82 protein-coding genes and 3 pseudogenes are annotated in these 91,082 nt (G+C 70.8%); 49 read left to right on the top strand and 36 right to left on the bottom strand.

Going from position 1 to position 91,082, the window contains the following annotated elements; all coding sequences use genetic code 11:
- Positions 1 to 261: 261 nt before the first annotated feature.
- The 4 genes from EST92_RS02560 to EST92_RS02545 form a co-directional block, all read right to left on the bottom strand.
- Positions 262 to 2,949: a beta-N-acetylglucosaminidase domain-containing protein gene (locus EST92_RS02560; protein WP_129279342.1), complete on the bottom strand. Its 2,688-nt coding sequence runs from the start codon at positions 2,947 to 2,949 to the stop codon at positions 262 to 264.
- Between the two features lie 134 nt (positions 2,950 to 3,083).
- Positions 3,084 to 3,272, bottom strand: coding sequence for a DUF6126 family protein (locus EST92_RS02555; RefSeq protein ID WP_129279341.1), 189 nt, complete (start codon positions 3,270 to 3,272; stop codon positions 3,084 to 3,086).
- 38 nt (positions 3,273 to 3,310) lie between these two features.
- Complete coding sequence (locus EST92_RS02550) at positions 3,311 to 3,937, bottom strand: XRE family transcriptional regulator (RefSeq protein ID WP_129279340.1); 627 nt, start codon at positions 3,935 to 3,937, stop codon at positions 3,311 to 3,313.
- A gap of 179 nt (positions 3,938 to 4,116) precedes the next feature.
- Entirely contained in the window at positions 4,117 to 4,506 is a 390-nt protein-coding gene (locus EST92_RS02545) for a VOC family protein (RefSeq protein WP_129279339.1), read from the bottom strand.
- Positions 4,507 to 4,868: 362 nt separating this feature from the next.
- On the opposite strand from EST92_RS02545, the gene EST92_RS02540 reads away from it, so the two are divergent.
- Together EST92_RS02540 and eda are read left to right on the top strand one after the other, a co-directional pair.
- Positions 4,869 to 5,318, top strand: a complete 450-nt coding sequence (locus EST92_RS02540) for a ribonuclease domain-containing protein (RefSeq protein WP_129279338.1) — start codon at positions 4,869 to 4,871, stop codon at positions 5,316 to 5,318.
- 544 nt (positions 5,319 to 5,862) lie between these two features.
- On the top strand, positions 5,863 to 6,531 hold the full coding sequence (gene eda / locus EST92_RS02530) for a bifunctional 4-hydroxy-2-oxoglutarate aldolase/2-dehydro-3-deoxy-phosphogluconate aldolase (RefSeq protein ID WP_129279337.1): 669 nt from the start codon (positions 5,863 to 5,865) through the stop codon (positions 6,529 to 6,531).
- Positions 6,532 to 6,599: 68 nt separating this feature from the next.
- Here eda and EST92_RS02525 read toward each other — a convergent pair whose 3' ends face one another.
- Positions 6,600 to 6,998, bottom strand: coding sequence for a VOC family protein (locus EST92_RS02525; protein WP_129279336.1), 399 nt, complete (start codon positions 6,996 to 6,998; stop codon positions 6,600 to 6,602).
- Positions 6,999 to 7,344: 346 nt separating this feature from the next.
- On the opposite strand from EST92_RS02525, the gene EST92_RS02520 reads away from it, so the two are divergent.
- The 10 genes and pseudogenes from EST92_RS02520 to EST92_RS02475 form a co-directional block, all read left to right on the top strand.
- Positions 7,345 to 8,064, top strand: a complete 720-nt coding sequence (locus EST92_RS02520) for a GntR family transcriptional regulator (RefSeq protein WP_129247356.1) — start codon at positions 7,345 to 7,347, stop codon at positions 8,062 to 8,064.
- Positions 8,065 to 8,518: 454 nt separating this feature from the next.
- Positions 8,519 to 9,535 carry a sugar ABC transporter substrate-binding protein gene (locus EST92_RS02515; RefSeq protein WP_174243901.1) on the top strand — a complete coding sequence of 339 codons (1,017 nt, stop codon included), beginning with the start codon at positions 8,519 to 8,521 and terminating at the stop codon, positions 9,533 to 9,535.
- A gap of 224 nt (positions 9,536 to 9,759) precedes the next feature.
- On the top strand, positions 9,760 to 10,734 hold the full coding sequence (locus EST92_RS02510; protein ID WP_129279350.1) for a sugar ABC transporter substrate-binding protein: 975 nt from the start codon (positions 9,760 to 9,762) through the stop codon (positions 10,732 to 10,734).
- Positions 10,731 to 11,786, top strand: a complete 1,056-nt coding sequence (locus tag EST92_RS02505) for an ABC transporter permease (protein ID WP_129279335.1) — start codon at positions 10,731 to 10,733, stop codon at positions 11,784 to 11,786. Before EST92_RS02510 ends, EST92_RS02505 begins: the two co-directional genes overlap by 4 nt.
- Positions 11,783 to 12,592 (top strand): ATP-binding cassette domain-containing protein, encoded by an 810-nt coding sequence (locus EST92_RS02500; RefSeq protein WP_129247282.1) that lies wholly within the window; start codon positions 11,783 to 11,785, stop codon positions 12,590 to 12,592. Before EST92_RS02505 ends, EST92_RS02500 begins: the two co-directional genes overlap by 4 nt.
- A 238-nt stretch (positions 12,593 to 12,830) precedes the next feature.
- Positions 12,831 to 13,952 (top strand): ROK family glucokinase, encoded by a 1,122-nt coding sequence (locus tag EST92_RS02495; RefSeq protein WP_129279334.1) that lies wholly within the window; start codon positions 12,831 to 12,833, stop codon positions 13,950 to 13,952.
- The gene (locus tag EST92_RS02490) at positions 13,949 to 14,521 is read left to right on the top strand and encodes a hypothetical protein (protein ID WP_129279333.1); all 573 of its coding nucleotides are present in this window, start codon (positions 13,949 to 13,951) and stop codon (positions 14,519 to 14,521) included. Before EST92_RS02495 ends, EST92_RS02490 begins: the two co-directional genes overlap by 4 nt.
- A gap of 239 nt (positions 14,522 to 14,760) precedes the next feature.
- A complete protein-coding gene (locus EST92_RS02485; RefSeq protein WP_129279332.1) occupies positions 14,761 to 15,423 on the top strand; it encodes a GntR family transcriptional regulator in 663 nt (220 codons plus the stop codon).
- A 10-nt stretch (positions 15,424 to 15,433) separates the two neighbouring features.
- On the top strand, positions 15,434 to 16,441 hold the full coding sequence (locus EST92_RS02480; protein ID WP_129279331.1) for a 1-aminocyclopropane-1-carboxylate deaminase: 1,008 nt from the start codon (positions 15,434 to 15,436) through the stop codon (positions 16,439 to 16,441).
- 146 nt (positions 16,442 to 16,587) lie between these two features.
- Positions 16,588 to 16,908, top strand: a pseudogene (locus EST92_RS02475) (pyruvate dehydrogenase); the annotation flags it as partial.
- Between the two features lie 205 nt (positions 16,909 to 17,113).
- Here EST92_RS02475 and EST92_RS02465 read toward each other — a convergent pair.
- Positions 17,114 to 17,680: a TetR/AcrR family transcriptional regulator gene (locus tag EST92_RS02465; protein WP_129279330.1), complete on the bottom strand. Its 567-nt coding sequence runs from the start codon at positions 17,678 to 17,680 to the stop codon at positions 17,114 to 17,116.
- Positions 17,681 to 17,925: 245 nt separating this feature from the next.
- Here EST92_RS02465 and EST92_RS02460 point away from each other — a divergent pair, with 245 nt between their 5' ends.
- Positions 17,926 to 18,717 carry an SDR family NAD(P)-dependent oxidoreductase gene (locus tag EST92_RS02460; protein ID WP_129279329.1) on the top strand — a complete coding sequence of 264 codons (792 nt, stop codon included), beginning with the start codon at positions 17,926 to 17,928 and terminating at the stop codon, positions 18,715 to 18,717.
- 50 nt (positions 18,718 to 18,767) lie between these two features.
- Here EST92_RS02460 and EST92_RS02455 read toward each other — a convergent pair whose 3' ends face one another.
- Both EST92_RS02455 and EST92_RS02450 read right to left on the bottom strand, forming a co-directional pair.
- A complete protein-coding gene (locus EST92_RS02455; RefSeq protein ID WP_129279328.1) occupies positions 18,768 to 19,601 on the bottom strand; it encodes a DUF4184 family protein in 834 nt (277 codons plus the stop codon).
- 178 nt (positions 19,602 to 19,779) lie between these two features.
- Positions 19,780 to 20,154 carry a hypothetical protein gene (locus EST92_RS02450; RefSeq protein ID WP_129279327.1) on the bottom strand — a complete coding sequence of 125 codons (375 nt, stop codon included), beginning with the start codon at positions 20,152 to 20,154 and terminating at the stop codon, positions 19,780 to 19,782.
- A gap of 286 nt (positions 20,155 to 20,440) precedes the next feature.
- Here EST92_RS02450 and EST92_RS31940 point away from each other — a divergent pair, with 286 nt between their 5' ends.
- Positions 20,441 to 20,866: a hypothetical protein gene (locus EST92_RS31940; RefSeq protein ID WP_129279326.1), complete on the top strand. Its 426-nt coding sequence runs from the start codon at positions 20,441 to 20,443 to the stop codon at positions 20,864 to 20,866.
- A 197-nt stretch (positions 20,867 to 21,063) separates the two neighbouring features.
- Here EST92_RS31940 and EST92_RS02440 read toward each other — a convergent pair whose 3' ends face one another.
- On the bottom strand, positions 21,064 to 24,270 hold the full coding sequence (locus tag EST92_RS02440) for a cytochrome P450 (protein WP_129279325.1): 3,207 nt from the start codon (positions 24,268 to 24,270) through the stop codon (positions 21,064 to 21,066).
- Positions 24,271 to 24,415: 145 nt separating this feature from the next.
- Here EST92_RS02440 and EST92_RS02435 point away from each other — a divergent pair, with 145 nt between their 5' ends.
- Entirely contained in the window at positions 24,416 to 25,093 is a 678-nt protein-coding gene (locus EST92_RS02435) for a TetR/AcrR family transcriptional regulator (RefSeq protein WP_129279324.1), read from the top strand.
- An 18-nt stretch (positions 25,094 to 25,111) separates the two neighbouring features.
- Here the strand turns inward: EST92_RS02435 and EST92_RS02430 are convergent, their stop codons facing one another.
- Positions 25,112 to 26,176 (bottom strand): Lrp/AsnC family transcriptional regulator, encoded by a 1,065-nt coding sequence (locus EST92_RS02430; protein WP_129279323.1) that lies wholly within the window; start codon positions 26,174 to 26,176, stop codon positions 25,112 to 25,114.
- A gap of 118 nt (positions 26,177 to 26,294) precedes the next feature.
- Here EST92_RS02430 and EST92_RS02425 point away from each other — a divergent pair, with 118 nt between their 5' ends.
- Complete coding sequence (locus EST92_RS02425; protein ID WP_129279322.1) at positions 26,295 to 27,521, top strand: M20 family metallopeptidase; 1,227 nt, start codon at positions 26,295 to 26,297, stop codon at positions 27,519 to 27,521.
- An 88-nt stretch (positions 27,522 to 27,609) separates the two neighbouring features.
- A complete protein-coding gene (locus EST92_RS02420) occupies positions 27,610 to 28,935 on the top strand; it encodes an MFS transporter (protein ID WP_216849064.1) in 1,326 nt (441 codons plus the stop codon).
- A gap of 129 nt (positions 28,936 to 29,064) precedes the next feature.
- On the opposite strand, the gene EST92_RS02415 is transcribed toward EST92_RS02420, so the two are convergent.
- Positions 29,065 to 29,697, bottom strand: a complete 633-nt coding sequence (locus EST92_RS02415; RefSeq protein WP_129279320.1) for a TetR/AcrR family transcriptional regulator — start codon at positions 29,695 to 29,697, stop codon at positions 29,065 to 29,067.
- A 322-nt stretch (positions 29,698 to 30,019) separates the two neighbouring features.
- Between EST92_RS02415 and EST92_RS02410 the strand changes: the two genes are divergently transcribed.
- Together EST92_RS02410 and EST92_RS02405 are read left to right on the top strand one after the other, a co-directional pair.
- Positions 30,020 to 30,883: an alpha/beta hydrolase gene (locus EST92_RS02410; RefSeq protein WP_129279319.1), complete on the top strand. Its 864-nt coding sequence runs from the start codon at positions 30,020 to 30,022 to the stop codon at positions 30,881 to 30,883.
- The gene (locus EST92_RS02405; RefSeq protein WP_129279318.1) at positions 30,880 to 31,893 is read left to right on the top strand and encodes a VOC family protein; all 1,014 of its coding nucleotides are present in this window, start codon (positions 30,880 to 30,882) and stop codon (positions 31,891 to 31,893) included. Before EST92_RS02410 ends, EST92_RS02405 begins: the two co-directional genes overlap by 4 nt.
- 75 nt (positions 31,894 to 31,968) lie before the next feature.
- Here EST92_RS02405 and EST92_RS02400 read toward each other — a convergent pair whose 3' ends face one another.
- Complete coding sequence (locus tag EST92_RS02400) at positions 31,969 to 32,691, bottom strand: IclR family transcriptional regulator (protein ID WP_129279349.1); 723 nt, start codon at positions 32,689 to 32,691, stop codon at positions 31,969 to 31,971.
- Between the two features lie 210 nt (positions 32,692 to 32,901).
- On the opposite strand from EST92_RS02400, the gene mhpD reads away from it, so the two are divergent.
- Genes mhpD through dmpG form a run of 3 tightly spaced genes read left to right on the top strand, consistent with a single transcriptional unit; the run spans position 32,902 to position 35,695 of the window.
- Positions 32,902 to 33,723: a 2-keto-4-pentenoate hydratase gene (gene mhpD / locus EST92_RS02395; RefSeq protein WP_129279317.1), complete on the top strand. Its 822-nt coding sequence runs from the start codon at positions 32,902 to 32,904 to the stop codon at positions 33,721 to 33,723.
- Positions 33,720 to 34,667 (top strand): acetaldehyde dehydrogenase (acetylating), encoded by a 948-nt coding sequence (locus EST92_RS02390; protein WP_129279316.1) that lies wholly within the window; start codon positions 33,720 to 33,722, stop codon positions 34,665 to 34,667. The genes mhpD and EST92_RS02390 overlap by 4 nt, the downstream gene beginning before the upstream one ends.
- A complete protein-coding gene (dmpG, locus tag EST92_RS02385) occupies positions 34,664 to 35,695 on the top strand; it encodes a 4-hydroxy-2-oxovalerate aldolase (protein WP_129279315.1) in 1,032 nt (343 codons plus the stop codon). The genes EST92_RS02390 and dmpG overlap by 4 nt, the downstream gene beginning before the upstream one ends.
- A gap of 171 nt (positions 35,696 to 35,866) precedes the next feature.
- On the opposite strand, the gene EST92_RS02380 is transcribed toward dmpG, so the two are convergent.
- The 3 genes from EST92_RS02380 to EST92_RS02365 all read right to left on the bottom strand — a co-directional run bounded on the left by EST92_RS02380 (position 35,867) and on the right by EST92_RS02365 (position 39,671).
- Entirely contained in the window at positions 35,867 to 36,679 is an 813-nt protein-coding gene (locus EST92_RS02380; RefSeq protein ID WP_129279314.1) for an alpha/beta fold hydrolase, read from the bottom strand.
- A gap of 121 nt (positions 36,680 to 36,800) precedes the next feature.
- The gene (locus EST92_RS02375; RefSeq protein ID WP_129279313.1) at positions 36,801 to 38,345 is read right to left on the bottom strand and encodes an FMN-binding glutamate synthase family protein; all 1,545 of its coding nucleotides are present in this window, start codon (positions 38,343 to 38,345) and stop codon (positions 36,801 to 36,803) included.
- Between the two features lie 474 nt (positions 38,346 to 38,819).
- Positions 38,820 to 39,671: a LysR substrate-binding domain-containing protein gene (locus EST92_RS02365; RefSeq protein WP_254068426.1), complete on the bottom strand. Its 852-nt coding sequence runs from the start codon at positions 39,669 to 39,671 to the stop codon at positions 38,820 to 38,822.
- A gap of 80 nt (positions 39,672 to 39,751) precedes the next feature.
- Between EST92_RS02365 and EST92_RS02360 the strand changes: the two genes are divergently transcribed.
- Positions 39,752 to 40,246 (top strand): cupin domain-containing protein, encoded by a 495-nt coding sequence (locus tag EST92_RS02360; RefSeq protein ID WP_161981693.1) that lies wholly within the window; start codon positions 39,752 to 39,754, stop codon positions 40,244 to 40,246.
- A gap of 56 nt (positions 40,247 to 40,302) precedes the next feature.
- A pseudogene (locus tag EST92_RS31935) lies at positions 40,303 to 40,470 on the top strand (DoxX family protein); the annotation flags it as partial.
- Positions 40,471 to 40,802: 332 nt separating this feature from the next.
- Here the strand turns inward: EST92_RS31935 and EST92_RS02350 are convergent.
- Positions 40,803 to 41,495 carry a hypothetical protein gene (locus EST92_RS02350; RefSeq protein ID WP_129279311.1) on the bottom strand — a complete coding sequence of 231 codons (693 nt, stop codon included), beginning with the start codon at positions 41,493 to 41,495 and terminating at the stop codon, positions 40,803 to 40,805.
- A gap of 432 nt (positions 41,496 to 41,927) precedes the next feature.
- Between EST92_RS02350 and rpmF the strand changes: the two genes are divergently transcribed.
- From rpmF to EST92_RS31930, 3 genes and pseudogenes are all read left to right on the top strand, one after another.
- Complete coding sequence (gene rpmF, locus EST92_RS02345; protein WP_129279310.1) at positions 41,928 to 42,104, top strand: 50S ribosomal protein L32; 177 nt, start codon at positions 41,928 to 41,930, stop codon at positions 42,102 to 42,104.
- 67 nt (positions 42,105 to 42,171) lie between these two features.
- Positions 42,172 to 43,365: a GTP-binding protein gene (locus EST92_RS02340; protein WP_129279309.1), complete on the top strand. Its 1,194-nt coding sequence runs from the start codon at positions 42,172 to 42,174 to the stop codon at positions 43,363 to 43,365.
- A gap of 104 nt (positions 43,366 to 43,469) precedes the next feature.
- Positions 43,470 to 43,614, top strand: a pseudogene (locus EST92_RS31930) ((2Fe-2S) ferredoxin domain-containing protein); the annotation flags it as partial.
- Between the two features lie 279 nt (positions 43,615 to 43,893).
- Here EST92_RS31930 and rpsN read toward each other — a convergent pair.
- Together rpsN and rpmB are read right to left on the bottom strand one after the other, a co-directional pair.
- Complete coding sequence (gene rpsN, locus EST92_RS02330; RefSeq protein WP_129279308.1) at positions 43,894 to 44,199, bottom strand: 30S ribosomal protein S14; 306 nt, start codon at positions 44,197 to 44,199, stop codon at positions 43,894 to 43,896.
- Positions 44,199 to 44,435 (bottom strand): 50S ribosomal protein L28, encoded by a 237-nt coding sequence (gene rpmB / locus EST92_RS02325; protein ID WP_129279307.1) that lies wholly within the window; start codon positions 44,433 to 44,435, stop codon positions 44,199 to 44,201. Before rpmB ends, rpsN begins: the two co-directional genes overlap by 1 nt.
- A gap of 84 nt (positions 44,436 to 44,519) precedes the next feature.
- Here rpmB and rpmG point away from each other — a divergent pair, with 84 nt between their 5' ends.
- Genes rpmG through rpsR form a run of 4 tightly spaced genes read left to right on the top strand, consistent with a single transcriptional unit; the run spans position 44,520 to position 46,402 of the window.
- The gene (gene rpmG, locus EST92_RS02320; RefSeq protein ID WP_026252351.1) at positions 44,520 to 44,684 is read left to right on the top strand and encodes a 50S ribosomal protein L33; all 165 of its coding nucleotides are present in this window, start codon (positions 44,520 to 44,522) and stop codon (positions 44,682 to 44,684) included.
- A gap of 4 nt (positions 44,685 to 44,688) precedes the next feature.
- Positions 44,689 to 44,973 (top strand): type B 50S ribosomal protein L31, encoded by a 285-nt coding sequence (locus EST92_RS02315; protein WP_129279306.1) that lies wholly within the window; start codon positions 44,689 to 44,691, stop codon positions 44,971 to 44,973.
- Entirely contained in the window at positions 44,970 to 46,127 is a 1,158-nt protein-coding gene (locus EST92_RS02310) for a GTP-binding protein (protein ID WP_129279305.1), read from the top strand. The genes EST92_RS02315 and EST92_RS02310 overlap by 4 nt, the downstream gene beginning before the upstream one ends.
- Before the next feature lie 35 nt (positions 46,128 to 46,162).
- A complete protein-coding gene (gene rpsR / locus EST92_RS02305; protein ID WP_129279304.1) occupies positions 46,163 to 46,402 on the top strand; it encodes a 30S ribosomal protein S18 in 240 nt (79 codons plus the stop codon).
- A 320-nt stretch (positions 46,403 to 46,722) separates the two neighbouring features.
- Here the strand turns inward: rpsR and EST92_RS02300 are convergent, their stop codons facing one another.
- The 4 genes from EST92_RS02300 to EST92_RS02285 form a co-directional block, all read right to left on the bottom strand.
- Positions 46,723 to 47,619 carry a C1 family peptidase gene (locus EST92_RS02300; protein ID WP_254068419.1) on the bottom strand — a complete coding sequence of 299 codons (897 nt, stop codon included), beginning with the start codon at positions 47,617 to 47,619 and terminating at the stop codon, positions 46,723 to 46,725.
- 1,005 nt (positions 47,620 to 48,624) lie between these two features.
- Positions 48,625 to 49,416: an ABC transporter ATP-binding protein gene (locus tag EST92_RS02295; RefSeq protein ID WP_254068430.1), complete on the bottom strand. Its 792-nt coding sequence runs from the start codon at positions 49,414 to 49,416 to the stop codon at positions 48,625 to 48,627.
- Positions 49,417 to 49,469: 53 nt separating this feature from the next.
- The gene (locus tag EST92_RS02290) at positions 49,470 to 50,474 is read right to left on the bottom strand and encodes an iron ABC transporter permease (protein WP_254068428.1); all 1,005 of its coding nucleotides are present in this window, start codon (positions 50,472 to 50,474) and stop codon (positions 49,470 to 49,472) included.
- A 95-nt stretch (positions 50,475 to 50,569) separates the two neighbouring features.
- The gene (locus EST92_RS02285) at positions 50,570 to 51,559 is read right to left on the bottom strand and encodes an ABC transporter substrate-binding protein (protein ID WP_129279302.1); all 990 of its coding nucleotides are present in this window, start codon (positions 51,557 to 51,559) and stop codon (positions 50,570 to 50,572) included.
- 483 nt (positions 51,560 to 52,042) lie between these two features.
- On the opposite strand from EST92_RS02285, the gene EST92_RS31925 reads away from it, so the two are divergent.
- The 6 genes from EST92_RS31925 to EST92_RS02255 all read left to right on the top strand — a co-directional run bounded on the left by EST92_RS31925 (position 52,043) and on the right by EST92_RS02255 (position 60,467).
- Positions 52,043 to 52,519 carry a (2Fe-2S)-binding protein gene (locus EST92_RS31925; RefSeq protein WP_254068417.1) on the top strand — a complete coding sequence of 159 codons (477 nt, stop codon included), beginning with the start codon at positions 52,043 to 52,045 and terminating at the stop codon, positions 52,517 to 52,519.
- Positions 52,520 to 53,228: 709 nt separating this feature from the next.
- Complete coding sequence (gene pcaC / locus EST92_RS02275; protein WP_129279301.1) at positions 53,229 to 54,512, top strand: 4-carboxymuconolactone decarboxylase; 1,284 nt, start codon at positions 53,229 to 53,231, stop codon at positions 54,510 to 54,512.
- A 92-nt stretch (positions 54,513 to 54,604) separates the two neighbouring features.
- Complete coding sequence (locus EST92_RS02270; protein WP_129279300.1) at positions 54,605 to 55,246, top strand: MBL fold metallo-hydrolase; 642 nt, start codon at positions 54,605 to 54,607, stop codon at positions 55,244 to 55,246.
- 38 nt (positions 55,247 to 55,284) lie between these two features.
- Positions 55,285 to 56,064 (top strand): exodeoxyribonuclease III, encoded by a 780-nt coding sequence (locus EST92_RS02265; protein WP_129247320.1) that lies wholly within the window; start codon positions 55,285 to 55,287, stop codon positions 56,062 to 56,064.
- Between the two features lie 199 nt (positions 56,065 to 56,263).
- Complete coding sequence (locus EST92_RS02260) at positions 56,264 to 59,101, top strand: SpoIIE family protein phosphatase/ATP-binding protein (protein ID WP_254068415.1); 2,838 nt, start codon at positions 56,264 to 56,266, stop codon at positions 59,099 to 59,101.
- Between the two features lie 223 nt (positions 59,102 to 59,324).
- Positions 59,325 to 60,467, top strand: coding sequence for an extracellular solute-binding protein (locus EST92_RS02255; RefSeq protein WP_254068414.1), 1,143 nt, complete (start codon positions 59,325 to 59,327; stop codon positions 60,465 to 60,467).
- A 4-nt stretch (positions 60,468 to 60,471) separates the two neighbouring features.
- On the opposite strand, the gene EST92_RS02250 is transcribed toward EST92_RS02255, so the two are convergent.
- The gene (locus tag EST92_RS02250; protein WP_129279299.1) at positions 60,472 to 62,277 is read right to left on the bottom strand and encodes an SGNH/GDSL hydrolase family protein; all 1,806 of its coding nucleotides are present in this window, start codon (positions 62,275 to 62,277) and stop codon (positions 60,472 to 60,474) included.
- Between the two features lie 212 nt (positions 62,278 to 62,489).
- On the opposite strand from EST92_RS02250, the gene EST92_RS02245 reads away from it, so the two are divergent.
- The 5 genes from EST92_RS02245 (at position 62,490) to EST92_RS02225 (ending at position 66,371) form a co-directional block, all read left to right on the top strand.
- Positions 62,490 to 62,930 (top strand): DUF6278 family protein, encoded by a 441-nt coding sequence (locus EST92_RS02245; RefSeq protein ID WP_129279298.1) that lies wholly within the window; start codon positions 62,490 to 62,492, stop codon positions 62,928 to 62,930.
- 208 nt (positions 62,931 to 63,138) lie between these two features.
- Complete coding sequence (locus EST92_RS02240; protein WP_129279297.1) at positions 63,139 to 63,882, top strand: amino acid ABC transporter ATP-binding protein; 744 nt, start codon at positions 63,139 to 63,141, stop codon at positions 63,880 to 63,882.
- A gap of 13 nt (positions 63,883 to 63,895) precedes the next feature.
- Complete coding sequence (locus tag EST92_RS02235) at positions 63,896 to 64,825, top strand: glutamate ABC transporter substrate-binding protein (RefSeq protein ID WP_129279296.1); 930 nt, start codon at positions 63,896 to 63,898, stop codon at positions 64,823 to 64,825.
- Positions 64,826 to 64,845: 20 nt separating this feature from the next.
- The gene (locus EST92_RS02230) at positions 64,846 to 65,490 is read left to right on the top strand and encodes an amino acid ABC transporter permease (protein ID WP_129279295.1); all 645 of its coding nucleotides are present in this window, start codon (positions 64,846 to 64,848) and stop codon (positions 65,488 to 65,490) included.
- On the top strand, positions 65,487 to 66,371 hold the full coding sequence (locus EST92_RS02225) for an amino acid ABC transporter permease (protein ID WP_129279294.1): 885 nt from the start codon (positions 65,487 to 65,489) through the stop codon (positions 66,369 to 66,371). The genes EST92_RS02230 and EST92_RS02225 overlap by 4 nt, the downstream gene beginning before the upstream one ends.
- An 89-nt stretch (positions 66,372 to 66,460) precedes the next feature.
- Here EST92_RS02225 and EST92_RS02220 read toward each other — a convergent pair whose 3' ends face one another.
- A complete protein-coding gene (locus EST92_RS02220; RefSeq protein ID WP_129279293.1) occupies positions 66,461 to 68,059 on the bottom strand; it encodes a CocE/NonD family hydrolase in 1,599 nt (532 codons plus the stop codon).
- Positions 68,060 to 68,327: 268 nt separating this feature from the next.
- Here EST92_RS02220 and EST92_RS02215 point away from each other — a divergent pair, with 268 nt between their 5' ends.
- A complete protein-coding gene (locus tag EST92_RS02215) occupies positions 68,328 to 69,245 on the top strand; it encodes a class I SAM-dependent methyltransferase (protein WP_129279292.1) in 918 nt (305 codons plus the stop codon).
- Here the strand turns inward: EST92_RS02215 and EST92_RS02210 are convergent.
- Complete coding sequence (locus tag EST92_RS02210; RefSeq protein WP_129279291.1) at positions 69,169 to 70,002, bottom strand: alpha/beta fold hydrolase; 834 nt, start codon at positions 70,000 to 70,002, stop codon at positions 69,169 to 69,171. The two genes, EST92_RS02215 and EST92_RS02210, sit on opposite strands and share 77 nt — an antisense overlap.
- 111 nt (positions 70,003 to 70,113) lie before the next feature.
- Here EST92_RS02210 and EST92_RS02205 point away from each other — a divergent pair, with 111 nt between their 5' ends.
- Positions 70,114 to 71,442 carry a PLP-dependent aminotransferase family protein gene (locus EST92_RS02205; RefSeq protein WP_129279290.1) on the top strand — a complete coding sequence of 443 codons (1,329 nt, stop codon included), beginning with the start codon at positions 70,114 to 70,116 and terminating at the stop codon, positions 71,440 to 71,442.
- A 38-nt stretch (positions 71,443 to 71,480) separates the two neighbouring features.
- Here the strand turns inward: EST92_RS02205 and EST92_RS02200 are convergent, their stop codons facing one another.
- The 7 genes from EST92_RS02200 to EST92_RS02170 form a co-directional block, all read right to left on the bottom strand.
- Complete coding sequence (locus EST92_RS02200; RefSeq protein ID WP_129279289.1) at positions 71,481 to 71,780, bottom strand: hypothetical protein; 300 nt, start codon at positions 71,778 to 71,780, stop codon at positions 71,481 to 71,483.
- A gap of 187 nt (positions 71,781 to 71,967) precedes the next feature.
- Positions 71,968 to 73,038 (bottom strand): glutathione S-transferase C-terminal domain-containing protein, encoded by a 1,071-nt coding sequence (locus EST92_RS02195; protein ID WP_129279288.1) that lies wholly within the window; start codon positions 73,036 to 73,038, stop codon positions 71,968 to 71,970.
- Between the two features lie 72 nt (positions 73,039 to 73,110).
- Positions 73,111 to 74,082 carry a non-homologous end-joining DNA ligase gene (ligD, locus tag EST92_RS02190; protein WP_129279287.1) on the bottom strand — a complete coding sequence of 324 codons (972 nt, stop codon included), beginning with the start codon at positions 74,080 to 74,082 and terminating at the stop codon, positions 73,111 to 73,113.
- Between the two features lie 57 nt (positions 74,083 to 74,139).
- Positions 74,140 to 76,431: an MMPL family transporter gene (locus EST92_RS02185; RefSeq protein WP_129279286.1), complete on the bottom strand. Its 2,292-nt coding sequence runs from the start codon at positions 76,429 to 76,431 to the stop codon at positions 74,140 to 74,142.
- A 202-nt stretch (positions 76,432 to 76,633) separates the two neighbouring features.
- Positions 76,634 to 77,983 (bottom strand): FAD-binding oxidoreductase, encoded by a 1,350-nt coding sequence (locus tag EST92_RS02180; RefSeq protein ID WP_129279285.1) that lies wholly within the window; start codon positions 77,981 to 77,983, stop codon positions 76,634 to 76,636.
- A 59-nt stretch (positions 77,984 to 78,042) separates the two neighbouring features.
- Positions 78,043 to 78,912, bottom strand: coding sequence for a hypothetical protein (locus tag EST92_RS02175; protein WP_216849063.1), 870 nt, complete (start codon positions 78,910 to 78,912; stop codon positions 78,043 to 78,045).
- Positions 78,913 to 78,945: 33 nt separating this feature from the next.
- A complete protein-coding gene (locus tag EST92_RS02170; RefSeq protein ID WP_129279284.1) occupies positions 78,946 to 80,364 on the bottom strand; it encodes an arylsulfotransferase family protein in 1,419 nt (472 codons plus the stop codon).
- 838 nt (positions 80,365 to 81,202) lie between these two features.
- Here EST92_RS02170 and EST92_RS02165 point away from each other — a divergent pair.
- Positions 81,203 to 82,465, top strand: a complete 1,263-nt coding sequence (locus EST92_RS02165; protein ID WP_129279283.1) for a hypothetical protein — start codon at positions 81,203 to 81,205, stop codon at positions 82,463 to 82,465.
- A gap of 59 nt (positions 82,466 to 82,524) precedes the next feature.
- Here EST92_RS02165 and EST92_RS02160 read toward each other — a convergent pair whose 3' ends face one another.
- A complete protein-coding gene (locus EST92_RS02160; RefSeq protein WP_129279282.1) occupies positions 82,525 to 83,097 on the bottom strand; it encodes a TetR/AcrR family transcriptional regulator in 573 nt (190 codons plus the stop codon).
- Positions 83,098 to 83,194: 97 nt separating this feature from the next.
- Here EST92_RS02160 and EST92_RS02155 point away from each other — a divergent pair, with 97 nt between their 5' ends.
- Positions 83,195 to 83,482: an antibiotic biosynthesis monooxygenase gene (locus tag EST92_RS02155; protein WP_129279281.1), complete on the top strand. Its 288-nt coding sequence runs from the start codon at positions 83,195 to 83,197 to the stop codon at positions 83,480 to 83,482.
- Positions 83,483 to 83,717: 235 nt separating this feature from the next.
- Positions 83,718 to 84,455, top strand: a complete 738-nt coding sequence (locus EST92_RS02150; protein WP_129279280.1) for an SDR family oxidoreductase — start codon at positions 83,718 to 83,720, stop codon at positions 84,453 to 84,455.
- 350 nt (positions 84,456 to 84,805) lie between these two features.
- Here EST92_RS02150 and EST92_RS02145 read toward each other — a convergent pair whose 3' ends face one another.
- Both EST92_RS02145 and EST92_RS02140 read right to left on the bottom strand, forming a co-directional pair.
- Complete coding sequence (locus tag EST92_RS02145) at positions 84,806 to 85,669, bottom strand: polysaccharide deacetylase family protein (protein ID WP_129279279.1); 864 nt, start codon at positions 85,667 to 85,669, stop codon at positions 84,806 to 84,808.
- A 97-nt stretch (positions 85,670 to 85,766) separates the two neighbouring features.
- Entirely contained in the window at positions 85,767 to 86,510 is a 744-nt protein-coding gene (locus tag EST92_RS02140; protein ID WP_129279278.1) for a hypothetical protein, read from the bottom strand.
- A 342-nt stretch (positions 86,511 to 86,852) separates the two neighbouring features.
- Here EST92_RS02140 and ggt point away from each other — a divergent pair, with 342 nt between their 5' ends.
- Positions 86,853 to 88,730: a gamma-glutamyltransferase gene (ggt, locus tag EST92_RS02135; RefSeq protein ID WP_129279277.1), complete on the top strand. Its 1,878-nt coding sequence runs from the start codon at positions 86,853 to 86,855 to the stop codon at positions 88,728 to 88,730.
- A gap of 200 nt (positions 88,731 to 88,930) precedes the next feature.
- The gene (locus EST92_RS02130; RefSeq protein WP_129279276.1) at positions 88,931 to 90,418 is read left to right on the top strand and encodes an amidase; all 1,488 of its coding nucleotides are present in this window, start codon (positions 88,931 to 88,933) and stop codon (positions 90,416 to 90,418) included.
- Between the two features lie 56 nt (positions 90,419 to 90,474).
- Here EST92_RS02130 and EST92_RS02125 read toward each other — a convergent pair whose 3' ends face one another.
- The gene (locus tag EST92_RS02125; RefSeq protein ID WP_129279275.1) at positions 90,475 to 91,029 is read right to left on the bottom strand and encodes an isochorismatase family protein; all 555 of its coding nucleotides are present in this window, start codon (positions 91,027 to 91,029) and stop codon (positions 90,475 to 90,477) included.
- Positions 91,030 to 91,082: the final 53 nt, after the last annotated feature.

The raw sequence follows: 91,082 nt of genomic DNA, 5'->3' as shown, positions 1-91,082 counted from the left end.
ACGGCACGGTCCGTGGTGGTGCTGCGGCCGCACGGCGCGACCGGCCCGGCGGCGCGGGTCGGGCCATGGTGTCGGTCTCCTCCGGGGCGAGGGCGGTGGCCAGCGCCTCAGATTAGGACGCGGGAGACCGGCCGCGGGTGGGATGACGCGGGCCGTCCGGGCGAAGCGGACGGCCCGCGGACCCGTCATGGCCGGACGACGCGGCAGGCCGCGCGGCATACCGCGTCGTCGCGGGCGCGGCCGTCCCGTGCGGCCCGCCGCTCAGTGCAGAATCACCTCATTGACCTCGGGGACCGCCGAGGGGTCCCGCCAGGCCAGCCGTACGGCCTCGATCGCACCGCCGCCTGCCGCAAGCCGCGTATACGCACCGGACAGGGTGCCGAGCGTGCGCCAGACACCACCCGTACGGACCTCGATCCGCGCCGCCGGGCCGGTCGCGCCGTGCGGCCGCAGCACCACCACGGACCGTGCCGTGCGGGGTGCGGAGGGAGTGAACTCCAGCGCCTCGCCCGGCTGGGGTGCCCGCGCCGCGCGGTAGACCGTCGCCGGATCGCCGTCCCCCGCCGACCGCAGCGCGCTGCCGCCGGCCGCGGGCGGGCCCCCGGCCACCGTCGCCGGCTCGGCCCCGGACACCGTGAACTCGCGTACCACCAGCCAGTTGTCCTGGGCCCGGGTGGCCCGCGCCCGGACGTACCGGGCCGTGGCGCCGGCCGGCGGCACGGCGGTCACCTCGGCCTTCCCGTCGAAGGTGGCCAGCTGCCGCCAGGTCGTCCGGTCCGAGGAGTATTCGAGGACGCCGTGCTGCAGATAGTCGTCCGGGCTGTCGCTCTTGCCCATGGACAGGGTGACGGGGCCCAGCGGACGCTCGGCCCGCAGATCCAGTCCGACGACGGAACCGGCCCGGGGCACCGCCCCGCTCCAGAAGTACGTGGCGTCCTCACCGTCGGTCATCCGGGAGGGCGCGTTGTCCTGGTAGACGGAGAGGTCCGTCGATGCCCGGGGGCGGCCGGTGACCCCCAGCGCCCGGTCGTGCGCGGCCACCGCATCCTCGACGAAGGTGTCCAGCACCCCGTCCGCCACCAGCACCGGGACCTTCTTCCCCCGCATGTCCACATAGACGAAGGACCGCGCTGCCCGCACCAACTCCGGTATCTGCTGCCGTAGTTCCCAGGCCTGCGCGCCGTCGCCCGCCGTGGTCGCCTCGATCAGCCGCAGCGCGGTACGTGCCGCGACGCCCCAGGCGTGCGTCGCGTCCAGCCAGGGGGCGCTGTCCTGGACGAAGCCGCGGTCGGGGAGCCGGTCGCGCAGGACGGCCGGGGCGTCCTCCAGGGTCCGCAGCACCGCATCGAGCCGCCCCGCCGGCCCGCCCGCCGTGAACTCGGCGATGGCGGCGGCCAGTTCGGGGGACTGCTGCGGGTTGAGCGCCGAGGAGTAACCCGTATCGGCGAAGGCCCGCAGCGCCCGTGCCGTACGGGCATCGCCGCCCGCCAGCTCCTCGATCGCCGCGCCCCAGGAGGCCCGGGCGTCGTACGCCGTGTCGTTCCAGGCGTAGTCGGCCACCGTGTACAGGGCGAGTTTGGAGGCGGCGGGCTGGATCATCGGGTTCGCGGTGATCCCCGCCAGCTGCTCCGGCAGCCCCTTCTCCCGGCCGTGGAACGGCCCGAGCAGCAGCCGGTTCGTCACATAGTCGTTGACCGGGTAGTTGTCCCAGGTCAGGATCGGGTGCCCGAAGGCCTCCCGGGCCTGCTGCGCCTGACTCACCGTCATCGTCGGTGCGATCACCCCCACACCCGTCCACTCCACCAGCACCTTCGGGTCCAGCTGAGTGGCCAGTGCCTTCTTGTACGGCGACGACTGCACGTCGGAGTACTCGGTCGGCACCATCTGGAGCGGCGCGGCGCCCGGATGCGCGGCGATGAACTCCCGCTGCACACGGTTGAGCAGATACGCCTGCGCGGCCCCCGCCGCCCCGCCGCCGGTCCCGAACCGGTCCTTGTCCGCCGCGCAGTTCCAGTCCGTGTAGCTGATGTCGTCCAGCGGCACCGCAAAGGTCCGTACGCCGATGTCCCACAGTGTCTGGAACTTGGCGGTCAGCGCCCTGAGGTCCGCGTCGGAGCTGTAGCAGACGGACAGCCCAGGGGAGAGCGCGTAGGTGAACTCCACATGCCGCTGCCGCGCCCGGTCCACCAGCTCCTTGAGCTGCGCGAGCCGCTCCGCGGGGTACGGGTCACGCCACTTCTCCCGGAGGTAGGCATCGTCCTTCGGCGAGTACACATAGAGGTTCATCTTGTGCGCGCCGTAGAAGTCGAGCTGGTCGAGCCGGGCTTCGTGGGACCACGGGGTGCCGTAGAAGCCCTCGATGACACCGCGCAGCGGGGTGGCCGGCCAGTCCCGTACGACCGTGCCTGCCACCCGGGCGCCCGGCCGGGCCCGGTGCGGCAGCAGCTGCCGCAGCGTCTGCGCGGCGTAATACGTGCCGGTGGCGTCCTTGCCGGACAAGGCGATCCGCCCCTCGCCGACGGCCAGCGCATAGCCGTCGGCGGGCAGCCCGTCGGGCCCCCGTGCGCCCAGCTCCGCCAGCGCCCGGGCTGCGCCCGCGCCGTCCACGTACACCGTGAGCTGCCCGCCGCCCGGCGCCCGCCCGGCCCGTACGACGTGCTGCGCACCGGCGTCGGCCAGCGCCGCCTCGACGACCGACACCGCGGCGGCATCGGCCTTCGGGCCCGCGACGAGGGTCACGGAGGGGGTCAGGGTGACCTGGTCGGACCGGCGTTGGACGGAGTGGGGCGTGGGGGACAGGGACGGGGCCGCGGCAGCCACGGGCCGGTCCCGGGCGCCGTCCGGTGCCCGGTCGTTGCCGGTGCCCGGCGGCCCCGACATGCCCGTCAGAGGGACCACGGCCAGGGCCATGGCCAGCGCGGTGGCCGCCGCGGTGCGGGTTCGGTGCATCCTTCGGTCCTCCTCGGCACGACGCGGTGCGGGCGGGAGTGCTGCGAGCCGTGTGCGCCAGCAGGCTTCACCCGGCCGCGGTGCCCGGGCCATGGACTTTCGGGCCGAAGGGATGGACGTTGCCGGTCCCGGCGTCACCGCGTCTTGGCGAGGACCACCAGGAGACTCATGAACGCCAGCAGCGCATGCGTCGCGACGACGTAAATGAAGACCCGCACATAGAGCCCACGGGGCGGCTTGTTCTCGACGTACCGCCGTCCGGACGCCGCCTCGGGCAGCTGCTCCGCCGGCGGGGGAGTGGCAGGGGTGGTCTGATCGGGCATGGCGGATACGGTCCTTCCGTCGAGAGCGGCGCCGGGGCTCACTGCCCGCGGTGCCTCGCGTCGTCGCCGAGGCACAGGTCGGCGGCCCCGCTCTGCAGCAGGGTGTGGACGAACAACAGCTCCGTGCCGCCCGGCGAGGCGGCGGCGATACGGTGCGGGGTCAGCGAGTCGAAGTGCGCCGCGTCCCCCGGATCCAGCACGTGCACCGCCGCCCCGAGCGTCAGCCGCAGCCGCCCGTCGAGGACGTACAGCCACTCCTCGCCGGGATGCACCCGCACCAACTCGCCCTGCGCCCGCTGCGGCACGTGCACCCGCAGCGCCTGCATCGCCCGCCCGGGGCCGCCGACGGTCCAGTACGTCCAGCCGCCGGCCCGGGACGGTTCGGCGCGGCCGGCCCGCACGATCGGGTCCCGCTCCGGCGCGGTCTCGCCGAGCAGGTCGGATACCGTGGTGCCGTAGGTGCGCGACAGCGCCAGCAGCATCGGCAGCGACGGCTGCCGCCGGCCGGTCTCCAGCCGCGAGAGATGCGCGGCCGACAGACCCACCAGCCGGGCCGCCGTCTCCAGCGTGAGTCCACTGCGTCGCCGCAGGTCACGCAGGCGCGGTGCGACGGTGGCCAGCTCCTCCGGCGGAGCGCCGGAGGGCTCGTCGGGGAGCTCGGTCATGTCCCCGGTATAACGACCTTTCACCCGCCGGGCAAAAGATTTGCCTCTGAGGCAAAGGCCCCTGCCTTGCGAGCCCGGCTTGATCCAAACGACAGCACTAGGGGGCTGCACCTGCGAACCGTCGGGCGGGCGGCCCCCGGCGCCCGGGCTGCCCGCCCCCGGCCGGTCTCAGTCCCGTCTCACTCCCCGGCGTCCTGCGGGTACCAGCGCAGCTCGATGGTGTTTCCGTCCGGATCCTCGACGTAGATCGACTGTGCCTCGCCCCGCGCGCCGTACCGGCTGCCCGGGCCGTCGACCACGGTGAACTGTCCCGAGTCGATGACCTGTTGCCAGTCCAGCGGTTCGACGACCAGGCAGAGGTGATCGACGTTGGACCCGCCGCGGGCGTCGCCGACGATCAGATCGATGATCGTGCTCGGGCTGACCCGCACCGACGGGAAGGGGGCGTCGCCGGCCCGCCACTCCTCCACCCGGACCGGCTCCAGCCCGAGCGGCCCGCAGTAGAACTCCAGCGCGCGCTCGATGTCCTGCACCTTGAGCACCAGGTGATCGAAGTCCTTGACCCGCATGGATTACCTCCCGTGATGTGGGCCGAACCGGGTGCGGTCCGGCCCGGCCCGTGGCGCCGCGCGCCCGGGGTCGGTCCCGTTCAACCGTGAATTCAACCCCAAGCCGCCGGGATCACGGTCCGTCCGACGGTGGGACGGCCCGTCGCGCCGGAGAGGCCTGCGGTACGGGACGGCTCGTCCTGCCGGAAAGGGGGGCGGACGGCCCGCGGTGTGTACGCATCCCGATCACGAAAGGGACTTTCCACACCCGTTTTTGACGCTCCGTCGAAGAGCAGGCAAATGGGTGAACCGTGTGAACTCCCGGAAAACTTCCGCCGCTTGGGATTGACAGGGCCATGTCTACGCGCGTCATTCTGGGAGGCATGAGAATCCCCCCACGGATCACCAGGATCGGCGCCGCAGGCGCCCTCGCATCGGCCCTTCTCATCGGCGGAACCGCTGTTTCCGCCACCCCCGCCGTCGCCACGACGCACCCGGCCACCTCGTACGCCACGACGGCGCACGCGACGACCGCGCACGTCACGGACATCGGCAAGGTCTGCTACTCCAAGCTGCCCTCACAGGCCCATGACACCCTCGACCTGATCGCGAAGGGCGGGCCCTACCCCTATCCGAAGGACGGCACGGTCTTCGACAACCGGGAGCACGTCCTCCCGGACCAGAGCGCCGACTACTACCACGAGTACACCGTCGTCACGCCGGGCTCGCCCGACCGCGGTGCGCGCCGCATCGTGGCCGGTCAGAAGAAGGACGAGGACTACTACACCGCCGACCACTACTCGTCGTTCGAACTCGTCGACCGCGGCTGCTGAGGCCGGCGGGCCGGCCGGTCGGCGGGACCGTACGCCGGTGGTTGGGTGAGTGTCCCAGCCGGCCGGACTGACGCCGGAAGGCCGGAACGACCGCACGGCGGAAACCACAGGAAGCAACGCAAGCAGCCGAAGCAACGCAAGCAGCCGAAGCAACGCAAGCAATCGAAACAACGGAAGCAACCGAAGCAACGGGAGCAACCTAAACAACGGGAGAACGGAGCAACGGGACCCGCCGGTTCCGTTGTCCGGAGCCCACGGCGGCCGGGGTGCCCACGCACCCCGGCCGCCGTCGTGCTGTGCGCCCCCTCCGACCTGCTTCTTCTCCCCGTTCTCGGCAGAAGGGGCGCATGGGGCGCACCCCCGAGAGAGGATTGTCGGTGGTTCCCGGTAGCGTTTCGGTAGAAACGAGGAGCGGGCGGTCATCGGCGGAAAAAGGCCCTCTGTGGTCAGCTGCCGGGAAGCGCCCCGGAACGTGCCCTGTCCGCCATGGGCCACGTACCGGACGGCATGCACTGTCGGAGACAAGAAAGGACGGCGAACTGCCGTGTATCGCTGGGAGATCACCCGGGCCGCACTGGCGCAGCGGGTTTTCGCCATCGTCCGCAGCAGGACCTATGACGAGGCGAGCGCCACCGCCGACACCCTGCTGTCAGCCGGCATCACCAGCCTGGAGATATCTCTCACCACCCCCTTCGCCCTGGAAGCGGTCACCACGCTCTCCCGCGAGCTCGGTGACGACGCGATCATCGGCGCGGGCACGGTCCTTGACGCGGTATCGGCCCGGATGGCGGTCGACGCGGGCGCCCGCTACCTGGTCTCCCCCAGCCTGGACGCCGAGGTCATCCGTACCGGCCACCGCTATGGCGTGCCGGTCTTCCCCGGTGTGTCGACGCCGACCGAGATGGTCCGCGGCCTCGAACTCGGTGCGGACGCGCTCAAGCTGTTCCCCGCCGCGGCGCACGACCCGTCCTGGCTGACGGAGGTCCGGGCCGCGCTGCCGCAGGTGCCGCTGCTGCCGACGGGCGGGGTGACGGTCGACAGCGCGCCGGAGTGGATCGCCGCGGGCGCGGTCGCGGTCGGGATGGGCGCGGCCCTCTCCGAGGGCGACCGGGACACCGTCGCCAAGCGCGCCGCCGACCTCCTCGTCCGTCTCGACGAGGCAGCCCCCGACCGTCGGACGACGCGGGGCAGCGCGGACCTCTACGAGGACTGACGCCCCGTCGGTTCGCCGCCGCCCGGACCCCGGGCGGAGCCCGGGGTCCGGGCGGCCCCCGCGGGCGATCAGCCGCCGGTGCCGGTGTGCTCGGTGGCGGCAGTGTGGTCGGCGGGTGCGGCCGTGTGCGCGAGGACATTGACCACCCGGCCGTTCGGGTCCTTGACGAAGAAGCGGCGGACGCCCCACTCCTCGTCCTGGAGCGACCGGACGATCGGTGCGCCGGAGCTCAGCACGGCCGCGTAGGCCGCGTCCACGTCCTCGACCTCGATGCTCAGGTCGGGGGTGACCGGGGCGGTCCTGTCGTGGGTGAGGAAGGAGAGCTGGGCGGTGGGGTTGGCGGGGGAGGCGAGGGTCATCACCCAGCCCTGGTTCATCACCTCCTCCATGCCCAGCAGGCCGTAGAACGTGCGGTTCTCCTCCAGGGCGTCGCACTGGATGTTCGGGACGACGCGGCGTACGGGCACGGGTGGCTCCTTCGGGGCGGGACGGGCGGCTGCCGGCCCGGGGACCGGGCAGTGCGGCGGGAGGTGCCGGACGGATTCTTCCGTGCGGCCGCCGACGCCGCCCGCGGTTGCCGGCACCTCCGCGAGCCGTGCCCGGTCGCCGTACGCCGAGGGCGCCGAGTCCCGGACGTCCGCCCGCACTCACCGGCACGGGGCCCGCACCCACCGGCACGGTGCCCGCACCCGCCTTGTCCGGACAATGTGACCTCCGGACTTCCCGTCATCTGCGCGGGCGGATACGCTCGCGAGCGTGGGGAAACGCGAGAGTGAAGAGGCCCTGGGCGCCGGGAGCCCCGTCCAGTTCAGCGTGGACCGGAGCAGTCCGGTCCCGTTGTATTTCCAGCTGTCCCAGCAGCTGGAGGCCGCGATCGAGAACGGCAAACTGGCACCCGGCAGCCTGCTCGGCAACGAGATCGAGCTGGCCGGCCGGCTGGGGCTGTCCCGGCCGACGGTCCGGCAGGCCATCCAGTCGCTGGTCGACAAGGGGCTGCTGGTGCGCCGCCGCGGCATCGGCACCCAGGTGGTCCACAGCCAGGTCAAGCGCCCGCTGGAGCTGAGCAGCCTCTACGACGACCTGGAGGCGGCCGGACAGAAGCCGGCCACCCGGGTGCTGCTCAACACCACCACCGAGGCCGACGCCGAGGTCGCCGCCGCGCTGGGGATCGCCGAGGGGGCCCAGGTCGCGCTGGTCGAGCGGCTGCGGCTGACGCATGGCGAGCCCGTCGCGCATCTGCGCAACCACCTTCCCGCGGGGCTGCTCCCGCTGGAGACCGCCGCGCTGGAGGAGACCGGTCTGTACCGCCTGATGCGGTCGGCCGGCATCACCCTGCACAGCGCCCGCCAGGCCGTCGGCGCCCGCGCCGCGACCGCGGAGGAGGGCGAGCGGCTCGACGAGCCCGAGGGCGCCCCGCTGCTCACGATGCAGCGGACGACGTTCGACGACACCGGGCGCGCCGTCGAGTTCGGCTCGCACGTCTACCGCGCCTCCCGTTACGCCTTCGAGTTCCAGCTGCTGGTGCGTCCCTGAGCGGGGCGGGCGCGCGCCCGCCCCGGACGACCTCGGCGCGGGCCGGCTCCGACTCGACCGGTGCCCGGCTCCGGCCGCTGACCCGGCCGCGCCGTCTCCCGCCTCCGCGGTGCGCTTTCGCCTGCCCCGGAGCGCCGCCCCAGCCGCGGACCGCGCCGCACCGTCGTACGCCGTCACCCGCCCCCCGGCAGATGCTGTCGCCCGCCCCGGGAAGGTCCCTTCGCCTGCCTCCCCGCCCGCTCCGTGCGGGTGCACCGGAGGGGCCTCGCACCGGCCATCCCGTCCCCCTGAAGGCTTCAGCCCAGGCGATATTGCCCGTAATTCCCTGCTTTATCGGGGCCGCTTCAAGGCCAGTCGTCAGAATGTTCTGACAAACCATTGACGTGGCTCCGTGCGCGCCGTTACAAACTCCTCCAACCGCATTCCGGCGGCCGGGAGAAAAGGCGGTTCCTCGATGAACGGCGTGCGTACGGCTGGCCCCCTCACTGTCCGCGGCGGCACGGTGTGCCGTGCCGTCGCCTTACTGACCACCCTCGCGCTGGCCACCGGATGCGCCGCCGCCCAGGGCGCCACGGACGGCAGCGGCCAGGCGGACAAGGGCGCCGCCACCCCGCGCATGACGATCGGGATGGTCAGCCACTCCGGAGACGGCGACACCTTCTGGGACATCGTCCAGAACGGCGCGGAGAACGCGGCCGCCAAGGACCACGTGAAGTTCCTGTACGCCCACGACAAGGAGGGCGCCCAGCAGGCCGCGCTGATCCAGTCGTACATCGACCAGAAGGTGGACGGGCTGATCGTCACCCTCGCCAAGCCGGAGGCCGTCCAGGCGGCCGTCCGCAAGGCCGTGGCGCGGGGCATTCCCGTCATCACCATCAACTCCGGCGGCGAGTTCTCCAAGGCGTACGGGGCGCTGACCCACATCGGGCAGGACGAGTCGGTGGCCGGCCGCGCGGTCGGTGAGGAGCTCAACAACCGGCATGCGAAGAAGACCCTCTGCGTCATCCACGAGCAGGGCAACGTCTCGCTGGAGGACCGCTGCGCGGGGGTCCGCAAGGCCTTCCACGGGACGGTCGAGAACCTCGATGTCGACGGCACCAACGCGCCGGCCTCGCAGTCGTCGGTCGAGGCGAAGCTGCAGTCCGACAAGTCCATCGACGCGATCGTCACGCTCGGTGCGCCGATGGCGGCGATCTCCGTCAAGGCCAAGGAGCAGGCGGGCAGCTCCGCGCAGATCGCGACCTTCGATCTGAACTCCGCCGTCGTCAAGCTGCTCAAGGCCAAGGACGTCACCTTCGCCGTCGACCAGCAGCCCTACCTCCAGGGCTACGAAGCGGTGGACCTGCTGTGGCTCCACCGGGCCAACGCCGATGTGCTCGGCGGCGGCAAGCCGGTGCTCACCGGGCCCGCCCTGGTCACCGAGAAGGACGTGCCGAAGCTCACCGAGTACACCGGGCGAGGCACCCGGTGAGGCCTCAGGAAAGACGGGACCACCCCATGAACCGGGACAGATCACCGGTAACGGATACTTGGCCGGTTGAGCCGGCCCGACCGGTGCCGTGGCACCACACGACACACGTACGGACCGGGCAATCCGGACAGCGAATACAACCAACGCGGCCGACACGGCAGCATCAGCGGGAAGGGCGAGTCCTCGTGGCACGGGTTCGAAGAAGGGGACGCGTCGTCGGCGCCGTGCTGGCGGCGGTGCTCGGCGCCTCCCTGGCGGGGTGCAGCAGCACCGGAGGCCTGCGCGCGGAGCAGGAACGCGACGCCAAGATCGCCGGCGGTAAGGCCGCGGTGAACACCCCCCGGTGGACGTTCGCGATGGTCACCCACTCCGGAGATGGCGACACCTTCTGGGACATCGTGCAGAACGGTGCCCAGCAGGCCGCCGCCAAGGACAACATCAAGTTCGTCTACGGGCACGACAAGGAGGCCCAGCGGCAGAGCCAGCTGGTGCAGTCCTACATCGACCAGAAGGTCGACGGGCTGATCGTCTCGCTGGCAAAGCCCAACGCCATGAAGGACGTGGTCGCCAAGGCCGAGAAGGCCGGCATCCCGGTGATCACGGTGAACTCCGGCGCCGACGAGTCCAAGGCGTTCGGCGCGCTCAGCCACATCGGCCAGGACGAGACCGTGGCCGGTGAGGCGGTCGGTGAGGAGCTGAACAAGCGCGGCCGGAAGAAGGCCCTGTGCGTACTGCACGAGCAGGGCAACGTGGGCCACGAGCAGCGTTGCGACGGGGCCAAGAAGACCTTCAAGGGCGATCTGCAGAAGCTCTACGTCGAGGGCACCAACATGCCCGACGTGCAGTCCTCCATCGAGTCCAAGCTCCAGGCGGACCGGGGCATCGACGCCGTCGTCACGCTCGGCGCCCCGTTCGCCGACACCGCCGTCAAGGCCAGGGAACAGGCCGGCAGCAAGGCCGAGATCGACACCTTCGACCTGAACGCCCAGGTCGCGACCGGGCTCAAGGACGGCTCCCTCGGCTTCGCCGTCGACCAGCAGCCCTACCTCCAGGGCTATGAGGCCGTCGACCTGCTGTGGCTGTACAAGTACAACTCCGACGTCCTCGGCGGCGGCAAGCCGGTGCTCACCGGACCCCAGGTGATCACCAAGAAGGACGCCGCCGCGCTGCAGGACTACACGAAGCGGGGGACCCGATGAGCCGGACCGAGTCGTTCCCCGTACAGCCGGCCAAGGCCGACGAACGGCTGCTGCACCGCTCCCTGACGCGCAGACTGATGAGCCGCCCCGAACTGGGCTCGGTCGTCGGCGCCGCCGCCGTCTTCGTCTTCTTCTCGATCGTCGCCGAGCCGTTCCTGCAGGCCTCCAGCCTCTCCACGGTGCTCTATGCGTCCTCGACGATCGGCATCATGGCCGTGCCGGTGGCGCTGTTGATGATCGGCGGGGAATTCGATCTGTCGGCCGGTGTCATGGTCGTCAGCTCGGCGCTGATCTCCTCGATGTTCAGCTACCAGATGACCGCCAACACCTGGGTGGGCGTCGGGGTGTCGCTGCTGGTCACCCTCGCCATCGGGGCGTTCAACGGACTGTTGCTGACCCGTACGAAGCTGCCCAGCTTCATCATCACGCTCGGCACCTTCTTCATGCTGACCGGCCTCAACCTCGGCTTCACCAAGCTGATCGACGGCACCGTCTCGACGAAGTCCATCGCCGACATGGAGGGCTTCGACTCGGCCCGTACGGTCTTCGCCTCGCACCTGACCCTCGGCAGCGTCGACATCCAGATCACCATCCTGTGGTGGCTCGTCCTGGTCGGCTTCGCCACCTGGATCCTGCTGCGCACCCGCGTCGGCAACTGGATCTTCGCGGTGGGCGGCAACGCCGATGCCGCGCGGGCGGTGGGCGTCCCGGTCACCAAGACCAAGGTCGGCCTCTACATGGGCGTCGCCTTCGCCGCCTGGGTCTCCGGCCAGCATCTGCTGTTCTCGTACGACGCGATCCAGTCCGGCGACGGGGTGGGCAACGAATTCCTCTACATCATCGCGGCCGCGGTCGGCGGCTGTCTGATGACCGGCGGCTTCGGCTCGGCGATCGGCGCGGCCGTCGGCGCCTTCATCTTCGGCATGGCGAGCAAGGGCATCGTCTACGCGCAGTGGAACCCGGACTGGTACAAGTTCTTCCTCGGCGCGATGCTGCTGCTCGCCACACTCCTGAACGCATGGGTCCGCAAGCGGGCGGAGGAAAAGGCATGACAGCGCTGGTCGAGCTGGCCGACGTCAGCAAGTACTACGGCAACGTCCGGGCACTGGAGGGGGTGTCCCTGGAGGTGCACGCGGGGGAGATCTCCTGTGTGCTCGGCGACAACGGTGCCGGCAAGTCCACCCTCATCAAGATCATCGCCGGGCTGCACCGGCACGACGCGGGCTCGTTCACCATCGAGGGCGAGGAGACCACCCTGTCCTCCCCGCGCGAGGCCCTGGACCGTGGCATCGCCACCGTCTACCAGGACCTGGCCGTGGTTCCGCTCATGCCGGTGTGGCGGAACTTCTTCCTCGGCTCCGAACCGACCACCGGCGTGGGCCCCTTCAAGCGGCTCGACGTCAAAACGATGCGCGAGACCACCCGCAGCGAGCTGCTGCGGATGGGCATCGACCTGCGCGACGTCGACCAGCCCATCGGGACGCTGTCCGGCGGTGAGCGGCAGTGCGTCGCCATCGCCCGGGCCGTCTACTTCGGTGCCAAGGTCCTCGTTCTGGACGAGCCGACGGCGGCGCTCGGCGTCAAGCAGTCCGGCGTGGTCCTCAAGTACGTCGCGGCCGCCCGGGATGCCGGACTCGGCGTGGTATTGATCACCCACAACCCGCACCACGCCTATCTCGTCGGCGACCGTTTCGTGCTCCTCAAGCGCGGCACGATGGCCGGCAGTCACGCCAAAACGGAGATCGCCCTGGAGGAGCTGACCCGCCAGATGGCAGGCGGCAGCGAGCTGGAGCAGCTCAGCCACGAGCTGGCCCGCACCGCGACCCCGGAATTCCCCGGAGGCCATCGACCCGACTGAGACACCTGTGGGAGCGCCGCGCCCCGCACCGCCTCCGGGCCGTGCGGGGCGCATCACCGTCGGTCGCGGTGCGCCGGACGCCGCCGGTGATGCACAATCGCAGCGAACCAGCACATCGAGGCCCCGGCCTCCCGAGACCCGCAGGGACGAGACGACTCTTGCGCGCACGCAGCAGCCGCACGGGGGCACCACCCACACCCTTGAGGCAGTGGGGGAGTCCCGGCGAAGAGGTGGGTCGATGAGCATGTACCGGGACCGGGTGCACCGCGGATCCGCCAGGGCCACCGTGCTGCGCACGGTCGGCACCCGCGAGCGGCGCTCGCACCTGACCGCCCCCCGGGTGCCCACGGTCGGCATCGACATCGGCGGTACCAAGGTCATGGCGGGTGTCGTCGACGCCGACGGCACCATTCTGGAGAAGGTCCGCACCGAGACGCCGGACAAGTCCAAGAGCCCCAAGGTCGTCGAGGACACCATCACCGAGCTGGTGCTCGACCTCTCCGACCGGCACGACGTCCACGCGGTGGGCATCGGCGCGGCCGGCTGGGTCGACGCGGACCGCAGCAAGGTGCTGTTCGCCCCGCACCTGAACTGGCGCAACGAGCCGCTGCGCGACCGTCTCGCCGGCCGCCTGGCCGTCCCCGTCATGGTCGACAACGACGCCAACACCGCCGCCTGGGCGGAGTGGCGCTTCGGCGCCGGACGCGGCGAGGACCACCTCGTCATGATCACGCTCGGGACGGGCATCGGCGGCGCGATCCTGGAGGACGGCGCGGTCAAGCGCGGCAAGTACGGCGTGGCCGGCGAATTCGGCCACATGCAGGTCGTCCCGGGCGGCCACCGCTGCCCGTGCGGCAACCGCGGCTGCTGGGAGCAGTACAGCTCCGGCAATGCCCTGGTGCGCGAGGCCCGCGAGCTGGCCGCCGCCGACTCCCCGGTCGCGTACAACATCATCGAGCGGGTCGGCGGGCACATCGGCGACATCACCGGACCGCTGATCACCGAGCTGGCCCGGGAGGGCGACGCGATGTGCGTCGAACTCCTCCAGGAGATCGGCCAGTGGCTCGGCGTCGGCATCGCCAACCTCGCGGCCGCCCTCGACCCGTCCTGCTTCGTCATCGGCGGGGGCGTCAGCGCCGCCGACGACCTGCTGATCGGCCCGGCCCGGGACGCCTTCCGGCGCCAGCTCACCGGCCGCGGCTACCGTCCCGAAGCCACCATCGCCAAGGCCCAGTTGGGCCCCGAGGCCGGGATGGTCGGCGCCGCCGACCTGGCCCGCCTGGTGGCCCGCCGCTTCCGGCGCGCCAACCGGCGCCGCGTCGAGCGGTACGAGCGCTATGAACGGACCGGCCGCCGATGACCGACACCGACCTGCACCCCCTGCACGACGACCCGCACCCCGCCCCGCCGCCCCGCGTCAAGCGCCGTCGCCCCCTGCTGACGGCACTGATCGTCTTTCTGCTGATCGCGATCCCGGCCGGCTACATCGTCATCTCCGCCGAGCAGAGCCGCGACAGCGGCGAGGGCAAGGAGGCGGAGGCCGCCGCCACCGGTCTGACCAACGCCTTCCCCACGAAGGTCCAGCAGCGGATCTACAACGTCCCGGTCCCGATCGGCTCCACCCCGGTCTACTACTACGAGACCAACGCCTGGCAGACCAGCTCGCTGTTCGTCCAATTCCGGACCAACGACTGGGGGCTGGAGCACTACCTCAACGCCATCGGCACCAGCACCGCGGCGCTCAAGAAGCAGCAGCAGACCATCTCGCCGGAACAGGCGTCCAAGGTCGGCTGGGGCTTCGACGACGACCTGCCGTGGGCGGGCACCACGACCACGGACCGGGCCCCGCGCCCCTCGCAGCGGATCATGGTCAGCTACGACGAGCCCGGACACCCGGTGGTCTACACCGTGTCGACCGTGAGGTTCTGACCCTGGGCCCGCCCGGGTGCCCGTGGTGGGCCCGCCCGGGAGCCGTTTCCGAAGCCGTCGGCGGCCCGGCCCGGCCCCGGGACCCGCTGATTTCCGGGCTGCCGAATTTCCGGGCCGGGCCGCCGAATTTCCCGCCCGACGAACCGAACCCCGCCGGAGTGTGCCGGCGGGGCTGCCACCGGTCCCGGTCACCGAGCGACTCTTGACATTTGTCCGTTGTGCGGCGTGCAATATATTGCATGCCGGTTCCCGAGGGCCGAGGGCTCGTCTCCAGATCTCTCCTTCGGGAGAACGCCTACCGAGCGATCCGGGACGCCATCGTCGACGGCACGCTCGCCCCGGGTGAGCGCCTCAACGACGGCGACCTGTCGGAGTGGCTGGGCGTCAGCCGCACTCCGGTGCGGGAAGCCCTGGCGCGCTTGGACCAGAACGGTCTCGTGCAGACGAAACCGGGCCGCTACACCATCGTCAGTCCGCTCGATGTCCGTGCGGTGCGCGACGCCCAGTCGGTCACCGCGGCGCTGCACGAACTCGCCGTCCGCGAGGCGATGCCCCACCTGTCCGCGGTCGACCTCGACGCCATGCGGGAAGCCAACGCACGCTTCGCCGTGGCGCTGCGCCGCAAGGACGTCGACGCGGCGCTCGCCGCCGATGACGACTTCCACGACGTCGCGGTGACCGTCTGCGCGAACGTGGCCCTCCGTACCGTCCTGGAGCAGTTCACGCCACTGTTGCGACGCCTGGAGCGGTTGCGCTTCTCCTCGTTGAGCGGTCGGGGCTCGGTCGCCCAGCACGACCGGATCATCGCGCTCTGCGAAGCCGGCGACACCGAGGGAGCCGTGTCCGCGACCCGCGCCAACTGGCAGACACTGCTGCCGCTGCTCGACATCACGCCCGGTTAAGGAGGCACCGATGCCCGTCACCGACTTCGCGCGCTACCCCCTCTTGTTCGGCCCCAGTCCCGTGCACCTACTGGACCGGCTCAGCGAGCATCTCGGCGGTGCCCGCATCTGGGCCAAGCGGGAGGACTGCAACAGCGGGCTCGCCTTCGGCGGCAACAAGACCCGCAAGCTGGAGTACCTGATACCCGACGCGCTCCGACAGGGCGCGGACACCCTGGTCAGTATCGGTGGGGTGCAGTCCAACCACACCCGGCAGGTGGCCGCGGCCGCCGCCAAGGCGGGGCTGCGGGCCGTCCTCGTCCAGGAGAGCTGGGTCGACTGGCCGGACGAGGCCAACGACAAGGTGGGCAACATCCTGCTGTCCCGCGTCATGGGAGCCGATGTGCGTCTGGTGCGCGCGGGGTTCGGCATCGGCTTCAAGGACAGCTGGCACCAGGCCCTGGAGCACGTCCGGGCGGCCGGCGGCACCCCCTACGCGATCCCCGCCGGGGCCTCGGACCACCCTCTCGGCGGCCTCGGCTTCGCCAACTGGGCTTCCGAACTGGAGCAGCAGGAACGGGAGTTGGGCGTCTTCTTCGACACGATCGTGGTGTGCAGCGTCACCGGCAGTACCCAGGCCGGCATGATTGCCGGCTTCGCGGGCCAGGACCGGCCCCGCCGGGTGCTGGGCATCGACGCGTCGGCCAAGATCACCGAGACCCGGGCCCAGGTGGAGAAGATCGCTCGCCACACCGCCGAACTCATCGGCCTCGGCAGGGATCTGCGCGAGGACGAAGTCACCGTCCTGGAGGGCTGGGCCGGTGACGCCTACGGCATTCCCGTCCGGTCCACCCTCGACGCCATCCACCTCACCGGCCGTCTCGAAGGCATGATCATCGACCCGGTCTACGAGGGCAAGTCCATGGCCGGCCTCATCGACCTCGTACGCAGCGGAGACATCCCCAAGAGCTCGCACGTCCTCTACGCCCACCTGGGCGGCCAGCCCGCCCTCAACGCCTACAGCAGCCTCTTTCACTGACCCGGTCGGACCGTCACCTCACACCGTCACCGCAGACCGCCACCACCAGGAAGAGGTCCGCCATGGACCATACGGAGGAGACCGGCGCCGGGGGTTCAGCCACCACACGCCCCGCCGCCGAGCCGAGCACCCTGGGGCGTGCGGCGATGGAGTCGGTGGAGCGCCGTGTGCGGTGGCTGTCCACCGCGGACATCGACCACGCGAACCGGGTGCGCCGCAACCCGTCAGGAATGAAGGTGGGCGGCCACCAGGCATCCTGCGCGTCGATGACGTCCATCATGACCGCGCTGTGGTTCCACGGTCTGACCGCGCAGGACCGCGTCTCGGTCAAACCCCACGCCTCGCCGGTGCTGCATGCGATCAACTACCTGCTGGGCACCCTCGACGCGTCGTACCTCACGACGCTCCGCTCGTTCGGCGGCCTGCAGTCCTACCCGAGCCGTCTAAAACTGACGGACGCTATTGACGGCTGGGTCTCTCGTATCTAGGAGACCTGCATGATGACCGAACGCGATCTATCAAGCCGGGCGAGGCACCGGCTGGCGGTGCTACGCCACGTGGAGGAGGTCAGCGGCAGCGTTGCCGCCATCTGCCGCTACTACGGCATCAGCCGACAGCGTGGTCGCCGCCGCACTCGACCTCGCCGACCCTCCGCCGTGACCGGCGCGGGGGTCAGGAGTGCTGTGCCCCGCGGGCCAACAGCATCAGCGCGTCGACGAGTTCCTCGGCCGGCCGACCGGTGGCCAGGCTGCGCAGTTGCAGCCCGAAGACCAGCGCGACGGCGCTGCTCGCCATCCGTTCGGCGTCGGGTACGCCGAGACCGGTGAAGATCCGGGTGACCAACTGGTCGTACGCGGCGAAGGACTGCTCGGCCGCGGTGCGCAGCCGCTCGTCGCGGCCGGCCTGGACGTAGAGCTCGAAGGGGGCGATGTGCCTGCTGTCGAACGGCGTACCCCCGGCGACCTGGCCGACCGTGGCGGCGGCCCGGTCTTCGTCCATTCCCTCGGTCTGGCACTGCGCGGCGAGCTCGGTGAGGCGCCGGGTCTCCTCGGCCACGAAGTGCAGCAGACTCTCGCGCAGCATCTCGTGCTGGGTCGCGAAGTGGTAGGTGACCGATCCGAGGGAGACCTCGGCCTCCTTGGCGATCCGCCGGTTGGTGACCGCGGCGATGCCGTCCTCACCGATGATGCGCAGGACGGCGTCGATGATCCGCTGCCGGGTTCCGGGGGGCTTGGCCATGGCAGTCATTGTGCCAGCGCCGCCCTCCAGGCAAGGGGGAAGGGGGCCGCTCCGATCAGCGCGGACCGCCCTCCAGCCGGGCAGCAAGGGGTGCCCCTCCCGGCGGATCGGTGCCTTCCCGTCGCAGGGTGGCCCGAGCAGTGGGTCGCCGACCGTCGGCCCGCCCCGGCGGGATCTGCCGTTGACACGGTCACCCTCACTCCATACTGTTCGTTCGAACGAACAGTTTTCGGGAGGCTCGTCCTATGCGCATCGAAGGATCAACCGTTCTCCTGACCGGGGCCGTGGGCGGCATCGGTCAGGCCATGGCCCGAGAATTGGCCGCCAAGGGGGCCGAGCTCGTCCTCTCCGGGCGCCGTGCCGATGCCCTTGAGGCACTCGCCGAAGAGCTCGGTGCCCGAGCGGTCACCGCCGATCTCGCCGACCCGGAGCAGGTCGACCACCTCGCCAAGGCCGCCCCCGACACGGACATTCTGATCGCCAACGCCGCGATGCCTGCCAGTGGCGATCTCCTCGACTACACGCCCGAGCAGATCGACCGCGCGCTGACCGTGAACCTGCGCGCCCCCCTCATGCTGGCCCGCGCGCTCGCGCCCCGGATGGTCGAGGCGGGCCGGGGGCATATCGTCCTCGTCGGCTCGATCTCCGGGAAGACGGCCACCAAGTACTCCTCGCTGTACAGCGCGGCCAAGTTCGGGCTGCGCGGCTTCGCGCTCTCCTTCCGCCAGGACCTGCACGGTACGGGGGTGGGCGTCTCGCTGGTCCAGCCCGGCGCCGTCCGCGACGTCGGCATGTTCGCCGCCACGGGCGCCACCCCGCCGGCCGGTGTGCGCATGGTCTCCCCGGGGCAGGTGGTGGCGGGAGTGGTGCGGGCCGTCGAGCGCGATCTGTGCGAAGTCAACGTCGCGCCATTGGAGTTGAGGGTGCTCAGTGCCCTCGCCGGACAGTTTCCCGGCTTCGCGGAGAAGGCGCAGCGCGGCTCCAGCGCCGAGCGCACCCTCAACGAGGTCGCGGCGGCCCAGCGGGACAGGCGGTAGCCGGCCGGTCGGGCCGGAGCCTGCGCGCGGGGAGCGAGGCCCCGCAGGCTTCAGGAGCTGACGTGGTGCTTCTTCGTACGACGCAGGAAGCGTACGAGCAGCGCATGGAGCGGCAGCCCGAGCGCGAGTCCTGCCCCCGCCCCGAACATCGCAGTGGGAACGAAGTGGAACAGTGCGGCACCCTCGGTTCCGGTGGTGATCTCCTCGAACGAACGCAGGCAGCGATGCGCCACGCCGGCAAGGACGGCCAGCGTCAGCAGCCCGGCTGCCAGCACGCGCTCCCGCTCCGTCAGCCGCGGCAGGTCGGCCGCCACCGGGGTTTCCCGCGGCAACCGGCGCATCGCCGAGACGACGAAAGCGCCGATCAGCAGCAGGGCGAGCGCCGAACTGCCGTACTGCACATAGGAGTAGAGCGGAAAACCCGCCACGACCTCGTTGAGGAGGGGGAGGTGCCGCACTCCCCAACGGCCGTGGTGGGTGAAGGTGTCCCAGGCGATATGCGTTGCCGCGCCCAGGACGGCGGACACCCAGAACCAGAACACCAGCGGCACGACGGCCCGGCCCCGCCAGGAGCGACCGCGTGCCAGGGTGTACACCCGGCCCTGCCAGGCCCGAGGCAACAGAGCCACCATCGGTTCGCGGACCAGCAGCCAGCCGCCCACCAGCAGCGCGGACACGAGCGCATCCACGAGCAGTGGCCCGGTGGGATCGTGGGTGACATGCCCGTAGGCCATGGCCCCCGGCAGCAGGGAATCCGCGAAGTAGGTCATGTCGGGTGAGAACGAACCGGCGACGAGCGCCGAGGCCAGCAGTGGCCCCCGCGCTCCGCCGTCCCGGCGTATCCCCGGAAGGACGGCTGCGACATGACTGAGGGTGTACGGCACGTGCGCGTTCTCTCTGCCAGATGCGGTCGGGACGCCGTCACCGTATGCCCTTATGGTCGGCGTACGGCCACCCACCCCCGTACCTGATCGGCGAAGCACAGCGAGGGCTGTACCCGAGGTAGCTCGTACAGCCCTCCCCATGTCCATGGGTGCCCGTGTCAGCCGGGGGCGCCCGACCTCAGCGGTCTTCGCAGGCCAGGGTCAGGCACAGCATCAGCACCTCGTAGGGGGTGCGGTCGCTCTGTGCGGTGGGCGTCTCCTCGGAGTCCGCGGCGAACCGCCACTGCGAGGGCCGGGCGTGCTTGGTCTCTGCCTTCTTCTCCACCTCGACGTGGAGTGTGCGGGCCTGTGGATCGTTCGTCTCGACGAGCACTTCGTCGCTGTCGACCGAGAAGTGGTCGTGTAACAGGACCAGACCGAACCGGTCCAGGTTGCCGTGCTTCTCCAGTACGGCCTTGATGTCCCGGGCGAACTCCGCGTCCTGGGGGCCGAGCGGCTCTGCGTCTTCGAAGCGAGGAAGGTGGTGCGATGCGCGGCTGGTCTGCATAGGCATGAGGATCTCCCTTCGACCGCGCTCTGCGGTCTCAACACACCATAGATAGAGGTGAGTTGTGGCAGAAGAGTGTGATGGTGGCAGGAACCGAGCGTGGCGATCTCCTCGGCCCTGCCGGGGCCCCGACGCCATCGTTTTCCGGCGTCGTGCCACGTCAGGGACTCGTGGACCCATGCGACATCCCTCATGCCTTCGGGTCGAACAAGGATGAAGCTTGTCCGAAAATGGGTCGTGCAACTGATCGATCTTTTGTACCGTCAGGAACCTACTGAACGGGGGGATTTCCATGATTCGTCGTGTTTCGCTGGCTGCCGCCGCGTGTGCGGCCGTCGGTTTCTCGCTTGTCACGGTTCCGGCTCATGCGGCTGGAGCCGAGGCGACGCCCGCCCACGCGTCGCAGAAGGTGATGTCAGGGTCGGACCATGTCAAGTGCACCCGCTTGAGCAAGGGGCAACTCTGCATCGTCATGGACAGCCGGCCCCAGTCCATCGATGTCATCTACACCAAAAAGGGTGGCGCGAACATCAAGGCGCAACTCGGGTATCGCATGAACGGTTCGTCGTCGTACGCCGGGCTGGAGACCATCAGCGACGGCGACCGGGCCACCAACACCTGGAAGATGAGCTGGCCCTGCAAGAAGGCCGTTGGCCTGATCAAGGTCAGGGGACAAGGGACCTTCGAAACCCCGGCGGCGACGTTCCCGGGCTGCTGACGAGGTAGCACAGGACGACAAGGGGGACGTGAGCTGGGGAGCAAGGCGGAGGATCGTCCTTGCCCTTGTCACCGACAACACCACCCCCGAGGGGCCCGCCAGGAGCGGGCCCCTTTCGCATGTCGGACCCCGGTCCTGGCCACGAGCGAGGCACCGCATCCCGGCCAACAGATCATGGTGAGCCACGACGAGCGGGGTCAGGCGAAGACGTCCTGCTGGTAGCGCCCGTCGGCATCGAGCCGGGCGAGCCATTCCTGGGCGGCGGCGTCGTCGCTTCCGGTGTGAGCCCGGTGGACGGCGGCGAGTGCCTCGCGTACGGCCGGTGCCATGCGGCGGCCGTCGCCGCAGACGTAGAGGTACGCGCCGTTGTCGAGAGCGTCCCACACCGTGTCCGAGGCGGCGGCGATCGCGTGCTGGACGAACCGGGCCGGGTGGTCGGGGACGGCGGAGAAGGCGGTGTGCACGCGGGCGATCCCGGACTCCTCCCAGCTCTGCATCTCCTCCCGGTAGAACCAGTCGTGCTCCGGGTGGCGGCAGCCGACGAAGACCTGGGACATGCCGACTTCCGTGCCGCCCGCGTGCTGCCGGGCGCGCTCCTCCAGGAATCCCCGCAGCGGCGCGATGCCGGTGCCGGGGCCGATGAGGACGAGCGGTGTCGTGGGGTCGGCCGGCGGTGCGAAGGTCGGCGACGGCACACGTACGTAGCCGTAGAAGACGTCTCCGGGCTCCAGCCTGCGCAGGTACTGCGAGCACAGGCCCCGGTGCTCGCCCTCGCCCGACAGCGCGGGGCCTTCGACAAGTCCGACGGTCAGCCGCACCTGTCGTGGGTCGGCCAGGGGCGAGGAGGAGATGGAGTAGAAGCGGGGGCGGAGGGGCCCCATCATGTCGAGGAAGTCCGCCAGCGGCAGTTCCACGGCGGGGAAGCGCTCCAGCAGGGTGAGCACCGGGACGCGCTTGTCGAGGATCTCCGTCCGGTAGCGCCGCTCGGCCTCCTCGGTGTCGCCCGTGTAAGCCTCCAGCTGGGGCCGGGTCCAGGGGCACCGGGTGTGGTCGGCGAGCGTCCGTATGTGGGCGCGGGTGGCGACGTCCTGGAGCTCCAGGAACTGGGTCAGGAGCAGTTCCGCGGGGACGGGCACGCCCACCGGCAGATGTGTCCTGCCGCCCCCGTTCACCGGGTCGAGCCGGAGCACCTGGTCGCGGTCGAGGCCGAGCCGGCCGAGGGCACGGGCGACCAGCGCCGGGTCGTTCTTGGCGAAGACCGCCAGGTGGTTGCCGGTGTCGTAGTCGACGTCTGCCGGCAGTTCGACCGTGATCGACCGCGCCGACGGCCGCGGTGGCTCGATGCTGAAGTCCCACAGTCCGGTCGGGTCGCCGACGAGTTCCTCGTTGGCGACGACGGTCAGTGGGTACGCCTGCTCGGAGACGATCGAGGGGCGTACCTCGGCCTCGCCGAGGAGTTGCACCCGGAAGGGCGGGCCGTCGTCCGCGGCGGTGTCGGCGGCGTACTCCTCCGCCAGCGCCGACCACAGGATGTTCGTCCAGGCGGAGGCCATGCCGTCGAAGTCGCCCGAGGCGTCGACCTCACCTCGGTCGACCACCGGGGTGGCTCCCGCGGCCAGCAGGGCGGCCTCGATCCGGCGCGGGAACGCCTGGTAGGTCGTCCACTGCGTGTTGCCGGTACCCAGTACCGCGAAGCGCACCCCGGACAGTGCGCCCTCGGGCAGTCCGGTGGCGATCAGCTCGTCGAAGCGCTGGGCGTTGTCGGGGGCCTTGCCGTTGTAGCTCGCGGCGACGGTGACGAGAAGGCCCTCGGCCGGCAGGTGGTCCGCCAGGTCGTCGAGCGTGGTCAACGTGGTGTCGAAGCCGGAACGGCCGGCCCGGTCGGCGATCGTCTGCGCCAGGTCCTCCGTGCTGCCGAGGTTCGAGCCGTAGGCGACGGTGAGGCGCACGCCGACACCGCGGATCGCGGCCTCCCGTTCGTCACCGCCGGTCAGCGCGACCGGGCCCGCGTCGAAAACGTGGCGCTCGTGCGCCCGGCGCGACTGGATGCGGACGTGGAAATCGGACGGCTTGAAGGTCAGCGCCTCCTTGATGTGCATCCGGTAGTCGGCCGGGTCGGAGACGGCGAACTTCTGCAGCACGAGCGCCAGGGCGAGACGGGCCTCGGTGAGCGCGAACTGGCGCCCGATGCAGGCGCGTTCACCGTCGCCGAAGGGCTTGTAGGCGTGCGGGTGGTGTCCCGCTTTGTTCTCGGGAAGCCAGCGGTCGATGTCGAAGTCCTGCGGTCGGTCCCACGCCTTGGGGTGGTTGTGGAGCAGCGGGAAGACGATGCTGGTCTTCTGACCCTTCTTCAGACGGTAGCGGCCGCCGATGACGGTGTCTTCCCGCGCCATCTTGCCGATGAGCGGGATGGGGGACCACAGGCGGAGGGTCTCGTCCAGGACGCGTGGGATGACGTCCAGCTTCATGATCGTCTCGTAGTCGGGGACGGTGTCCCCGGGCAGCAGCCGGTCCACCTCCGCATACGCCTGGGCGAGCACATGCGGGTTGCGCAGCAGCGAGTACAGCGCGAACGAGAGCAGGCCGCTGGTCGTCTCATGACCGGCGATGAGGAACGTCAGCGTCTGGTCCCGGATGTTCTCGTCATCCAGCTGTGTGCCGGTGACCGGGTCGGAGGCGTCCAGCATCAGGCCGAGCAGGTCCCGTTCACCGGTGCCGATCCCCTGGCGGCGCTCCCTGATCACGTTGTCGACGAGTTCCTGCATCTGCCGGATGCTGTCCTGGTAGGACCTGTCCTCGCGCCGCTTGAGCTTGGTGACCAGCGGCAGTTGGGTCATCCGGCCCATGGACACCGTCAGTGCGTGCAGCATCGCCTGGAGGAAGGGGTCCAGTTCGTCGCGCTGGAAGGAGTGGAACCGATAGCCGAATCCGGACAGGGCAATGGTGTCCAGGGTCAGCCGGGTCATGTCGTCGGGCACGTTGACGGGCCGTTCCTGGGAGCGCTGCCACTTGCCGACCAGTTCCTGGGCCACCTCCAGCATCTGCGGGAAGTACGCCTTCATCGACCGCTGGCCGAACGCCGGCATCAGGATCCGGTGGGCCTCGCCCCAGACCTCCTCGTCCTCGCGGGCGGTGAACAGCCCGGCGCCGGTGTAGTCGCGGACGTGGGACAACGGCGGGTCGATCGGCTTGCCGAACCGGGCCGGGTCGCAGACCTCGGTGACCAGGTCGGGGTCGTAGACGAAGACCTGGTCGACACCGGCGATGTCCAGACCGTAGAGGCCCTCGGGGTACCGGCGGCCCAGCTCGGCGAGGTACTGGGCCGGGCCCTCCGACGGGATCTGCAGGGTGTTCCCGACGAGCGGGGCCCCGCGCGGGGCCGGTATGGGGTGGAAATCGGCCATGAGGTACTCCTCGTCCGGATGGGTCCGCGGGTGGCGGAGGTGGCCGCGGCGGCAGCCTGCCACGGGAACAGCGGCCGCCGATACGGCAGCGCACCGTCGTTTCCATACGCTGTATGGAACTGGCCCCAGTGATACCATACGGCGTATGGAAACGCCGAGGAGGGCCCCCCGAGGGACGAGGAAGAGGGACGTACCGCTCACCGAGGAAGGCATCTGCGTCGCGGCGCTGCGCCTCATCGACGCCGCCGGGGTCGAGGCGCTCACCATGCGCAAACTCGCGGCCGAGCTGAACGCCAACCCGATGTCGCTCTACCACCACGTGCCGAACAAAGAAGCCCTGCTGCGCGGCGTGGCGAAGCTGGTCGGCTCCCAGTTCCGCACGCCGGAAGCGGAGGACCGGCCCTGGCAGGAGCGACTACACCAACTCGCCCTGGACTTCCGCGCGTTGGCTCACCGCCACCCCAATCTGGTGGCGCACACCTTCAGCCACCCCGACTTCATCCAGCCGGAGGACCCCTTCTGGCTGGGGCTCACGGGGACACTCGCCGCCGCGGGAGTGCCGCAACGCGAGATCCCCCGGGTGGGCGCTGTGCTGTGTGCCGTGTTCTCGGGGCTGTTGCTCACCGAACTGAACGGAGCGCTGCAGCGATGGACGAGCCTGCCTGCCTCGCCTGCCGTTCACGGTGGGGAAGAGGCGTCCGAGGTGACGTCGGCCGATGCGGACACCTTGTTCCGCCGCGCGCTGGAGGCCGCGATCGCCGGTGTGGAGAGCCAGACGGCTGCTTGCGTCGCGGGCCGTGGAACCGAGGGCGGCAACGCGTAGACGAGTCGCCCCTGGGTGTCATGACGTGCTCGTACCGGCCTCATCCGGGGGTGGGTCGTAGGGGATGTCCGCCCAGGGATCGAGGGATATCGGGCTGGTACGTCGACCGTGGTCGTCGAGTAGCCAGCCCATGCGTTTGCTCATGCGCAGGACGATGGCGCGTTCGGTCAGGGTCAGCGTGGGGAATCGTTCGGCGAGGCCGGTCTCCAGACGCTGGCTGTCGCCGAGGGAGCGTAGCCAGACGATGACGAGCAGGTTGTCCGTTCCGGTGATCGCGGCGCACATCCTGATTTCCGGCAGGGTCAGCAGCGTCTGAGCGATCCTGTCGAGTTCGTGGGCGGGGACGCGGGCCCAGAAGTAGGCGTGCACGGGCCAGCCGCTGATGACGTCGGACACTTCGCAGCGGAAGGACACCAGGCCCTCTCGGACCATGCGTTCCAGGCGCCGGCGGGTGGTGGACACGCTGGTCGAGGTGAGGGCGGCGAGTTCGGCGGCTGTCCGGCGGCCGTCGGACGACAGCGGCAGCAGAAGATCGCGGAACCCTTCGTGGGACGTCCGGCTTCCTGCGGAGGTCTGCGGGTGGTGGCGGGTCAGGTGGGCGCGCTGGTCGGGCGAGAGAGCCTGGAGCCGCCACTTGTTGCCTTCGCTGTAGAAGCGGGTTGCGGTGCTGGTACGGGTGCCGCGTACTCCGGGCAGCTGGCTGACGTGGTCCAGTACGAACTGCGACAGCGCCTGAAGGTCGGGGAACAGGGCCACAAGGAACAGGTCGCGGCCGCTGGCGACCTGGGAGACCGAGGCGATCTGCGGCACGCCGGCGAGCGCATCCACCACCTGCTGTCGGGCGGTGGGTTGGCAGTCGACTTCGATGAAGGCCAGACAGCACTGTTCGGTCCACAGCGCCAGGTTCGGGTAGGCGGTCACCCAGACGACGCCCTGTTTGGTCATGCGCTCCCAGCGCCGCGCCACCGTGGCCGAGTGGAGGCCGAGAACCTTTCCCACTTCGGTCCAGGTGGCCCGCGGCGCTATCTGCATCACATTGATCAGCGACAGATCATCTTCGTCGAGGCTGAACGAATCTTGCATTGGATCGCACCCTGTGAACGTTCCCGCTGATTTCGGCGCTGCTGTCGCGCGCCTGTCCACCCTAGGGACATCCGCCGTTCGACACCATGCCCGAGTCCCTGGAGGTGCACCCGCTGTCATGGCGACCTATGAGGATGCGACCGCGATGCGCGAAGAGCTGGTCCGGCTGCGTCGCGGCCTGCACACCGATCCCGAGGTGGGGCTGGACCTGCCGCGTACCCAGGAGAAAGTGCTGGGAGCGCTGGACGGCCTGCCACTGGAGATCTCCACGGGCAGCCATCTGTCCTCGGTCACGGCAGTGCTGCGCGGAGGGCGGCCGGGACCCGTCGTGCTGCTCCGGGCGGACATGGACGCCCTGCCGGTGACGGAGCGCACCGGTCTGGAATTCTCCTCCGCGACACCGGGCGTCATGCACGCCTGCGGCCACGATCTGCACACCACGATGCTGGTCGGTGCCGCCCATCTGCTCGCCGCGCGGCGGCAGGATCTCGCCGGCGACGTGGTGCTGATGTTCCAGCCGGGCGAGGAGGGGTGCGACGGAGCGGGCGCGATGCTGGCCGAAGGCATCCTGGAGGCCGCGGGGCCACGGCCGGTCGCGGCCTACGCACTGCACGTGTTCACCACCGACTTTCCCGCCGGCGTCTTCATGGCGCGCAGCGGTGCGACCATGGCGGCGACCAACAACGTGGATGTCACCGTCATCGGGGCCGGCGGACATGCCTCGGCGCCGCACCGGGCCAAGGATCCGGTGCCCGCGGCATGCGAGATGGTCACCGCGCTGCAGACCATGGTCTCCCGGACCTGCGACCCCTTCGATCCGGTCGTCCTGACCATCGGTTCCCTCCACGCCGGCACCCGCCGCAACGTGATCCCCGAAACGGTGCGGATGGAGGGCACCGTGCGCACGTTCTCCACCCGGGCGCAGAACCGGATGCAGGACGCGGTGGTGACCCTCGTACGCCAGATCGCCGCCGCCCACGGTCTGCGGGCGGAGGTCGAGTTCACCAAGCGTTACCCGGTGACGGTCAACGACGAGCGCGAGACCGCCTTCGTCCGGTCCACCGTCACCGAGACCTTCGGCGAGCACCGCTTCCGGCCGCTCGCCCACCCCCTCACCGGCGCCGAGGACTTCTCCCGCATCCTGGCCGAGGTGCCCGGCAGCCTGGTCATGCTGGGCGCCGCTCCGGCCGGTGCAGACCCTTCGACAGTGGCGAACAACCACTCTCCCTATGCGGAGTTCGACGAGGGCGTGCTGTGCGACGGCGCCGCTCTCTACGCCGATCTGGCCACCCGCCGACTGGCAGCACAGCCTGCCGGAGGACTCGCTGCGACTCCCGCCTGCTGACCGTCCCCGTCGCTCACCCTGCCCCCACCCGTCGCTCACCCTGCCCCCGTCGCTCCCCCCTGCCCCGTCGCTCACCTGGAGGTCCCCCTTGTCACCCGCACCCTCCACCCGCCCGGTGCCCGTCACCGAGCCGGGCCACAGACACTCCGGCCGAGAACAACGTCGTGCCCTCATCGGCACCGGCATCGGCAACGCGCTCGAATGGTACGACTGGCACGTCTACGGCATCTTCGCGCCGTTCTTCGCCCAGCAGTTCTTCAATCCGGACAACGAACTGTCGGCCCTGCTGTCCACACTGGCCATCTTCGCGGTGGGCTTCGCGATGCGGCCGATCGGCGCCTTCGTCTTCGGCCGGCTCGCGGACCGCAAGGGCCGACGCCTGGCCATGGTGCTCTCGATCGGCATGGGGTCGGTGGGCAGCCTGGCGATAGGCCTCGCCCCCACCTACGCGAGCATCGGCGCCGTGGCCTCGCTGATTCTGCTCCTGGCCAGGCTCACCCAGGGCATGGCCCATGGCGGCGAACTGCCCTCTTCCCAGACCTACCTCGCCGAGACGGCCCCACCCGAGCGCCGCGGCCGGTGGACCAGCACCATCTACGTCTCCGGGGCCTGCGGCATGCTGATCGCCACCCTGCTGGGCGCCGGCCTCGCGGCCCTGTACGGCACGGAGGCCCTGAAGGCATGGGGCTGGCGGGTACCGTTCGTCATCGGCGGACTGCTCGGCATCTACGCCCTCTTCCTACGACGCAAACTCACGGAAACGCACGCCTTCAACAAGGAACGCACCTCCCGAAGTGCGGCACCGCAGCGCGTGTCCGTGCTGCGCGGCATGTGGCAGAACCGTGCCGCTGCCGGGCGGGTGATCGGCCTGACCGCAGGCTTCACGGTGACCTACCAGGCCTGGACCACTGCCGCCCCCACCTACGCGATCGGCGTGACGAAGCTGGACTCGACCGCAGTGCTGCTCGCCGAGGTGGTCGCACTCTTGATCTTCATCGCGGCGCTGCCGCTGTGCGGATCGCTGTCCGACCGGCTCGGACGCCGGCCCAACATGCTGATCTTCTTTCTGGGCATGGCAGTGCTCGCCTACCCCCTGCTGCTCCTGGCCCGAGCGGGCGGAGTCTGGCAGCTCGGCCTGGCCATGACCATCGCCCTCCTCTTCACCGCGATGTGCGCGTCCATTGCGCCCGCGCTCTTCGCCGAACTGTTCCCCACCCATGTGCGTACCACCGGCACCGGCGTCCCGTACGCGATCGCCGTGGCACTCTTCGGCGGAACCACCCCCTACCTGCAGACCTGGCTCGCCAGTCACGACGCACAGAACTACTTCACCGGCTACAACATCGCTCTGCTGCTGGTCGGCGCCCTGGTCGTCCTCACCGGCCCCGAGACACGAGCCAAGCCACTGGAGTAGGGCCCGCCCGCAGCCGATGAACTCCGCTCGGTTCAAGCGCCGTTGCCCGAGCGGTACCCGGCCCCGGCCACCACCCGAGGTGGCCGGGGCCCTTGCCTGTGGGCATGCCAAGTCCGGGACCGGTCCCGGTCACCGTCCCGCTCTGGCCGCCATGCGGCGTGCCATCTCGTGCACCGACTGGGCATGCAGTTCGAACATCGCCCTCAAGTCGACGGCGTCGCCGGTGATCTCCCGCTGTACGAACAGGCCGTCGGAGCCCGCGATGGCGTATGTCGTGAGCGTGTGGATCTCGGCCTCGTCCAACTCGGGGAAGAGGGTCTGCAGCATCTCGGTGATCTTCTGGCGCGCGACTCCCCTGGCCTGGAGGAAGACGGTCCGGCCGCGGGGCTCGGTGGGCCGCCGCTCCAGGGCGAGCATGAGACCGAGGCGCAGGAAGTCGGGCGCCTCGACCAGTGACTTGGCCACGTTCGCGGCCATGACGGTGACCCGCTGCAGGGACGTACCCGTCTCCTCGCCCGGCAGTTCCACCGCGGCGAGCCAACTGTCGAAGCTGCGCTCGATGACCGCGGCGATCAGGTCGTCCTTGTCCTTGAAATGCCAGTAGATCGAGCTCGCCGGCAGCCCGCACTTGGCACTGACGGCCGCGATGGACGTTCCCTCGTACCCGCGCTCGCCCGCGATCTCCACGGCGGCGTCGAGGATGCGCTGGCGCGACTCCATTCCGTTCGCCCGCTTCCGGCGCGTCGTCTGCGGCCTGGTCATGGCACGTCCCTCCTGTTGCGCCGGGACTTGACCGTATCCGGCGTCGAGCTTAGTGTAGCGTTCATTCCAATTGGAGTGAACGCTACAGCAAGCGCCACGAGGAGCCGGTGAGCGTCAGCTGGGGTCCCGGCCGCGGATGGCCAGGGAAAGCGTCCTGCTGCCCTGGGTGACCACCCGCCGTACGGGCGCCTTCGCCCTGCGACCCCACGCCTGCGTCTCCGCAGCCGCCTCCACACACCCGACACCCGCCACCGCTCCAGCGGCCTTGTCCCTGCCGACGCACCCCGTCCGACCGCGAGACCGCCCAGTAAGGACCGACACCATGACCCCGCAGACCGACCTGCCGACGATGCAGGAGACGACGTACGACATCGGCGGAAAGAAGATCTTCGCCGCGGAGGCGGGTGACGGCCCGCCCGTGCTCCTGCTGCACGGCGGCGGCCCCGGCGCCTCCGGCGTATCCAACTACGCCCGCAACATTGCCGAGTTGGCCAAGGAGTACCGGGTCATCGTGCCCGACCTGCCCGGCTACGGGCGCAGCTCCAAGGGTGTCGACGGCAGCGACCCCTTCGGCTACCTGGCCGACGGCATCCGTGGCCTGATGGACGCACTCGGCCTGGACAAGGCCCATCTGGTCGGCAACTCCTACGGCGGCGCCTGCGCCCTGCGGCTGGCCCTGGACACCCCTGAGCGGGTCGACCGGATGGTGCTGATGGGGCCCGGCGGGGTCGGCAACACCCGGGCCCTGCCCACTGCCGGACTCAACAACCTGCTGGGCTACTACACCGGCGAGGGCCCCTCGCGGCTGAAGCTGGAGAAGTTCATCCGCAACTACCTCGTCTTCAACGCCGCGGAGGTCCCGGACTCCGCCATCGAGGAGCGCTACCAGGCCAGCATCGACCCCGAGGTGATCGCCTCTCCGCCGCTGCAACGCCCCGCCGGGCTGCGCACCTTGTGGAAGATGGACTTCACCCGCGACCCGCGCCTGGGCAAGCTGCCCGTGCCCACCCTCGTCCTGTGGGGCGCCGAGGACAAGGTCAACCGGCCGGCCGGCGGCCGGATGCTGGCCGACCGCATGCCCAACTGCGATCTGTACCTCGCCGCCAACACCGGACACTGGGTGCAGTTCGAGCGCACCGACCTGTTCAACCGCCTGTGCGCCGACTTCCTGGCCGGCCGCCGATGATCCCCCATGACGCCCCGTCCATCTTCGGCGCGGTCCACCTCGGATACATCGTCATCGAGAGCAACCGCTTCGCCGACTGGCGCCGCTTCGGCACCGATGCCATCGGCATGCACCACGACGCCCTCTCCCGCAACCTGATGCGCTTCCGCCTCGACGACCAGGAATGCCGCTTCCTGCTCCGGCGTGGCCCCGCCGAGGACGTCGTCGCGACCGGCTGGCACGTCGACGACCACGCCACCTTCGAACGCATCGAGGCCCGCATCCGCTCCCACGGCGTCCCCCTCACCGTCGGCACCGACGAGGAGGCCGCCCTACGCGGTGTCGAGCGCCTGCTGCGATTCCCCGGCCCCAAGGGCATCACGCAGGAGATCTACACCACCCCGGCGACGTCGGACGAGCCGCTGCGCATGCTCGCCTCAGGCTTCGTCACCGGCGACAGCGGCATGGGTCACATCGCGCTGACCTCCACCAAGCCGGCGCAGACCCGTTCCTACTTCCACACCGTCTTCGACGCCCGCCTGACCGACTACATCGACGAGACCTTCAGCGGCGTCAAGTTCAAGATTCGCTTCCTGCGCGTCAACGAACGCCACCACTCCATCGCGATCGCCGCCGCCCGCGGCCTGCCGATCGATGCGGTCCGCACCCGGGTGCAGCACGTCAACATCCAGGCCGCCACCCTCGATGACGTGGCCCAGAGCTACCAGCGCGTGCACGAACTCGGCTTCGACATGGCGTTGTCCGTCGGCCAGCACACCAACGACAAGGAACTCTCCTACTACGCCCGCACCCCATCGGGCTTCGAGTGGGAGGTCGGCTGGAACCCCGTCGTCGTCGACGAGTCCACTTGGGAGCCCACGACCTACCAGGGCATCAGCATCTGGGGCCACCTTCCGGTCGGCCGGACCATCATCGACAAACTCGCCCAGTTCCGGGACGGGGCCCGCTCCCTGGGGCGCCCGGAGAGCACGGTTTTGTCGCTGAGCGGCGCAGGCATACCCGGCGACTGACCCGCAGTCGCGCACCGCGCCCGTCCAGGTGCCGAAGGCCAACAGCCGGGGCGATCCGGTGAGCCCATCGCCCGGTCAGGTGCCGGAGCGCAACGCACGGGACAGTCCCAGCGCGGCGGTCCGTACCGCCGGAGCGAGCTGGGCGGGCCGGAAGCGGCTGCGGGGCACGGCGACCGACAGCGCCGCCACCGCCACCGGCCCGTCGAAGACGGGTGCCGCGATGCAGCTGACGCCCAGGGCGGCCTCTTCCTCCTCGTAGGCCAGGCCCGCAACCTGAGCCTGCTCGATGGCGGTGCGCAGCCGCTCCGGATCGGTGACCGAGTGCGGTGTGAGGCGAGGGAGGGGCGTGTCCAGCACCTCCTCCGTCAGCTCCGCGCCGGAGAAGGCCAACAGGGCCTTGCCGACGCCCGTGCAGGTCAGGGGAAGCCGACCGCCGATCCGGGAGGGGAGCCGCAGGGCGCCGTGGCCGTGGATGCGCTCCACGTAGACCACCTCGTGGCCTTCGCGCACCCCCAGATGGACGGTCTCGTGCGTGGCCTCGAACAGGTCCTGCAGAAAAGGCAGGGCAGCCTCGCGCAGATCATGCCGGCGCGGCACGAGCGAACCGAGTTCGAAGAGCTTGCCGCCGAGCCGGTAGCCCTCCGCATCGCGTTCGAGCAGACCGAGCCGGACCAGTTCGCCACACAGCCGGAACGCCGTGGTCTTGGTCAGACCTGCCCGCTCAGAGAGTTCTGTGAGGCGGAACATGCCGCCGTCCGGCCGGAAGCAATCCAGGACCGCCATTGCCTTGTCCAGCATGTTTCCCTGTGCGCTGTTCCGTGTCATGGAACATATTTTGCCGTCCTTCACGAGGTGCGCCTATACCTGGCATGCGTCGCCTGCGTCTCATGCGTCGCCTCGACAGTCGGCACGCCCGTACCGATCCCCACACCAGATCCGCTCCCTTCCGGAGGTAATCCGCATGCCCATCCCGCAGCCCCCTCGCACCGCTCCGGACAGGGGCGAAGTATGAACGCCCACGACTCCGCCGGTGCGGTGGCGGGGGCGGCGGCCGTCCTGGCCGAAGCCTCCCGCACCGGCGTCCCGTGCCGTCCGGTGCGTGATCTGCTGCCCGAGGCGGACATCGAGGCCGCCTACGCGGTGCAGCGGCTGAACGTCGAGCGAGGCGTCGCCGCCGGGCGGCGCCCGGCAGGTCGGAAGATCGGCCTGACCTCACCCGCCGTGCAACGCCAACTCGGCGTCGACCAGCCCGACTTCGGAGCCCTGTTCGCCGACATGGCGGTGCCCGAGGGGCAGCCGATCGCCCCCGGCCGGCTGGTGCAGCCGAAGATCGAGGCGGAGGTCGCCCTGGTACTCGGCGCGGACCTGCCGCACCGGGACCCGACCGTCGCCGACCTGTTGCGGGCCACGGCGTTCGCCGTGCCCGCGCTGGAGGTCGTCGACAGCCGCATCGCCGACTGGGACATCACCATCGTCGACACGGTCGCCGACAACGCCTCCTGCGGCCTGTTCGTCCTCGGCGGCGCCCCCGTACCGCTGGACCGGGTCGACCTGCGCGGCGTACGGATGACCCTGACCAGAAACGGCGAGACCGTCTCGCAGGGTACCGGCGTCGACTGCCTGGGCAGCCCGCTCACCGCCGCCCTCTGGCTCGCCTCCACGCTCGCCGGCCTGGGCGAGCCGCTGCGGGCCGGCGACGTCGTCCTGACCGGCGCGCTCGGCCCGATGGCGGTCGCCGCCGAAGGCGACGAGTTCACCGCCCACATCGAAGGACTCGGCACGGTCACCACCGCGTTCGACGCCCCCGCCACGGAAGGAACCGGAGCATGACCACGAAGGTCGCCGTCATCGGCTCGGGCAACATCGGCACCGACCTCATGATCAAGATTCTGCGGCTCTCCGACTCTCTGGAGATCGCCGCCATGGTCGGCATCGACCCCGACTCCGACGGCCTGGCCCGCGCCCGGCGGCTGAAGGTCGCGACCACCCACAAGGGCGTGGACGGCCTGGTCGAGCTGGACGAGTTCGCGGACGTGTCCCTCGTCTTCGACGCCACCTCCGCCGGCGCGCACAAGCGCCACGACGAGGTGCTGCGCACGCTGGGCCGCTCGGTCGTCGACCTCACCCCTGCCGCGCTCGGCCCGTACGTCGTGCCGCCGGTCAACGGCGAGGCCCACCTGAGCGCGCCCAACGTCAACATGGTCACGTGCGGCGGGCAGGCCACCACCCCCATCGTGGCCGCCGTCGCGGACGTGACCCCGGTCCACTACGCAGAGATCGTCGCCTCCATCTCCTCCCGTTCGGCGGGCCCCGGCACGCGGGCCAACCTCGACGAATTCACCGAGACCACCTCGTCGGCCATCGAGCAGGTCGGCGGCGCGGCCCGCGGCAAGGCGATCATCGTCCTCAACTCCGCCGAGCCGCCCCTCATCATGCGGGACACGGTGCACTGCGTCATCGGTGACTGCGACGACGCCGCAGTGACCGCCTCCGTGGAGGAGATGGTCGCGCGCGTCCAGACGTACGTCCCCGGCTATCGCCTCAAGCAGAAGGTGCAGTTCGAACGCGTCGCCGTCGACAGCCCACTGCGCTCCCTGCTGCCGGCCGACTCCCGGTCCGGCCAGGCCGCCAAGGTGTCGGTGTTCCTCGAAGTGGAGGGCGCCGCCCACTACCTGCCCGCCTATGCAGGCAACCTCGACATCATGACCTCGGCCGCCCTGCGCACCGCCGAGCGCATGGCCGCCCACCGCGCCACGAAGGTGGTCTCCCGATGACCGCACTGCCACAGAACGCCCTGTACGTGCAGGACGTGACCCTCAGGGACGGCATGCACGCCGTCCGCCACCGCTACACCGTCGAGCAGGCCCGCACCATCGCCGGCGCACTCGACGCCGCCGGAGTCGCCGCGATCGAGATCGCCCACGGCGACGGTCTGTCCGGCTCCAGCATCACCTACGGCGTCGGCGCCCACACCGACTGGGAGTGGATCGAGGCCGTCTGCGACGCCGTGACCCACGCGGTGCCCACCACCCTTCTCCTGCCCGGCATCGGCACCGTGCACGACCTGCGCCGCGCACACGCGCTCGGCATCCGCTCGGTACGTGTCGCCACCCACTGCACCGAGGCCGACATCTCCGCCCAGCACATCGCCGCCGCCCGCGACCTGGGCATGGACGTGGCCGGCTTCCTGATGATGTCCCACATGGCCGACCCCGCCGAACTGGCCCAGCAGGCCCGGTTGATGGAGTCCTACGGCGCGCACTGCGTCTACGTCACCGACTCCGGCGGCCACCTCACCATGGACGGCGTACGCGACCGCGTCCGCGCCTACCGCGACGTTCTCGATCCGTCCACCGAGCTGGGAATCCACGCCCACCACAACCTCGGGCTCGGCGTGGCCAACTCGGTCGTCGCCGTCGAAAACGGCGTCACCCGCGTCGACGCCTCCCTCGCCGGCCAGGGAGCCGGAGCCGGCAACTGCCCCCTGGAAGCATTCGTCGCGGTCGCCGACGTGATGGGCTGGGAGCACGGCTGCGACCTGTTCCCCCTGATGGACACCGCCGACGACGTCGTACGCCCCCTCCAGGACCGCGAGGTGCGGGTCGACCGCGAGACCCTCACCCTCGGCTACGCCGGCGTGTACTCCAGCTTCCTGCGCCACGCCGAGCAGGCCGCCGGCCACTACGGCATCGACGCCCGCGCCATCCTCATCGAGGTCGGTCGACGCAAGCTGGTCGGCGGCCAGGAAGACATGATCACCGACATCGCCCTCGATCTCGTAGCAGCCCGCACCACCGCCTGACCCGAAAGCCGCACGCGGTCGGTTTCCTGGGAGGACGCAATCGGAAGCCGAGCGCGAAGCGGCGCGGGGGCCACAACCGCCTTCGCGCCGCCCTCCAGATCCGCACGGCCCGGCGCTCCCGCACCGCCGGGCCACGCGCGGATCGGGCGAGGCCGATCCGCTGGTAGAGGGTCAGCTTGTCCTTGGCGAGCTCTTCGCCACCTGAGACGTGGCTCCTGCGGGCTGTGGTCCGGGGATGTACTGGTCGGCCCAGGCGCTGATGATGTGGGCGGCTCGCTGTGCTTGTCCTCGGGCGGTCAGGAGATGGTCCGCTCCTTCGAGGGAGACGAAGCTTCGCGGGTGCCGTGCCTCGCGGAAGATCTCTCCGGCGTTGTCGATGTGGACGGTGTCGTCGGTCGGCGAATGCAGGACGAGGAGTGGTAGGTCCAACTCGCCGATCCGGTCCCGCAGGTGAGCACGGCGGACGTCTTCGACGAAGGCGCGCTTGAGGACCAGGGTCCGCCCGCCGACGAACCACTCGTGCGCCCCGTCACTGAGCACGCGGTCCACGACCGCGTCGTACTGTCGCTCGACATGGCTGGGATCGACCGGCGCCCCGATCGTGGCGACCGCGCGGACGCCGGTGGCCTCGGCCGCCGCGGCGAGGACGGCGGCGCCTCCCCATGAGTGCCCCACCAGCAGGTCTGCCGGAGTCCCACGCTCCGCCATCATGGCCGCGGCACGGATCGTGTCCTGGACCTTGACGGTGAAGGAACCGTCCCCCCAGTCGCCGTCGGAGTCCCCGATCCCGAGGTTGTCGAAGCGCAGCATGCCGATCCCCTCGCGTGCCAGCTGCTTGCTGACACGCGACGCGGCCGGCGAGCCCTTGCCGAGCGTGAATCCGTGCACGAATATCCCCCAGCCGCGGATCTCGCCGTCCGGCAGGTCGATCGCTCCGGCCAGTTCGGGGCCGACGACGCTCGGGAATCTCACTTTTTCGCTCATGTTGTGATCACCTAGGCAGGGGCTGTACGTGGAGCAGGCAAGACAAGAGTGCCACCGGCCGGCGCCACGCGCGCGCTCCGGGCAGGGGAGCGGCGAGCGCGGTGCCTGCCTGATCGGCGCGTCAGGCGGTCGGCTTCTGGTCGGAGGACTGCGTGGTGGTGAGCAGTGCCGTGATCTCCTCGGCGAGGTGCGGGCCGAGCTCGCCCCAGCCGTCCTTGTAGCCGTAGACGCCGGCCAGGGTGCGGGCCTCGTAGTCGCCGTTCATGATCTCGATGTCGGTGGCCGTGATGAGCGCCGGGTGGGCGACACCGACGGCCGCCGAGACCTTCATCAGTTCCTTGCGGAGGGTCCGCAGGTAGACAGCGGCCCGGGTGGCCTTCGAGGTCGGGTCGAGGCCGCGGGCCAGCCACGGGCTCTGGGTGGCGATGCCGGTGGGGCACTTGTCGGTGTGGCACTTCTGCGCCTGGATGCAGCCGATCGACAGCATCGCCTCTCGGGCCACGTTGATCATGTCGGCACCCAGAGCGAAGGCGACCACGGCGTTCTCGGGCAGGCCGAGCTTGCCGGAGGCGATGAACGTCAGGTCGTCGGTCAGCCCCCGCTCGGCGAAGACGCCGTAGACCCGGGAGAAGCCCATCCGGAAGGGCAGCGACACCGAGTCGGAGAAGGTGAGCGGCGCCGCCCCGGTGCCGCCCTCGCCGCCGTCGATGGTCACGAAGTCGACACCACGGTCACCCCGCGCCATCAGCGTGGCCAGCTCCTGCCAGAACTCCATCTCGCCCACCGCGCTCTTGATCCCGACCGGCAGGCCGGTCTCGGTGGCGAGCAGTTCGACGAAGTCGAGCATCGAGTCGACGTCGCCGAACGCGGTGTGCCGCGACGGGGAGGCGCAGTCCTCGCCGAGCGGGATGCCGCGGATCCCGGCGATCTCCGGTGTCACCTTCGCGCCCGGCAGCATTCCGCCCAGCCCGGGCTTGGCACCCTGGGAGAGCTTGATCTCTATCGCCTTGACCGGGGCGCCGGCGACCACGTCCTTGAGCTTGTCGATGTGGAAGCTGCCGTCCTCGTTGCGGCAGCCGAAGTAGGACGTACCGATTTGCAGGACGAGGTCGCCGCCGTTGCGGTGGTACGGCGAGAGACCGCCCTCGCCCGTGTTGTGCAGGGTGCCCGCCAGCGCCGCCCCCTTGTTGAGCGCCGTGATCGCCGCGCCGGAGAGCGACCCGAAGCTCATCGCCGAGATGTTCACCACGCTCGCCGGCCGGAACGCCTTGGCGCGCCCGCGCGGCCCGCCCAGCACCTTGGCGGACGGCAGTAGGGCCTGCGGGTCGTGCAGGTCGGGCAACGTGCCGGCGAACGTGCGCTGCTTCAGGTAGGCGTGCCCCTGCGTGTGCTCGACGTCGTTGTCGGTTCCGAACCCGAAGTAGTTGTTCTCCCCCTTCGCCGACGCGTAGATCCAGGTGCGCTGGTCACGGCTGAACGGGCGCTCCTCGTCGTTGGAGGTCACTATGTACTGCCGCAGCTCCGGCCCGATCGTCTCCAACAGGTACCGGGCGTGCCCGAGCACAGGGAAGTTCCGGAGCAATGCGTGCTTCTTCTGGACAAGGTCACGAGCGGCCACCAGCGCCAATGCTGTTGCGGTGGCCGTGGCGATGCTCCGGGCGCGCATGAACGTTCCTCTCCTCGATGCTCGACTCCATTGCCATGCAGTGGAGTCGTCGTGCCGGGCGTTGGGCGGCGGGCACGACCAAGCGGGCGTCAGCGTTCGTCGGAGAACGCGAAGTGATACTAGGGGCTCGCCCGGAACGAGGGGCGCGGGCGGGGTGGTCTTCCCAGTGGTGGGTGGTCCAGGCGCCTCGGAACAGGCCCTGCACGGTGACGCCCGCCTCACACGGCGTAACGGCTGAGCGTCGGCCGAGACCCACCGACGCCGTCGCCTTCCTCGTCGGCCCGTCAGCAAGCTTCATCTCCGGCACCGATCTGCCCGTGGACGGCGGCGTCACGGCACTCGCCGCCGGCTGACGTCACCGGCTCGGCTGATGCCCCTCACCGGCGTCTGCGAGGGCGGGGTCCCCAGGGCCGGCCGTCCGCCCGACAGCTGCACCGGCCCGAACACTGCCTCGGCAACACCGATTGCCGGTGCTCAGCGGCGGTACGCGGTGGTCGCGATCTCGATGAAGGATCGGATCAACGGGTTGGTGTCTCCCTCGTTCCACACCGCCACCACTCGGCTCGGCACCATGTCGGTCAGTGGTACCACGGCCAACTCCGCGGGCAGGTCGTGTCCGAGCGGGGCCAGACCGACCGTGCCGTTCCACAGCACGGCCTGCAGGCATTCCTGGACTGCGCGCACCACTGGGCCCTCGCGCGGCGTGCCGCCGTTCCAGTACGACTGCCAGCCGGGGTCGGTGTCCGGCGGGAACTGGAACCAGCGGCGGTCGCTCAGCTCGGCCAGCCGCAGCCGGTCGCGGCGGGCCAGCGGATCGTCGGCGCGCAGGACCACGCCGACCGGATCGGTCCGCAGCGTCCGCACCGTCAGCGCGGTCTCGTCGAACGGCGCCCGGGTCAGGGCGACGTCGACCAGTCCGGCGCGCAGCCCGCACGTCGGGTCGGTCAGATCGGTCTCGCGGATGTGGATGTCGATGCCGGGATGGTTTCGGCGATAGGCGGCGGCCAGCCTGGACACTCCCGGGTCGGTGCCGTCGCCCAGGATGCCGACGGTGAGGGTCGCGGCGCCGGCTGCCGCGCTCACGCGTACACGGACGCGGTCGGCATGGCCGAGCAGGGCCCGTGCCTCGCCGAGCAGCACCGCGCCCACGGGAGTGAGCGTGACGCCGGCCGGCGAGCGGGCGAACAGGAGGGCCCCGACTTCGGCCTCCAACTGCTTGATCGCCCGGCTCAACGGCGGCTGACTCATGTGCAGTCGGGTGGCGGCCCGGCCGAAGTGGAGTTCCTCGGCGACGGCCACGAAGTAGCGCAGGGTCCGTAGCTCCACGCTGCAACGATACCTACGGCGTATCGGCGCTGCGGGACGGGTCTTGGACAGCCGTGGGTCCCCGGCGGTGCACTCGGGGCATGACCGAAGAAGCGAAAACCAGCGAGTCGCAGGCCGCCCCCGCCGTATCGGTGATGGGTCCCGGCGACGGCGAGACGATCGTTCTGGGCACCACGCGTATGCGCGTTCTGGAGGACGGCAGCCACACCGGGCACCGCCTCGCGATCGCCGAGTCCGTCCTCGCCCCGCACACCCAGGGGCCGCCGCAGCACCGCCACGCCCAACACGACGAGGGCTTCTACATCCTCTCCGGCACCGTGCGGTTCACCGTCGGGGACGAGGACCACGACGCCACCGCGGGCACGCTCGTGATGGTTCCGCCCGGCACCCCGCACACCTTCGCCAACCCGTCCCACCAACCTGCTGTCATGCTCAGCACTTTCACCCCCGACCTGTACGTGCAGTACTTTCGAGACCTCCAGACGGTGCTCGCCGGCGGCCGGCCGTTGACGCCACAGGCCAATTTCGACGCGATGAGCCGCTACGCGACCGAGCCTGCCACCGACGTTGCCTGAAGCAGCCGACGGGTCCCCGTGAACCGGTGACCCAACGGGAATCATGAACGGGCACGATGAACATCGCCTACTGGATCGTCGCGGGACTGCTCGCCCTCTCCTACTTCTCTGCGGGCACGCTGAAGGTGATCCGCAGCCGCGATCAGCTCCGACCGATGATGGCCTGGGTCGAACGCATCCCCTTGCCCGCCCTCAGGGCGCTGGGGGTGGTCGAAATACTCGGTCGTCGGCCTCGGCGTCGCGCCGACCGTCATCGCGCTGACACTGTACGGAAGCGATCGAGGCAGCAGCACACTGCCTGGCCCAGCAACCACGGGCCGAGCACGACCGAACCCGGCTTCGGTGACAGACACGCCAACCGCAGGTATGGAGTGCCGACCGCACGCCAGTGGAGGATCAAATGGGGCGGTACACGGCCTGACCTGAGGCGTCACCGCGAAACCACTGCGGACCAGGGGGAATTACGCTTGTACTTCTCGCTGGTCCGCAGTGTTGTCCATGCACTGTTTGCCCTGGATGTCCCCGCCGAGGGCACATCCAGGAGGGGCGCCGGACGTCAGTGCTGCTGGGCCTTGCGGTGGTGGCGGAACGCGAGGTAGCCGCCAGCTGCGAGGAGCATGGCAGCTGCCGTGGACAGCAGGCCGACGGGGGCGCCGTTGCCGGTCTCGGCGAGGTTGCCGCCGCCCTGTGCGGACGGGGAAGCCGAGGGCGCAGCAGGTGCTGGGACGGCGCTTGAGGTGGCGCTCGCGGTGGCGGACGACGTGGGCGAGGCGATCGACTGCGCGGGGCTGGACGGGGTGGCGGATGCCGACGGCTTGCCGCCGCCAGGCTGGGGGGTGTCGTCCTCGCAGTCGGTCCAGAAGACCTTGTGCTTGGCCCGGCCGTGCTCGCCGTCAAAGTTCCAGAACAGCTTGTAGTGGCCGTCGGGCAGGGACAGGTCCTGCGTACGGCTGTGCCCCTCGTCGTCGAGTGTCAGGGAACCGGTCTTGACGGTCGTGCCCTTGACGTCGGCGGTCGGGGCCCAGGCTTCGATGTGCCAGTCGACCTGCTGGCCGCCGTCGAAGCCGAAGGCATCGAGGTAGAAGGTGCACACGTGGGGCTCGTTCTTGCGGAGTTCCTCGCCGGTCTTGGCGTCGTGGATCTTCACGGTGCCGTTGTCGCCGGGCGTAGCGGCGTACGCAGAAGGGGCGATCAGCAGGGCCGAGGCCACGGCGGCCGTGAGCGTGCCTGCGGAAACAAACGGGCGCATGGGCATTCCATTGGGAGAAGAGGAGGGTTGCCGTGGGGGGCGGCTCAGCTTCCTGCGCCCCCAGGAGACCGTCAAGGCACCTCAAAACGCTTATGCCACATAGCTCATTGCTCGCCCCATTCGTCCCGCATAACAATTGGGTACGGGCACCGCTGCCCTCAACTGCATCCTCGTTGGCGGCATGCGCCGTTGGTGCCGCCGATGCCCTGCGAGCGCAACGGCGCGGTCACGACTCCGGGTGACTGCCCTGACGGGGATGCGTGGCACGGCGTATGAGCAGCCACCCCGCGAGGTCGTCTCCGATGGTGGCGAGCAGGAGTCGGCTGCGAAGTGGATCGAGCTCCACCGCGGAGTTTTTGCACACGACATTCGTTTTCATGTAGCTTCGGGGGTCAACCCGTTTTCCCGATCCATCTCTCGGAGGTTTCCGCCGTGGCCGTGCCCAAGCGCAAGATGTCCCGCAGTAACACCCGCCACCGCCGCGCGCAGTGGAAGACGAGCACTCCGGAACTCGCCCCGATCCACGTGGACGGTGTCGAATACCAGGTGCCCCGGCGCCTCGTGCGTGCCTACGAACGCGGGTTGCTGCCGCTGCCCGGGAAGAGCTGACGGCACGTCCGCCGCCACAGCACCACCCCCGTACCCCGCTCCGTACGAGAACCGAGGAAGCCGTCCCGTGTCAGCCCCCGCCGCGCCGTCCCCCCGCCGTCTGCCCGTCAGTGTGCTGTCCGGATTCCTCGGCGCGGGGAAGACCACGCTGCTCAATCACGTCCTCAATAACCGCGCGGGGCTGCGTGTGGCGGTGATCGTGAACGACATGAGCGAGGTCAACATCGATGCGGTGCTGGTGCGGGACGGGGGAGCGGCGCTGTCGCGTACCGAGGAGCGGCTGGTGGAGATGACCAACGGCTGCATCTGCTGCACGCTGCGGGACGACCTGCTGGAGGAGGTGGAGAGGCTCGCCCGCGCGGGCCGGTTCGACTACCTGCTCATCGAGTCCAGCGGCATTTCCGAGCCCATGCCGGTGGCCGCCACGTTCTCCTTCGCGCGCGACGACGGCGCGATGCTCGCGGACGTCGCGGCTCTGGACACCATGGTCACGGTCGTCGACGCCGCCAACTTCCTGCCCGAGCTGGCGCGGGGAGACGAACTGACGGAGCGGGGCCTCGACCAGTACGAGGACGACGAGCGCACGGTCAGCGATCTGCTGATGGACCAGGTCGAGTTCGCCGATGTCATTGTGCTCAACAAGCTCGACCTGGTCACCGACGCGGAAGCCGACCGGTTGCGAGCCGCGCTGGCCCGGCTGAACCCCTCCGCCCGGATCGTGCCCGTCAGCCACGGGAAGATCGACCCGGTCCGCGTTCTCGGCACCGGGCGCTTCGACGTGGAGAAGGCTCAGCAGGCCCCGGGCTGGGTCGCCGAACTCAACGGTGACCACGTCCCGGAGACCGAGGAGTACGGAATCTCCAGCCTCGTCTTCCGCGCCGATCGTCCCTTCCACCCCGAGCGGTTGTGGCGCTTCGTCGCCGAGGACCTGGACGGCGGAGCGTACGGCGACATCCTGCGTTCCAAAGGCTTCTTCCGGCTTGCCACCCGTCCCGCCGTCACCGGGCTGTGGTCCCAGGCCGGCGTCGTCGCACGCTTCGAGCCGGCCGGGGTGCGCAGCGGGGAGCAGCAGGCGCAGGAGCTGGTATTCATCGGCACCGGCCTGCGCAAGGAGGCTCTGGCCGAACGGCTCACCGCCTGCCTCCTCAACGACGGTGAGTCGGTTGCCGGGCTGTGCGACCCGTTCCCGTCCTGGGAGACGTACGGCATCGACGACGCCTGTGAGCACGAGCCCGCGTCCGAGTACCTCCACGCGGACTGAAGCGGACCTGATCGCCGGACACCTGGACCGTGCCGGATCGGTGTGCCCCGGCGGCTTGATCGGTCTCGTGCCGTCCAGGCGAGAGGGGCTGAACGCCTGGCGCACTGGTGGTGTGCCGGGGCTGCTGCGGCAGCGCACGGCAAGCACCCCGGCATCGACCACCAGTGGCAGCCGGAGCGGCTGCTGGTGGCCACCACGGAGTCCGGCGGACGGTTGGCGGTCCGTACGAGCGACTGCCTCGAACCGTGCGGCCCGCGACATCGGCCCGTACTCCGCCGCCGGGAACTGCGGGGAACGTCCGCACGGTTGCCGGCCGCGGACCGCGTTCCTCAGGGGCTGCGACCACGGCCCGTATCGCATCGAGCAGCTGCGGCTCGGGGCGCGCGATCTGCCTGCGGACGCGGACCCGGGCTGATGCGAAGGTGTCGCCCGGGGGACCCGGACGGCATGGCGCCCCGCATCTGGCGCCCGGATCCGGTCTCGGCGGCAACGGGTGGGCCGTTGGGTGTCAGGTCGGCCTGGTGGCTGTCACCAGCTGCTCTTCGTCACGCCGGGGAGTTCGCCGGCGTGTGCCATCTGGCGCAGGCGGATGCGGGAGAGGCCGAAGGCGCGCAGGTGGCCGCGGGGGCGGCCGTCGACGGCGTCGCGGTTGCGCACCCGCGTGGCGCTGGCGTCACGTGGCTGGCGGCGCAGCTCCTGCTGGGCGGCTGAGCGTGCCTCGTCGGGCGTGGCGGGGTTGGCGATGATGCCCTTCAGCTCGGCGCGGCGCTCGGCGTAGCGGGCGACGATCTCGCGTCGCTGCTCGTTCTTGGCGATCTTGCTCTTCTTCGCCATCAGATCTTTCCTCCTCGGGCGCGGATGCGGGCCACGGCGGCCTCGACGCCGATCGCGTCGACGGTCTTGATGCCCTTGGCGCTGAGCGTGAGCCGGACGTGGCGGTTCTCGCTGGGTAGCCAGTAGCGCTTGCGCTGGATGTTGGGGTCGAACCGCCGGTTGGTGCGACGGTGTGAGTGGGAGATCGCCCTACCGAAGCCGGGTTGCCGGCCGGTGAGTTGGCAGTGAGCGGACATGGCCCCTCTTGTCGTGTGGTGGTCGATACCGCGGCACCGTAGCACCTTAATGAAAATGAAAACCACTTGTGTATGCTGCGGGGCATGGCAAGGAACGAACTACGCCCGATCATCAAGCTCAGGTCCACCGCCGGCACCGGATACACCTACGTGACCCGCAAGAACCGCCGTAATGACCCGGACCGGCTGACGCTGCGCAAGTACGACCCGGTCGTCGGCCGGCACGTCGATTTCCGCGAGGAGCGCTGACCCCATGAAGCCCGGAATCCACCCCGAGTACCGGCCTGTCGTCTTCCGCGACCGAGCCGCCGACCACGCCTTCCTGACCTTCCCCCATTGCCTCAAGGGCATGGGAGGTGCCCCCATCACGGCGACCGGTGACAAGGTCGTCGAGTGGGAGGACGGCAACACCTACCCCGTCATCGACGTCGAGATCTCCTCGGCGAGCCACCCCTTCTCCACCGGCACCCAGTGGGTCCTGGACACGGCGGGCCGCGTGGAGCGCTGCGAACGCCGCTACGGGCGGAGGGAACGGTGAGCGTTGCTTCGCCCCGCCTGCCCGTGGCGATCGTCGGCGGACTGTGCGAAGGCGCCCGGCGTGCGGCTGTCGGCGACATCCTGCGCTCCGTGCCCGGCACCGTCGTACTCCACCACGATCTGTCGGCCGGACCCGAAGGCTCGGTGCATCGCACCATCCGTGATCTGGACGGTCCCGTCAGCAGCGATCACACGCCCCTGGTCAACGACTGCGCATGCTGCGCGCTGCGCGAGGACCTGGTTCCCGAACTGGTGCGGCTCGCCGGTGCCGGAACGTACCGGCTGGCCGTCGTCGAACTGTGGGACTCCGTCGAGCCGCAGGCCATGGCCGCCGTCATCGCGGCCGAGAGCGAAGCGCTGGAGCTGACCGGAGTGGCCACCGCGGTCGACCCGGCCCTGGTCCTGCCGTACCTGTCGAACGGGGACGATCTGGCCGAGGCCGGTCTCGCCGCTGCTCCCACCGATCAGCGCACCATCGCCGACACCTTCGCCCGGCAGATCGAGTACCCCACGGTGCTCGCCCTCGCCGAAGGCGACGAACCGGCGGACGACGCCGACCTCGCACTGCTCGCCCAACTCACCCCGGCTGCACGGCGTTGGCGGGTGGGCGAGGGCACGCTCGGTCCCGCCCTGCTGGCCGGGTTCGATGTCGAGGCCGCAGCGGCACGGCAGCATCCGTCCTGCGCGCTGCTGCCACAGGAAGCCGACGAACACGGCGTCGACACTCTCGTGTGGCGGCGAGACCGACCGTTCCACCCCGGGCGGCTCTACGCGGCCCTGGAGGATCTGGTCTGCGCCGCAGCCCGTATCCGGGGCCGGTTCTGGCTGGCCGACCGCCCCGACACGCTACTGGCGTGGGACGCCGCCGGTGGCGCGCTGTGCGTGGAGTCCGCCGGGCCCTGGCTGGCCGCGCTGCCGGACGCCGCATGGGAGATGGTGCCCGCGGAACGCCGCATCGCGGCCTCGCTGGACTGGCACTCGGAACACGGGGACCGCTGCCAGCACCTCACCTTCACCTCTCCCGGACTCGACCGGGAGAACCTGCTGATCCTGTTGGACTCCTGCCTGCTGACCGACGCCGAGTACGCGGCCGGATCAGAGGCGTGGAAAGACCTCTCGCACGCCTTCGACGAACTCCTCGACCCGGTCGGCTGAACGCGTACCGCCCGAAACCCTGAGAAAGGACCTGTATGGCCCGCCGCAGCAACCTCAAGTCCACGGCCGTCAAGCGCAAGGTCAACCCGCTGGACGCCGCAGGCATCACGTACATCGACTACAAGGACACCAACCTGCTCCGGAAGTTCATCTCCGACCGCGGCAAGATCCGCAGCCGCCGGGTGACCCATGTGACGAAGCAGCAGCAGCGGCAGATGGCCCGCGCCATCAAGAACGCCCGTGAGATGGCCCTCATCCCCTACGGCTCCCGGTAACCGACCTCGATGCGAAGCATTCCGCCGGCAGTGGCGTGGGGACGCCGGGCCGCCCACACACTCGTGACCGTGATCGCCGGGGTGGGCGCGTGAGCCTCGGCGGAGGGCCGGTCCGGGGCCTGCGCACCGTGGTCTGCGGCAACTCCCCGCAGGCGCGTGAGGCTGTCGTTCTCGGCCCGGCTGGCTGCCACCCGGTCTTGCCCGTTCCCGCCTCTCCCTCGACGAGCACCAGCACCGGCGCACCCGCTGCGGCCCACGCGAGCGGCTCGTGGAGCGGCACCTCCCCGGTCCCGGCGAGGACCGGGGAGGTACCTCGTGCATCAGCTCTTGACGAGCTTCCCCATGGCAGAGACCTCATCGACGTCACCGGTGTCGAAGAAGCTCCACGGCACGGTGAAGAAGCCGCCGTCTCCCCAGTTGCCGCCCCAGCTGTTCTCGATCTTCACGCCCTTGTCGTTGTAGCCGACGATGGTCACCTCGTGCCCGCCTTCGACCGGGTCGCTGTTGGACTTCCCGGGGAGGTAGCTGTAGCTCGACGCGGTCTCGGCGTCCATGTCCATGAAGCTCTTGTGCACTGTGAACCCGATCGGCACCGGCATGCCCTGCGATATCGCGTCCTGTATGGCGGCCTTGGCCTTCGAGCCGCTCGTAGGCAGCTGTGTCCACCCCGACAACGTGTAGTGTGCCGCGTTCGCACGCTCGTTGTCGTCGGGCTGGGTCGTGTAGTCGAAGTCGCCCTGCCAGTAGTCGTCCTTGGTGTCGATGCCCTGCTTCTGTTCCATGGGCAGTGCGACGCTGGCCCAGGTGCCCTGGTCGTTGCCCTGAGCGATCTGCGAGTAGATGAACATCGGCGCCATCGGGGAGCCGCTGATGCCCTGCTCCTTCATCAATATGCCGTAGCCGGAGTAACCGGTGGCCCAGGTGACGCAGGAACCGACTCTTCCTTGGTCTCCGGGCGAGAGCGCGTACGTGCTCAGGTCGAAGCTCGACGGTACGTCACCGGACCGCGTGCGCGGTGCCTGCAACGCCCCGTGCTTCACCGGTGACTTGGGGGCCTTGTGCGCTCTGAGCGCGGCGAGGTCGAGGCCCATTCCGTGTTCGTGCTGCTGGGAATGGACGGGCGCGGGATTGGCCGCGGTCGCGTTGGTGGCGACCACAGTCGCCAAGCAGGACACCGCGAGGGCGGTGCCGACGCTGAGGGTTCGCTTGATACGCACGTTTCGACTCCTTGATGTGAACTGCTGAAAGCGGCAGGGGTGGTGGATTGCGGTCGTGAGGGCGCCAAACCATCGCGAGTGCAGCCCACTGCTCGAATTGCCGTTGCGCTCGGGGATTTCACGAGCGGCGGATCGAGGCATGGCTGCATCACCGCAAGGCGGCTGGCTGTTGTCGGATCTGTGATCCGGTGAGCGCGAAAGCACGACGCCAATGGGTGGTCCGCGCGGGCGTGGGGGAGGTGGCACGGTGGGGCTCCTGTGTCAGGAACATGCCAATACGAAGGTCCGGTCATGCCTGGAAACTGGTCGCAGTCATGCCGAGTGAAGGGGGGTGGGAGACGCCAGGGTCGCTCAACGGCGCTGTGGGGGGATTCGGTTGATGGTCCGGCCGTCGACCCGCGCAGAAGTAAAGCAAGGCCCTGTATTCCCAGTCAATGCTCGGTACCAAGCAATTTATTCACCGCGTCATCCAGGCGTCACTGCTGGATGGTCTTTCAGGTTTACCTGCAAGTACTTGCCGCTCCATGCATTCCCGCAGGTAAACCCGGTCAAGGACGTCGCCGACCGGGTTGTCCGGTTACTGGTAACTACCCTGCGACCGCGCTGAGTTATGGAGTCGGCGCGGCTTCCCGCGTTGTGGCCCCACCGCCACGAGAGCACCAAATGGATTTGTCCAGCCGGGTTCAATACCTGCTTACCGAGCTGGTTTGCGGCAGGCTTTAGTGAACTTCCTTGAGGTGTACCAGGTGTACTTCGCATGCTCGCTATCGCAACGTTCCGATGCGACGGCCGGCCCGGGGCTGCCGGCCGTCTTGTACGCGCGCTGACCAGGACGCGGGTGTCGAGCGCCTCGGCATCACACCCGCACCGGCTGGGGCTGAGGCCCTCACCGCTGCTTGTGTGCTCAGCAGCGTCCGACCAGACGCGACACAGAAATCCGGACCGGTCCCGCGGGGCAGCGGCCGACGGCCGCCCGACCGGTCCCGGCTCGTCTCTCTCCTGCGGTCACCCGCTTTGCCCGGCCTGTTTTCCTCCGTTCGGGCTGCCGTTGCCCGCCGCGTCCACACCGGGAAGCACGGTGACGTACGGCACGCCGGTGCGCGGATGCTCGGTCACCTCCGCCTCGACGCGGTAGACCTCGGCCAGCAGCGCGGGCGTGAACACCTCCACGGGGCTTCCGCTCGCGACCACCCGGCCGCCATCCATCACGCAGATCCGGTCGCAGAAGGAGGCGGCCAGGTTGAGATCGTGCAGCGCCACGACGGCGGTGACGCTCAGCCTCCGGACGAGCCGCAGCACATCGAGCTGATGACGCAGGTCCAGGTGGTTGGTCGGCTCGTCCAGCACCATCGTTCCCGTGCGCTGTGCGAGCGCACGGGCGATCAGGACCCGCTGCTTCTCCCCGCCCGAGAGCTGGTCGAACGGCGCGTGTGCCAGGGCGCCGACGTGCAGTTCCTCCAGCGCTCGCAGGATGATGTCGCGGTCGTCCGTGTCATCTCCCGCGAACGCCCGCTTGTGCGGCGTGCGGCCCATGGCGACCACGTCGTACACGGTGAGCTCGAAGTCCCCGGCGGTTTCCTGCAAAACGGCCGCCAGTTGCTGCGCGAGCCGTTTGCCGCGCATCCGCCAGACATCCGTCCCGTCCAGCAACACCCGCCCGGAGGTGGGACGCTGCGCCCGGTAAAAGGTGCGCAGCAGCGTCGACTTTCCGGCCCCGTTGGGACCCACGAGCGCCACCATCTCGCCGGGCGCCACGTGCAGGGACACCTGGTCGACCAGGGTTGTGCCGTTCACCACGACGGAGACCGCTTGGGCGTCGAGCGTCCCGGCCGCGGCTGTCTCGATGGTCGTCACCGGGCCGCCTTCCGTCGCATGAGCCACAGGAAGAACGGGCCGCCGACCAGGGCGGTGAGAATGCCGACGGGTATCTCCTCCGGACTCATCATGGTGCGCGCGGCCAGGTCGGCGGCGATCAGGAAGGCCGCGCCGAGGAGCGCGGCGGCCGGCAGTGCACGGCGATGGTCGGCGCCCACCAGCAGCCGGACCACGTGCGGCATGATCAGCCCGACGAAGCCGATCTGCCCGCTGACCGCGACGATCGTGCCGATCATCAGCGCGACAAGGGTGAAGAGCGCGGCCCGGAAGCGGTGCACGTCCAGGCCGAGGGCCGCTGCGGCCTCCTCCCCGGCCAGCAGGAGGTTGAGTGAGCGGCAGACGCCGAGCAGGACCGCGGTCCCCAGCAGGACCGCACCCACGGGGATCCACACCGTCGTCCAGGTGGTGCCGGCCAGCCCGCCGAGCATCCAGCGCAGTGCAGCCTGGGTTTTGTGCGGGTCGTTGGAGGTGACGATGAGGAAGCTGGCCAGCGCGGAGAGCACCTCGGCCATGGCCACGCCCGCCAGCACCAGCCGCACCGTGGTCATCCTCCCGCCGGAACGGGCCAGCAGGTGGACGGCGACGAGCGCGGCCAGCGCCCCGCAGAATGCCGCGACGGGAAGCGAGAACATCCCGAACAGCGTGACGTTCAATACCAGCACGAGCACCGCCCCGACCGACGCGCCTGACGAAACGCCGAGCAGCATCGGGTCGGCCAGCGGATTGCGGACCAGGGCCTGCAGCGCCGCTCCGGACACGGACAGTCCCGCGCCCACTGCTGCGGCCAGCAGTACCCGGGGCAGCCGGACGTCGACGACGATCGTGTCGCGCACCGGGGTCCACGTCGGCTCGGCCAGCGCCGGATGCACCCGGTGCAGCAGGATGCTCCAGACCTGGTCGGCCGGGATGCTGATCGAGCCCACCGCGATGCCGGCCGTAGCGGCACCGACCAGCACGACGCCGAGTACGACGAGCACCAAGGAGTAGGGAACCCCGGGCCGGCGCTTGGCGAGTGGCCCGGGCGTCCCCCGCTTACCGGGCCCTTCGACCGCCCCGGCCACCTCCTGCACATCGGTCACGTGAAGCGCCCCGGGTGGAGCTGGCGGGCCAGCGACTCCACGGCCGACGGAACCCGCACGCCGAGCACGGTGGATGACAGCGGCAGTACCGCGAAGCGGCTGTTCTTGATCGCCGGCACGTCCTTCAGTGCTGGGTTGGACAGCAGGAACTTCTTCTTGGCCTCGGCCGACTTGTCGCCGTAGTCGTAGATGATGACGACGTCGGGGGCCCGCTGCGCGACCTGCTCGAACGAGACGTCACCGAAGGGCTTGTTCAGGTCGGCGAAGAGGTTCGTCCCGCCGGCCCGCTTGATCACCTCGTTACCGATGCCCTTGCCGCCCGCGGTGAAGGCGGTCTTGTCGCCGCTGTCGTAGACGACGACCTTGACCGGCGAGGCCCCGGAGAGCTTGCGCTGGACGCCGTTGAGCACGGTGTGCAGACTCCGCACCTGCCGTTCGGCCCGTTCGGGCACGCCGAATATCTTGGCGACGGTACGGATCTCCTCGTCCATCCGGTCCATCGGCACGGGACCCTTGGAGCACTCCCCGATGTTCAGGTGGGTGTTGATCCCGGCCGTGCGCAAGGCGGCGCGGCTGCGCCCCTCCTTCTCGTCGAAGGTGCTGGCGAACCCGCCGTAGACGAAGTCGGGTTCGGCGGCCAGAAGCGTCTCGAACGAGGGGTACTCCTTCGACAGGGTTTTGACCCTGCTGTAGGCGTCCTGGTACTTCGGGAGGATCTTGTCGTCCAGGTACCCTGTGCCCACCATCGACTTCTCCAGACCGAGTGCCAGCATGACTTCGGTCGCGTGCTGGTTGAGTGCGACGGCCCGCTGCGGCGGGCGCTGATAGGTGGTGCGCACACCGCAGTTGGACACGGTGACGGGGAACCCCTTCGGGGCGGGGCCCTCGGACGAGGCGTCGGTCTGCGTGGCGGGACCGCCACAGCCGCACACCGAGATGGCCACCAGCGCGGTCAGCAGCAACGGCAGCGAGCGTCTGCTCTTCATTCGTGTTCCTTCCAGGCTCTTTCAGGAAGCGACGCACGCCGCATCGCGGGAGGCCACGGTTCCGCAAGTTATGTGTAACTGCGACACTGATGCAATAAGAGAGGCTGAGAGCGAGCGTGAGGAGAGAGGGCGCGCGAATGCATGAGCCCGGCGTACGCGAACCAGCCCCGGCGGCCGCGCACATCCCGCTTCCTTCCGCGACCGACCCGGGCGAGGCGCCCATGATGACCACGGTCATACTCGCTCAGATCTCCGCCATCGGTCCCTACTTCAAGGTGTCCAGCGGGCCACGGCCCGATGCCGCGGACTTCTCACCGCTTATCGACCTGCACAGGGAACAGAGGGCGCTGGAAGCCTCCGTCACTGCCATGGGCACACGACTCGGCACCGACCAGCAACGGGTGGCCGCCTCCGGCCCTCCACATCGGAACGGCGGCCCGCCTGTGGTCGGTCGCCCTGGCCGCCACCGTACTGACAGGTGAGGTGCCCGACCTCGCGCCCGAACGGCTGTGGTGGCGGGCGGCCGCCTCCGGCCCGATCGACCTCTGGCTGCCCAAGATGCCTGCCGTGTCCCGCGGCGACGACCTGCCCGACGCCCTGTACGACAGCATCGTCGTACGCCACCTGCGGCCACTGGACGAGGCGATGCGCCGGCACTTCGGACTCTCACCAAAGGTGCTGCAGGGCAACGCCACCTCCGCGCTCATGGGCGCCGTACGCACTCTGACCAGGCGCGCTCCGCATGCCCCGCACCCGCCGCTCCCGCTCGCCACCGCCCTACTGGAACGGGAGCCCCTCGCGAGCGCGGGCACCCTCATCCTCGACCCCCTCGAATACCGTCGTCACAACTGCTGCCTCTACTACCGGGTCTCGGGCTCCGGATACTGCGACGAGTGCGTTCTCCACCGCAGGGGGCACTCTTCACGCGGCGCCGAGCGCGTCAACTCGGCCATTACGTAGTCGTCCTGCGCAGAAGCCGACCGACAACGGTGCCGTGGGCCGTTGACGATGATCCTTCAGGTGTCTCGACGACCATGCGGCCACCCCCTGGCTGGAATCTGCGGGTGGCTTGGCATGATGTTCGCGCTGTTGGCCGCGCTGGCGGCCGCTGCCGGCCGGTCGTTGCACCGGTTGCTGCGTCTCTTCGCCGCGGGTGCTGTGGTGGCCGTGCCGGCTGGTGGAACACGGCGTTCCCGGCACCCCGTGGCGCCCAGACATCTGCACCTGGCGGTGGTCCGGCACGCGCTCGTCCGGCGCGGGCCTCCGCTGTCCTTCTCGTACTGATCACCGCGTGTCGTGCAGGCTCTTCAACCCGGGCCCGAGCGGGCAGCGCCGACCGCACTGCGCACCGTCCACGCCGCGCCCGCGAGCACAGCACGATAGGTTGCTCATCCTGACGCTGGACTGGCTGGTGATCCGCCGACTCGCTCCCCCCGCTGCGCCGCTTCTTCGGCTGAACAACAGCCGGGAGGAGGCACGCTCCACTCATGTGACGCGTGCCCCTCGCCCCCCGGCCGATGAGACAGGTCACGCGATCGTCTACAAAGTCTCCACGGGTGAGGCTCTGACCTGCGCGTACCCCACTCCGGGCGCGGTCGGCGGCCATGCCCCGAGGGCTCTTTCTGACCCGGGTGTAAGGATCGTGTCAAAGAGTCGGTAGCTTGGCCCGGTGAGTGAGAAGACCCTGCAGCACCGGATCGATGGTCCCGATGACGCCCCCGTCCTCGTACTGGGCGCCGCGCTCGGCACCACCTGGCACATGTGGGACCGGCAAATCCCCGAGCTGACCCGCCACTGGCGCGTCATCCGTTTCGACCTGCCCGGACACGGCGGCTCGCCCGCCCACGCGGCGTCCTCCATCGCCGAACTGGCCGACCGGCTGATGGCCACCCTCGATGCTCTGGGCGTGGACCGCTTCGGCTACGCCGGCTGCAACATCGGCGGCGCCCTCGGCACCCAGCTGGCGCTCACCCGGCCGCACCAGGTCACCTCGCTGGCGCTGGTCTCCACGTCACCGCGCTACGGCACCGCCGACGCCTGGCGGCAGCGCGGCGTGGTCATCCGTACCAACGGACTCGAACCGATCGCCCGCACCGCGCCCGAGCACTGGTTCACCCCGGGCTTCGCCGGCGCCCAGCCCGCCATCGTCGAATGGGCCGTCCAGATGGTGCGGACCACCGACCCCGGCTGCTACATCGCCGCCTGCGAGGCGCTGGCGTCCTTCGACGTACGGTCCTCCCTCGGCCGGATCGGGGTGCCCACCCTGGTCGTCGTCGGCTCCGAGGACCAGGTCACGCCCACCACCGACGCCCGTACCCTCGTCGCCGGCATACCGGACGCGAGCCTGGCGCTGGTGCCCGGCACCTCCCACCTCGCGCCCGTCGAGCAGCCCTCGGCCGTCACCGAACTCCTCATCCGGCACTTCTCCAGTGCCTGGCACGACAAGCCGGGCCCCGGTGGTCAGGCCGCGATCGGCGCCGCCGCGCCCAAGCCGCAGCTCGCGCCCCCGCCGCCCCCGCAGGCGCCGCCCGCCGCCATAGAGTCCGGCTTCGCCGGGCCCGTGCAGGACCGCGGCGCCACCTACGAAGCGGGCATCAAGGTCCGCCGTGAGGTGCTCGGTGACGCCCATGTCGACCGGGTCGAGGCCGCCGCCGACGACTTCACGGGCGAGTTCCACGACTTCCTCACCCGCTACGCCTGGGGCGAGACCTGGACCCGGCCGGGACTGGACCGCCGCACCCGCAGCATCATCACGCTCACCGCGCTGATCGCCCGCGGCCACCAGGACGAACTGGCGCTGCACACCCGCGCGGCCCTGCGCAACGGCCTCACCCCGACGGAGATCAAGGAAGTGCTGCTGCACACCGCCGTCTACTGCGGTGTCCCGGCGGCCAACTCCGCCTTCGCGGTCGCCCAGCGGGTGATCCGGGAGGAGACGACACCGGAGGCCTGAGCCGGGCGGCGGCCGCGGCCCCGCCGGCGGGACGCCGTACCGGCCCACCCGGTGCGTGCCACCGGCCCGTGCCCCACGGCAAGATGGCAGGCATGGAACTCACGAAGAAGACCCATGCCTGTGTCCGGCTGGAGAAGGACGGGCGGACGCTGGTCATCGACCCGGGGGTGTTCAGCGAGGAGGACGCGGCCGTCGGCGCGGACGCGATCCTGATCACCCATGAGCACATGGACCACTTCCACGAGGGCCGGCTGCGGGCGGGCATGGAGGCGAATCCGGGCGCCGAGATCTGGACCCTGGCCAGTGTTGCCGAGCAGCTCTCGGCGGCGTTCCCCGGCCGGGTGCGCACGGTCGGCGAGGGCGACACCTTCACCGCGGCCGGGTTCGACGTGGAGGTGCACGGTCAGCTGCACGCCGTCATCCATCCCGACATCCCGCGCGTCACCAATGTCGGCTTCCTCCTCGACGGCGGCGCGGTCTTCCACCCCGGCGACGCCCTGACCGTCCCGGAGGGCCGCTCCGTCGACACCCTGCTGCTGCCCGTGCACGCCCCCTGGAACAAGGTCGCCGAGGTCATCGACTACGTCCGTGCGGTCGCGCCGCGGCGGGCCATCGACATCCACGACAGCCTGCTCCAGGACCACGCCCGCCCGATCTACGACTCCATGATCGACAAGCTGGGCGGCACCGATCACGGCCGGCTCACCCCCGGCAGCGGCACCGCACTCGGCTGACGGCCGGGCTGTCGGTCCCCCGCTGTAGGTTTACAGACATGCGCATCGCGACCTGGAACGTCAATTCGATCACCGCCCGCCTGCCGAGGCTGCTGGCCTGGCTGGAGAGCAGCGGCACGGACGTGCTGTGCCTCCAGGAGACCAAGTGCACCGCCGAGCAGTTCCCGAGTGAGCCGCTGCGCGAGCTCGGCTACGAGGCCGCGGTCAACGCCGACGGCCGGTGGAACGGCGTGGCCGTGCTGTCCAAGGTGGGGCTGGCGGACGTCGTCATGGGGCTGCCCGGCGGCCCGGAGTACGACGGCGTGCAGGAGCCGCGGGCCGTCTCGGCGACCTGCGGCCCGGCCCGGGTGTGGTCGGTGTACGTCCCCAACGGCCGCGAGGTCGAGCATGCGCACTACACCTACAAGCTCGGCTGGTTCGAGGCGCTGAAGTCGGCGGTCGCCGAGGACGCGGCGGGCTCCCGCCCGTTCGCGGTCCTCGGCGACTACAACGTCGCACCGACGGACGAGGACGTCTGGGACCCGGCCGTCTTCGTCGGTGCCACCCATGTCACCCCCGCGGAGCGGGCGGCGCTGGCCGCCCTGCGCGAGGCGGGTCTGTCGGACGTGGTGCCGCGCCCCCTCAAGTACGACCGGCCGTACACCTATTGGGACTACCGCCAGCTCGCCTTCCCCAAGAACCGCGGCATGCGCATCGACCTGGTCTACGGCAACGAGCCGTTCGCCAAGGCCGTCTCGGACGCCTATGTGGACCGCGAGGAGCGCAAGGGCAAGGGCGCCTCGGACCATGCACCGGTCGTGGTGGATCTCGACGTGTAGGACCGGTCCGATGGGTCAGGGGCGGACAGGCCCGGGGGCGCCGCTTCGCCCGCTGCCGGGCAGATGCTCGATGGCGTGTCGATAGGCCGGGCGCGCGCCGTGCGGGCGCCCGGCTCCGGTGCTCTCGCCCCGCCGCCCTTGGGGCAGCTGCCGTAGCACGCCTTGCCAGTGCCCGGGCAAAGCAGGATAAATGTGAATCATGAGCGGACACTCGGGTCGTGTGCGGCGCTGGCTGAGCCGCGTACCCGGGCGTTCCGCTTTTCCGGGCGCGGCCGGTGCCGGGAGCGGCGCCGGCGACCGGCAGGACGAACGGGCCGCGGGGGCCGGAGGTCCGCCGCACGTTCGGTCCTCCTGGAGCACGCACAGCGTCGCCCGGGAGATCTTCCTCCTCCAGCTGGTGCTCGTCGTGCTGCTCGTCGCGGCGGCCGTGGTGGCCATCGTCGTCCAGAGCCGGCGGGACACCATGACCGACGCCCGGCACCGGACACTCGCCGCCGCCGAGTCCTTCGCGCACTCCTGGGGGCTCCAGGAGGCGCTGAACAGCCCCGATCCGACCGCGAGGCTTCAGCCGCTCGCCGAGGAGGCCCGGAAGGCCTCCGGCGTCGACGCCCTCATCGTGTACAAGCTCGACGGCATCACCCTCACCCACAGCGACCCGCGGCAGATCGGCAAGCACGTCATCGGCCCGTATGCCGACGCCGCCCGGGGCAAGCCCTTCACCAGGACCTTCCACGGCGCCCTGGGCCTCTCCGTCATCTCCGCGGCCCCCGTCAAGGACCCCTCGGGCAAGGTCATCGCCATCGTCTCCGCACCGGTCACGGTGGAAGAGGTACAGAAGTCGGTCAACCGGCAGCTGCCCATCTTCCTGGCCACCGCGGTCGGGGCGCTGGCACTCGCCGGGGGCGGCGCGGGGCTGGTGAGCCGTCGGCTGCGCCGGCAGACCCACGGTCTGGGACCGGCCGAGATGACCCGGATGTACGAGCACCACGATGCGGTCCTGCACGCGGTGCGGGAAGGCGTGCTCATCGTCGGCCGCGGCGGGCGGCTGCTGCTGGCCAACGACGAGGCACGGCGGCTGCTGGACCTGCCCGCGGACGCGGAGGGACGCCACGTCGGCGACCTGGGGCTGGACCAGCGCACCGCCGAACTCATGGCCTCGGACCGGACCGCCACCGACGAGGTGCACCTGGTCCACGACAGGCTGCTGGCCCTCAACAAGCGGTCCACCATCCCCTACGGACCCCACCAGGGAAGCGTGGTGACCCTGCGCGACACCACCGAACTGAGGTGGCTGTCAGGGCGCGCCGAAGTGGCGCGGGAGCGGTTGAGGCTCCTCTACGACGCCGGGGTGCGGATCGGCTCCACGCTGAACGTCGTGCGCACCACCGAGGAACTGGCGCAGGTGGCGGTCCCCCGGTTCGCCGACATCGTCACCGTCGAGCTGCTGGACCCGGTCCTGAAGGGCGAGGAGCCGGCCGCGTCGGCCACCGGGATGCGCCGGACGGCCATCGCCGGCCTGGCCGCGGACCATCCGCTCTACCCCGTCGGCGAGCTGATCCGGTTCGCCCCGGGCACTCCGATGGCGGCGCGGGTGGACCAGGGCCGCTCCGCGGTGGAGCCGGACCTGGCCGGCTCTGCCGAGTGGCGGTCCCAGGACCCGGAACGCGTCCGGCGCATCCTGGAGCACGGGGTGCATTCCTTGGCGGTCGTGCCGCTGCGCGCCCGGGGGGCGGTGCTGGGGCTGGTGGACTTCTGGCGGTCGGGGAGCTCCCCGCCGTTCGACGACGAGGACCTGTCCTTCGCCGAGGAACTGGCGGGGCGGGCCGCGGTGGGGATCGACAACGCCCGGCGCTACACCCGCGAGCGCGCGATGGCGATGACGCTCCAGCGCAGCCTGATGCCCCGCGGCCTGCCCAGCCAGGACGCCCTGGAGGTGGCGCACCGCTATCTGCCCGCCAAGGCGGGCGTGGGCGGGGACTGGTTCGACGTCATCCCGCTGCCCGGCGCCCGGGTGGCGCTGGTCGTCGGCGACGTGGTCGGGCACGGCCTGCACGCGGCGGCCACCATGGGCCGGCTGCGCATCGCCGTGCACAACTTCTCGGCCCTGGACCTCGCCCCCGACGAGTTGCTGGGTCACCTCGACGAGCTGGTGACACACATGGACGTCCAGGACGCGGGCACCGAGGAGGGCGCGGCGATCACCGGCGCCACCTGTCTGTACGTCGTCTACGACTCCGTCTCCGGGCGGGTCACGGTGGCCACGGCCGGCCATCTGCCGCCGGCCGTGGCCCACCCCGACGGGCGGGTGGAGTTCCTGTACTCGCCGGTCTCCCCGCCGCTGGGGCTGGGCGCCGGCCTGCCGTTCGAGACCGCCGAGCGGTTGCTGCCGGAGGGCTCCCGGCTGGTGCTCTACACCGACGGACTGGTCGAGAGCCGCAGCCGCGACCTGGACGCGGGGCTGGACGCACTGCGTGCGGCCCTCGCCGGACCGGACCGTACGCCGGAGGACACCTGCACCACGGTCATGAAGACGCTGCTGCCCGCCCGGTCCGCCGACGACGTCGCGCTGCTGGTGGCCCGGACCCGGCGGCTGGACCCGGCACACGTCGCCGAGTGGGACGTGCCCCGCGACCCGGCAGCGGTGAGTCCGGTCCGCAACGCCTGCGTCCGCCAGTTGGCGGACTGGGGTCTGCAGCACATCGCCTACGGCACCGAGCTGATCCTCAGCGAACTGATCACCAACGCCATTCGCTACGGCGCCGAGCCCATCCACGTGCGGCTCCTGCACACCCGCACCCTGATCTGTGAGGTCTCCGACGGCAGCAGCACCTCCCCGCACATCCGCCAGGCGAAGGCCACCGACGAGGACGGCCGCGGCCTCTTCCTCGTCGCGCGGTTCGCCGAACAATGGGGCACCCGTTATTCCCCCAGGGGCAAGACGATCTGGGCCACTCAGGCGATCGGCCCCGATGCCCAGCCCTCGGAGGAGGAGCTGCTGGACCACTTCCTCCACCACGGGGAGCACGGTGGGGAGTGAGGACGCCGGGGCACGCCCCCCACACGCGGGGACGGGCGGGTTGCCCGCGGACGCGCGAGACGCCTACTCGCCGCCTGACCTGGCCCGGGCACCGTCCTGACGGAGGCTCGCTAGGGGGCGAAGTAGGCTGTTTCGGGTCATTCCTGCATGTCATGGCTTGCCCCGGTCCGTCTCCGTCGCACGGCCGGCGGACCGCCCCCCACCTGCCCCTGCTGGAGGCGTCGTGACGGCACATCGTCGGGTCCGCGCAGGCGCTCTCCTGTGCTGTCTCGGTCTTGCGGCGTTCGGTCTCGGTGCCTGCCAGGAAGAGGGACCCACCCGGCCGGTCGAGCCCTCCCGGGCCGATTCCGCCGCGGCGGCGGGCGGGATGGCGGCACTGGTCAAGGCGGCGAAGAAGGAGGGCAGGCTCAACACCATCGCGCTGCCGCGCCAGTGGGCGAGCTACGGCGCGCTGATCGACGGCTTCGAGAAGAAGTACGGCATCAAGGTCGTCATCGACAATCCGTACGGCCACAGCCAGCAGGAGATCGACGCGGTGAAGCGCTACCGCGGCCGGCAGCGCGCCCCCGACGCCCTCGACGTCGGGGACTCCTTCGCCCAGTCCGCGGCGCGGCAGAAACTGCTGGCCCCCTACCGGGTCGCGCAGTTCGACCAGATCCCACCGGAGCAGAAGGACGCCTCGGCCCGCTGGTACAACAACTACGGCGGCTACGTCTCCATCGGCTGCGACGCCACCCGCGTGCGGATCTGCCCCGAGTCCTTCGCCGATCTGCTCCAGCCGAGGTACAAGGGCATGGTCGCGATCCACGGCGACCCCACCATCGCGGGATCGGCCTTCGCCGCGGTGTACGCGGCGGCGCTCGCCAACGGGGGGTCGTTCGACGACATCCAGCCGGGCATCGACTTCTTCGCCCGGCTCGACAAGGTCGGCAACTACAACCGGACCGAGCCCAATCCGGCCGCGATCGCCAAGGGCAGGACACCGATCAGCATCGAGTGGGACTACCTCAACCTGGAGCACGTCGACCAGCTCCGCCGGACGGGCGTGAGCTGGAAGGTCTCCATTCCCTTCGACGGCAGCTTCTCGCAGTACTACGCACAGGCGATCAACAAGGGCGCCCCCCACCCGGCCGCGGCGCGCCTGTGGGAGGAGTACCTCTTCAGCCCGGAAGGCCAGAACCTCCGCCTCGTGGCCTACGCCCGCCCGGTGCTGATGGACGTCATGGCGAAGAACGGCACCCTCGACAAGGCCCTGGCCGCCCGGCTGCCGACGGTCGAGGGCACACCGCAGTTCCCGACCGAGGCCCAGCTGAACAAGGCGTTGCACACCATGGACGAGAACTGGGCCAAGGCCGTCGGCGGCTGATCCGTCATCGCCCACCCGGCCCCGGTACCAGCGCCCGGAGGTCCACCGAGTCGCCGAGCGCCTGGAGTCCGGCGTCGCCGGGGTGGAGGTGGTCCCCGCTGTCGTAGGCGGGCAGCAGCCGCTGTGGCTGGTGCGGATCGCGGAGGACGGCGTCGAAGTCCAGCGTCGCGTCGAAGGCGCCGCCGTTGCCGCGTACGAAGGCATTGACGGCCTGGCGGCGGGCCTCGACGGCCGCGGTGCAGTCGCCGTATCCCGCACAGGGCGCGACGGTGGCCACGACCACCCGCAGGCCCCGCTCGTGCGCCCGCCGGGCCAGCGCCCGCAGGGCGGCGACGATGTCCTCCGCGGGGGTTCCCGCGCGCATGTCGTTGATGCCCTCGAACACGACCACCGTCCGCGCCGCGGGCTGTGCCAGCACGTCCCGCTCCAGCCGGTGCCCGGCGCTGACCCCGCCGGTGTCGCCGCTCACCCCGTCGCCCGGATAGCGGTCGGTGACCAGGCGGTTCGCCGAAATGCCGTGGTTGAGCACGCCGTAGCGGGGCAGCGCGTGCTGGGCCCACAGGCGACGGGCCAGCACATCGGGCCAGCGTCGGTTGGCCCCGCCGGTCGACTTCACCCCGTCGGTGATCGAGTCGCCCAGCGCCACGACCGAGCCGGGACCGCCCCCGACGTCGACGCCGGTCAGGAACGGCCAGCTCGTCATCGTCTCCGGGAAGGCCGTGCCCCCGGCGTCCGCGGTGCGGTCCCCGCTGCCCGCCGCGCTCAGATACGACAGCTGGGATGCCTCCTGGTGCACCGGCGCCGCCGTCACCGTCCCCGGCAGATGGAGGCTCACCAGCAGATCGGTGCCGGCCGGCACGGTGAAGTCCACCGGATCGCTGAACGCCTCGGCCCCGGCCGGGAGACGGGTCCCGGTGTGGCCGCCGAAGGTCAGCGGCACCGGAGGGCCGACCGCCGCCGCTCCCGCGCCGCGGACCGCGATACTGGCCGCCGCGATCTCCACCGGCGCGGCGGCGAAGGTGTTGGCGAGCCGTATCCGTGCCCGCGGGCCGCCCGCGCCGCTGTGCACCACCAGCCGGAGCGTACGGTCGGTCCAGGGGCCGACCGCCCGGTAGCCCGCCGTGCTCGCCGCCCAACTCCCGGTCCGGCCGCGCCCGGTGCCCCGCACGGACACCGCGAACACATGCAGCGCACCGGCCGCGGACCGCGTCGGCAGCACCACCGCCCGCACCGCCCGCCCGGCCCGCAGCGGGACGGTCACCGCGTACAACCGCGCCGTCTCGGCCGACTGTCCGCCTGTGGCGTGGTTGAGGTGCGGCAGCGCCACCGCCTTGGTGCTCAGCGGCCCCGATCGCCAGTCGGGCGCGGTGAGTTCGTAGCTGCTGCGCGAGCCGTCCCGGTAGCGGACGGTCCCGGTACCGGTGGCCGCGCCGCCCGTTCCGGCGACCAGGAAGGTGAGCGCGTCGCCCCGGCCGCGCAGCGCGACCTGCTGGCCGTGCGCCACGACATTGTCCGGCGAGCCGGCCGCCGTACGCGGCAGGGTCAGCCGGGCGCCGTCGACCATCAGCACACTCCCGGGCGTCCAGCCGGCCGCCGCCAGGTCCTGCGCGGACAGCGAGCGGCCCGCGCCGTCGAAGTCGGCCGCGCCCGGTCGGAAGTCGTCACTGACCGCCCGGTTGTCGAAGAGCGCCGACAGGGGCAGCGGGCGCGGGGCAGCGGGCGCGGCACGGGCCGGGCCGGCCGCGGTGGACGGCAGCGCCACCGCGGTGAGCAGCAGGGTCAGGGCGGTGGCCGCTCGTCGTACACGCATCGGTCGGTATCCCTCCGGGTGGCGCCAACGGCAGGCGGGAGCAGCGATCCAGCCGGTCCGGCGCGGGGCGGGGCTCCCGTGGACTCCAGCGGATCCGGTGCGGGCGCCCTGAAGTTAGGGACGTGGAGGGGGAGCGTCAAGGTGACGAACGGGCCAGGTCCGCGCCGCGCGCCTGTGGCCCCGGCCACAGGTCGGGTGGGACCCTGCACACCATGAACATGTCTTTCCTGGACAGGTGGCGCAAGCGGCAGCCCGCCCACCCGTCCGTACCGCTCGCCGAGTCGGTGCGGGCCGACCCCGAGAGCGTCGTGGAGCTGCTGTCCGAGTGCGAGCTGCTGCGGGCCCAGGCCGCCAGGGCGGGGGTCGAACTGGACGACTCCGTACGGTCGTTGGAGGCGCTGGACCAGCTCCAGCCGGTCTGGCGGGACGATCCGGAGGTGCTGCCCTGGCTCGGCAACGACGCCGGCCTCTACCTCGGCACGGTGCTGGTCCGCACGGTGCGCGGGGCCGTCTGGCACGTCTGGCCGGACGGGCAGCCGGTGGTCCGGCTGGCGTCCGGCCGGGAGATCGACGTGGTGGCGGCGGGCCATGACTGGGCCGATTCCGGCGCCCCCGAGCTGTCCCAGCTCTATGCCGAGGTCTCCGAGACCTGACGGCCGCGACAGCCGCCGGCCATCACCGCGGCGGACGGCCCCGCGGCCGCCCGGAGAGCGGCCCGCGCCGAGCCCGCGGGAGTTCCCCCGTCACCCTGAATTATCCGCCCATCTCTGCGCATGCGTGCGTGTCAGTGGAGAAGTGCCCCTTTCGCCCCGGTACGTTGCAGGCTCCGCGCTGTACGGATGAGAGTGGGCAGGTCTGCATATGGCCGGTGATGCGCTGATTGAACTGCGCGGGGTCAACAAGCACTACGGAGCACTGCACGTCCTCCAGGACATCGACCTCACCGTCGGCCGCGGGGAGGTGGTCGTGGTCATCGGGCCCTCCGGGGGCGGCAAGTCCACCCTGTGCCGGGCCATCAACCGTCTGGAAACCGTGGAGTCGGGCACCATCACGCTGGACGGCCGGCCGCTGCCCGAAGAGGGCCGGGCGCTGGCCCAGTTGCGTGCCGAGGTCGGCATGGTCTTCCAGTCCTTCAACCTCTTCGCGCACAAGACCGTACTGGCCAATGTGATGCTCGCGCCGATAAAGGTCCGCAAGACGAAGAAGGACGAGGCCGCGCGGCGCGCCCGCGAACTCCTGGACCGGGTCGGGCTCGCCTCCCAGGCCGACAAGTATCCGGCGCAGCTCTCCGGCGGCCAGCAGCAGCGCGTCGCCATCGCCCGCGCACTCGCCATGGAACCCAAGGCGCTGCTCTTCGACGAGCCGACCTCGGCCCTCGACCCGGAGATGATCAATGAGGTGCTGGAAGTCATGCGGCAGCTCGCCCGGGACGGGATGACGATGGTCGTGGTCACCCACGAGATGGGCTTCGCCCGCTCCGCCGCCAACCGCGTGGTGTTCATGGCCGACGGCCGCATCGTCGAGGACCGCACCCCCGAGGACTTCTTCACCGCGCCGCGCAGCGAACGGGCCAAGGACTTCCTCTCCAAGATCCTCAAGCACTAACGGGGGCGCCGCGATGCCGCACCGTCACTCCTCGCCCCTGCGCCGCGCCCTGGTGGCCCTCGTCCTCGCTGTGCTCGCACTGGCCCTCGCCGGCTGCGGCCGGGAGGGCAGCCCGCCGGTCAAGGGCCCCAAGGGCAGCGAACTCCCGCAGTACCCGGTGGCCAAGAACTTCCGGCTGCCCGCCTCCCCGACCTGGGTGAAGGCCAGGCGCCGCGGCCATCTCGTCATCGGCGTCAAGGAGGACCAGCCCTACCTCGGCGAGAAGGACCCGGCCACCGGCCGCTACGCCGGCTTCGACATCGAGATCGCCCGGATGATGTCCGCCGCGCTCGGCTTCCCGCCGCACACCATCGAGTTCAAGACGATCGCCTCCGCCAACCGCGAGACCGCCCTGCAGAACGGCCAGATCGACCTGTACGTCGGCACGTACACCATCAACGACAAACGCAAGAAGCTGGTGGGCTTCGCCGGCCCCTACTACATGGCCGGACAGGCGCTGCTGGTGCGCGCCGACGAGAAGAACATCCACGGCCCCCAGGACCTGGCCGGCAAGCGCGTCTGCTCGGCGGCCGGCTCGACCCCCTACCAGCGCATCCAGACCGAGTACCCCAAGGCGGTCCTGGTCTCCTACGACACCTACTCGGTGTGTGTCGACAACCTGCTCACCTACCAGGTCGCCGCGGTCACGACCGACGACGCGATCCTCCTGGGCTACGCCGCCAAGGTCCCCGACGAACTGAAGGTGGTCGGCAGGCCGTTCTCCAAGGAGCCGTACGGCATCGGCGTCCCCCGCGGCGACACGGCACTACGCCTCGCCCTCGACGACGCCCTCGCCGCCAACGAGAAGAACGGCAACTGGAAAAAGGCCTATGACGCGACCCTCGGCCTGTCCGGAGTGCCCGCGCCCCCGCCGCCCCCGATCGACCGCTACCCGGCGGCCTGAACCCGCCAAGGAACCGACCGATGAACGTGCTTCTCGACAACCTCTCCCTCTACGGGCAGGGCCTGCTGGGTACCGTCGAACTCACCGTCTACGCCTCGCTGCTGGCGCTCGCCCTCGGCTTCCTCATGGCCGCGTTCCGCGTCGCCCCGGTCGGCTCGCTGCGGGCCGTCGGCACGGTGTGGGTGAACGTGCTGCGCAATACGCCGCTGACGCTGCTGTTCTTCGCGGTGGTGCTGGGCCTGCCGCGCTTCGGTCTGGTCCTGCCCTTCAAGCTGTTCGCCGTCCTCGCGCTGGGCTGCTACACCTCGGCCTTCATCTGCGAGGCGGTGCGCTCCGGCATCAACACCGTGCCCACCGGCCAGGGCGAGGCGGCACGCAGCCTGGGGATGTCCTTTCCGCAGACCCTCGGCGACATCGTCCTTCCGCAGGCCTTCCGGTCCGTGATCCCGCCCATCGGCTCCACGCTGATCGCGCTCGCCAAGAACTCCGCGATCGCCGGCGCCTTCAGCGTCGTCGAGCTGCTCGGGGTCTACAAACCCCTCAGCGAGATGGGCTACAGCATCATCTGGACCTTCGTCTGGATCGCCGTCGGCTATCTGCTCGTCACCCTGACCATCAGCGCGATTTTCCACGTGCTGGAGAAGCACTACGGAGCGGCCCGATGACCACCGCCCTCTACGACGTCCCGGGCCCACGGGCCCGGCAGCGGCACCGGCTCTACGGCATCGCCTCGACGGTGGTGATCCTCGCGGTGCTCGGCTGGATCCTGTATCTCCTCTTCGCCACCGGCCAGTTCACCGCGGCGAAGTGGACCCCCTTCACCTACAAGGGAATTCAGGAGCTGCTGCTCATCGGCCTGGGCAACACCCTCCGGGCCTTCGGCTTCGCGGCCGTGCTGTCGCTGGCGTTCGGCGCGGTGTTCGCGACCGGCCGGCTCTCCGCGCACCGGGTCGTCCGCTGGGTGAGCACCCTGGTGGTGGAGTTCTTCCGGGCCATGCCCGTGCTGGTCATGATCTTCTTCATCTATGTGGCGCTGCGGGCGGAGCCGCTGGTCGCCCTGGTGGCCGGGCTGACCCTCTACAACGGCTCGGTGCTCGCGGAGGTCTTCCGCAGCGGCATCAACTCCGTCGACCCCGGCCAGCGGGAGGCCGCCTATGCGCTGGGCATGCGCAAGACGCAGGTCATGACACAGGTCCTGGCGCCGCAGGCGGTCCGGGCGATGCTGCCGGCGATCATCAGCCAGCTGGTGGTCGCCCTGAAGGACACCTCGCTCGGCTACCTCATCACCTACGAGGAATTCCTGCACGCCGGCAAGCTCATCGCCTCCAACCTCGACTACGGCCTGCCGTTCATCCCCGTCGTCATGATCATCTCGCCGATCTACATCGGGATGTGCATGCTGCTGTCCTGGCTGGCCAACTGGGTCGCCAAGCGCCAGCGCCGCAACCCCAAGGTCGAGGCCGTCGAGGTGGCCGCCCCCGAGCCGGGCACCCTGTTGCCGGGAGGCCCCGCCCGCCGTCGGCCTGATCCAAACGACAGACCCTAGGGGCGGGCGCACATGATCGCCCGCCCTCGCCGTAGGGAACGTCCTGGGCCCTCTCCGACGGGACGGGGTCGGAAAGGCCCTGGTGACGCCTAGTCGCGCACCGGCACCGACACATACGACGGATCGTCCTCCGGGGAGGAGAACGTCAGCCGGGCGCCGCTGGGGTTGTGCTCGATGTACAGCGGGTCGACGGTGTCCACGACGACCGCGAGCCGGTGGCCGGCCGGTACGTCGTAGGCCGTGGAGAACAGATCCAGGTCCACGCCGAAGGGCTGGTTCGGGGTCTTGCCGTGGAAGGTGTACGGCGCGTGGGTGACCAGCTTGCCGATGCCGAGCGGGCCCACGTCGTAGAGGTAGGCGATGGCGGTGCCGCTCTCCGCGGTGCTGCTGAGCGTGGTGTGCAGCCGTGTGGTGCCGCGGACGCGCTGCCCGCTCGCATAGCGCTCGGACTGCCAGACGGCGGCCACCGAGCGCGGCAGCAGCGGGATCGAGGCGATCGGGGGCAGCCGGAAGAACTGGTCCATCATGCTGGAGAGGATGACCAGCCCGCCGTCGGCGCCGGAGTCCCAGTTGGTGTGGAGCTGCTTGCTGCCGTCGAGTGCGATCCGTCGCTGCCCGGACGGCACGTCCTTCCAGCTCTTGTAGCCCTCGTACGCGCCGGTGGAACGGGACTTGAGCAGCACCGGCGACTCCCGGTCGACGCCGTTGTCCGCGCCCTTGAGGTAGTGGTCGAACCACCGCTGGGTGTCGGTCCAGGTGTCGTTGGGCAGCCCGAGCAGTCCGAGGCCTTCGGCCGTGGCATGGTCGCCGGGGCGGAATTCCAGCCGCTTGGGGCCGGTCAGCTTCTCGTAGAAGTCGGCGGTCTGGTTGGGCGGGAAGATCGAATCGCCCCAGGCGTTGCCCAGCATGACGGCGGTGCCATTGGCGTTGATCTTGTCGAGATAGGTGGCGGGGGAGCGCTTGCGCCCCCACGCGATCAGGTCCTGTTCCTTGTCCAGGCTCGAGGCCAGGAAGTCCTTCATGATCGTGCGGAATTCGGGGCTGGGACGTCCGGTCAGCTCACCCGTGCCGCCCAGGAACGCCGCGGCCTGCCGGTGCTCGGTGCGGCCGCTGTAGATCGAGGCGACCAGGTCGGCCCAGCCGCTGAGCGCCGCAACCACCTTGATCCGCTTGTCCGACGCGGAGGCCAGCAGGCTGATCCCGGCACCGTAGGAGACCCCGGCCATACCGACCTTCCGCGGATCGGCCGGGGTGTGGGCCAGGGTCCAGTCGATGACCTTCGAGGCGTCGGCGACGTCCTTCGGGCCGGCGGTGTCGATCTCCCCGCCGGACTGCCAGAACCCGCGCGTGTTGTACCCGACGACCACATAGCCCTTGTCGGCCAGCTTCTTTGCCTGCGCCATGTATTCGATCTGCGGCGTCGCCCAGCTGGTGGGCAGCACGATGACCGGGTACCGCCGGGTGCCGTCCGCATCGGACGGAGTGAAGACATTCGCCTTGAGCGTGACCCCGCCGTCGCCCTCGATGTCGACGAACCGCACCGGGGCCGAGCTGCCCGATGACGCGGTGGCGGGGGCCGATTGCGGCGTGGCCGCCTGCGCCGGTGCGACGGTGAGAACCGTGGTGGCCAGCAGCGTTGCCGCAACGGTGCCGACCGCGGCGCGCTGGGTCGTACGGGAGGACCTCATCTTCTCTCCACATCTCGAAGCGGGCCGGCCGCACGCTGTCACGGGACAGGAGGGGGCGTACGACGGGCCCGAGTTGACTGGAGAGTAAGGTCCGCCCCTTACCTCTGGTAACCCATCGGTAGGTTACGGCTGGGTAACACCCTTGGGGTGGACGGGAGTCGGGAGCACGGAGAGGGGCGGAGGTGCGGGGGAGGATGGTGCCGACAGATGTGCCGTCCGATGCGCTGGCCGAACTGCCGACGGAGGCGCCGACCGAAGGAGGGATGCGGTGCCCCAGACACCGTTCGACGAGAGCGAGCGCCTGGTGTGGGCGGGGAACGCGGCGGCGTACGAGGCCGGATTCGCCAAGTTGTGTGCCCACCCGGTGCCGCGGCTGCTGGACGCCGCGCGGGTGGGCGCCGGCACCCGGGTACTGGATGCCGGGACGGGGACCGGCTCGGCCGCCGCGGCCGCCGGCGCGCGCGGGGCACGGGTGGCCGCCGTGGACGCCGAGCCCGACATGGCGCGGCGCGCCGCGCGGTCGGTGCCCGGCGCCCGTGTCCTGGTCGCCGCGCTTCCACAACTCCCCTTCATGGACGGGCACTTCGACGCCGTCGTCGGCAACTTCGTACTCAACCACGTCGGACGGCCGCGGGCGGCCCTCGACGAGCTGCGCCGGGTGACGCGGCCGGGCGGCCGGATCGCGCTGACGGTCTGGGCGGCCCCCGCCGCACCGGGGCAGGCCCTGCTCGGCCGTGCCGTGGAGGCCGCCGGGGTGGCCCGGCCGCCGTCGCTGCCCACGCTCGCCCCGGAGGAGGACTTCCCGCGCACCCCCGACGGCCTCGCCGGTCTGCTGCGGGGTGCGGGCCTGGCGGAGGCGGAGTGTGTGCCGCTCTCCTGGGACCACCGCACGACACCGCAGGAGTGGTGGAGCGGACCGGCGGCCGGAGTGGCGACCATCGGCCGGACCGTGCTCAGTCAGGGGCCGGCCGCGACCGAGCGCATCCGCCGCCACTTCGAGGCGCTGGCACGGGAGTTCACCGACGACGACGGTGCTCTGGTGCTGCCGCACACGGCGCTGCTGGCGTCCGGACGGGTGGCCGGACAGCGGGGCGCTGTCCGGCGGCGGTTCACGCCAGGACCCCGGGCGGACCCGCCGCGGCGTCGGCCGGCAGGGAGCGGAGGAACTTCTCCAGAGCGGCGTTGAACTCGTCCGGCCGCTCCAGATTCGGCAGATGGGCCGCCCGTTCGACGAGGACCAGCCGGGCATCCGGCATCCGGGCCCGGATCGCGCGGGCATCGCTCACGGGCGTGTACGTGTCCTCCGTGCCGACCACCACCAGCGCCGGCACCGCCATCCGCGACAACTGCGCGGTGTAGTCCGGGCGTTCGGCCCGGCCGCGCAGGGCGGCAGCCGCCCCCTCGGGGTCCGTGGACGTCATCATCTGCAGGACGTGCGCGGCGACGTCCGGCCGGGCGTCGAGGTGGTGCGGTGCCACCATCTTGTCCAGCACCTCGTGGGCGTAGCCGGCCATGCCCTCGCGGAGCAGGCGCTCCGCCATGTCGTGGCGCGCGGCCCGGCCCGCTGCGGTGTCCGCCGCGGCGAAGGTGTCGGCGAGCACCACGGCCCGGATCCGCTCCGGGAAGAGCCGCCAGCACTCCATGACGATCTGGCCGCCCATGGACAGACCGCCGAGGACGCAGCGCTCGATCCCGAGATGGTCGAGCAGGGCGAGGAGGTCGCGCGCGAACGTCTCCAGCGGGGTGGTGCCGGGAACGACGGTGCTCTCCCCGTAGCCCCGGAGATCCGGCGCGATCACCCGCCATCCGGCCCGGCTGAGGTGCGCGATCTGCGGGCGCCACATGGACCGGTTGAAGGGGTGGCCGTGCACCAGGACCAATGGCTCACCGCTCCCCACGTCCTCGTAGCCCACGGTGATCTCGGTGCGGAAGAACGGTCCCACGGAAATGCCCCCTCTGCTGTGGCTTGACGTCTCGATGCTATGAGGTGCAATCTCTCGGCACAATGAAAACATTGCACTCGGTGCAATAAGGGAGAACGCGGGGAGTGAGTCATGGACGACTACCGGGCGCTGGCCGACGCGCTCGCGGCCGATATCGCGGCGGGCCGGCTCCGCCCCGGGGAGAAGCTGCTGCCGCTGCGCCGGTTCGCCCGCCAGCGGCAGATCGCCGACTCGACGGCGGCCCGGGTGTACCGGGAGCTGAACCGGCGCGGTCTGACGGTGGGCGAGGTCGGCCGCGGCACCTTCGTCCGCTCCGCCGCGCCCTCGGCGGAGCCCGCCCTGGCCGAGCCGGGCCGGGCCCGGGTCGACCTGGAAATGAACTTCCCCGTCCTGCCCGAGCAGCCGGCACTCCTCGCCAGAAGCCTCGAAGGGTTGCTGCGGCCCGACGCCCTGGCCGCCGCGCTGCCTCCGGTGGGCGCCGCGGGCACGGCCGCCGCCCGGCAGGCCGCGGCCGGCCACCTCGCCCGGGCGGGCTGGGCGCCGGACCCCGGCCGGCTGCTCTTCGCGGGCAACGGCCGGCAGGCGCTGGCCGCCGCCATCGCCGCACTGGTCCCGGCCGGTGAGCGCCTCGGTGTCGAGGCGCTCACCTACCCCGTGGTGAAGGGCCTCGCGGCCCGCCTCGGCGTCACCCTCGTCCCGCTCGCCATGGACGAGGACGGGCTGACCCCCGAGGCGCTGCGCACCGCCGCCCCGCTGCGGGCCGTCTACCTCCAGCCGGCCCTGCACAACCCGCTGGGCATCACCATGTCCGGCCACCGGCGCGAAGAACTCACCTCTGTGCTGCGGGAGTTGGACCTGTACGCGATCGAGGACGCCATCTACGGATTCCTCCGCGACGACCTGCCGCCCCTGGCGGCACTGGCCCCGGAGCGCACCCTGGTCGTCGACAGCCTGTCCAAACGGCTCGCCCCCGGACTGTCCCTGGGATTCCTCACCGTGCCCGCGGGCCAGGTACCGGGCGTCGCGACGGCCCTCCGGTCGGGCACCTGGACGGCGTCCCGCTTCGCGCTCGACGCGGCCACCCGCTGGATGGCCGACGGCACCGCGGCAACGATCGAAGCGGCGAAGCGCAGCGACGCCGCGGCCCGCGGGCGCCTCGTCGCCGACAACCTCGCCGGCTTCCGGGTCCGCGCCGATCCGCACGCGTACCACTGCTGGTGGGAGTTGCCGGAGCCCTGGCGGGCCGACACCTTCGTCGCCGCCGCCGCGCGCCGCCAGATCGCCGTCACGCCGGCAGGCGCCTTTGCCGTCGGCCCGGCCCACGCCCCCAACGCCGTGCGGCTGGCGCTCGGCTCACCGCCCCTGGACGCCCTGGCCGAGGCGCTCGCCGTCCTGGCCGGGCTGGCGCAGGGGGCGCCGGAGGACACCGCGCCGGAGTGAGCGGGCCCGGGCCGGCCGGGGCCCGGGTCGCCTGCGGCTCAGGTGCCGCTCATCAGCTCGCCGTATCCGGTGCGCAGATCGTCCGCGTTCATCACCGGTTGCAGCGAGACCTTCGCGTGCAGGTCCATGAAGAACGATTCGAGGAGCGTCGGCATCTGCCAGGACTCCTGCATGTCGAAGTAGAAGAAGGCGGTCTGCTCGCCGTCGTCGAGGGTGAAGTAGGCCGCCTCCGGCTTCAGGGCGGCGAGGGCCGACTCCATGACCTTCGGCAGACGGCCGCTGCGGATCACTTCGTTCCGTGCCTGGATGGGTATGCGGGCCTTCAGAACCATCCTCATCGGGCTCACTCCTCGCGTTGATCGCGTGGGGCGGGTGGAGCGCGGCGGTGAACCGGGAGGTCGGGCGCTCGGCGGGTACGCGGGAAGCCCCGCGGCGCACCGCTCGTTCATCTGTGTCGCTGTCTGCTCTCAGGATCTCACGGTCCGGCTGCGGCGGGCAGCTCCGGCGGCCGGTGACGGAGGACGCTCAGGAGCCGGTCAGCAGGTGCTCGGGGCGTCCACCGGGAGGGACCTCCTCGGCCGCCGGTACCGGGCCGGGCGGGGTGCCGTCGCCGAACGGCCGGCCGCCCAACTCCTCGCGGTGGTGCGGCAGCAGCCAGCCGGAGAGGTCCGGCCCCACGGGGACGATGCCGGTCGGGTTGATGCCGGCGTGCACCCGGTAGTAGTGCTGCTTGATGTGGTGGAAGTCGACGGTGTCGCCGAAGCCGGGCGTCTGGAAGAGGTCCCGGGCGTAGGCCCACAGCACCCGGTCCTCGGCCAGCTTGAACCCGTTGCACTTGAAGTGGCCGTGGTAGACGGCGTCGAAGCGGACCAGGGTCGTGAACAGCCGGATGTCGGCCTCCGTGATCGTGTCGCCCACGAGATAGCGCTGGTCGGCCAGCCGCCCGGACAGCAGCTCCAGGCGCCGGAAAAGATCGCGGAAGGCCGCCTCGTACTCGCCCTGCCCGGTGGCGAAACCGGCCCGGTACACGCCGTTGTTGACGTCCCGGTAGACGCCCGCCATGACGACGTCGATCTCCTCGCGCAGCGGCTCCGGATACAGCTCGGGTGCGCCGGGCCGGTGCAGCGCCGTCCACTCCGTCGCGAGGTCCAGGGTGATCTGCTGGAAGTCGTTGGTGACGAGCTGCCCGCTGGGGACGTCGACGATGGCGGGGACGCTGACGCCGCCCGGGTAGTCCGTCTCGCGGGCGTCGTAGGCCTCACGGAGGAAGCGGATGCCGAGGACGGGGTCGCGGCCGTCGGGGTCCAGGGTGAACCGCCAGCTGCGGTCGTCCTGGATCGGGTCGGTGACGGCGAGCGAGAGCGCGTCCTCCAGGCCGAGCAGTCGCCGGGAGATGACGGCGCGGCTCGCCCAGGGGCAGGCGCGGCTGGCCACCAGCCGGTAGCGGCCGGCCTCGACCGGCCAGCCGTCCCTGCCGTCCGCGGTGATGCGGTCCGCGAAGTGGCTCCTGGAGCGCTTGAACGGCTTGCTGCCGTAGCCGGTGTTGCCGTCCGCCGAGTCGTCCGCGGGGGCACCGTCGCTGCTGGGGTGGGACATCACCGACTCCTTCCGTCGCGCTTGCCGGCGTCCTCATGGCGAGCCTTCCCGTACCGGCGCGGATATCCCGCCTCAGCCGAGGCGGGTGAGATCGGGCCGCAGCCGGTGCCAGATCGGGTGCCGCAGCCGGCCGGCCGACGTCCAGCCGCTGAAGGCGACCTCGGCGACGAGCCGGGGCTCGGCGAAGTGCGCCCCCGCGACGTCCACGGGGTTGAGGAACGGCGACCGGTCGAGCGGAATGACGCCCAGGTACTGCGCCAGCTCCTGGCGCTCCCGTGCGGACAGCCCCGAACCGACGGACCCGACATAGCGCAGCCCCGCGGGCTCCGCCAGGCCCGCCAGGACCGAACCGGGCAGCCCGGCCAGCGCGCCGTGGCCCTCCGTCCAGCCCCCGATGATCACGTCGAGGGTCTGCAGATGCTTCGTCTTGCGCCACTCGGGTGACCGGATGCCCGGCAGGTACGCGGAGGTCAGCCGCTTGGCCACCACCCCTTCCAGACCGCCTTGCAGCGAGGCCTCCCACGCCTGCTGGGCGTGGCCCTCCACATACGCGGGCGCCGACCAGTTCGGGCCGCGCAGCCCCAGCCCGGACAGAATCGACCGGCGCTCGTAATACGGCGCGGCCATCAGCGAGCCGGCCAGATACATCAGGTCGAAGAGGACCAGGTGCACCGGGTACTCCATCGCCAGGCGGGCGGTGCGCCGCGGATTGACCACGCCCATGCGGCGCTGCAACAGCCCGAAGTCGGGCCGTCCGCGGGCGTCCAGCACCACCACCTCCCCGTCGAGCACCGCGGGCCGGCCGCGCAGCTGCGCACCGAGCGGGCCCAGTTCCGGGTAGGTCGCGGTCGCGTCGTTGCCCGCCCGGGTGATCAGGCGGATCGTCCCGTCGCCCGGGGCGTTGACGATGCAGCGTGCGCCGTCCCATTTGGCCTCGAAGGCCCAGGCCGTCTCGTCGTCCGCGGCAGGCAGCGGGCCGACCGTGGCCAGCATCGGCCGGATCACGGGGTACGGGGCCGAGCCGTGCTCGGCGGTGGGGCCCATGGTTCGATGATCGCGGGATACCGGGGCGTCCGCAGATCGGAAGGGGGGCGGCCTGCCCTACCGCCGGCCCCCGCCGGCCCCTGCCCCGCCCTTGGGGAGCTGCTCCTCGCCCTCCGTGTTCACATGCGGCAGGATCCGGTCCAGCCACCGGGGCGTCCACCAGGCCGCCGGGCCCAGCAGCGTCAGCGTCGCGGGCACCAGCAGCAGCCGGACCACGGTGGCGTCGATCAGTACGCTCACGGCCAGACCGAGGCCCAGCATCTTCACCACGATGTTGTCGCTGACGAGGAACGCGGCGAACACGCTCACCATGATCAGCGCGGCACAGGTGATCACCCGGGCGGTGATCTCCAGCGCATGCGCCACGCTCGCCCTGGCATCGCCGGTCCGCAGCCATGCCTCGTGCACCCGCGACAGCAGAAAGATCTCGTAGTCCATGCTCAGCCCGAAGACGATCGCGAACATCATCATCGGGACGTAGCTCTCGATGGGCACCGTGCCCGAGACCCCGAGCGCCGGACCGCCCCAGCCCCACTGGAAGACCGCCACCACCACCCCGTACGAGGCGGCGATCGACAGGACGTTGAGCACCGCCGCCTTCACCGCCACCAGCAGGCCCCGGAAGACGGTCAGGATCAGCACGAACGCGAGGGCGACCACCACGGCGATGATCAGCGGCAGCCGGCTGGCGACGATGTCCAGGAAGTCGACCTGGCCGGCGGTCGTGCCCGTCACGTAGCCGTGCGCGGCGGTGCCCCGGACGGCCTGCGGCAGGACGTCGCGCTCCAGGCGCTTGACCAGGTCGGTGGTGACCGCGTTCTGCGGGGCCTGGGTGGAGTACGCGGTGCCGGTGAGCACCTCGCCGTCCGGGGTGGCCTTCAGCGGGGTGATGAAGGCCGCGCCCGGGACATCGGTGAGCGCCTTGTGGGCCTGCGAGGCGAGCATCGGTCGGTCCGCCCGCGGCACGGCCGACTCGTCGATCACCAGGGTCAGCGGGCCGTTGGAGCCGGGGCCGAACGCCGAGGACATCAGGTCGAAGGCCCGCCGGTCGGTGAACGACTTCGGGTCGGCGCCGTCGCCGATGTGCCCGAGCTGGATCGAGAACACCGGCAGCGCCAGGACGACCACCACCAGCACCCCGGACGCCAGATACCACCACGGGCGGCGCTCCACCCGCTGGGCGTACCGGTGCCAGGTACCACGCGCCTCCTCACCCGGTGCGGCGTCGGTCTCGGCGATCGGGCGGCGGACGTGCAGCCGGTCGATCCGGCGCCCGATCAGCCCGAGCAGCGCCGGGACCAGGGTGAGGGCGCCGAGCACCGCGGAGACCACGGTGAGGGCGGCCGCCACCCCGAGTTTGCCGATGAAGGAGAGCTGGGAGACCCACAGCCCCATCAGCGCGATGATCACGGTGCAGCCGGACACCAGCACCGCCCGGCCGCTGGTGGCCACGGCCCGGCCCGCGGCGGTGACCGGGTCCGCACCGTCCATCACGTTCTGACGGTGCCGGGTGAGCAGGAACAGCGCATAGTCGATGCCGACGCCGAGGCCGATCATCGTGGCCAGCGTGGGGGAGACGCTGGCGAAGACGAAGACGGCGGCCAGCAGCCCCAGACAGGCCACCCCGCACAGGGCGCCGATCAGCGCGGTCAGCAGCGGCACCCCGGCCGCCAGCACACTCCCGAAGCCGACCAGCAGCACCAGGATCGCCACCGCGAAGCCGATGATCTCGCTGAGCCGGTCGTTGGGCTCCGGCCGGGCCAGCTCGCCCAGCGGCCCGCCGTACTCCACCTCCACGCCCGCCGAGCGCAGCGGCTCGACCGCCGCGTCGACACCGTCGAGATAGTCGGGGTTCAGGGTGGACGGCTGCACGCTGAAGCGCACCGTGATGTACGCGGTCCGGCCGTCGGTGGACAGCGGGCCGACGTTCGGGGTGCCGGGCGGCGGCTTGGCGGGCGGTGCGCCGGGCGCGGGCAGCGGGTTCTGCGCGGAGAGCACCTCCGGCAGTTTGCCGAGGGCGGTGACGGCGCCGTCGATCTGGCCGCGGAACCCGGTCAGCGGCCGGGACGCGTCGTGCAGCACGACCTGGCTGCTGTAGCCGCCGGCCTTCGGCTCGTGCTTCTTGAGCACATCGCGGCCCTGCGTGGACTGGACGCCGGGCAGCGCGAAGTCGTCGGAGTACTCGCCGCCGTACGCGTGCTGCAACACCTGGAGCCCGACCAGGGCGGCCAGCCACAGCACGATGACCACGACGAAATGGCGGGCGCACCACTCCCCGATGCGGCGCAGCGCCCCCCGGGGACGGGGGGTGCCGGACGCGGGGACGCTCGGGGTCTTCGGCAACGACATTGCGTGCTCCCGACGAGGGCCGGCCCTCCTGGCACATGCGGACAGTCAGCATTCAACGGCGGTCCGGCCGCCGCGGCATGTCCACCGGGGATCCGGGTGTCGGCCGGACGGGTGCACGGTGGTGCGGGGGGCCGCCCGGCAGGAGACGGAGTCGGCGTCGGCATACGGCTGGGCTGGGCGCGGCCTCCTGCGTTTTGCAGCGTCAGCCCTCAGCAGGGCGGCCGAGCCACGGCACGAACATCCCGTCGGGATCCCAGGTGCCGCGGAGGTCGTCGAGCCGACGGAGGTTCTCGTCGGTGACGAAGCGGTACGGGCGGTTGAGCAGGTTCTCGTCGGCCAGCTGGATGCCACTGGCGTACGGCTCCCATGCGCGCATGTGGTCGGTCACCCACCTGGTGTACCTGTCGTCGTCGGCCGGATCGGACCAGGCCGCGTAGAGCCCGTAATAGAGGTCGTCCTCCACGGAGTAGGCCATCGACGGGCGTGCGGGCGCTCCCTCGTAGCCTCCCCAGTTGAACATCACCAGGTGCGACGGCGCCGGCGGCCAGGTCTTCAGCATCTCCTCGAAGTTGGGCCACAGGTCGTCGAAGGAGGCGTGGGTCCACATGTTGTCGGCCAGATAGCGCTTGGTCTCGTCGTAGTGCGTGTCGGTGCCGAAGCGGCTCAGGGTGCCGGTGTCCGTCACCTCGTTGAGCCGGGTCGCGAGCGTCTGGGCGCGTGCGGGACAGGACTCGAAGAGCGACAGCTGTTCCCGGGCCTCTTCCTCGGTGTCGGTGAAGGCCGTCGCGTTCAGGGCGAGGAGTGGCTCGTCGCGGGTCATCGGGTCGCGGCTGCACAGGAGATTGATCTCCGTCGGTGTCCGGCGGCCGATCTCGTGCACGAAGCCGTAGACGTCCTGCGCGGCCGAGGCCGGCCAGAAGTAGCCGCTGTTCATCGTGGTCCGCATGCGCGGACGGAGCGTGAGGTGGAACCGGGTGACGACGGCGAAGAAACCGGGGCCGGCGCCGCGGGCCGCCCAGAACAGGTCCGGGTTCTCCCTCTCGTCGGCGTGCACCCGTTCGCCGGCGGCGGTGACCGCGTCGATACCGGTGACGGACATGCAGGCCGGTCCGTAGTCCCGCCCGGCCCAGGCGAATCCGCCTTGCAGCAAATATCCGCCGATGGACACGCCGGTGCAGTGGCCCGTGGGGAAGAAGAGCTGGCGTTCGGTCAGCATCGCGTTGAGTTCCGACCCCTTGATACCGGGCTGGGCGGTGCCGGTCATCGTCTCCTGGTCGACCGTCACCTGCCGTAGGTTCGAGAGGTCGATCAGAACCGTGTCGTCACGCAGGTGCGAGGCGGACCAGCTGTGGCCGCCGGAGCGCACCGCGAGCTGCAGGCCCTCCTGCCTGGCGAGTGCGACCGCGCCGACGACGTCGTCCTCGTTGTTCGCCAGAACGATCACTTCCGGGTACCGGTCCGGCACGCCCGCGTGCCAGCAGGCTTCCCGGCGCAGGCTTTCGTAGCGGTAGTCGCCTCTCCGCAACACCCTCCCTTCGATCTGGGGGGTCATGGTTTTCTCCCTCCGGGCCCTTCGGTCTCTTCCGCGAAAGGGCTCCTGCTCGGAACTGCTTACAGCTGGTCGGCCGATTCCTTGCGGGTGAACTCATCGAAGATGTCCGGAAGGAACGCGGCGAGGTGGTTCATTTCCTGGGAGCAGTGCACGACCATCGCGCGAGCCTGCTCCGCGCCGAGTTTCCGCAGGCCCTCCGCAGCCGTGTCGAGCTCACCGGTCAGGGATGCTCCGCCGCGGGGCGTGACGTACCTGCCGCCCATCCAGAAGCGTGAGCGCATCTCGCTGCCGCCCTGCACCCGGCGTACGTGATGGATCAAGTAGCCCCAGTCGAGCGGGATGCGGGACAGGCCGACCGTCCCACAGACCGCGGTCGCCTCGTCCGGATCGAGGCTCTCGTCGCTGAACCCGAACCGGCGGGGCGGGACGAAACGAATGGCCAGCTCGCCGAGCGCATTGCCGACGTATTCATCGACGAAGGACGTGCCCCCGAGGTACCTCTCGCGGTAGGGGGCGTCGGGCGCCACCGTTTCTCCGGCCCATTCCGCATAGAGGTGGGCCCGCGGATACCACAGCTTGTACCGCTGGGTCTCGGTGGCGTGCCACCAGAACCACCAGTCCAGCATGGCCGGGGAGACCCCGGGCATACGGGTCAGCGTGGCGATGTGCATCGAACCGTCGTCGAAGAGGCTGTAGCCGTTCTCCAGGTCGTGGTAGCCGGCGTCGCTCAGTGTTGCCGCGGCGTCGAAGTCCAGGCACAGCGGCGGCGCCTGCGGACCGAGTGCGAGCGCCTCCCGGACGTGCTCCGGCAGCGGCGCCATCACCGGATTCCAGTACGCCGCATACCACTTGCCGTCGAGTTCGCCGGCCTGCATTCCCAGGTGGGGCCGCCGGTCCGGGTCGGGCCGTGGTTCCGCAAGGTCAGCCATGCTGCACCCGCTCTCGTGGTGTCGTGGTCGCGGTCATCCGGCCGGTGTCACGATTCTCGACACACCGAGCACCCGCCCGTGCGCGTCAAGCGCCCTGACCTGGAAGTACGGGCCCGGGTTCGCTGTCGCGAGCGCCGTCTCGAACCCGGTGCGGGGGGCGCGTCCGACGACCCGCAGCGAGCGGGGACGGGGCCCGGCGAGCAGTTGCCACCCTCTGGTCTCCGTGGAGCCGTTCCACGAGGCGAAGACGACGCTGCGTCCGCCACTGGCCCGTACCGCTGCACTCGGTGGGTAGTACGGCTTGCCGACCCATCGGTAGCGGAAGGCACGGTAGGAGATGTCGGAGCCCGGCATCTGCGCGTCATAGAGGAGGTTTTGCGTGCCGTTGTACGGGGAGTTTCCCGGATAGGCGTACTCCGAGTAGTAGGAGTTCTGCCCCCACCCGATGAACTGGTTCCCGTGCGGAAGGGCCTGGGTGTTTCCTTGGGAGGCGGAGAACAAGGGTGGTGCGTGGTAGTAGGTCTGGTCCACGGTCGCCCGGCGGTGCGCGAAGTCGATGTTGAGGATCAGGCCGTGTGACTCCTGCTCCGGTGTGCCGCCCGGCTGGTTGCAGCAGCCGTCGTCGAACATGCTGATCCGGCGTCCCGGCCGGAATCTGACGTCGTGCTGCCAGAAGAAGTCCGCGTTCGGCCCGAAGGTGAAGTCGCTTTTCTTCCCGCCGAGTTGCCAGCGGATCCGGCCGTCCCGTCTGGAGATGTCGTAGGCCGCCCACATGTTGCGTGACGAGACCAGCACTTCACCGTGGGGCCCCTCGTCGATCGAGTTCATGTGGTAGGCGTCCCACACTCCTCCGGATGACGACGCATCGGAGGCGGGCACCTCGGAGTCGGCCGGATCGACGTGATCGAGGATGTCCCACGAGAAGACGAGTTCCCCCGTGGCGAGGTCGACCTCCTGCACCTCGCTGTCCAGAATGGCGCCGTTCTCCGGACCGCCGTAGCGCCTGAGGTCCATGGGGATCGGCTTGGTCGCGATGAACAGTGCGGTTCCTCTGCGGGTCAGGATGAATTCGTGCTCGTCCGGATGGAAGCCGTGCCGGGCGAAAACCGTTCGGACCAGGCGGTAGTGGCTGTCGTAGATGTAGTAGCACCCGCCCGGTTCGGGGGCGCCGCCCGGCAGGTTGGTGTACGCGGGCGGAATCGCGATGGACCCCTGCCACCAGGTCAGCACGGGCTCTGCCCGGCGGCTCCGGCGGTTGTAGTACGTCTGCACCTTGAAGTCGGCGTTCTGAAGGCTGGTCGAGGGCAGCGGACGGAACCAGACCGGCGCACCGGAGTTCTCGGAAATCAGCGCTCCGGTCTGGCCGATCATCGGGCTGCTGATGGTGTACGGGCCGACGAAGATGTTCCCGGGTGCCGTTCCCCGCCGCTGCGCGGTCACGCTGACGCGCATGGGATGAAGCCGTGGCGCGGAGACGAAGCTCCACACGCCGGGGCCCGAAGTGATCAGCTCCGGTGCAGGGGGGCTTCCCGTCGGAGGCGCCGGCACGGTCGCACACAAGCGGGGCCCCGGTGGCGAACTCGCCTCGGCGGGCACCACACAGCCCGCGAAGGCGAGCCCCACGGCGAGTGTGCAGGTCCCTGCGGTGCGGCTCATCCGCTTCGTGGCCCTGCCGGCCCACGGCTTTCCCTTTGCCATCATCTCTCCCACGCGAGGTGTCACCTTCCTGAGCCGCCCGGGAACGTCCGCCAGCACGATGCAGAACCGGGAGAGCTGCGCTTGCTGGCGACGCTAAGCACTGCGGTCGGCCGCCGCCCGCTGGAGACGCCGTCCGGTGGAGCGTTCACCGCCCCGGCTGACGGTGTGTGAACATCGCCCGCATGACAGCGGCCTACGAGGTCAGGCCGTCCCAACGGGCCATCAGATCGGCGCACAACACGTGGCCCAGAGCCCCCCAACGGGCCATCAGACCGCCGCCTGGGCAGGCGCGAACGAGCCGTCGATGCCTACCGTCACAGAGCACGGCTCCCGGCATGGGGCATTCCTGTGTACGGCCCGGGAGAAGGACGACACGAAAAGGAAGCAGGCACAGGTGCGGTCATCAGCAAAGCGCGAAGCCGCCGGGCACCCACTTCCGCTCCGGCCGTGCGTCCGCCCCTTCCTTTCCGCAGAAGGGGGCCTTCCCAAGGAAGCGAGCTTTCCCAAGGAACGGGGCCTCCTCCAGGAAGGCGGCCGTCGGGCGGGCGGCCCCAGGGGACGACGCATCGGACGGTCCGTCAGGCCGGCGGCCGTGCTGCTGCTGGTCATGGTCCTCACCGGCTGCGGGTTCGTCACGTCCCCGGGAAACTCCGACGGTTCCGGGGCAACCTCGGGCAACGGCGACGTGGTGGGCACTCCCACACCACTGCGCAACGTGCCCCGCGAACTGTCGACCGTGGCCGACGGGAAACTGGTCGTCTACCGCATGCCGGGAATTCAGGGAAACCGGATCAAGGCGACCGCCATGCTGTTCACGCCCAGAAAATCTCCGCCGGCCGGCGGCTGGCCGCTTCTCGTCTGGGGTCACGGGACCGTCGGATGGGCCCCGGAGTGCGCACCGAGCGTCCAGCTCCAGGAACACGGAAAATGGGCGGACGGGCCGAACGCCGCGTTGTTGGCGGCCGTCCTGAAGATGGGAATTGCTGTCGTGGCCCCGGATTACGAGGGGCTGGGCCCGACGGCGGCCGGCGTCACCACCGGGCACGGCTATTATCATCTCTCCAGCGAGGGCAAGTCCATGGTCTTCGCCGCAGTTGCCGCGAAACGGTATCTCGGCGGCCGAGCGTCCGGGGAATGGGTGCCGGCCGGCTGGTCCGAAGGGGGATTTTCCGCGCTCGCGGCCGCGTACTACTCCCGGTTGCCAAAGAAAGCAGAGCCCGCGCTGGACTATCGGGGCACGATCGCCCTCGCCCCCGTCCCGGACGTCCCCGCCATGAACAAGGTCCTGTGGCGGGACATCGCCAACGCCTCCAAACCCGGGACCGTGCCCACGGACCATCAGATCTCGCAGCTGGTCTTCGCCAACGCGGAAACCATCTACTTCACGAAAACCCAACGCTATGCGGGATATGGCATCGATCCCGAACGGATCTACGGCCAGAATATGCTGAAATTCTATCAGCAGGACTGGCGGACGTGTATCGACGATCTGAATGCCAAGGTCAAGCGCGACATCAAAAACTACCTGAATTCCTCGCCCTCGCACCGCTTGGCGTCATATCCGGGAATTCGTGGAGACGCCCCGAACTCGTTGCCGGAGAACAGGCGATTCTTCGCACGCAACCAAGGAAAGCTTGAGAACTCGACACTGCCGGGGTCGGTCCTCTGGCTCTATGGGACCGATGACATCACCAGCCCGGCCACTGTCACCTACCACGTCGTCAACAAGATGCTGGCCAACGCAAACGACATCAACCTCGCCATTTTCGAGGGAGCCGGCCACTATGACGTCCCCGTCGTCGGCCTCCCGCTGATTCAGGCACGCCTGCGGCAGCTCTTTCCGCTGAAGTCCTGAGCGCACCGGCTCGCGGCCGCGCCGCCCGGTGCCGCGGCATCGCGGGGCCGGGGGAGATGTCATCCAGCGGGTTTGCCACGCGGCACGTCGAGGATGATGTCGGCGGCGCGGGCGATGACCGGGGCGCGGTCGCGGCCGGGGTGGTCGGCGGCGAGGAAGTGGCTGCCGATGGCCGTGCAGAAGGCGAGCAGGGCACGGGCCTCGACCTCGTCGGGGTCGGCGCAGAAGGTGCCGATCGCGTCGCGCGCCAACTGCATGCGCTTGTTGTCCACGCGGCGGAGGCGGTCGGCGACGGTGTGATCGCGCCGGGCCCATTCGCGGACGGCCAGGTCGATGGGGAGCAGGCGGTCGCTGGAGAAGGTGAGCTGCCCGGCCAAGCGGACCTTGTCCCGCGCGTCGGCGCCCTCCCGCTCCACCCGGTCGACGACGTCGTCGACGCTCTCGCGCTCCCAGGTGTCCAGCATCTCGGTCAGCAGGGCGTCGCGGTCGGCGAAGTACCCGTAGAAGCCGCCCTTGGTCACCCCCAGCGCCTTGGCGAGTGCCTCGACCCGCACCGTGTCCACCCCGCCCGCGGCCAGCGCCTGCAGCCCTGCCTCGACCCACTTCTCCCGCGGTGTGCGCAATGCGCCCATCGGTGGCTCACCTCACCCTGTCCGACCTGTTGTACGGAGCCGTATAACAGCCTAAGCTCGCGTTGTACGGCATCGTATAACGCGAGAGGGGACACCTGTGTCATTCGGTTTCGTTGCCTTCCACTACCCCGCCCCCGAGCACCTGGAGGAGTTCGTTCACCACTGCCACCAGGTCGCCGATGCGACGCGGCGCCAGCCCGGCTTCCTGTCCGTCGGGGTCTGGGTCACCCCGGACCGCGAGGCGGTCGTCACCACCGGCGCGTTCGAGTCCGAGGAGGCCTTCTCGGCGGCGGCCGAGGTCGGCCGCGAGATGGGCGCGACCCCCGAGGGCCTGAGCGACCTGGAGGTCAGGCCCCGCGAGGTCCACTTCCTCGTGTCGTGCTGAACCGACCAGGGGCGTCGCGCGGCTTCGCCGCGTCCGCCCGGCCGTTCCTGCTTCCCGGTCGTTCCTGCTTCCCGTGCGGCTCCGTACGATTCCTTTCCTTACGATCATTCGTGGCACGGCACGAGGTAAGGACCGATCTGTTGATGAACCGTCCCTGGGTGTCCGGTGAGTTCTGCATGTCCCGCAGCCGTTCGGCCTGTTGCTGCCGTGCGGGTGGGCGCGCGGAGGGCGTCCGATGAGCCGGGCGGTGCTGGTGACCGGGGCCTCGCGGGGGATCGGCCGGGCGGTTGCGGAGATGTTCGCCGCGCACGGGGACCGGGTCGCGCTGCATTACGCGTCGCGGCGGGAGGCGGCCCAGGAGGCGTTCGAGGGGCTGGCCGGCAGCGGGCACGTCCTCGTGCAGGGCGATGTGGGGACGCCGGAGGGGGCGGCGGCGATCGTCGAGGCGGCCGTGGACGGGCTGGGCGGGGTCGATGTGCTCGTCAACAATGCGGCCGCCAATGAGCCGCACCCGCTGGACCGCACGTCCTTCGAGGACTGGCAGCGGATCTGGCGGCGCCTGGTGGACGTGAATCTGCTCGGGGCGGCGCACGTGACGCACTGCGTGGCGCGGAACATGATCGAGCGGGAGGTGGCGGGGCGGATCGTCAACATCGGGTCGCGGGGCGCGTTCCGGGGCGAGCCGGACCATCCGGCCTATGGCGCGTCGAAGGCGGCGCTGCACGCGATGGGGCAGTCGCTGGCGGTCCATCTGGCGCCGTACGGCATCGGCGTGGCCTCCGTGGCGCCCGGGTTCGTGGCCACCGAGCGGGTCGCGGACCGGCTGACGGACGAGGTGCGGCAGCAGAGCCCGTTCGGCCGGGTCGCCTCCCCGCAGGAGGTGGCGTCCGCCGTGCACTACCTCGCCTCGCCGGCGGCGGTCTGGGTCTCCGGGGCGGTGCTCGACGTCAACGGGGCGTCGTACCTGCGCTGAGCGACCGGACCGGCGCCCGGCCGGGAAAAGGCGCCCGGCCGGGAAAAGGGGAAGCCCCGGCCGAACGGGGGAATTCGGCCGGGGCGGCTCGGGGGCGCGGAGTGGTGACGGCGACGGCCGCCGGGATTCTGCCGCGCGGTGGTGGGCCGGCTTCCCCGGGGGAGGGCCCGCGGGCGCCGTCGTGCGGCGCCGCTTCCAATTGAACGATAAACCATAGGGTGAGCTTCCGGCGTGCGGGGTGACGGCTCTCACCTTGCGCTGCCGGGCGGCCGTACTGGGCGGCGCGAACACTGTCCCGTCGTGCGGCCGTCGTGTGGGCCCTCCTCAGGCCGTCGCCAGGGGCCGGGGCGTCACGGCTCGATGCGGATCGGACGGAAGCCGTCGTCCAGCAGGCGTGGCAGATACCACTCCAGCGCCTGGACGGTCTGGGTGCGCTCGCCGCCGCCGTCGTGCGACAGGACGATCGCGCCGGGGCCGATCTCGGACAGGACGGTGTCGGCGATGAAGTCGGCGCCGGGGGTCGTCCAGTCCTGCGAGTCGACCGCCCAGCCGACGGGCGACATGCCCAGGTCGTTGCAGATGCTCAGCGACGGCTCGTCCCATGCGCCGTACGGGGCGCGGGCCAGGTCGGGGGCGCTGCCGAGGACCTCTTCGAGCAGGCTGCTGGTGCGGCCGAGTTCGCTGCGTACGTCACCCGGCGGCAGCGTGGTGAGCTGCGGATGGGTCCAGGTGTGGTTGGCGACGGCATGCCCCTCGTCGGCGATGTCCCGCAGCAGGTCCGGGAATGCGACGGCGTTCTCGCCGATGACGAAGAACGTGGCGCGGGCGTCGTGGCGGTGCAAGATCCGCAAGATGTCGGGGGTGTGACGGGGGTGCGGACCGTCGTCGAAGGTCAGGAAGATCTCGCGGCGGTCGGTGGACAGCGTGAAGGCGACATCGGGGTGCGGTGGCGAGGCGCCCGGACCGGAACGGGAGGTCTCGCCGGCCATCGGGCGCAGCCGGTGACCGTCCGGGCCGCCGGCCGTGGCGGACCGACCGGCGCCCGCCGGCGGGTCGGCTCCCGCGGTACGGGGCGCCGACGGACGGGTGCGGTGCGGGCCATCCGTCTCCACGGCGCCGGACGGGAACAGCACGCGGCCGACGGCGAGCGTACCGAGCACGAGCGCGGCCTGAAGGAACGCCCGCCTGGCACGTGTGTGCTCATCGGAGGTCACCCTTCAGGTGCTCTCATGCGGCCTTCCGGGGCGGCGGGAGCGACACGGGGCGGGCGGGTTCCGTACCCGATCGGCCCGCACGGCCGGGCGCCCGCGCTCAGGCCGCCGCCCGGTGGCCCTTCGGCTCCGCGGCCGTGGTCGCGGCCTTGCTGACGTCGGCGACCAGCTCGACGACATCGGGCCCGTACGCCTGCGAGTTGACCACCTTCAGCAGCAGGCAGAACTGCCCCTCGGCGCCGTGCTTCCGGGCCAGCCGGGCGCGGTTGCGGACCAGATGGTTGACCGCGGCCCGGTGGGTGACCGGGCGCTGGCCGGCCGCCAGGAACACCGGACGGTCGCCCTCACCGGCCCGCAGCCGGGCCAGCAGCACGTACTCGACGGCGCCGGGCTCCACCCGGTACGTCGAGCCGCCGATGGTGAAGGTGCCGCGGCCCGCGCCGGACTCGTCGCCCGGATGCACCGCGACCCCCGGCAGCAGATTGGCCAGATGGGCGGCCAGCCTGCGGTGCGCGGTCGGGTCGCCGACGCAGAACTCGGTGCGCGCCCCGAAGCCCTGGAGCCCGGTGTCGTGCGGAGCGACCTCGGGGTGGGCGCCGCAGCTCTCGATCACCCCGGCGAGACCCAGCAGCGCCAGGGCGTCGGGGCGCGGGATGCTCCAGTGCGCCGAGGAGCTGTCCCGGTGGGTGACCAGCACACACTCCGAACCGGCCGGCAGCCCGAAGAAGGCCTGTTCACGGCTGTGCTTGTGGCGGACGGCCGCCGCTCGCACGGCCCAGCCGACGGCCAGGCCCACCAGGAGGGCAACGGCCGCGGCGGTCAGAAGCTTCAGGGTGTCGTCCATGGCCGGGGAGCGTAGCGGCAGTCCGGGTGCGTGTTCGAGGGCGGGCGGGGCGCCGGGGCGGCTTGTCCTGGTCCGTGCGGGCGTACCGGATCCGTGCACAAACGCGCAGCTCATCCGTGCACGAGCGCGGAGCTGATCCGTACGCGCACGAGCGGCCGGTTCGTACGTGCAGAGGGCAGCCGGGCCGTACGTGCAGAGCGCAGCCGATCCGTACGCCGTGCGGGCGGCCGATCCGTACGGACATGGGCGTACCGCTTCCAGAACACCCTCTGTCGGGGCGCTGTGCACGCGAGTAGGCTCCGGCCCTCGCCGCCCCTCGCAGGCCCTTGGAGGAATCCCGGTATGACCAGAGCCCGACGCCTCACCGTCCTGGGAGCGGCCGCAGCGCTGGCCGGCTCCATGGTGGCGATTCCGGCCGCCGCCGGGTCCGCCGCGCCACCGCGCCCCGATGCGGCCCGGGGCCGCGCCACCGCCGCACCGGAGAAGTCCCCGGTCGCCGTCGGCTACGGCGGGGCCGTCTCCAGCGTCGACCCGGACGCCTCCGCCGCCGGCATCTCGGTGCTCAGGAAGGGCGGCAACGCCGTGGACGCCGCGGTCGCCACCGCCGCCGCCCTCGGCGTCACCGAGCCCTACTCCGCGGGCATCGGCGGGGGCGGCTACTTCGTCTACTACCAGGCCGGATCCCACTCGATACGCACCCTTGACGGCCGGGAGACCGCCCCGCGCTCGGCCGGCAAGGACCTCTTCCTGGAGAACGGCACCCCGCTCCCCTTCGACCAGGCCGTCACCAGCGGGTTGGGCGTCGGCACCCCGGGGACCCCCGCCACCTGGGACACCGCCCTGCGCACGTGGGGCAGCCGGTCCCTGGGCCAGGTGCTGGGCCCGGCCCGCAAGCTGGCCGCCGACGGGTTCACGGTCGACGCCACTTTCCGTCAGCAGACCGCGGACAACGAGGCGCGCTTCCGGGACTTCCCGGCGACCGCCGGCCTCTTCCTGCCCGGCGGCAAGCTGCCGGCCGTCGGCTCGACCCTGAAGAACCCCGATCTGGCGCGTACGTACGGGGAGTTGGCGCACAAGGGCGTCGGCGCGCTCTACGACGGCGCGCTGGGCCGCGACCTCGTCCGTACCGTCCGGAAGCCGCCGGTGCGCCCCGGCTCCACCCGCAGGGTGCGGCCCGGCAAGCTGACCGCGGGTGATCTGCGGGCCTACCGGGTCCTGGGCCAGGCGCCGACCCACACCCGCTACCGCGGCCTCGATGTCTACGGCATGGCGCCGTCCTCCTCCGGCGGCACCTCCGTCGCCGAGGCGCTCAACATCCTGGAGAAGAGCGATCTCTCGCGGCTGAGCGAGCAGCAGTATCTGCACCGGTACCTGGAGGCGAGCCGGATCGCCTTCGCCGACCGCGGGCGCTGGGTCGGTGACCCGGCGCAGGAGAACGTACCGACCAAGGGCCTGACCTCCCAGCGGTTCGCCGACTCCCGGGCCTGCCTGATCCGCGACGACAAGGCCCTGACCAGCCCGCTGGCGCCCGGCGACCCGCGCCACCCGAAGCCCTGCGGCAGTGCCGGCAAGGCCACCCCGACGACGTACGAGGGACCGAACACCACCCATCTGACGGTCGCCGACAAGTGGGGCAACGTCGTCGCCTACACCCTGACCATCGAGCAGACCGGCGGCAGCGGCATCGTCGTCCCGGGCCGCGGCTTCCTGCTCAACAACGAGCTCACCGACTTCTCCTTCGCGCCCGCCTACCCGGCCGGACGCTCTGCTTCCAAGGACTCACAACAGAGCAGAGGCGGAACGGAGTGGAGCGACCCGAACCTGCCCGGCCCCGGCAAGCGGCCGCGGTCGTCCATGTCGCCGACGATCGTGCTGCGCCACGGCCGGCCGGTGGTGGCGCTCGGCTCGCCCGGCGGCGCGACCATCATCACCACCGTGCTGCAGACCCTGGTCAACCACTTCGACCGGGGGATGCCGCTGGTCGACGCGATCGCCGCACCGCGGGCCAGCCAGCGCAACGCGGAACGGACCGACCTCGAACCCGCCCTGTGGAACAGCCCGCTGCGCACCCAACTCGAAGCGCTCGGCCATGCCTTCAAGCCGAACCCGGAGATCGGGTCGGCCACCGGCATCCAGCGGCTGCCGGACGGCCGCTGGCTGGCCGCGGCCGAGAAGGTACGGCGCGGCGGCGGTTCGGCGATGGTCGTCCACCCGGAGTGACGGCGCCGGCGGGTGCGCCCGGCCCCCGCCCCGCGGTGGGTGACCCGGACGACACACCGCCGATACCCGCCCGGCCCCTGTGTGCCGTCCGTGTGTCGTCGATGTGCCGCCCCGCGCGGCGCCGTTGATGGTGATCGAAGTGGCGATTAGCCTCCTGGGACCGTTCGTTCGAATGAGCGGTCCCAGGGAGGGCACGCAGCGTGAGCGTTGACGAGAGCCAGGAAAGCGAGACCGGGGCGGCCCCGGCCCGGCACATCGGTGCACCGGCCGGGGAGTTGGAGGGCCTCGCCGAGCAGGCGCGGGCGCTGGCCGAAGGGCGGGTGACCTCGACCGCGCTGGTCCGGCGGACGCTGGAGCGCATCGCGGCCACCCAGGGCACGGTCAATGCCTTCCGGCGGGTACGGGCCGAGGCGGCGATGGCGGAGGCCGCGGAGGCCGACCGCAGGCTGGCGGCGGGGGAGCGGCTGCCGCTGCTCGGGGTGCCGGTCGCGGTCAAGGACGACACCGACGTGGCGGGCGAGCCGACCGCGTTCGGCTGCGCCGGCGAGTTCCCGCCCAAGGAGCGCGATGCCGAGGTCGTCCGGCGGCTGCGCGCGGCCGGCGCGATCATCGTCGGCAAGACCAACGCGTGCGAACTGGGGCAGTGGCCGTTCACCGAGGGCCCGGCGTTCGGCAACACCTGCAACCCCTGGAACCTCGCCCACACCCCGGGCGGCTCGTCCGGCGGCTCGGCCGCGGCGGTCGCGGCCGGGCTGGTGCCGGCCGCGCTCGGCACCGACGGCGCCGGCTCGGTCCGGATCCCCGCCGCCTGGTCCCACCTCGTCGGCATCAAGCCCCAGCGCGGCCGCATCTCCACCTGGCCCGACCCCGAGTCCTTCCAGGGCATCACCGGCATCGGACCGCTGGCCCGTACGGTCGAGGACGCGGCGCTGCTGCTGGACGTGGCCAGCGGCAACCACGACGGCGATCTGCACCGGCCGCCCGCCATCGCGGCCCGCGAGGCGGCCGGCCGCGACCCGGGCCGGCTGCGGATCGCGCTGTCCTGGAAGGCGGCCCTCACCTTCACCCGCAAGCCGCTGCACCCCGATGTCCGGGCCGCGGTGACCGGGGTGGCCCGCACCCTGGCCCGCCTGGGGCACTTCGTCGAGGAGGCCGAACCGGACTACGGACTGGTCGGGCTCGCCTTCGTCCCGCGCGCCACGGCCGGCGTGGGGGAGTGGGCGGACCGGGTCCCCGACCGCTCCCTGCTGGACCGCCGGACGCGGGGGGCGGCGCGGATGGGCCGGCTGCTCGGCGGTCCGGTCCTGCGCCGGGCGCGCGCCGTCGAGCGGCGCCAACAGTCCCGTATCGGCGCGCTGTTCGGCCCCTACGACGTCCTGCTGACGCCGACCACGGCCACCCCGCCCCCGCGCATCGGCACCCTCGCCAAGCTCAACGGCTGGCGTACGGATCAGGCCATGATCGCTGCCTGCCCGTACGCCTGGCCGTGGAACGTCCTCGGCTGGCCGGGCGTGAGCGTGCCCGCGGGATTCAGCGCCGACGGCCTGCCGTTGGGCGCCCAGTTGCTGGGCCCGGCCCACGCCGAGCCCCTGCTGATCTCGCTGGCCGCCCAGCTCCAGGACGATCTGCGCTGGCACGAGCGGCGTCCGCCCGGACACCCGGAGCGGCTCGACGGCGTCCCGCGCTGAGCCCGGGGCGGGTCTTCCGGATCATCCGGGCCGTTCCGAAGGACCCGCGCTGAGCCTCAGCCGAGCAGCGCGAGGATCGCCTCGGTCGTGGCGGTCTCGCCGAGCCGCGGGAAGATCTTCTCCACGCTGTTGCGGTGGGTGTCGGCGTCCAGGTCGGTCACCGCGTCGGTGGCGACGGTGACGTGGTAGCCGTGCTCGTGCGCGGCACGGGCGGTGGACTCGACCCCGATGCTGGTGGCGATGCCGGCGAGGACGACCTGGGTGACGCCGCGGCGGCGCAGCTCCAGGTCCAGGTTCGTGCCGTGGAAGGCGCCCCACTGCTGCTTGGTGACGAGGATGTCGCCGTTCTGCCGGCCGAGCTCGGGCACCAGCTCCGCCCAGTCGGCGGGCGGGGTGCCGCCCGGACGTGCGGTCTCGGTACGGCCCGGCGCCCCGCCCGTGACGTTCACCAGGACGACGGGCAGCCGGTGCGCCCGGAACGCGGCGGCCAGCCGGGCGCCGCGCCCGATGACCTCGGCGGAGGGCAGCGGGATGCAGGGCAGACCGGCGATGCCGTGCTGCAGATCGATCAGAACCAGGGCGGTCGTGGCGTCGAGGGTGGTGGCGGGCATGGGTGCTCCTTCGTGTGGTGACGGATGGTGGTGTGGTGACCGGGGTGGGGGGG

Origin of the sequence: Streptomyces sp. TM32, assembly GCF_004122755.1 — a bacterium.
GTDB classification, from domain to species: domain Bacteria; phylum Actinomycetota; class Actinomycetes; order Streptomycetales; family Streptomycetaceae; genus Streptomyces; species Streptomyces sioyaensis.
This window is presented reverse-complemented; position numbering and strand designations above follow the sequence as displayed.

Bases quoted from the DNA above. Each gene is read 5' to 3' on its own strand.
- EST92_RS02550 (WP_129279340.1), bottom strand. From the start codon at position 3,937: ATGACCGAGCTCCCCGACGAGCCCTCCGGCGCTCCGCCGGAGGAGCTG.
- EST92_RS02440 (WP_129279325.1), bottom strand. From the start codon at position 24,270: ATGGCCGATTTCCACCCCATACCGGCCCCGCGCGGGGCCCCGCTCGTC.
- ggt (WP_129279277.1), top strand. From the start codon at position 86,853: ATGACCAGAGCCCGACGCCTCACCGTCCTGGGAGCGGCCGCAGCGCTG.
- EST92_RS02140 (WP_129279278.1), bottom strand. From the start codon at position 86,510: ATGGACGACACCCTGAAGCTTCTGACCGCCGCGGCCGTTGCCCTCCTG.
- EST92_RS02485 (WP_129279332.1), top strand. From the start codon at position 14,761: ATGCCGGTTCCCGAGGGCCGAGGGCTCGTCTCCAGATCTCTCCTTCGG.
- EST92_RS02245 (WP_129279298.1), top strand. From the start codon at position 62,490: ATGAACATGTCTTTCCTGGACAGGTGGCGCAAGCGGCAGCCCGCCCAC.
- EST92_RS02540 (WP_129279338.1), top strand. From the start codon at position 4,869: ATGAGAATCCCCCCACGGATCACCAGGATCGGCGCCGCAGGCGCCCTC.
- EST92_RS02180 (WP_129279285.1), bottom strand. From the start codon at position 77,983: ATGACCCCCCAGATCGAAGGGAGGGTGTTGCGGAGAGGCGACTACCGC.
- EST92_RS02435 (WP_129279324.1), top strand. From the start codon at position 24,416: ATGGAAACGCCGAGGAGGGCCCCCCGAGGGACGAGGAAGAGGGACGTA.
- EST92_RS02495 (WP_129279334.1), top strand. From the start codon at position 12,831: ATGAGCATGTACCGGGACCGGGTGCACCGCGGATCCGCCAGGGCCACC.
- EST92_RS02195 (WP_129279288.1), bottom strand. From the start codon at position 73,038: ATGTCCCACCCCAGCAGCGACGGTGCCCCCGCGGACGACTCGGCGGAC.
- EST92_RS02230 (WP_129279295.1), top strand. From the start codon at position 64,846: ATGAACGTGCTTCTCGACAACCTCTCCCTCTACGGGCAGGGCCTGCTG.
- EST92_RS02405 (WP_129279318.1), top strand. From the start codon at position 30,880: ATGATCCCCCATGACGCCCCGTCCATCTTCGGCGCGGTCCACCTCGGA.
- EST92_RS02225 (WP_129279294.1), top strand. From the start codon at position 65,487: ATGACCACCGCCCTCTACGACGTCCCGGGCCCACGGGCCCGGCAGCGG.
- EST92_RS02150 (WP_129279280.1), top strand. From the start codon at position 83,718: ATGAGCCGGGCGGTGCTGGTGACCGGGGCCTCGCGGGGGATCGGCCGG.
- EST92_RS02240 (WP_129279297.1), top strand. From the start codon at position 63,139: ATGGCCGGTGATGCGCTGATTGAACTGCGCGGGGTCAACAAGCACTAC.
- EST92_RS02185 (WP_129279286.1), bottom strand. From the start codon at position 76,431: ATGTCGTTGCCGAAGACCCCGAGCGTCCCCGCGTCCGGCACCCCCCGT.
- EST92_RS02265 (WP_129247320.1), top strand. From the start codon at position 55,285: ATGCGCATCGCGACCTGGAACGTCAATTCGATCACCGCCCGCCTGCCG.
- EST92_RS02415 (WP_129279320.1), bottom strand. From the start codon at position 29,697: ATGACCAGGCCGCAGACGACGCGCCGGAAGCGGGCGAACGGAATGGAG.
- EST92_RS02260 (WP_254068415.1), top strand. From the start codon at position 56,264: ATGAGCGGACACTCGGGTCGTGTGCGGCGCTGGCTGAGCCGCGTACCC.
- EST92_RS02430 (WP_129279323.1), bottom strand. From the start codon at position 26,176: ATGCAAGATTCGTTCAGCCTCGACGAAGATGATCTGTCGCTGATCAAT.
- EST92_RS02490 (WP_129279333.1), top strand. From the start codon at position 13,949: ATGACCGACACCGACCTGCACCCCCTGCACGACGACCCGCACCCCGCC.
- rpsR (WP_129279304.1), top strand. From the start codon at position 46,163: ATGGCCCGCCGCAGCAACCTCAAGTCCACGGCCGTCAAGCGCAAGGTC.
- EST92_RS02360 (WP_161981693.1), top strand. From the start codon at position 39,752: ATGACCGAAGAAGCGAAAACCAGCGAGTCGCAGGCCGCCCCCGCCGTA.
- EST92_RS02515 (WP_174243901.1), top strand. From the start codon at position 8,519: ATGAACGGCGTGCGTACGGCTGGCCCCCTCACTGTCCGCGGCGGCACG.
- EST92_RS02505 (WP_129279335.1), top strand. From the start codon at position 10,731: ATGAGCCGGACCGAGTCGTTCCCCGTACAGCCGGCCAAGGCCGACGAA.
- rpsN (WP_129279308.1), bottom strand. From the start codon at position 44,199: ATGGCGAAGAAGAGCAAGATCGCCAAGAACGAGCAGCGACGCGAGATC.
- EST92_RS02220 (WP_129279293.1), bottom strand. From the start codon at position 68,059: ATGAGGTCCTCCCGTACGACCCAGCGCGCCGCGGTCGGCACCGTTGCG.
- EST92_RS02125 (WP_129279275.1), bottom strand. From the start codon at position 91,029: ATGCCCGCCACCACCCTCGACGCCACGACCGCCCTGGTTCTGATCGAT.
- EST92_RS02480 (WP_129279331.1), top strand. From the start codon at position 15,434: ATGCCCGTCACCGACTTCGCGCGCTACCCCCTCTTGTTCGGCCCCAGT.
- EST92_RS02170 (WP_129279284.1), bottom strand. From the start codon at position 80,364: ATGCGCGTCAGCGTGACCGCGCAGCGGCGGGGAACGGCACCCGGGAAC.
- EST92_RS02315 (WP_129279306.1), top strand. From the start codon at position 44,689: ATGAAGCCCGGAATCCACCCCGAGTACCGGCCTGTCGTCTTCCGCGAC.
- EST92_RS31940 (WP_129279326.1), top strand. From the start codon at position 20,441: ATGATTCGTCGTGTTTCGCTGGCTGCCGCCGCGTGTGCGGCCGTCGGT.
- EST92_RS02250 (WP_129279299.1), bottom strand. From the start codon at position 62,277: ATGCGTGTACGACGAGCGGCCACCGCCCTGACCCTGCTGCTCACCGCG.
- EST92_RS02465 (WP_129279330.1), bottom strand. From the start codon at position 17,680: ATGGCCAAGCCCCCCGGAACCCGGCAGCGGATCATCGACGCCGTCCTG.
- EST92_RS02555 (WP_129279341.1), bottom strand. From the start codon at position 3,272: ATGCCCGATCAGACCACCCCTGCCACTCCCCCGCCGGCGGAGCAGCTG.
- EST92_RS02160 (WP_129279282.1), bottom strand. From the start codon at position 83,097: ATGGGCGCATTGCGCACACCGCGGGAGAAGTGGGTCGAGGCAGGGCTG.
- EST92_RS02350 (WP_129279311.1), bottom strand. From the start codon at position 41,495: ATGCGCCCGTTTGTTTCCGCAGGCACGCTCACGGCCGCCGTGGCCTCG.
- EST92_RS02235 (WP_129279296.1), top strand. From the start codon at position 63,896: ATGCCGCACCGTCACTCCTCGCCCCTGCGCCGCGCCCTGGTGGCCCTC.
- EST92_RS02560 (WP_129279342.1), bottom strand. From the start codon at position 2,949: ATGCACCGAACCCGCACCGCGGCGGCCACCGCGCTGGCCATGGCCCTG.
- dmpG (WP_129279315.1), top strand. From the start codon at position 34,664: ATGACCGCACTGCCACAGAACGCCCTGTACGTGCAGGACGTGACCCTC.
- EST92_RS02500 (WP_129247282.1), top strand. From the start codon at position 11,783: ATGACAGCGCTGGTCGAGCTGGCCGACGTCAGCAAGTACTACGGCAAC.
- EST92_RS02270 (WP_129279300.1), top strand. From the start codon at position 54,605: ATGGAACTCACGAAGAAGACCCATGCCTGTGTCCGGCTGGAGAAGGAC.
- EST92_RS02205 (WP_129279290.1), top strand. From the start codon at position 70,114: ATGGACGACTACCGGGCGCTGGCCGACGCGCTCGCGGCCGATATCGCG.
- EST92_RS02285 (WP_129279302.1), bottom strand. From the start codon at position 51,559: ATGAAGAGCAGACGCTCGCTGCCGTTGCTGCTGACCGCGCTGGTGGCC.
- EST92_RS02545 (WP_129279339.1), bottom strand. From the start codon at position 4,506: ATGCGGGTCAAGGACTTCGATCACCTGGTGCTCAAGGTGCAGGACATC.
- EST92_RS02380 (WP_129279314.1), bottom strand. From the start codon at position 36,679: ATGAGCGAAAAAGTGAGATTCCCGAGCGTCGTCGGCCCCGAACTGGCC.
- EST92_RS02390 (WP_129279316.1), top strand. From the start codon at position 33,720: ATGACCACGAAGGTCGCCGTCATCGGCTCGGGCAACATCGGCACCGAC.
- rpmG (WP_026252351.1), top strand. From the start codon at position 44,520: ATGGCAAGGAACGAACTACGCCCGATCATCAAGCTCAGGTCCACCGCC.
- rpmB (WP_129279307.1), bottom strand. From the start codon at position 44,435: ATGTCCGCTCACTGCCAACTCACCGGCCGGCAACCCGGCTTCGGTAGG.
- EST92_RS02450 (WP_129279327.1), bottom strand. From the start codon at position 20,154: ATGCCTATGCAGACCAGCCGCGCATCGCACCACCTTCCTCGCTTCGAA.
- EST92_RS02425 (WP_129279322.1), top strand. From the start codon at position 26,295: ATGGCGACCTATGAGGATGCGACCGCGATGCGCGAAGAGCTGGTCCGG.
- EST92_RS02175 (WP_216849063.1), bottom strand. From the start codon at position 78,912: ATGGCTGACCTTGCGGAACCACGGCCCGACCCGGACCGGCGGCCCCAC.
- ligD (WP_129279287.1), bottom strand. From the start codon at position 74,082: ATGGGCCCCACCGCCGAGCACGGCTCGGCCCCGTACCCCGTGATCCGG.
- EST92_RS02200 (WP_129279289.1), bottom strand. From the start codon at position 71,780: ATGAGGATGGTTCTGAAGGCCCGCATACCCATCCAGGCACGGAACGAA.
- EST92_RS02410 (WP_129279319.1), top strand. From the start codon at position 30,020: ATGACCCCGCAGACCGACCTGCCGACGATGCAGGAGACGACGTACGAC.
- EST92_RS02460 (WP_129279329.1), top strand. From the start codon at position 17,926: ATGCGCATCGAAGGATCAACCGTTCTCCTGACCGGGGCCGTGGGCGGC.
- EST92_RS02400 (WP_129279349.1), bottom strand. From the start codon at position 32,691: ATGCTGGACAAGGCAATGGCGGTCCTGGATTGCTTCCGGCCGGACGGC.
- mhpD (WP_129279317.1), top strand. From the start codon at position 32,902: ATGAACGCCCACGACTCCGCCGGTGCGGTGGCGGGGGCGGCGGCCGTC.
- EST92_RS02375 (WP_129279313.1), bottom strand. From the start codon at position 38,345: ATGCGCGCCCGGAGCATCGCCACGGCCACCGCAACAGCATTGGCGCTG.